Raw genomic sequence first — 113976 nt, 5'->3', positions numbered from 1 at the left:
CGCCCTGCTCACCCCGCGCGAATCCGCCCAGGAGGGCGCGATCGGCGAGGTCATCGCCTCCCGTGCCCGGCTCGTCGACGCCTTCGAGGCCGAGCGGCGCCGGATCGAGCGCGATCTGCACGACGGCGCCCAGCAGCGCCTGGTAGCCCTCACGATGACCCTCGGGCTCGCCCGCCTCGACGCCCCGCCGGGCCCGCTCGCCGACCAGTTGGCGAAGGCGCACGCGGAGGCCGGGCAGGTCCTGACCGAGCTGCGCGAGCTGATCCACGGCATCCACCCGCAGGTCCTCGCCGACTACGGCCTCGGCCCGGCCCTCGCCGACGCCGCCGACCGGTCCGCCGTGCCCGTCGCCACGGACGTCGACCTGCCCCGGCTGCCGGAGTCCGTCGAGAGCGCCGGCTACTTCGCCGGCTGCGAGGCCCTCGCCAACATCGGCAAGCACAGCGGGGCGAGCCGGGCCTCGCTCACCGCCCGGCACAGCGGCGGGGTCCTCCGGATCGACGTCGAGGACGACGGGCGCGGCGCCGCCGACCCGGCGGGCGGCTCCGGGCTCACCGGCCTGGCCGACCGGATCGCGGTCCTCGATGGCACACTGACGATCATGAGCCCGCCGGGCGGGCCGACCCTCCTCCGAGTGGAGATCCCATGCCCCGCACTGAGCGAACGCTCCGCGTCGTCCTCGCCGAGGACAGCGTCCTCCTCCGGGAGGGACTGATCGGGCTCCTGGCCCGCTTCGGCCACGAGGTCGTCGCCGCCGTCGGGGACGCCGAGGCGCTGCGCGCGGCGGTCACCGCCCACGACCCGGACATCGTGGTGACCGACGTCCGGATGCCGCCCGGCTTCCAGGACGAGGGGCTGCGCGCCGCCGTCGCGCTGCGCGCCGAGCGCCCCGCCCTGCCGGTCCTCGTCCTCAGCCAGTACGTGCAGCGCAGCTACGCCGCCGATCTCCTGGACGCGGGCGACGGGACCGGCGTCGGTTATCTGCTCAAGGACCGGGTCGGTCAGGTGGAGGAGTTCCTGGACGCGCTCGCCCGGGTCGCGGACGGCGGGACGGTCGTCGACCCCGAGGTCGTACGGCAGCTGCTCCGCCGGCACCGCGATCCGCTGGAGGCGCTGACCCCGCGCGAGCGCGAGGTCCTGGGCCTGGTCGCGGAGGGCCGTTCGAACGGCGCGATCGCCCGCCGTCTGGTCGTGACCGAGGCGGCCGTCGGCAAGCACATCGGCAACATCCTGGCGAAGCTGGATCTGCCGCCGGCCGAGGACACCCACCGCCGGGTCCTCGCCGTCCTGACCTACCTCCGGGCCTAGGGGTGTCTTGCCGATCATGGCGGACCCGCGGCCTGATCGACGAGACACCCCCGAGCCGACGCCGGGACACGAAGAAGCCCCCCGCTTCCGCGAGGGGCTTCTTCCGTCTGTGCGCCGCCAGGGACTCGAACCCCGGACCCGCTGATTAAGAGTCAGCTGCTCTAACCAACTGAGCTAGCGGCGCCTGCTGACAGAGAAAATACTACCCGGTCCCGCGGGGTGCTCATGACCACCCCGCGCGACCGCGCCGCAGGGACCCCCGAATGCCCCGGGGCGCCGCGGATTCCTCGGCTTCCCGGGGAACAGGATGTCTCAGATCGCCAGCGCCATGACCACCGGCGCCGCCCGCCGGTTCAGCGTGTCCGCCGCCGAGCGCAGCCGGTGGGCGTGCTCGATCGGGAGGGAGAGGGCCAGGCAGCCCACGGCGGAGCCGGCCGTCAGCGGAACGGCCGCGCAGACCGTGCCCACCGCGTACTCCTGGAGGTCGAGCACCGGGACGGTCGGCGGTTGGCTGTCCAGCTTGGAGAAGAGGATCCGCTCGCTGGTGATCGTCCGGGAGGTCAGCCGGGCGATCTTGTGCCGGGACAGGTGGTCCCGGCGGCCGTTCTGGTCGAGCTGGGTGAGCAGGCACTTGCCGACCGCGCTGGCGTGCGCGGCCGAGCGGAAGTCGACCCACTCGTTGACCTTGGGTGTGCGCGGACCGTCGGCGAACTGGGTGATCTTCACCTCGCCGTCGATGTACCGGCTGATGTAGACCGCCGCGCCGACGGAGTCGCGCAGCTCGGTCAGGGTCTCCTGGAGCTTCGCCTCCAGGGCTTCGCGGCGGGTCATGCCGGAGCCGAGGAGGACGAGGGAGTCCCCGATCACGTATGCGCCGTCGGCGACCTGCTCGACGTACCCCTCACGGCGGAGCATGAGGAGCAGCGAGGAGAGGTGGGCCACGGGCAGGCCGGTTTCGCGCGCGATCTGGACGTCCGTCACTCCGCCACCGTGCCGTGAGATCGTCTCGAGGACGCGCAAGGCGTATTGCACCGAGTGGAACGGCGCGGTGGGCTCGGGCTTCAGCGCCACGGTTTCCCCCTACCAGGTTGTGACCGCAAGCTTTCGTACCACGATAGCCGCCAAGCGCCGTTTACGGGGCGGCTGTTGGCGAGAATGATGCGGAGCATCCGGGCCCTGGCCTTGGACGCACCACCCTGGCATATGCCGTGGTCATGAGTTCCCCCGAGAGTCTCAGGTCAGGGCCGTGCGCGAGGGGGTTCGCGCGTGCGTTCGGCCCTGGGAGAACGCGAGATTTTTTATGGGGAAACGGACGCGGTGGCGGTCGTTCCGGTCGCCTTCCGGCCCCGCGAGGTGGCTGATAACCATCGGAAGGCTCCCGCGGGGCCCCCGGAATAAACGGAGACACCCTCCTGTTGTCATCGAGTCCACGCCGATCCGCGGGTCGTTCAGCCGATCCATGGGTCGGTCCATGAGTCCGTACGTGTGCCGAGGAGGGTCCCGAAGGTGACCGACGCTATTCGAGGAGAGGCGCGGGGCTCCGCGCCCGTGCCGCTGTCCGTGCTGGACCTGGTGACCGTCGGCAGCGGCAGGACCGCGACCCAGGCGCTCGCCACCAGCGTCGAGCTGAGCAGGCTCGCCGAGCGGCGCGGCTTCCACCGGCACTGGGTGGCCGAACACCACTCCATGCCCGGCGTCGCCTCCTCGTCCCCGGCGGTGATCCTCGCCCACCTCGCCGCCCACACCCGACGCATCCGCCTCGGCTCGGGCGGCGTCATGCTGCCCAACCACGCCCCGCTGGTCATCGCCGAGCAGTTCGGCACCCTGGAGGCCCTCGCCCCGGGCCGGATCGACCTCGGTCTCGGGCGCGCGCCCGGCACCGACGGGGCCACCGCGGCCGCGCTGCGCCGCACCGCCACCCTCAACGAGGGCGCCGACGACTTCCCGGAGCAGCTCGCCGAGCTGACCCGGTTCCTGGACGACGACTTCCCGGACGGCCACCGGTACGCCCGGATCCACGCCGTGCCCGGCCCGGTGCAGGGCCCGAAGGGCCGGCCGCCGATCTGGCTGCTCGGCTCGTCCGGTTTCAGCGCGCGCCTGGCCGGCCTGCTGGGGCTGCCCTTCGCGTTCGCCCACCACTTCTCGGCCAGGAACACGATCCCGGCGCTCGACCTCTACCGGGAGTCCTTCCGGCCCTCCGAGGTGCTCGACGCGCCCTACGCGATGATCGGCGTCTCGGCGCTCGCGGCCGACGAGGCGGCGCAGGCCCGCCGCCAGGTCCTCTCCGGTGCCCTCGCGATGCTGCGACTGCGCACCGGCCGGCCCGGCCTGGTGCCGACGCCGGAGGAGGCGGAGGCGTACGACTTCAGCCCCGCCGAGCGGGAGTTCGTGAACGATTGGCTGGCGAACATCGTGTACGGCACCCCCGACGAGGTCCGTACCGGCCTGGACGACCTCAGGAAGCGGACGGGCGCGGACGAGCTGATGATCACGGCCAACGCGCACGGCGGGGAGGCACGACTGCGGAGCTACGAGCTCATCGCGGATGCCTATGAACTCCCCGAGCTGCCGGCGGAGTAGGGCGCGACACCTGTTCCGGGCCGGGGACGCCCGGGTAAAAACCCTGGTTCCCCGGGCCGGTTGGTTCCTGCACGGATCCGGCCCCGCGCCACCCCTAAGTGAACCTTAAACCGCTCGTCACCGATGGTGGCGGGCGGTTCCGTTTTGTGCTGCGCGGCTCTGACGAGGCCTTTCTCCTTCTAATTGGTCTAGTCCTCAATCTGGTTCAGACCATTGACGCACTGTTCACGTGCCGGTTATCACTGCTCCAGCTCCTGTACGGCACCACCCCCGCACTCCCCCCGATGGAGGCCGCACGTGCACCCCCGTAAGCCCTTGATCGCCGCGCTCCTCAGCACGGCCCTCGCCGCCGGCGCCCTCGCGGCGACCGTCGGCCTCGGCTCCGCCCAGGCGGCCGACACGACGACCACTGCCGCTGCGGGCGGTGTGCGCATCGCGTACTACGACCAGTGGAGCGTCTACGGCAACGCGTTCTACCCCAAGCACCTCGACACCCGGGGCATCGCGGGCCAGCTGGACGTCATCAACTACTCGTTCGGCAACATCCACCCCACCAACCTCACCTGTTTCATGGCCAACAAGGCCGCGGGTGACGACAACAACCCCAACGCGGGTGACGGTGCGGGCGACTCGTACGCCGACTACCAGAAGTCCTTCGGTGCGGCGGACAGCGTCGACGGCGTCGCCGACACGTGGAACCAGCCGATCGTGGGCATCTTCAACCAGTTCAAGGAACTGAAGGCGAAATACCCCCACCTGAAGATCAACATCTCGCTCGGCGGCTGGACGTACTCCAAGTACTTCAGCGACGCGGCGAAGACGGACGCGAGCCGCAAGAAGCTCGTCTCCTCCTGCATCGACCAGTACATCAAGGGCAACCTGCCCGTCGAGGGCGGCTTCGGCGGCGCGGGCACGGCGGCCGGCATCTTCGACGGCATCGACATCGACTGGGAGTACCCCGGCTCCTCCGGCGGCCACCTGGGCAACCACTACGCCCCCGAGGACAAGCAGAACTTCACGCTGCTCCTCGCCGAGTTCCGCAAGCAGCTCGACGAGTACGGCGCCGCCAACGGCGGCAAGAAGTACCTGCTGACCTCGGCCCTCCCGGCCGGCCAGGACAAGATCAAGTACATCGAGACCGACAAGATCGGCCAGTACTTGGACTACGCCAACATCATGACGTACGACATGCACGGAGCCTGGGACGGCGACGGGCCGACGTACCACCAGTCCCCGCTGTACTCCGGCTCGAACGACCCGACCGACGTGATCGCGCCGGGCACCGAGAAGTACTCGATCGACAACGCCATCGACTCCTGGATCGACGGCAAGCCCGCCTACGGCATCGCCGGCGGCTTCCCCGCCAACAAGCTGACCCTGGGCTACGAGTTCTACTACCGCGGCTGGAAGGGCGTCCCGGCCGGCTCCGCCAACGGCCTCGCGGGCACCGCGACCGGCGGCTCCAACGCCCGCCCGCTCAGCCAGCAGGCCGGCATCGCGCACTACAAGGAGCTCGGCGGCATCGTCGACAACGCGTCGACGACCTTCTGGGACGACCAGGCGAAGTCCTCGTACTTCTACAAGGACGGCGAGTTCTTCACCGGCCTCAACCAGCGCTCCATCCAGGCCCGGGTGGACTACGCGAAGCAGCGCGGCCTGGCCGGCGCGATGATGTACTCGCTCCTCGGCCTGGACGAGAACGCCACCCTGCTGAAGCAGATCAACACGGCGCTCGGCTCCACCACCACCCCGCCGACCACCCCGCCGACGACGCCCCCGACCACCCCGCCCACCACGCCTCCGACCACGCCTCCGACCACCCCGCCCACGGGCTGCGGCTCGGTCCCGGCGTACGTGGCCGGCACGGTCTACAACGGCGGCACGGTCGTCTCCCACAACGGCCGCAAGTGGCTCGCCCAGTGGTGGACCCAGAACGAGACCCCCGGCACCACCGGTGAGTGGGGTGTCTGGAAGGACCAGGGCGCCTGCTGAGGCCCTGACCCGGGATCCGGGAATCGCTCACGTGACCCGCTGAACCCCGCATGAACCGCTGCCCCCGCCCGGAATGTCCCTCCGGCCGGGGGCAGTTCCATGCCTCCGGCGCACGGACCTCAGACCGGCAGCGGCTCCGCGCCGATCAGCTCCGCGATACGGTCCGGCGCCACCGCCCGCGAGTACAGCCAGCCCTGCCCCGTGTCGCAGCCGATCCGGCGCAGCCGGCTCGCCTGCCCCGAGGTCTCCACGCACTCGGCGGTGACCGTGAGACCCAGCCGGTGCGCCAGCTGTACCAGCGCCTCGACGATCAGCTCGTCGGCCGGGTTGGCGTGCTCCTCGTCCTGGAAGCCCCGGACGAAGGAACCGTCCAGCTTGAGCACCGAGACCGGCAGTCGGCTCAGATAGGCCAGGTTCGAGTAGCCGGTGCCGAAGTCGTCGATCGCGATCCGCACGCCCATGTCGCTCAGCGCCTGGAGCGCCTGGAGCGGCCGGCCGGCGGAGCCCATCACGGCCGACTCTGTGAGCTCCAGCTGGAGCAGGTACGGGGCGAGCCCCGTCTCCGCGAGGATGCCGGCCACGTCGGCGACCAGGTCGGAGTCCCAGACCTGACGCACCGCCACGTTGACGCTGACGAAGATCGGACGCTCGCGCGGATGGTCCTTCTGCCACTGCCGTGCCTGCCGGCAGGCCGTGCGCAGCACCCAGCGGCCGAGCTCCACGATGGAGCCGTCCTCCTCGGCGATCCCGACGAACCGATTCGGCGGAAGGACGCCGAACTGCGGGTGGTTCCAGCGCACCAGCGCCTCCACCCCGCGCACCGCGCCGTCCGCCAGATCCACCAGCGGCTGGTACTCCAGGGCGAACTCCCCGCGCTCCACGGCCGGGCGCAGGGTGGAGGAGAGCGCCTGCCGGGTCATCCGGTGCGCGTTGCGCTCCGGGTCGAAGAGGGTCCAGCGGGCCTTGCCGTCCGCCTTCGCCCAGTACAGCGTGGTGTCGGCGTCCTGCATCAGGGCTGTCGCCGTCGTGCCGGACCCGGAGCGCTCGACCACACCGATCGAGGCGGAGACAGAGAGCCGCTGGCCCCCCAGGTCGAAGGGCCGCTGGAGCGCGCACAGCACCGAGCGTGCCAGATCCGCGAGTTGCTCCGTGCCGGTGGAGTCCTCGACCAGGACCGCGAACTCGTCCCCGCCGAGCCGCGCCACGAGATGGCCGCCGCTGCGGGTGTAGCCGTCGCTGTCCGCGCACTCCGTGAGACGGGCGGCGACGGCGGCGAGGAGCCGGTCGCCGACGCGGTGGCCGAGGGTGTCGTTGACGGCCTTGAAGCCGTCGAGATCGAGGTAGCAGAGGCCGATCCGCCCTGTTCTGCCATACCCGTACGACTCGTACGAAGAGCTGATCGTCCCGCCCGGGCCCCCCGTGCCCGCCGCTCCCGTGGGGCCCACCGGGCCGGCGGTGGCCGAGGCGCTCGCGGTGCCCGCGATGGCCGCGGCGCTCGCGAGGTCCGCCGCGTCCTGCGCCGAGGCCTCCAGGGCCGCCGACAGGCGCTCGAAGAACAGGGCGCGGTTGGGCAGCCGGGTCACCGGGTCGTGCATCTGGAGGTGCCGCAGCCGCGCCTGGAGCTCGCGCCGGTCGCTGATGTCAGCGATCGACAGCAGGACGCGCCGGCTGTCGGGCACGGGGGCGACGGTGACCTCGGCCCACAGCGAGCGCCCGTCGGAGTGCTTGAGGCGGCGGGTGCAGCGGAAGCGGGAGCGCCGGCCGCGCAGCACCTCGCGGTACGCGTGCCAGGTGCGGCCGTCGGACGCGAGGTCGACGAGGTCGGCGGCGGCCTGATCCCGGAGCGCCTCGGGCGCGGCGCCGAGGAGGGTGCCGAAGGAGTCGTTGGCCGCGACGACGACGCCGTCCTGGTCGATGACGGCCATCGCGAGCTGGGCGACGCGGAACGCGGCGCGGTAGTCCCGGAGTTCGGAGGGGGAGCAGCCGACACGTGGCTCGGCTCCGTACGGGGGGTGACGCTCCGTGAGTGCGGATTCCGCCGCGCGCGTCTCCGGCGGCTCTGGGTGCACCGGTCCTTCGGGGGTTCCGCTCACCGCTCGCTCCCGTAGTGCAGTCGGGCCGGTCACATGTGGTCGGGATGGTCGGCCAAGGAAGAGTGTGCCGATCATAGAGCCCGTACGGGGGAGCCTTCCAGCTCCGAAGCGCCTCCGGAGAGCGCCCGCCGCTGTGAGACCGGCCACCGCCGCACCCCGCCCGATCGTTTCTGCGCGGGTCTGACACGGGTCGATGACGACGTGACCGAATGTGACTTTCCGTGAGCTGAACCGCGCCCGTGTCGCGTCGACCGCGTGGCGCGCCCTCACCCGACCGGGGCAGCGGAAACGTGCGAAACGTCGCAAATCATCACAAGGTGGGTGGAGTGTCCCGCATTCCCGATCCGGAGGTCCACGTGAGGGGTCAGCAGCCACCCGGGGGAGTGGACCGCTCGCGGCTCCGCGCCGGCGCGGCGGCCCTCACCTCGTTCGCCGCCCTGGCCGCCACCGGGCTCGTCGCCGGCCCCGCCGTCGGCGCCCCCTCGGCGAGTCCCTGCGCCCTGCCCCGTACCGCGGCCCATCACTCGCTCGGCCTCGACACCTGGAACAGGTCGTATCCGCGCCCCGACCACACCCTCGACGCGGTCATGATCTTCCTGTCGTTCCCGGACGCCGAGCCGCTCACCGATCCGGCCGAACTCGCCGCCGACCACTTCCCCGCCACCAGCGAGTACTTCAGCCGCGCCTCCTACGGGCGCTTCAGCCTGCGCCCGCACCCCCGGCGCGGCTGGACCCCGATGCCGAAGGAGTCGAGCGCGTACGACATACGGCGTGACTGGGACGCCGGGCAGCGCGCCGCCTATCTCCGGGACGCGATCGACGCCGCCGACGCGAGCGTCGACTTCTCCCGGTACGACATCGTCTACCTGGTCGCCGACCCGGACGCCCCCGGGGTGGACTCCGACGCGACCAAGGTCGTCAACCTCGAGAAGCCGATGGAGGTCGACGGCACCGAGATCAAGCGGGTCGTCACCGTCTTCGAGCGGCACCCGCCCGACCGGAACGTCCTGGCCCACGAGACCGGGCACGTCTTCGACCTGCCCGACCTCTACCACCGTCCCACGGACGGCAAGGGCGACTGGGACACCCATGTGGGTGACTGGGACGTCATGGGCAGCCAGTTCGGGCTCTCCCCGGACCTCTTCGGCTGGCACAAGTGGAAGCTCGGCTGGCTCTCCACCGCCCAGATCGCCTGCGTCCAGGGGACGGGTCCCCGGATGGTGAGCCTGGAACCGACCGACGCCCAGCCCGCGCCCGGCGCCAGCCTCGGGACCCGGCTCGCCGTGGTCCGCACGGGCCCCGACAGCGTCCTCGCGGTCGAGGCCCGGGGGAGCGCCGGGAGCAACGCAGAGACCTGCACCGAGGGCGTCCTCGTCTACCGGGTCCGGGGCAACGCGGCCTCCGGCGACGGCCCCGTCGAGGTCGTCGACGCGCACCCGCACACCGAGGCCTGCTGGGACCGCTCCGTCTACCCGCCGCTCGCGGACGCCCCGCTGGAGGAGGGCGAGACGCTCACCGTGCCCGGAACGGGGGTACGGGTGGAGGTCGCCGAACGCACCGGGACGGGCGCCTGGACGGTCAGGATCACCCCGCCCGCCGTCGACTGAGCGGCCGGGACGGCGGCCGAGGCCGGGAACGCATCCGGAACACGAAGAAGCCCCTCGCTTCCGCGAGGGGCTTCCTCTGTCTGTGCGCCGCCAGGGACTCGAACCCCGGACCCGCTGATTAAGAGTCAGCTGCTCTAACCAACTGAGCTAGCGGCGCCTGCTGACGTCGTAGACATTAGCACCCGGATCGGCGGGAGGAAAAATCGATACCCGCACGTCGGCGGCGGAAGCCGCCCGGACGGCCCGCACACAGGCCCAGAGCATGACCTCGGGGCCTGGCAGCCAAGGGTTCCGGGTGTCGGGGGCCACCAGCCAGCGGGGCCCGGAGGGGCCGGACGGCACGAGCGGCGGCACGGTCACCGCGTCCCCGATGCCATGACAGAGCGGCCGGGGGACGGCGTCCCCCCACTCCTCCCAGTCGAGCAGGGCCGGCAGCCGCTGGGCCGTGCCCGGCGCGGCGAACAGCATCATCCGGCCCCGGTGCACCGCGACGGGCCCCGAACCCGGGCCCTCCTCCCACAGCCGGTCCAGCATGCGGCGCCCGAAGACCGGGTCCACGTTGACGACGTCGAAGACGCCCCCGCAGGGCAGCGCCGCGGGAGAGGCCGGCCGGGACTCCCAGCGGGTCAGCGCGGCCTCACGGCTCCCGGTGGCGGAGGCGAGCCAGGAGGCACCGTCGGCGGTCACCCGGGCGGTCTGGTGACGCCCCTCGTCGCCCTCCCGGAGGAAGCGGAAGATGTCGTGTTCGGTCTCGTCGCGCGTCCACGTCGTCATGCCTTCAGGTCTACCGGCTGTCACAGTCCGGTCGCCGAGAGTTCACGGAATTCCGGACAGAGCGGGAGGGTGAGGAGTATCGTGCACCCCCGGCATATGCCAGGGGTGCTTTTTCGGCCACCGTCGAGGGGTCAGTCCTCCGCGGGGCGGCCGTTCGTCCTGATCAGATCGCGGCCGAACTCGATCATCCGCCGGGCGTAGTCCTCGGTCCACTGCGCCCGCTCTGCGACGTCCGCCGCCGTCAGGCAGTCGAACCGGCGCGGATCCGCCAGCTGCGCCGCCGCGATCGCCTGGAACTCGGTCGCCCTGTCCGTCGCCGCGCGGAAGGCCAGCGTCAGCTCCGTCGCACGGGCCAGCAGCTCCCGCGGATCGTCCATCGACTCCAGGTCGAAGAAGTGCTCCGGGTCGGCGGTCGCCTCGGCAGGCTCGAAGACCAGCGGTGCCGGCCTGAGCCGCCGCTGTCCGCTCCGCTCCGCGGGTTCCGCCATCGTCGTTCTCCTCTTCACCGTTCACGGTTCACGTTCACGTACGCACCGGTGCCACGCACCGGCTCTTCGCACACGGGCGGCCCGGAACCCCGGGCCGTCTTCCATTGTCCCGCGCCCCGCAAGAGGGCGTCAGGAGGGCGTCCAGCGGACCCTGTGCTCCTCCAGGTGGGAGAAGACCGCGTGGTTCGCCTCCCAGCCGTCCGGGAACGACACGGCGACGCCCAGCTGGACCGGCTCGGTCGACGGGTGCGCGTCGAGCAGGTCCGTGACACCGGCCCGGCAGACCACGACGCACGCGTGGCGGTGCCGGGACGCGAGGACGCACAGCCGGCCCGTCTCCAGGTGGAAGGCGGTCGCGTCGGGGCGCCCGGACAGCGGGTGGAGGACGACGGTCACGTCGTACTCACGCCCCTGGAGCCGGTTCGCGGTGTCCACCGTCACGCCCGTGACACCCAGTTCGGCGAGGGCCGCCCGGATCGCCGCCGCCTGGTCGCGGTGGGCGGTCCCGACCGCGACCCGGTCGGGCGTCAGGGGTACGGGGGTCTCCGAGCGCTCCGAGACCGCGGCGCCGCCCCGGTCGAGGAGCCGGCGCACCACCACGGCGACCGCGCCGACCGCCTCCGGGTCGGTGCGGGGGGTGTGCCGGGCGGGCAGTTCGAGCAGGCCCCAGCCCGACTCCGCCGCCTCGTCGAGGACCCGGTCGGGGCCCGAACCGTCCGACGCGACCGAGAAGGAGAGCTTCCGGTCCCCGTGCCCGGTGCCGCTGCGGAACGGCGTGAACGGGTAGAACGCGTCCGAGACCAGCGGCGCCGCCGAGGCGGGCAGCCGCCAGGACACCGGCAGCCGGTGCTGCGGCAGCTCCGGGTTGTGCGCGAGCAGGGTGGAGACCGCGCTCGCCGACGGGTCGTACGACAGTCCCGCCCACTGCTCGGCGCCCACCACCGAGAACGGGTCCAGCTGCCCGGGGTCGCCCACGAACAGCGCCCGCTCGAAGAGCCCCGCCACGGCGAGCAGCGCGTCCGAGCGCATCTGGTACGCCTCGTCGACGATCGCGTGCGCCCACGGCTCGACGTTCTTCACGTGCGCCCACTTGGCCGCCGTCGAGAGGACGACGGGCAGCCCGGTCAGCTCACCGGCCTTCGCCGACTTCCGTACGTTCTCCAGATCGTCGAGCGCCTTGTCGTACGGGTCGCTGTCGTTCGAGTGCAGCCGGCCGACCTCCAGGTCCGGCTCCTTCTCGGCGAGCCGCAGGACCAGGTCGTCCACCTGCGCGTTCGTCTGGGCCACCACCATCAGGGGCCGGCCGGCCGCGGCCAGTTCGAGCGCGGCCCGCACCACGAGCGTCGACTTCCCCGCGCCCGGCGGGGAGTCCACGACGACACCGCGCGCGGTGCCGTGCAGGGTGGCCGCGAGGATGTCGGCCGTCGCCTTGCCCGCGGCGGCCGAGGGGTCGAAGGGCGCCGCGTCGCCGACGGGCGGCACCGAGAGGTCGAACACGGTCACAGCACGTCCTCCGCGGTCACGGCGTCGGGCAGTTCCACGGCGTCGGCCCGGGGAGGCCCGCCGTGCGTCCAGGGCGTCTCCTCCGCCTCCGGCAGCTGCGGCCCGACCCGCTGGTCGTGCTCGAACAGCGTCCAGGCGATCCGCTCGCCCTTCTCCGGCACCGAGCCCTCCGCAGGCTCCTTCGAACGGCCCATCCGGTCGAGGAGGCGCAGCAGCAGGGCCCCGTCCTCCTCGTACCGCACGAACTCCGCCGATTGCGGCTTCCCGTCCAGCGAGCGGTACACCTTGACCTTCTCGCCCAGGTGCGGGCGGTCCTCGGTGCGGACCGTGAGCAGCGGGCGCGGCGCGGGCCGCTTGGACTCCGTCCACGCCATGGTCACCTCGGCCACCTCGGCCGTGAACGCCTCGCCCGACAGCCGCCGTCCGGCGAGCACCAGCGGATCGTCGAGGGCCTCCTGCGCCTCCAGCTGGCCCTGCGCCTGCTCGCGCGCGGCGAGCTTGCGGGCCGCCGTCACCGCGTCGTCCCGGCGGGGCTGCGGCGGCTCACCGGCGGTGACCCGGTCCCGGTGGGCCGTGAAGGACCAGCGGTCGCGGGTCCAGCGGTCCTCGACCCTGGCCCCCTCCGGCAGCTCCCGCAGCAGGCCGACCGCCCGCCACACCGCGTCCCACGTGGGCTTCATCTGCGAGGCGACCAGCCGGCGCAGCTCCCGCTCGGCCCGGTGCAGTTCGCCGAGTCCCCGCTCGGCCGCCTCGCCGTCCTCGGCGGCGCCGACGGCCTGCCGGGCCCGGTCGTACCGCTCGATCGCCGGCGCGAGGAGCCGGTTGTCGAAGGCGGGATCGGTGGCGGGACCGGCGGGCGGGCACAGCAACTGCCCCTCGGCGTCCCGCCCGGCCTCGGCCCGCAGCGCCGCCTCGGCGCCCGGCTCACCGTCGGACGGATCGATCCAGGCGAGCAGCGCGCCCAGGTGCTGGTCCTCCAGAGAGGACTGGCCGGTCGCCCAGTGCCGGTTGAGGAGATCGGTCGCCGACAGCAGCAGCGAGGATCCGGGCACCCGGGCCCGGTCGCCGAAGTGGGTCAGCCAGCGCCCGAGCAGTGGGACGCGCGGCGGCGCGGGGAACGGCGTCTCCGGGTCCTGCTCGGCCGTCCGCCGGAACCGCGTCGACCGCCCGAGCAGCCGTACGTACTCGATGCCCGCCCGGCTCGGCACGATCAGCTGCGGCGCGTCCGCGCACAGCTCGACCTCGACCTTCACCTTCTTGCCGGTCTCGGGGTCGACCTCGCTCTTCTCCGCCGCCTCGACGGCCTCCGTGAACGAGTCGATGTACGGCAGGACCTCCTCCGCCAGGTCGGCGAGGAACGCGAACCGCAGGTCGCGGTCCCGGGGCTGGGCCACCACCAGGAGCCGCGGCTCCGCCGGGTCGGTGCCGACGAGCGCGCCCAGCGGGGCGCCCGCCTCACCGGCCGTGGTCAGCGGCACGAGGACCAGCGGCCGCTCGGACAGCCGCCGGTGCCGGACGGTCGCGAGGGGCTGCGCCCGGCCGGACTCGACGGCCTCCATGCGGGCGAGGGTGGAGATCAGCGACATGCGCGCGCCTCCGCTCCCGACAGTGCTTCCTCGCGCAGCGCCCGCGCCCGGCGCAGGGCCGCCACCGCCGGGTCGTCCGGGTCGCCCGCCTCGCCCCGCGCCGCCGCGAGGACCGCGCCGACCGTCGTCAGGCCGCCCAGCTCACCCCGTACCGAACGGCCCAGGGTCTCCACCGCGTCCGCCTGCCGGGCCCGCGACCGGCAGTGGAAGGCCAGCTCGCAGGCGGCCAGGCACTCCGGCGCGTACTGATGGGGCACGCACTCCACGGCCGCCGTCAGCTCCTCGGCCGAGCGCTCCGCCACATCGAAGCTGACGCCCTCCGGCAGGGCCGCCGCGATCTCGTCGATCCGGGTCAGCCGGTCGAGCTGGCGGCGGGTGACGGACCGCTGCTTGCGCACGTCGACGACCGAGGCCGTCGGCAGGTTGGAGAAGTCCTTCGGGCAGACCAGGAGCACCGACTGGGCGACCTTCGCCCCCTCGGTCACCGCCGCCACCCGTTCCAGCGCGAGCACGTACACGGCGGCCTGCCGGGCCGCCGCGCCGACCTTCGACGCGTCCGCCGCGCCGTCGACCATCGGGAAGGACTTGATCTCCACGACCGTCCACCCCCCGTCGGGACGGACCACCACCGCGTCCGGCTCCAGGTACACCGGCGAACCGGCCACCTCAAGGGCGAGCAGCGGATGGTCGAGCAGCGTCCACGCCCCCGCCGCGGTCGCCTCCCGCAGGGCGAGGGCCGTGCGCGCCACCCGTCCCTCGGGTCCGGCGGCCGCGAGCTCGGGCACGGACACCGTGCCCGGCTCCTCGACGCCGATCAGCCGCAGCAGCTCGCGGCCGCCGTCCGCCTTGACCTTCGCCTCGAAGGAGTTGCCCCGGACGATCGCGAACTGGGACTGACCGAACGGGGCCGGCGAGCCGAGCTTCGCGGCCAGCGCGGACTTGTCGACCCCCGCGCCGTCGAGCAGGGCCCGGCGGCGGCAGCCGGGGTTGGCGGCCAGCGCCGCGAGGGCCCGCGCGTCCAGCGGACGCGGTGGGGTGGCCGGTCCGCGCAGCTCAGCGAGAAGCTGCCGACGTGTCGTCTGCGGAGGTCGGGACAGACCGCTGTCCAGGGATGCGCTCACCCGTGGAAGTCTCGCATCCGGCACTGACAACCGGGGGCGCTTCCGCCGTCCCGCGCAGTCGCCGGGCGAGCCGCAGCGCGGGCGGGGTGAGGAGCAGACCGGCGCCCATCACGGCCGCGCCGGCGGCCGCGTCGAGCAGATAGTGGTTGGCGGTACCCATCACGACCACCGTCGTGACCAGCGGATACGCGACTCCGAGCGCCTTCGTGACGGGTGTCCGCCCGTACCGCCAGAGCATCACCCCGCACCACAGCGCCCAGCCGACGTGCAGGCTGGGCATCGCCGCGTACTGGTTCGTGAGACCGCCGAGCCCGCGCGGCGCGCTGGCCTCCCCGCCCCACCAGCCGTACGCGCTGAAGTACGCCATCGTGTCGGTGAAGCCGTGCGCCGGGTCGAGCAGCCGCGGCGGGCAGGTGGGCAGCAGGGTGAAGCCGACCAGACCGAGCAGGGTGGAGAGCATCAGCCAGGTGCGGGCGGCCCGGTAGTGGGCGGGGCGGCGGCGGAAGAGCCAGACCAGGATCGCCGGGGTGACGAGATAGTGCAGCGAGGCGTACGCGAAGTCCGCCGGAATCCCGAGCGCGGGCACGTCCGTGAACAGCCGGTTCAGCGGGTGCTCGGCGTCGATCCCGAGGAGCCGTTCCAGGCGCAGGATCGCGAGGCCGTGCTCGACGGCCGAGGCCTCGTCGCCCCGGACGAGCAGCCGCCCGCTCGAATAGGCCGCGTACACGACCCCGATCAGCGCCGATTCGGCCCACCAGCGTGGCTTGCGCATACGAAAAGGTCCCCCCACCAGTGATCGCCCCGGGGGAGGGGACGCGGGACGCCGCCCGTGGGTTGCCCGCATGTCACCGCGAATCCACGTGGGCGATGATGGACAGCGGCACGTCCGCACCGTGAACCCCTGGAGATCCTTCCCATGGCACCGCGCATCCTGCTCGCCCGGCACGGCCAGACCGAGTGGTCACTTCTCGGCCGGCACACCGGCAGGACCGACATCCCGCTGCTCGACGAGGGGCGGCGCGGCGCGAAGCTCCTGGGCGAGCGTCTCCACCGCGGCCCCTGGCAGGGACTGCCGGACATGGAGGTGCGCACGAGCCCCCTGGTCCGCGCGAGCGAGACCTGCGGGATCGCCGGTTTCGGCGAGCGGGCGGAGCCCTGGGACGCGCTGATGGAGTGGGACTACGGGGCGTACGAGGGGCTGACCCCGCCGCAGATCCAGGACATCCGGCCGGGCTGGTTCATCTGGCGCGACGGAGTGCCGGAGGGCGAGACCCTGGCGCAACTGTCGGACCGCGCCGACGAGATCGTGAACTGGGCCCGCTCGGCCGACCGTGACGTCCTGGTCTTCGCGCACGGCCACATCCTGCGGTCGATCGGCGCCCGCTGGCTCGGCGAGGACGTCTCCTTCGCCTCCCGCATCCGCCTCGACCCGACGAGCCTGTCCGTCCTGGGCTGGGCGTACGGCGCCCCCGCGATCGAGCGCTGGAACGACACCGGGCACCTGGAGCAGTAGCTCCCGGCGGAGGTCAGTACGCGGCCAGCGCCCGGCGGGTGTCGACGAGCATCCTGCGGATCCGGGCCGAGGCGATGCCCTCCAGGGAGTCCACCACCCGCTTCGCCTCCGCCGCGGCCTCGTCCGGGCGGCCCGCGTGCGCCAGGTTCTTGGCGAGATGGGCGCGGTAGAGAGCCAGGTTCCGCGCGAAGTGCGGGTTCTGCAGGACCGTGGCCCGGTGGGAGTGCCGGGCCGCCCGGCCCCAGTCGCCCAGCGCCGACCAGCACTGGGCCTCCAGGGCCTCCCGCTCCGGCTCCCCGAAGAACGACATCCACTCGGGGTCGTCGTCCGCCGCGCCCCGGTCGAAGAAGCCGTGGGCGCGGCCGAGGGCCTGCTCGCAGGCCGACCGGTCGCCCAGCCCGGCCCACGCGGCGGCCTCCCGCAGCGAGAGCAGCGACAGCAGCCGTGCCGAGTCCAGCGGCTGCGCGGCCCGCAGCCCCGCCTGCGCCGCCCGGACCGCCTCGCGGAACCGGCCGGTGTCCCGGGCGAGGAAGGACGTGTTGCAGAAGGCGTGCGCCTCCAGGGCCGCGTTCCCCGACACGCGCGCGGTGGCGAGGGCCTCGGCGTAGTGCGAGCGGGCGTCGTCGTGCCGGCCCGAGTCGTGGGCCAGCCAGCCCACCGAGAGGGAGAGCTCGCCCGCGCCCGCGTGCAGCCGGTCCTCGGTGGAGCGGCGGGTCATGGTGCCCGTGTCGAGCAGCGCGTACGCGGCCCGGAGCGGGTGGGCGGCGACCTTGTAGAGCCCGTCGGCGCCGTGCCGGTCGTCGAGCAGACGGATCTGCCGCACGGCGTCCTCGACGGCCCGCACCTCGGCTTCGCCGATCCGGTGGGTGCCACGGGGGGCGGGGATCGCGACGGCGGGGCCGCCGAGTGCCAGCGAGGCGGCCGCCAGGGTGGCGGAGCCGCTCGTCATGAATGCGCGACGCAGCACGTCGCTCTCCTCATCGTTCCGGGTCGGGAGTGCCGCGGGAGCCGGAGCCCCGGCCGCGACCGGCTGACGCCGGCCGCGCACCGTCTCCCGCGCGGAGAAGCCCAGGTCGGAGAGACCCAGACCGGGGAACATGTGCAGGAAGACCCGCTCGTACGCGTAGTTGGGGCAACGGATCTCGCCCGCCTCCACGCGCCCGATGTAGCGGGCGTCACACGCGACCTGTTCGCCGATCTCCCGCGCCGCCCGGCGGACCGCCGCGGCGAACTCCGCCGGCGAATGCTGTCCGCGGAGCCGGCGGAAGGCGAGATTGGGAACTGCCCGTGACATCGCCATGGCCGAGCCCTCTCCTGTGCTGCCGGGTGGTCCGGCGGCAAGAACGTACCTGCTGTGACCGGATGCGTACGCAGAGTTTGGCTACAAATCGGATATCTCGCCTGCGATCTGCCATGAACTGCCATCCTTTGCGGCGGCATGGCGCCGTAGCCGTTGACGCGCACGGGCGTTGAACCGTAAGGGAGAGACGGAACGTGTCTCCTCAGGAGCGAGGAGGGGTCCCATGTCGGAGATCGGTTCCCAGTCGGCCACGCGCCAGGCGCCCGCCCCGGACGCCCACGCGTCCCGGACCACCCCCCAGGACAGGAGTCCGGTTCCGGCCGCGGCCCAGCAGCCGGCCGAACCCTGGGACCTGGTGACCGTGCCCGTCCGGCAGGGTCTCGAAGCCGTCGACATCCTGCGCCGCGGCGCCGCCCCCGCCGTCGGCCCCGTCGTCCACGACGGCACCTGCGACACCCTCGGCTTCCTCGTCCCGCCCGGCACGGCCGCCGCCTGGGACATGCCCGGCAGCGCCTGTACCCGGACCTCGGGCCGCGGCCTGCGCCTCCCCGAGCTGCCGGAGCTGCCCGAACCCACCGGGGACGCGCCCCGCCCCGCCGGCTGGCTGCTGCCTCCCGGCGACACCGACCCCGTCACCGATCCCGTCGTCCTGCGCGAGGCGCTCGGCGAGGCGGCCCGGCTCATCGAGGCCGCGGACGGCTGCCACTGAGGGCGGCCGCGCGAGTCCCGCCGCGCGGTCCCTGGGCCGTCGGGCGGGGCCGGGGCGAATGCCCCGATAATGGGCCCGTGGCCAGGAACAAACAGCGCGACCGGGCGGCGTCCGCCGCCTCCGTCGTCGAGACCGTCGACGGCGGGCTCGCCGAACTCATACCCGACCGGGAGCGCCCCCGCGCCTGGACGCTGCTCATCGACGGCGCCCCGCAGTCCCATGTGGACCTCGACGACCCGGCCCACCTCACCTTCGAGTACCAGCGGCGCCTCGGCCACATCGCCGACCTCGTCGCCCCGCCGAACCGGCCGCTGCAGGTCGTCCACCTCGGCGGCGGCGCCTTCACCCTCGCCCGGTACGTCGCCGCGACCCGGCCCCGCTCCACCCAGCAGATCGTGGAACTCGACGCGCTCCTCGTGCAGCTCGTCCGCCGGGAGCTGCCGCTCGACGCCGGAGCCCGGATAAGGGTCCGCTCCACCGACGCCCGCGCCGGGCTCGCCAAGGTCCAGGACGGCTGGGCCGACCTCGTCATCGCCGATGTGTTCAGCGGCGCCCGTACCCCGGCGCATCTGACCAGCACCGAGTTCCTCGGCGAGGTGCGGCGGGTGCTGCGGCCCGGCGGCTGCTACGCCGCGAACCTGGCCGACGGCCCGCCGCTGACGCATCTCCGCGGCCAGATCGCCACCGCCGCGGCCGTCTTCCCCGAGCTGGCGCTCGCCGCCGACCCGACGGTGCTGCGCGGCCGCCGCTTCGGCAACGCGGTGCTGCTCGCCTCCGACCGGGAACTGCCGGTGGCGGAGCTGACCCGCCGGGTCGCCACCGACCCGCACCCGGGCCGGGTCGAACACGGGCGGGCCCTCGCCGACTTCGCCGGGGGAGCGGCGCCGGTCACCGACGCGAGCGCCAAGCCCTCACCCGTACCGCCCGCCTCCGTCTTCCGCTGACCGGCCGGCCGGCGTGCCGGGTCAGACCGCGCGGTCGTCGATCTCCACGCGGGGCGCGGTGTCGTGCCAGACGCAGAAGACGGACAGTTCACGGCCGTTGGCCGTGAACGTGACCCGGATCCAGCTCGGCTGCTTCCACACCTGCATCTGCCAGCCGGAGGCGGGGATCGCGGAGACCAGCTCGGCCGCGTTCTCACCCAGGTCGAAGGTGACCCGGCCGCCGTCCACCGTGTAGGTCTTCACGTTCGAGTCGGCGGCCGGCGGGGTGGCGGGGGGCGCCTGCGTCGTCGGACTCGCCGTCCGCGAGGGCGTCGTGGACGGGGTGGCCGGGGCCGAACGGTCACCGCTCGGTGCCGGCTTCCTCGTGACGGCCGCGGTGGGCTCGACGGTCTCGGGCCGGTGGGTCGAGGAGGACAGCGGATCACTGCCGGCCGTGTCCGGTTCACCGGCGCTGCCGGCCGGGAGGGGCAGCGCGCGCGGGGGGTCGTACACCGTCCCGGACATGACCGTGTGCACTCCCCACCAGGAGAGCGTGACCGCCGCACCGGTGGCGAGCGACCAGGCCAGGGCGTGAACGAGTCCTCTTCGCATCCGGGCCATACTGCACCACACCGGCCCCGCCCTCACCGCAGGGTGCTCCTTGCCTCACATTCCCCCGAATGGCGTACGGTGCGGCCCATGGCAAGTGTGCTCGTGGTCGAGGACGACCAGTTCGTGCGCTCCGCCCTCATCCGCCGGCTCTCCGAGGCCTCCCACACGGTACGGAGCGTCGGTACGGCCCTGGAGGCGCTGCGCGAGGTCGCCCATTTCCGGTTCGACGTGGTCATCCTGGACCTCGGACTGCCCGATCTGGACGGGTCGGAGGCGCTCAAGATGCTGCGCGGGATCACCGACGTACCGGTGATCATCGCGACCGCCCGGGACGACGAGGCGGAGATCGTACGGCTCCTCCACGCCGGCGCCGACGACTACCTCGTGAAGCCGTTCTCGGTCGACCACCTCTCGGCCCGGATGGCCGCCGTCCTGCGCCGGGCCCGGTCCGCCGCGGGCGAGGCACCGCCGCCGCGGGTGATCCGGGTCGGCGGGCTGACCGTCGACCCGCTGCGCCGGCAGGCGGAACTCGACGGGGCGCCCCTGGACCTGACCCGGCGCGAGTTCGACCTGCTGGCCTTCCTCGCCGGGCGGCCCGGCGTCGTCGTCCCGCGCAAGGAACTGCTCGCCGAGGTGTGGCAGCAGTCGTACGGGGACGACCAGACCATCGACGTCCATCTGTCGTGGCTGCGGCGGAAGTTGGGCGAAACGGCCGCCCGGCCCCGCTATCTGCACACCCTGCGGGGGGTCGGCGTGAAGCTGGAGCCGCCCCGGGAGCCCCAGCCGTGAGATGGGCGCTCGTCAAGGTGTCGCTCGCCGTCACGGTCATGGTCGTCGTCGCCTTCGCCGTACCCCTGGGGCTCGTCGTCAAGGAGATGGCCCGCGACCGGGCGTTCTCCAACGCCGAACGGCGGGCCGCCGGCCTGGCCCCCGTGCTCGCCATCACCACCGACCGCGAGGAGCTCGACAAGGCCGTCGCCACCACCGAGGACGGGGCCGCCGGGCGGCTCGCCGTCCATGTGCCGGCCGCCGAACCCGGCGACCCGGGCCTGGAGATCGGCACCCGGCGGGCCGGCGAGGAAGAGCTGGCCGCCACCCGCCGGCTCGGCCGGGCTTCCATCGCCGAGGTGCCGGGCGGCTTCGCGCTGCTCCAGCCCACCGCGCTCAGCAGCGGCGAGGTCGCCGTCGTCGAACTCTTCGTCCCCGAGGGCGAGGTGTCCAACGGTGTCGCCACCGCCTGGCTGGTCCTCGCCGGCGTCGGCATCGCCCTGATCGTCGGCTCCGTCGCCGTCGCCGACCGGCTCGGCGTCCGGATGGTCCAGCCCGCGCAGCGGCTCGCCGGCGCCGCCCACGACCTCGGCGAGGGCAGGCTCGGCGCACGCGTCCCCGAGGAGGGGCCGCCCGAACTCAAGTCGGCCGCCGTCGCGTTCAACTCGATGGCCGACCAGGTCGTCCAGCTCCTCGCCAACGAGCGGGAACTGGCCGCCGACCTCTCCCACCGGCTCCGCACCCCGCTCACCGTGCTGCGGCTCAACGCGGCCTCGCTGGGCTCGGGTCCGGCCGCCGAGCAGACCCGCGCGGCCGTCGAGCAGCTGGAACGCGAGGTCGACATCATCATCCGGACCGCCCGGGACGCGAAGCCGCAGACCCAGGCGACCGGTCCCGGTGCGGGCTGCGACGCCGCCGAAGTCGTGCGCGAGCGCATGGAGTTCTGGTCGGCGCTCGCCGAGGACGAGGGTCGCCGGGTCCGCGTCGCGGGCGTCGAGCGCCCGGTCCGCATCCCGGTCGCCCGGCCCGAACTCGTCGCCGCCCTCGACGCGTTGCTCGGCAACGTCTTCCGGCACACCCCCGAGGGCACGGCCTTCTCGATCGACGTCCACAACGGCGAGGACGCCGTCATCGTCCTCGTCTCCGACGCGGGCCCCGGCATCGCCGACCCGGCCGCCGCGCTCGCCCGCGGCAACAGCGGCGCCAGGGACGGCTCCACGGGCCTCGGCCTGGACATCGTGCGGCGGATGGCGGAGACCACCGGCGGCGACGTCCGCATCGGGCACTCGGTGCTCGGGGGCACGGAGGTCCGGATCTGGATCGGCCTCGACGGGCGCCGCACGGGCGGTGCGACCGGCCGCCGAGGCCACCGCCCGGCCCGCCGGAGGCGCGGGGGGACCGGCAGCCGCAGGGCCGCCGAGGGCTGACCGGCACCGGCCGCCGGCGGCTCCGACGGACCGGCCGCCGTTCGTGCCCCGGGCCGGCCGCCGTTCGTGCCCCGGGCCGGCCGCCGTTCGCTCCCCGGATCGACGTCGGCCGCACCCCGGACCGGTGTCGGCCGCTCGGTCGCACCCCCAACCTTTCGTGGTTCCGATGCCTTCCTTAAGCGGAGCCTAAGGATCCCCACCCGCGTCCCCGGACGCCGGTTTGTCCGTTTCCCGGTCGCTAGCGTGCTGCCGCACCCCCTCCCCACCCCCCAGTACGCAGAGGCAGGCACGCGATGGGCACCAGTTCGCACCGGCGCAGGGCGAGCACCAGGACCAAGGTCGTCGGAGCGGTCGTCGCCGCCGCGGTCGTCGGCGGCGCCGCTTTCGCGCTCACCGGTACGGCCCAGGCCGCGGCGGTCGGCGCCGCGTACACCAGGACCAGCTCCTGGACCGGCGGCTACACCGGGCAGTACGTCGTCACCAACGAGACCCCCGCCGCCCAGTCCGACTGGACCCTGGAGTTCGACCTCCCGGCCGGCACGACCATCGGCTCCCTCTGGAACGGCGAGCACACCGTCTCCGGCGGCCACGTCACCGTGAAGCCCGCCACCTGGAACAAGCAGCTCGCGCCCGGCCAGTCCGTCACCGTCGGCTTCGTCACCTCCGCCGCCGGACAGGCCGGCGACCCCTCCAACTGCCTGATCAACAAGGCGGCCTGCTCCGCCGGAGGCACCGCCCCCACCCCCAGCGGCCGCCCCACCACGACCGCCCCCACGCCCACGGCGACGCCGAAGCCGACCGCCACGGCCACCACCAGCCCCAAGCCGACCGCCACCACCACGGCTCCCCCCAAGCCCACGGCCACCCCCACCCCCACGGCCACCCCCACCCCCACGGCGACCGCGACCGGCGGCCCCGTCACCGCCGCCAGGTACGCCCCCTACGTCGACACCTCGCTCTACCCGGCGTACGACCTCCTCGCGACCGCAGACGCCACCGGTGTGAAGGAGTTCAACCTCGCCTTCATCACCTCCGGCGGCTCCTGCGCCCCGCTCTGGGGCGGGGTCACCGACCTGGCGAACGACAAGGTCGCCGCCCAGATAGGCGCCCTGCGCGCCAAGGGCGGCGACGTCCGGGTCTCCTTCGGCGGCGCCGCCGGGCACGAGCTGGCCCTGAACTGCTCCTCGTCCTCGGCGCTCGCCGCCGCGTACGGCAAGGTCATCGACCAGTACAAGCTGACCAAGGTCGACTTCGACGTCGAGGGCGCGGCCCTGCCGGACACCGCCGCCAACACCCGCCGCTCGCAGGCGATCGCCCAGCTCCAGAAGTCCCACCCCGGCCTGAACGTCTCCTTCACCCTGCCGGTCATGCCCGAGGGCCTCACCCAGCCGGGCGTCGACCTGCTCGCCGACGCCAAGCGCAACGGGGTCCGTATCGACGCCGTCAACATCATGGCGATGGACTACGGGCCGGCCTACAGCGCCGACATGGGCACGTACGCCATCCAGGCCGCGACCGCGACCCAGGCACAGATCAAGGGTGTCCTCGGGCTCTCCGACGCGGCCGCCTGGAAGGCCGTCGCCGTCACCCCGATGATCGGCGTCAACGACGTCGTGAGCGAGATCTTCAAGGTCGAGGACGCCACCCAGCTCGTCGACTTCGCGAAGTCCAAGGGCATCGGCTGGCTCTCGATGTGGTCCTCGACCCGGGACAAGCAGTGCGCGGCCGGCGCGGTGAACTACGCCGACGCCACCTGCTCCTCGATCCTCCAGCAGCCGCTGGCCTTCACGAAGGCCTTCGCCGCCTACAAGTAGCCCCCCGGACCCGTCGGTCCCCCAGGAGCCATCGCGCCCCCCACACCGCGCGCCCCGGCCGGAGCCACCCCACCTCCCGGCCGGGGCGCGCACCCCTGTGTCCGAACGAGTGAGGGGCGAGGGGCCAGGACAGCTCGCGAGGCGTGTGCTCCGGATCTCACCACGCAGCCCCGGGCCGCACGCGACGACGGCGACCAGCGCGAGCAGCACCATCACCCATGGCTCCTGAAGGGTCATGAGGGGCGCGGCAACGACTCAGGCCCCGGTTCGTCTCGAACCGGGGCCTGAACCAACAGGGTGAGTAACGGGACTCGAACCCGCGACATCCTGGACCACAACCAGGTGCTCTACCATCTGAGCTATACCCACCATGACCGGCGGTTTCCCGAAGGTTTCCCCGACCGGCCGAGAAGAAGTCTACAGGGTCCTGGAGGGTGCTCGCGCCCGCATTGATGTGCGGGCACGAGCGGCCCTGCGCGGAGGGGATTATTCGGCCGGGACGACGTGCCGGGCCGCGATCTTCTTCGCGGTGTCCGAGTCGGGGCCGGGCTGCGGGACGAAGACCGCCTCGCGGTAGTAGCGCAGCTCCGCGATGGACTCGCGGATGTCGGCGAGCGCCCGGTGGTTGCCGTTCTTCTCCGGACTGTTGAAGTACGCCCTCGGGTACCAGCGGCGGGCCAGCTCCTTGACCGAGGAGACATCGACGATCCGGTAGTGCAGGTGGCTCTCCAGGGCGGGCATGTCCCGGGCGAGGAAGCCGCGGTCCGTGGAGACCGAGTTCCCGCACAGGGGCGCCTTGCCGGGTTCCTTGACGTGCTCGCGGATGTACGCGAGGACCTGGGCCTCCGCGTCGGCGAGCGTGGTGCCGTCGGCGAGCGCGTCGAGCAGCCCCGAGGCCGTGTGCATCTGGCGCACGATCTCGGGCATGGTCTCCAGGGCCCTGTCCGGCGGGCGGATCACGATGTCCACCCCGTCGCCGAGCACGTTCAGTTCCGAGTCGGTGACCAGTGCGGCCACCTCGATGAGTGCGTCGTCCGTCAGCGAGAGCCCGGTCATCTCGCAGTCGATCCACACCATGCGATCGTTCATGCGTCCACCTTAGGGGCTCTTCCCCGTGTCGGAGCGGGCCGAGCCGCCCCGGACCCGCGTCGCGCCGCCCCCGGGCCCGCGGCCGCGGCGCACGGGAGGCGGCCCGCCGACGCGGATCCCGGGGCCCCGGCCGCCGGCACGGGCCCCGGAGACGCGCCGACGGGCCCCCGGGGGAGATGTCCCCGAGGGCCCGTCGTTCCTGCGGCGCGCCGCTTGTGGCGGCGGCGGTCTTCTCGCTACGGCGCGCTGCGCTGGCCCGGGAGCGCGGGGCGCCCCGGAGCGTAGGCGTCGGACTGCGGCTTCCCCTGGTCCAGCGGGGACACCGGGCGCCGGATTCCGGCCACGACCTGGGCGGGCACGACCGGGTCGAGCACCGCCGTGGCGGTGTCGCCCTGCGGCCGCCGCGCACGGTACGCCGCCCGGTAGGCGGCCGGCGAGGAGCCGAGCTGCCGCCGGAAGTGCCCGCGCAGCGCCACCGGCGAGCGGAAGCCGCACCGGCCCGCGACCTCGTCGACCGAGTAGTCGGAGGTCTCGAGCAGCCGCTGCGCCTGCAGCACCCGCTGGGTGATCAGCCACTGGAGGGGGGCCGAACCGGTCAGCGAGCGGAACCGGCGGTCGAAGGTCCGCCGTGACATGTACGCGCGGGCAGCCAGGGTCTCCACGTCGAACTGCTCGTGGAGGTGTTCCAGCGCCCAGGCGACGACCTCGGCCAGCGGGTCGGCGCCGATCTCCTCAGGTAAAGACCTGTCGAGGTAGCGCTCCTGACCGCCGCTGCGCCGCGGCGGGACGACCAGCCGGCGCGCCAGGGCGCCCGCGGCCTCCGTGCCGTGGTCGGTCCGCACGATGTGCAGACACAGATCGATTCCGGCCGCCGTCCCCGCGGAGGTGAGCACGTCCCCGTCGTCGACGAAGAGCTCCCGGGGGTCCACGTGGACCGACGGGTAGCGCTTGGCGAGCGTCGGCGCGTACATCCAGTGCGTCGTCGCCGGACGGCCGTCGAGCAGGCCGGCCGCGGCGAGGACGAACGCCCCGGTGCACAGGCCGACGATCCGCGCGCCCTCCTCGTGGGCGCGGCGCAGCGCTTCGAGCGCCTCCGGCGGTGGCGGCGAGGTGATCGACCGCCAGGCCGGGACGACGACGGTGCCCGCCCGGCTGATCGCCTCCAGGCCGTACGGCGCGGTCAGTTCGAGTCCACCGGTGGTCCGCAGCGGTCCGTCCTCGCCCGCACAGACGAGCAGTCGGTAGCGGGGCACTCCGGCGTCCTGCCGGTCGATGCCGAACACGGAGAGCGGGATGGAGCTCTCGAAGATGGGGCCGCCGCTGAACAGCAGCACCGCGACGACTTCGCGACGGCGGCGCCCGGTCAGCTTCCGTGCGGCCTCCGGTGCGGTGGAGTCCTGGCTCATGACGCTAAGCCCCCCTCGGTGTTCGCGTCTCCCTGGTCGTGTCGCTCCTGCACGTTTCCCCTCGGTTTTGCACGAGACCCCAGTCTTCGGTACCCATGATCGAATCTACTGCGTCCCATGGCGCCGGCGTGACAAGTTCTCCATCCGGTGGATTGTCGACAAGGCCACTTGGCGTGAAGCGATCGATCGCGAAGCCTTCCGTCGAGCGGCCCCCGGGGGACGGGGTGGGGTGGCGAACACCCCCGTACGCGGGGGGTGCGAGCCCTTGGGGCGGGGCATTTTCGGGTGCAGGCGCCGGGGTTGGGCAACCGTTCCGCCAAGGACTCGCCGACGGATGGAAGTTGGCTGAAAACATATGGGTTCGCGTGTACGAACCTGTCAACTCCACGAGGGGCGGGCTCGCTGGGTGCCCCGTTTCGGGCCGATTTACACCCCCGGAAAACCTAGTACCTGTCCTGGCCGCGCCGCCTGCCGCGCACGCCCTCGCTCCGCATCCCCCGCTCCGAGCGGCGCAGCAGCACCCGGCAGGCCGTCGTCACCGAGACGAGGCCGAGCGCGGTCCCGGCGGCGCCGCCGAGCGAGCTGCCGTAGGCGAGCAGGACCACCGGGACCAGGACGCAGCAGAAGGCCGCCCAGCGCACGACGTCACCGGCCTGGTCCGCGGCGGCCCCGCCGGCCCCGCCACCCGTCCCCCCACCCGCCGCCGCGCGCGGGGCCGTCCCCGCCGCTCCCCGACCGCTGCCCGGATCCGGGCCGGCGGCGGCGGCCGGGCCGAGGACGGGCGCCCGTCGGCGGCCGCGGGGCCCTCCGAGCGCGGTGGCGCGGGCGGCGGCGGGGGCGGTGGGGGTCTGGCCGGCGGCGGTCGATGGTGCGGGCACGGGCGGTCTCCCTGCGACGGTGGGCTGGACCTGTGGCAACGAGAAGCGGAACGTTCCGGTCACTCTCGGCGACGTCCGTTTGGCCCCCGTACGGACACCTGTAGGGCACAACCGGCATTGCCAGATCCCGAGCCGCTCGTGCATGCTCCCTGGAACGCCGCGCGCGAGCGGGGCGCACGCCGGGGAGTGGCACGGCGGGCTCTGGGCAGGAGAGGAGTGTCGCCGTACCCTTGGGGGTATGGGCTTGGGAAGATGATTCCCGGACACAGCTCCGCCGCCACCCGTTGTTCCGCCCCCTCCGTTCCCCGTCCCTTCCCACGAGGACTCTCTTCGCCGAGACACCGATGGCCGGTCACGAATTCCCCGAACCCGCGGACCGCAAGCGCGTCGCCGATTCCACGGTCGACCCCCTCGCGGTAGAACAGCCACGTCACGCCTGCGACCCGGCGTTCCGGCACGGTGTCGTCGTCGGCTTCGACGGCTCCACGTCCAGTGAGCGCGCCCTCGCGTACGCCATCGGCATGGCCAGGCGCTCCGGCTCGGGCCTGATCATCGTGCACGTGGCCAACAGGCTGCCCACCACGGTGTGGGCCGGCTGCGAGCCCCCCGTCTTCGTCGACGTGCCCGATCACCGGACCGAGGTCCTCGGCCTGGAGCTGGCCTGCGCCGAGCACCTCTCCGAGGTGCCCTGGATCCTCGTCGAGCGCGGTGGCGACATCTGCCACGAGCTGGAGGAGGTCGGCCGGGAGTACTCGGCCGACGCGATCGTGGTCGGCTCCACGCACGGGATCGTCGGCCGGATCTTCGGCTCGGTGGCCGGCCGCCTCGCGCGCCGCGCCCAGCGGCCCGTGATCGTCATCCCGTAGGCGTACGAGAACCCCTTCCGTCGCGCACGAGGACCCCTTCCGGCGCGTACGAGAACCACTCCCGTCGCGCACAAGGGCCACTCCCGTCCCGTACGGCCCGTCAGGTCTCCTTCTCAACTGACGTCATCACGCCATAAATTCGGCCTTACTCAGGTGAATTGTGCGCTTGTGAAGGGTACATAAGCGTCACCGGAACACAGCAGCTCACGCAGTACACCTGCGCACTTGAAGGGAGCCCGCCGTGAACAATGAAGTCGCCGCGGGAAACACCACTTCCACTCTCGGCCACCTCGCACTCGGACTGACCCTGCTGGCCTTCGGCCTGGGCGGCACCGGTGTCATCGACAACGTCGCGGCAGCGGATGCCGCGGGCCTCGCCACCTGGGTCGGCGGGGTGACGCTCTTCCTCGTCGGTCTGCTCGCCCTCCGCGCGGGCGACAAGAGTGAGGGCACGGCGTTCGCGGCGCTCGGCGCCTTCTGGTTCACCTGGGGCACCGCGGCCGGCGGCGGCGCGTCCGCCGACGCCGTGGGCGTCTTCCTGCTCCTGTGGGCGCTCCTGGCGCTCACGCTGACGCTGGCCGCCTCGGGCAGCGGACTGTTCGGACAGGGCGTGTACGGGCTGTTGTTCGTGGCGCTGCTGCTGCTCGGCATAGGAGCGCTCGCCGACAACGGCGGGCTCGCGAAGGCGGGCGGCTGGGTGGCGGCCGTCGCCGGTCTGGTCGCCTGGTACGGCGCGACGGCGGCGGTGGCCGGCTGGCCGACCGCACTCGGCCGGGCGAACCGCGGCGCGGCCGCGACGAGCTGACCGTACGAGCGCGCAAGAAAGCGGTCCCCCCGTGCACCTGGGATGCACGGGGGGACCGCTTCGTGTCCGGTCGAACCTCCGGGGGACAGGCCCGGCGGCGCGGCTCGGGGGGACAGGCCCCGAGGTCGCTGCTACTCGACCGTGACGGACTTGGCCAGGTTGCGCGGCTTGTCGATGTCGCGGCCCATGGCGAGCGCCGTGTGGTAGGCGAGGAGCTGGAGCGGGATGCCCATCAGGATCGGGTCCAGCTCGTCCTCGTTCTTCGGCACGATGATGGTGTGGTCTGCCTTCGCCTGCTCCTGGTGCGCGACCGCGAGGATGCGGCCGCTGCGGGCCTTGATCTCCTCCAGGGCGGCGCGGTTCTTCTCGAGCAGGTCGTCGTCGGGGACGATCGCGACCGTCGGCAGGGCCGGCTCGATGAGGGCGAGCGGGCCGTGCTTCAGCTCGGAGGCCGGGTAGGCCTCGGCGTGGATGTAGGAGATCTCCTTGAGCTTCAGGGAGGCTTCCAGGGCGACGGGGTAGCCCCGGACGCGGCCGATGAACATCATCGACTGGGCGCCGGCGTACTCCGCGGCGATCTTCTTGATCTCGTCCTCGGTCTCGAGGATCTCCTGGATCTGCGCGGGCAGCTTGCGCAGGCCCTCGATGATCCGCTTGCCGTCGGTGACGGACAGGTCGCGGATGCGGCCCAGGTGCAGGGCGAGCAGCGCGAAGGCGGTGACCGTGTTGGTGAAGCACTTGGTGGAGACGACGCAGACCTCGGGGCCGGCGTGGACGTACACGCCGCCGTCGGCCTCACGGGCGATGGCGGAGCCGACCACGTTGACCACGCCGAGGACGCGGGCGCCCTTGCGCTTCAGCTCCTGGACGGCGGCGAGCACGTCGTAGGTCTCACCGGACTGGGAGACGGCGATGTAGAGGGTGTCGGGGTCCACGACCGGGTTGCGGTAGCGGAACTCCGAGGCCGGCTCGGCGTCGGCGGGGATGCGGGCCATGGACTCGATGAGTCCGGCACCGATGAGACCGGCGTGGTACGAGGTGCCGCAGCCGAGGATCTTGATCCGGCGGATGGTGCGGGCCTCGCGCGGGTCCAGGTTCAGACCGCCCAGGTGCACGGTGGAGAAGCGGTCGTCGATCCGGCCGCGCAGCACGCGGTCGACCGCGTCGGGCTGCTCGGAGATCTCCTTGTGCATGAACGTGTCGTGACCGCCCATGTCGTACGAGGCGGCCTCCCACTCCACGGTCTCCGGGGTGGCGGTGGTGGTCGCGCCCGAGGTCGTGTACGTACGGAAGTCGTCGGCCTTCAGGGTGGCCATCTCGCCGTCGTCGAGGGTGACGACCTGGCGGGTGTGGGCGATCAGGGCGGCGACGTCGGAGGCGACGAGCATCTCCTTCTCGCCGATGCCGAGGATGACCGGCGAGCCGTTGCGGGCCACGACGATGCGGTCGTTGAAGTCGGCGTGCATCACGGCGATGCCGTAGGTGCCCTCGATGACCTTGAGCGCCTCGCGGACCTTCTCCTCCAGGGTGGTGGCCTGGGAGCGGGCGATGAGGTGGGTGATGACCTCGGTGTCCGTCTCGGAGGCGAAGACGACGCCGTCGGCCTCCAGCTTGGCGCGGAGCTCCTGGGCGTTGTCGACGATGCCGTTGTGGACGACCGCGACCTTGTTCTCGGGGTCCATGTGCGGGTGCGAGTTGATGTCGCTCGGCGCGCCGTGGGTGGCCCAGCGGGTGTGGGCGATGCCGGTGGTGCCGGTGAAGCGCTTGGGGACGCGGGCCTCCAGGTCACGGACGCGACCCTTGGCCTTCACCATCTTCAGGCCGGAGGCCTTCGGGCTGGTGACGACCATGCCGGCCGAGTCGTATCCCCGGTACTCCAGACGTGCCAGGCCCTCAAGGAGCAGGGGGGCGACGTCGCGCTTTCCGATGTAACCGACAATTCCGCACATAAAGGTGAAACCCCTCCAGGTTGGTGAGTGTGCTCGCCGTGTCGTTCGTGACTCAGCCGTAGACGATGCGGCGCAGTTGGCGGAGCGAGAGCTCCGGTGGCGCCACGGCCCGGTGGGGCAGTTCCGCCGAGATCCGTTCGAAGATCTCGGCGTTCACGGCCCCGCCCGACTGCAGTTCGCGGTGTCTGCGGCGAACGAACTCCTCGGTCGTCTCGTCGAAGTACGCCAGCACATCGAGTACCACCCGGGCGGCCTCACCGCGCTGGAGCGCGGTGCTGCGGACCAGGTGGTCGATGAGGTCGTCGTGCGACGGGCGGCGTTCGAGCACCCATGAATATTGGGGGGTACCCGTCTCCATTCGCAAGAATCCTGCCCGATATCGGGCAGGGGTGCCATGATCCATCCGTCATACGGGGTGATTGGTCCAGACCTTGACCGGGGGGTACCTCGGCGGTACGCATGGTGACGGTTCGGATATAGAACTCGACAGACGCGTCCAACGCCTGATCCAACGCCCGAAGGGGACAGCCTGTGACACAGCGCCGAAGGATTCCGCGCCTGATCGGATCCCTGCTCCTGGTCGCCGCCGCCGGTGTCGGCTGCGGCGAGGCCGCCGCCGACAGCACGGCGGACGGCAAGAACGCCGCGGCCGCCGCCGAGCCCGAGGTCCGCCCGCTCGGCCGCATCGTGCCCGTACCCGCCTCCGTCACCCCCGAGGGCGAGCCCTACACGCTCACCCTGACCACCCGCATCGGCGTGGACGACACGAACCGCGAGATCCGGGACCTCGGCCGCTACCTCGCCGGACTGCTCCGCCCCGCCACCGGCTTCCCGCTGCCCGTCGTCGCCGACCAGGCGGCCGGCGGCGGCATCCGGCTCCGCCTCAGCCCCGAGGACACCGAGCTCGGCGCCGAGGGATACCGGCTCCGCTCGGCCCCCGACGGCGTCGTCCTCACCGCGCGCGAACCCGCCGGGCTCTTCCGCGGCGTCCAGACCCTGCGCCAGCAGCTGCCCTCCGCCGTCGAGCGCAAGAGCGTCCAGAACGGGCCCTGGAAGATCGCCGGCGGCACCATCACCGACACCCCGCGGTACGCCTACCGGGGCGCCATGCTCGACGTCTCCCGCCACTTCTTCACCGTCGACGAGGTGAAGCGGTACATCGACCAGCTCGCGCTCTACAAGGTCAACACCCTCCATCTGCACCTCTCCGACGACCAGGGCTGGCGCATCGCCGTCGACTCCTGGCCCCGGCTCACCACGTACGGCGGCTCCACCGAGGTCGGCGGCGGCCCCGGCGGCTTCTACACCAAGGCGCAGTACCAGGAGATCGTCCGGTACGCCGCCTCCCGCTACCAGGAGGTGATCCCCGAGATCGACCTCCCCGGCCACACCAACGCCGCCCTGGCCTCCTACGCCGAGCTCAACTGCGACGGCGTCGCCCCGCCGCTCTACACCGGCACCAAGGTCGGCTTCAGCTCCCTGTGCGTGCCGAAGCCCGTCACGTACGACTTCGTCGACGACGTGATCCGCGAGATCGCCGCGCTCACCCCCGGCCGGTACATCCACATCGGCGGCGACGAGGCGCACTCCACCAGCCACGCGGACTACGTGACCTTCATGGACAAGGTGCAGCCCGTCGTCGCGAAGTACGGAAAGAAGGTCGTCGGCTGGCACCAGCTGACCGGCACGACCCCGGCGGACGGCGCCCTCGTCCAGTACTGGGGCCTCGACCGCACCCCCACGGAGGAGAAGGACCGGGTCGCGGCCGCTGCCCGGAACGGCACCGGCCTGATCCTCTCCCCGGCCGACCGCACGTACCTCGACATGAAGTACACGAAGGACACCAAGCTCGGCCTCGCCTGGGCGGGCTACGTGGAGGTCCGCAGGTCCTACGACTGGAACCCGGCCGCCTACCTCGCCGGCGCCCCGGCGGACAGCGTCCGCGGCGTCGAGGCCCCGCTCTGGACGGAGACCCTGGCCACCACGGACGACCTGGACGTCATGGCCTTTCCGCGGCTGCCGGGCCTGGCGGAACTGGGCTGGTCACCGGCGGCGGCCCACGACTGGGACACGTACAAGGTCCGCCTCGCGGAACAGGCCCCGAGGTTCGACGCCCTGGGCATCGACTACTACCGGTCGCCCGAGGTGCCCTGGCCCGCGGAGTAGCGGATCACCGCCGGTGGGTCAGAAGACGCCGTTGAGGCCCCACCATTCGCCGTCGTTCCGGGTGCCGGCCGCGAAGCCGCCGGTGCCGAGGCCGCGGTAGCCGACCAGCCATCCCGGGTGCCCCCGGACGCCGTCGATGACGTAAGCGCTGTTGGTGACGGTCGAGAGATCGGGACGGCCGTCACCGGTGGTGTCACCCACCGCGAGGAAGGTGTCCATCGCGTTCCAGCCGCCGGAGCCGATCAGCCTGCGGGAGCCGATGCCGCCGGAGGCGGTGCCGGGGTACAGCCAGAGCTTGCCCGTGGCGCTCTCCCGGGCGATCAGGTCGACGCGGCCGTCGCCGGTCGTGTCGCCGGGGCCGACGAGCGCGTTCATGGCGTTCCAGCCGCCGGAGCCGATCAGCCTGCGGGCACCGAGGCCGCCGGAGGCGGTGCCGGGGTAGAGCCAGAGCCTGCCCGTGGACTTCTCGACGGCCACCAGGTCGGCGCGGCCGTCGCGGGACAGGTCGCCGACGCCGGCGATCCGGCCCACGCCGTTCCAGCCGCCCGCGCCGATGAGCTTGCGCGTGCCGATCCCGCCGGTCCCCGAGCCGGGGTACAGCCACAGCTTGCCGGTCGAGCGCTCGCGGGCGACAAGGTCCTCGCGGGCGTCGCCGGTGAGGTCCCCGTGGCGCACGAACGCGTCCATGGCGTTCCAGCCGCCGGAGCCGACCAGTCGGCCCGAGCCGTCGCCGGGCAGGAACCACAGTCGGCCCACGAGGTCCCGTACGAGGGCGTCGGCCTTGCGGTCGCGGTTCAGATCACCGAAACCGGCCGTCGTGGGGGACGTCTCCGCGTACCACGAGGGGTAGGCCGGCCGGGAGCACTCACGGTCCGTCCGGACGAACTTCAGCGAGGCGATGCTGGTCATCGGCCCGGTGGTCCAGGAGCCGTTGGCCGACGGCTTCTCCGACCAGTAGCCCTCGTACGCCTTGTAGTCCGTGGACTCGTACATGCAGGCGTACACGGACGTGCGGTTGATGTACGAGCCGAACCGGGTGCCCCACGAACCCATCGTGGCCATGTTCGTCTTCGTCTTGAGCATCGACCCCTTCGCGTTCTCCTGCGTCCAGGCACAGAAGTAGCCCGCCGGGCAGTCGCTCACGGCGGCCTGGGCCGGCGCGGCCGTGGCGACGGCCACGGTGCCCAGCGTCGCGAGACCCAGCAGCGACGCCAGACCCCGCTTCATCGTCTTGCGCATGTGTTCCCCTTTCAGCAGGTGAGACCGACGACCGGCCGAATGGTTGTACGGGTGGGTCAGCGCCCGGGGCAGCACAGATGTGAGCCCCGGCGGAGGACCGTACTCCACCGGGGCTCACACCGGTCTCGGGGGCCGCGCGGGACGCGGCCGGGGGCGCCCGACGGGCGCGCTCCGGTCAGGCGAAGCGAGCGATCGGGTTGACCAGGTCGCCGACGAGCTGGAGGGCCGCCGACGGGTCCGAGAGGTCGACCATCTGCTTGTTGTTGCGGAGCTGGAGCCGGTTCAGGGCCGACAGGGCGAAGGTCTCCGCGAACATGTCGTACTGGGCGAACCGGTCCGCCAGCTCCGGCTTCGACCCCTCGTAGCCGCGCACGCACTCCGCGACCGTCCGCCAGAAGCCGTCCTCGTCGAGGACGCCCTCCGTGGCGAGCGTCGCCGCCAGGAAGCGGAAGAAGCAGTCGAAGACGTCCGTGAAGACCGAGAGGAGCTTCATGTCCTCGGGGATCTCCGCACGGACCCGCTCCACCGCCGGCGGCAGGACCGCCGCCGGGTCCATGACGACGATCTCCTCGGCGATGTCCTTGAAGATCGCCCGCGACACCGCGCCGCGCTCGTCGAGGACCAGGATCACGTTCTCGCCGTGCGGCATGAACGCCAGGTCGTACGCGTAGAAGCTGTGCAGGACCGGGAGCAGGTAGGCGTCCAGGTACCGGCGGAGCCAGACCGAGGCCTCCAGGCCCGACTCCTTGATCAGCGCACCCGCGAACGACGCGCCCGTGTGGTCCACGTGGAGGAGGGACGCCATCGTCGCGAGCCGCTCGCCCTCGGCGAGGGTCGGCACGGGGGACTCGCGCCAGAGCGCCGCCAGCATCTTGCGGTACGGCGAGTAGCGGTCGGTCGCGGCCTCGTACTCCAGGTGCCGGTAGCCGACGGCCGCCCGCTCGCGGATGATCGAGAAGCGGGCCGAGCGGAACGTCGCGTCCGACTCGATCAGGGTGTGCAGCCAGTCGTTGATGGCCGGCGTGGCCTCCATGTACGCGGCCGAAAGGCCCCGCATGAAGCCCATGTTGAGGACCGAGAGGGCCGTCTTCACATAGTGCTTGGTCGGGTCCGAGGCGTTGAAGAAGGTACGGATCGACTGCTGCGCCAGATACGTGTCGTCGCCCGCGCCCAGGTACACCAGGCGCTGCTGCGCGACCTCGGCCGCGAAGGTGACGGACAGCTTGTTCCACCACTGCCAGGGGTGCGCCGGCACGAGGAGGTAGTCGGCCGGGTCGAGACCGCGGGCCGCCAGGGTGGCCGCGAAGCCGTCCACCGTCGCGTCGCCCAGCTCCGCGCGGACGAAGGTCTCGTAGTCGATGCCCGCGCCGGCCGTGAAGGTGGTGCGGTCGCGCCGCGCCGCCAGCCAGATCAGATGGATCTCGCTCGCCGCCTCGGGGGCGTACGCGCGGAACTCGTCGACGCCGAAGCCGAGCCGGCCGTTGTTGGCGACGAAGCAGGGGTGGCCCTCGGTCATCCCCGTCTCGATCGCCTGGAAACCGGCGTGGGTGAGCTCGGCGGAGGTGACCGGCTCCTTGGTCGCCTTGAACGCCGTACCGGCGAGCGTGGAGGAGATCTCCTCCAGGTAGACCGGCAGGACCTCGTCGCTCAGGCCGAGGGCGCCGCGCAGCTCGGTGATGAACTGGAGCGCGTCCAGCGGAAGCTGCTCGTCGCCGCGGTGGCGGCTGATCGACTCGGCGTAGACCTGCCAGTGGTCGAGGGCGTACCGGTCCGCGGTGAAGCGGTACTCGGTGGTGCCGTCGTCCGACAGGACCGCGTAGCGGCTCTCGCCGAGTTCCCGCGGGTCGAGGAGCCGCTCGTGGGCGAACTCGGCGAGGCCCTTGCGGATCAGCGCGCGGTTGGCGTCCGCCCAGAGCTCGGGGGTGAGGTGCGCGACGGGGTTCGACACATCGGTGGTGCTCATACGGTGACTCCCGCGGCGGCCTCGAACTGTTCCCGGGTGCAGAAGCTCAGCAGGGCCTTCTTCTCCGGCTTCTGGATCTCCCGCTCCGGCACGAAGCCGACGGCCTCGTTGAGCGCGTGGACGGCCTTGTTGGACACGTCCGGCTCGACGACCACCCGGGCGGTCGCCGGGTCGGCGAACAGCTCCGCCATCACGGCGGTGATCACGGTCCGGGTGAAGCCGTGCACGGGGGTGTCGGTGGGGGCGACGAGGAAGTGCATGCCGACGTCACCGGGCCGCGGCTCGTACAGCCCGACCAGCTCCAGCTTCGAGGGGTCGTAGCGCTCCATGAGGAAGGCCGGCTCGCCGTCGACCTCGCCGATGAAGGCGTCGTGGTGGGGGTGGGCCGTGATCGCCATGTACTCGCGCTCGACGTCCTGGAGCGCGGCGTCCTGCATCATCCAGAAGGCGGCCTTGGGGTGGGTGACCCAGGGGTGGATCAGCTCCGCGTCCTTCAGGGGGTCGAAGGGACGTATCGATACGGTCATGCCGCGAACTCCTGGAAAGCGATGGTCTTCTCGACGGGGTAGTACTCGTAGCCCAGCATCGCCCCGATGATGTACGCGTTGCGGTACGCCCCCATGCCGAGGTCGGGCGAGGTGATCGAGTGGGTGTGCACGGAGGCGTTCTGCAGGAACACCCCGCGGCCCGTCGTGTCGATGGCGTAGTTGCGGGCCACGTCGAAGCGGCCCTGGCCGTCCCAGTTGAGGCGGTCGCGGACCGGCTCCAGGAAGGCGGGGACGGTGTACTTGTACCCGGTGGCGAGGATCAGGCCCTCGGTCTCCAGGGTGAAGTCCTTCTCCTGCTCCCCCTGGCGGAAGCCCAGGGTGTACGTGCCGGTCGACTCCTCGTACGCGGCGGTGTGCAGCGCGGAGTTGGTGAGGAGCCGGGTGGGGACGGGGCCGCCCAGGTTCTTCTGGTAGAGCAGGTCGAAGATGGCGTCGATCAGCTCGCCGTCGATGCCCTTGAAGAGGCCCTTCTGCTGGGTCTCCAGGCGGTAGCGGGTCTGCTCGGGGAGCGCGTGGAAGTAGTCCACGTACTCCGGGGAGGTCATCTCCAGGGTGAGCTTGGTGTACTCCAGCGGGAAGAAGCGCGGGGAGCGGGTGACCCAGTTGAGCTTGTAGCCGTGGACGTCGATCTCGCCGAGAAGGTCGTAGTAGATCTCGGCGGCGCTCTGGCCGCTGCCGACCAGGGTGATCGACTTCTTCTTCTGGAGCTCCTCCTTGTTCGGGAGGTAGCGCGAGTTGTGGATCAGGTCGCCGCCGAGGCCCTGGCAGGTCTCGGGGACGTACGCCGGGGTGCCGGTGCCGAGGACCAGACGACGCGAGCGGAACGTTTCTCCGGCTTCGGTGGTCACCACGTACACCTCGGCGGCCTCGTCGAACGTCACGGTGGCGACGGTCGTCGAGAAGCGGACGGAGGAGAGGCGCCCGGCGGCCCAGCGGCAGTAGTCGTTGTACTCGGTCCGCAGCGGGTAGAAGTTCTCGCGGATGTAGAACGAATACAGCCGGCCCTTGTCCTTCAGGTAGTTCAGGAAGGAGTACGGCGAGGTCGGGTCGGCCATCGTGACCAGGTCCGACATGAACGGGGTCTGGAGGTGGGCGCCTTCGAGGAACATCCCCGAGTGCCACTCGAAGTCGGGCTTCGACTCCAGGAAGAGGCCGTTCAGCTCGTCGATCGGCTCGGTCAGGCAGGCGAGTCCGAGGTTGAACGGACCGAGTCCGATGCCGATGAAGTCGTGGATCTCGGTCGTCTCAGGCGTGGACAAGGGTCTCTCCCAGGTACTGCTCGGCGTAGCCGGCGATCAGATCGAGGACGGCGGCGATGTCGGCCGCGGTGGTCTCGGGGTTGAGCAGGGTGAACTTGAGGTACTGGCGGCCGTCGACCTTGGTGCCGGCGACGACGGCCTCGCCGGAGGCGAACAGGGCCTTGCGGGCGTACAGGTTGGCCCGGTCGATGTCCTCGGGGGACGTGACGTTCTCCGGGATGTAGCGGTAGACGAGGGTGGAGATCTGCGGCTCGACCACGACGTCGTAGCGCGGGTCGGCGGCGAGCAGCGCGAAGCCCTCGGCGGCCAGGTCGCAGACCTCGTCGAAGAGCTGCCCGACACCGTCGGCGCCCATCACGCGCAGCGTCATCCACAGCTTGAGCGCGTCGAAGCGGCGGGTGGTCTGGAGGGACTTGTCGACCTGGTTGGGGATGCGCTCGGCGACCGTGCGGGCCGGGTTGAGGTAGTCCGCGTGGTAGGTCGCGTGCCGCAGGGTGGCCCCGTCGCGGACCAGGACGGCGGAGGAACTCACCGGCTGGAAGAAGGACTTGTGGAAGTCGACGGTGACCGAGTCGGCCCGCTCGATGCCGTTCAGGAGGTGGCGGCGGGTCGGCGAGGCGAGCAGTCCGCAGCCGTAGGCGGCGTCCACGTGCATCCAGGCGCCGTACTCGTCGGCCAGCGCGGCGATCTCGGGCAGCGGGTCGATGGAGCCGAAGTCGGTGGTGCCGGCGGTGGCGACGATCGCCATCGGGACGAGGCCCTCGGCGCGGCAGGCCGCCAGCTCGGCGGCGAGCACGACGGACTGCATCCGCTTGTTCCGGTCGACCGGTATGGAGACGACGGCGTCCTGGCCGAGGCCGAGGAGGGTGGCCGACTTCTGGACGCTGAAGTGGCTGCACTCGGAGGAGAAGATCCGGAGCTTCGACAGGTCGGTGGTCTTCGCCTCCTCGCGGGCGAGGAGCAGTGCCTGGAGGTTGGACTGCGTACCGCCGCTGGTGAACACGCCGTCCGCGGCGGGGCCGAGGCCGATGCGGCCGCAGGTCCAGTCGACGATCTTGCGCTCGATCAGGGTGCCGCCGGCGCTCTGGTCCCAGGTGTCCAGAGAGGAGTTGACCGCCGAGAGGACGGCCTCGCCGAGGACGGCGGGGATGACCACCGGGCAGTTGAGGTGGCCCAGGTAGCGGGGGTGGTGGAAGTAGACGGCGTCGCGGAGGTAGACGCTCTCCAGCTCGTCGAGCGCGGCGGAGGAGTCGCCGAGCGGACGGTCGAGGTCGACGGCGTCGATGACGGGGGCGAGCTCGGCGGGGGTCACTCCGGTGAACGGACGTCGCGTCGCGGCGAGTTTGTCCGCCACCCGCTCGACTCCTTCGGTGACGGAGCGTCGGTAGCTCTCCGCCGTGGCGTCGTTGAGCAGGTGAGAGCGCATGTGGGGGGCCTCCAGGTACGGGGCTCGGTCGCGCCCTCCGGACAGGGGAAAGGGGCGAGGGGCGACGCGGTAAAACAAGGTTAGCCTAACCTAACTTTTCACCGCAATGGCCCCTCGCCCCTCACGTGTCACGGCAGTTGACGGCCGCCCTCGACCGGACTGTCCGCCTTTGACGGGGTGTGCCCTGGGCTACGCGTCTTCCTGGGTCTCGTCCGGGACCTCGCGCAGCGCGTCCTCGGACAGCCCCTTGCGCCAGTAACCGACGAACGTCACACGGCGCCGGTCGAGTTCACGGTCCCGCACGAAGTGCCGGCGCAGCGCCTTCACCGCGCCAGATTCGCCCGCGATCCAGACGTACGGGGCCTCCCCGGGCAGTTCGGCGCCGCGCACCGCGTCCACGGCGGACGGCGCCCCCTCCTCGCGTACGAGCCAGGTGACGGTCGCGTCCGCCTGCGTCGCGAGCTCCGTGCGGTCGCCGGAGTACGGCACCTCGAGGAACACCTGGGCGCGGGTCTCGGCCGGCAGCCACTCCAGGATCGCCGAGGCGGCCGGAAGGGCCGTCTCGTCCGCCCAGATCAGGACGGAGTCGGCGTCCTCGGGCAACTGGAAGCGGACACCGGTGTTCTCGGCGATCGCCGGGCCGAGCACGACCACGCGGTCGCCGGGGGTGGCCCGCGAGGCCCAGCGGCAGGCCGGGCCGCCGTCCTCGTGGATCGCGAAGTCGATGTCGACGGCGTTCTCGCTGTGCTCCGGCTCGGTGCGCTGCTCGCGGACGGTGTACGAACGCATCACGGCCCGCACGTCGTCGGGCATCGCGCGCCAGGCGCCGAGGGTCGCGTACATGTCCGGGTTGTCGAGCGGCGGCATGACCGGCGCGTCCTGGCCGGGGTGCGGCAGGAAGAGGGAGAGCGACTGGTCGCGGCCGCCGGCGGCGAAGTTCTTCAGGTCGTCGCCGGTGAAGGTGACGCGGACCAGGGACGGGCCGAGCCGCCGGGTCCGGTCCACCCGCAGGTGGAAGAACTGGAAGGGGGCGGTCTCGGGGTTCGTCATGGAAACGTAGGTTAGCCTAACCTCATAAATGCCGGTACGGGGGGAGGGCCCGCCACCCCCTCGGGGCGACGGACCCTCCGCGCGAGCCGGGCCGGGTCAGGCCTCGCAGAGCCGGGCCGGGTCGGGCCGGGTCAGGCCTGGAGGCCCAACTCCCGGGCGATCAGCATCCGCTGGACCTCGCTCGTGCCCTCGCCGATCTCCAGGATCTTCGAGTCGCGCCACATCCGGGCCACCGGGTACTCGTTCATGAAGCCGTAGCCGCCGTGGATCTGGGTCGCCTCACGGGCGTTGTCCACGGCCACCGTCGAGGAGTACAGCTTCGCGATCGCCGCCTCCTTCTTGAACGTCTCGCCGAGGACCAGCCGCGAGGCCGCGTCCCGCCAGCCGATCCGGGCCATGTGCGCCCGCATCTCCATGTCGGCGATCTTGAACTGGATGGCCTGGTTGTCGCCGATCGGACGGCCGAAGGCGTGACGTTCCTTCGCGTACTTCACCGACTCGTCGACACAGCCCTGCGCCAGACCCGTCGCCAGCGCCGCGATCGCGACCCGGCCCTCGTCCAGGATCCGCAGGAACTGCGCGTACCCGCGGCCCTCCTCTCCGAGCAGGTTCTCCACCGGCACGCGGACGTCGTCGAAGGACAGCTCACGGGTGTCCGAGGCGTTCCAGCCGACCTTCGAGTACGGGGCGGCGACGGTGAAACCGGGGGTGCCCGAGGGGACGATGATCGAGGAGATCAGGGGCCGTCCGTCCGCCTTGCGGCCGGTGACCGCCGTGACCGTCACCAGACCCGTGATGTCCGTACCGGAGTTGGTGATGAAGCACTTCGAACCGTTGATGACCCAGTGGTCGCCGTCGCGCACGGCCGTCGTACGGGTGCCGCCCGCGTCCGAACCGGCGCCCGGCTCGGTGAGACCGAAGGCGCCCAGCAGCTCGCCGGCACAGAGCCGCGGCAGCCACTCGCGCTTCTGCTCGTCCGTGCCGAAGAGGTACACGGGCATCGCGCCGAGGGAGACACCGGCCTCCAGGGTGATCGCGACGGAGGAGTCGACCCGGGCCAGCTCCTCCAGGGCGATGCCGAGCGCCAGGTAGTCACCGCCCATGCCGCCGTACTCCTCGGGGAACGGCAGCCCGAACAGGCCCATGCGGCCCATCTCACGGACGATCTCGTACGGGAACTCGTGCCGCTCGTAGTAGTCGCCGATCTTCGGCGCCACGACGTCGTGCGCGAACGCCTCGACGGTACGGCGGAGTTCCTCGTGCTCTGCGGAGAGCCGGTGGTCGAGAGACATGGGGGACGTCACTCCTTGTGGGAGAGGGCGCGGACGGTACGGGAGGGGCTGGGTCGGCCCAGCTGGTCGGCCATCCACACGCTCGTGGCGGTGAGGGCGGCCAGATCGACCCCGGTCTCGATGCCGAGACCGTCGAGCATCCACACGAGATCCTCGGTGGCGAGATTGCCGGTCGCGCTCTTCGCGTACGGGCAGCCGCCGAGGCCGCCGGCGGAGGCGTCGACCGTGGTCACTCCGTGGCGGAGGGCGGCGAGCGTGTTGGAGAGGGCCTGGCCGTAGGTGTCGTGGAAGTGCACGGCCAGGCGGGAGGTGGGGACGCCGGCGCCGTTCAGCGCCTGGAGCAGGTCCGTCACATGCCCGGGGGTGGCGACCCCGATGGTGTCGCCGAGGCTCAGCTCGTCGCAGCCCATCTCGGCGAGGGCCTTGGTGACGCGGACGACCTGCTCGACCGGGACGGCACCCTCCCAGGGGTCGCCGAAGCACATCGACAGATAGCCGCGGACCGTGAGCCCCGCCTCTATGGCCCGGGTGACCGTGGGGGCGAAGAGCGCGAGGGCCTCGTCGACGGTCCGGTTGAGGTTGGCCTTCGCGAAGGACTCCGTGGCGGAGGCGAAGACGGCGATCTCCCGGACGCCGAGGGCGAGGGCGCGGTCCAGACCGCGCTCGTTCGGCACGAGCACCGGGAGCCGGACCGGCAGATCGCGGACCAGCGGGAACAGGTCCTCCGCGTCCGCCAGCTGGGGCACCCACTTGGGGTGCACGAAGCTGGTCGCCTCGACGGTGGAGAGCCCGGCGGCGGCGAGCCGCCGGATGAACTCCGCCTTCACGTCCGTCGGGACGGCGCCCTTCTCGTTCTGCAGCCCGTCGCGCGCGCCGACCTCGTGGATCCGCACCCGTGCCGGCAGCGCGGGATCGGGCACGACCATGGGCAGTCCTGCGGCGGTCATGCGACCTCCTCCTCGCGGGGCGTCACCACGGCCAGGATCTGGTCCATGGCGACGGTCGAACCGGGCGTGACGTCCAGCTCGGTGACGGTGCCGGCGTGCGGGGCGGAGATGACGTGCTCCATCTTCATCGCCTCGACGACCAGCAGACTCTGCCCGGCCTCGACCTCGTCCCCGACGGCCACCTTGACGACGGTGACGGTGCCGGGCATGGGAGCGGCGAGCGTGTCGGCGCCGCCGTGCCGGGCGCCGGAGAGGGCGGCGGCGACGGGGTCGTGATCCATGACGTGCCAGGAATCACCGTCGCGGCCCAGCCAGTCGCCGGCCCGGTGGAAGCGGTGGACGACGCCGTCCACCGTGACCGTCACGGAGGTGTCCGTGACCCGGGCGCCGGCCGGCGCCTCGGCCAGGACGGGTTCGAGTCCCGCCGCCCGCACGGGGAACGGAAGCGGGGCCGGGCTGCCGCCCAGGCGCCAGCCGCTCGGCACCGAGAACGGGTCGGTCCAGCCGCCCGCCGCCGGAGCCAGCTCCGCGAGCCGTACGGCCGCCGCCGCCGCGTACACCTCGTCCGGAACGCCCTCCGGGACCAGGCTCTCCGCGTCCCTCTCCACCAGGCCCGTGTCCAGGGCGCCGGCGACGACGTCCCGGTGGGCGAGGAGCCGGCGCAGGAAGCCCGCGTTCGTCGGGACGCCCAGGGTCACCGTGTCCGCCAGCGCCGCGCGCAGCCGGCGCAGGGCCGTCGGGCGGTCCTCGGCATGGACGATGACCTTCGACAGCATCGGGTCGTAGAGGGACGAGACCTCCGTACCCTCCGACAGGCCCGAGTCCGTGCGGACCCCTTCGCCCGCCGGCTCGTTCAGGGCAAGGACCGTGCCGCCCGAGGGCAGGAAGCCCCGGGACGGGTCCTCCGCGCAGATCCGCGCCTCGATCGCCCAGCCCGTGAGGGTGATGTCCTCCTGCGCGAAGGGCAGCGGCTCGCCCGACGCCACCCGCAGCTGCCACTCCACCAGGTCCACGCCGGTGATCAGCTCGGTCACCGGGTGCTCGACCTGGAGACGGGTGTTCATCTCCATGAAGTAGTACGAGGACGGGTCGCCGCCCGGCACGATGAACTCGACCGTGCCCGCGCCCACATACCCGCAGGAGCGGGCCGCCTCGACCGCCGCCGCGCCCATCGACGCCCGGATCTCCGGGGTCAGCAGGACGCTCGGCGCCTCCTCGATGATCTTCTGGTGGCGGCGCTGGAGCGAGCACTCGCGCTCGCCCAGGTGGATCACGTTCCCGTGGGCGTCCGCCAGGACCTGGATCTCGATGTGCCGGGGCCGGTCGATCCACCGCTCCACCAGCAGCGTGTCGTCACCGAAGGAGGCACGGGCCTCGCGGCGCGCGGACGCGATCTCCTCCGTCAGCGTCGACAGGTCACGCACCAGCCGCATGCCCTTGCCGCCGCCGCCCGCGGACGGCTTCAGCAGCACCGGCGCGCCCAACTCGCGCGCCGCGGCCTCCAGCTCGGGGTCGGCCGCGCCGGGGACGACCGGCACGCCCGCCGCCTTCACCGTCTCCTTCGCCCTGATCTTGTCGCCCATCAGGGAGATCGCCGAGGCCGGCGGGCCGATGAAGACGAGCCCCGCGTCCGCGCACGCCTGCGCGAACCCCGCGTTCTCCGCGAGGAAGCCGTACCCGGGGTGCACCGCCTGCGCGCCCGTCCGGCGGGCCGCGTCGAGGAGCACCTCCACCGACAGATACGACTCCGAGGCCGGCGGCGGTCCGATCCGTACCGCCGTGTCCGCCTCCCGTACGTGCCGGGCGTCGGCGTCCGCGTCGCTGTACACCGCGACCGAACGCACACCGAGCGCCCGCAGCGTCCGGATGACCCGGACCGCGATCTCGCCGCGATTCGCGACGAGCACTGTGTCGAACATGGACGTCCTCACACCCTCACATCCGGAAGACGCCGAACTGGGGGTCTCCCAGCGGCGCGTTGGCACAGGCGGTCAGGGCGAGTCCGAGGACCTGCCGGGTCTCCATCGGGTCGATGACCCCGTCGTCCCAGAGCCGGGCGCTCGCGTAGTACGCGCTGCCCTGGGTCTCGTACTGCTCGCGGATCGGGGCCTTGAAGGCCTCCTCGTCCTCCGCGCTCCACTCGTCGCCGAGCTGGTCGCGCTTGACGGTCGCGAGGACGGACGCGGCCTGCTCGCCGCCCATGACCGAGATCTTGGCGTTCGGCCACATCCACAGGAAGCGCGGAGAGTACGCCCGGCCGCACATCGAGTAGTTGCCCGCGCCGTACGAACCGCCGACGACGACCGTCAGCTTCGGCACCCGGGTGGTGGCCACGGCCGTCACCATCTTGGCGCCGTGCTTGGCGATGCCGCCGTGCTCGTACGCCTTGCCGACCATGAAACCGGTGATGTTCTGCAGGAAGACCAGCGGGATGCCGCGCTGGTCGCACAGCTCGATGAAGTGCGCGCCCTTCTGGGCGGACTCGGCGAACAGGATGCCGTTGTTGGCGACGATGCCGACCGGGTGCCCGTGGATCCGGGCGAAGCCGGTGATCAGCGTCTGCCCGTACTCGGACTTGAACTCCTGGAAACGGGAGCCGTCCACGACCCGGGCGATGACCTCGCGCACGTCGTAAGGGGTACGGGAGTCCACCGGCACCGCGCCGTACAGGCCGGCCGGATCCACCTTCGGCTCCTCGACCGGCTCGACCGACCACGGCAGCGGGCCGCGCTCGGGGAGGGTCGCGACGATGTTCCGCACGATCCGCAGCGCGTGGGCGTCGTCCTCGGCGAGGTGGTCGGTGACGCCGGAGATCCGCGAGTGGACCTCGCCGCCGCCCAGCTCCTCCGCCGTCACGACCTCACCGGTCGCCGCCTTCACCAGCGGCGGACCGCCGAGGAAGATCGTGCCCTGGTTCCGTACGATCACCGCCTCGTCGCTCATCGCCGGTACGTACGCGCCACCGGCCGTGCACGAACCGAGGACCGCCGCGATCTGCGGGATGCCCGCGCCCGACATCCGGGCCTGGTTGTAGAAGATCCGGCCGAAGTGCTCCCGGTCGGGGAAGACCTCGTCCTGCATCGGCAGGAACGCGCCGCCCGAGTCGACCAGGTAGAGGCAGGGGAGACGGTTCTCCAGCGCCACCTCCTGGGCCCGGAGGTGCTTCTTCACCGTCATCGGGTAGTACGTGCCGCCCTTGACCGTCGCGTCGTTGGCGACGATCACGCACTCGCGGCCCGAGACCCGGCCGATGCCCGCGATGACCCCGGCAGCCGGGGCCGCGTCGCCGTACATCCCGTTCGCCGCGAGCGGCGCCAGCTCCAGGAAGGGGGAGCCGGGGTCGAGCAGGGTGTCCACCCGGTCCCTCGGCAGCAGCTTCCCGCGCGCGGTGTGCCGGGCCCGGGACTTCTCACCGCCGCCCAGCGCCGCCGCCGCGAGCTTGGCGCGCAGGACGGCCGCCAGCTCGTGGTGCGCCGCCTCGTTCGCCTGCCAGGCCGGCGAGGCGGGATCCGCCGTACTCGCCAGCACAGGTGCCTGCTGCATCCGTCGAGCTCCCTTGCTCGGTTAATGAGCGTTAACGTATGCCGTTCAGGTTAACGACCGCTAACCGGGTTGTCTAGAATCGAATCCATGACCACGACCCCCGCCACGACCCGGACCGCCACCGGCAGGACCGACGCCCCGACGCGGCGCCAGCAGATCCTCAAGGAGGCCGCCCGCCTCTTCGCCGAGCGCGGCTTCCACGGCGTGGGCGTGGACGAGATAGGAGCCGCCGTCGGCATCAGCGGGCCCGGCCTCTACCGCCACTTCCCCGGCAAGGACGCGATGCTCGCCGAGCTCCTCGTCGGCATCAGCGAGCGGCTCCTCGACGGCGGCCGGCTGCGGGTCGGCGAGACCACCGGCGACCCCGAGGCCCTGCTCGGCGCCCTCATCGACGGCCACATCGACTTCGCCCTCGACGACCGGCCGCTGATCACCCTCCACGACCGCGAGCTCGACCGCCTCAAGGACGAGGACCGCAAGCGGGTACGGCAACTGCAGCGGCAGTACGTGGAGCTGTGGGTGGCGGTGGTGCGCGAGCTGTACCCGGACGCGGGGGAGTCGGAGTCGCGGACGGCGGTCCACGCGGTGTTCGGCCTGCTCAACTCGACGCCGCACCTCGACGCGGTGGGTCGCCGGCCGATGGAGGAGCTGCTCCGGCGCCTGGCCCACGGGGCCTTCGCAGCGCTCAAGGGCTAGGGCCCGTCCGGCGGGTCCACGGGACGGAACGATTGCCCACAACGGCGGGCCGTCGTCCAGAATGATCCCCATGCCGATACTCAGCCGCCCCGCCCTTGTCGAGCACCTCGTCCGCACCCGGATCGCGGGAGACGTCGCCACCCCGCGCGACAACAACCTCTCCCACTACCGCAAGCTCGCCAACGGCGACCGGCACTACTGGCTCGGCCTGGAGCTCGGCGACCGCTGGACCGACGAGCAGGACGTGCTCGCCGTGATGGCCGAGCGCTGCGGTGTCATCGACGACCCGGCCCACCGGGCCGGCCAGGACACCATCGACCCCGAGCTCACCGTGGACGGCCTGGACCGGATGGCCGCCCGGCTGCGCAAGGCCGCCGCCGGAAAGGAGCGGGTCCTCTTCGCGACCGGCCACCCCGGCGCGCTGATCGACGTGCACAGCCGGGTCGCGGCCGGGCTCCGCGCCCAGGGCTGCGACATCGTGAGGATCCCCGGTGGGCTCGTCGCCGACGAGGGGTACGTCGTGCAGTTCGCCGACGTCGCGGTCTTCGAGCGGGGCGCGAGCCTCTGGCACACCCACTCCCCGGAGCCGATGAACGCGATCCTCGACGCGCTCGGCGAGGACGGGCGGCCCGATCTGGTGATCGCGGACCACGGGTGGGCCGGGCGGGCGGGTCAGCGGGGGATCGACTCCGTCGGCTACGCCGACTGCAACGACCCCGCGCTCTTCATCGGCGAGGCCGAGGGCACGATGCAGGTCACGATCCCGCTGGACGACCACGTCCTGGACCCGCGCTTCTACGAACCGATGACGTCCTACACCCTGAACGCGGCGGGCCTCCTCTGACCCCCGTGCCCACACGGAGGGCTCAGGGACGGGGGCGGTGTTGGGTGACGGCGGGGGTGGGGTCCAGGTAGACGCGGCGGATCTGCGGGAAGCGCTCCCGCAGCTGCGACTCCGCGTCCTCGCACGCCCACTCCACCTGCTCCGCCGACGCCACGTCCCTGAAGTCGATCTTCGCGGCGATCAGGACCTCGCCCGGCCCCTGGATCAGCGTCGTCAGCTCAAGGACGTCCACGATGTGCGGCACGGAGAGCAGCTCCTCGCGCACCTCGGCCCGCACCTGCCTCGGGAGCGGCCTGCCGATGAGGAGTTCGGCGTTGGAGCGGCCCAGGACCCAGGCCACGTACACGAGCAGCGCGCCGATGAGGATCGACGCGATGCCGTCCCACACGCTGGAGCCGGTGATCTGGCCGCCGAGGAGGCCGCCCGCCGCCAGCATCAGGCCGGCCAGGGCGGCGGAGTCCTCCATCACCACCGCCTTCACCGTGGTGTCGGGCGTGAGGCGGAGGTAGCGGGCGAAGGGCGCCCCGGCCCGTTCCGCCTCGGCCCGCATCTGCCGGACGCCGGTCCGGAGCGAGTAGCCCTCAAGCACGAAGGCGACGCCCAGCACGATGTACGAGACCAGCGGGTCGCCCAGCTCCTCGCCGTGGGTGAGGGTGTGGACGCCGTCGTAGACCGAGAAGACCGCGCCGCCCACGAAGGTCGCCACGGCCGCGAGCAACGCCCAGACGTACCGCTCGCCCGCGTAGCCCACGGGGTGGTCCTCGTCGGCCGGCTTCTCGCTCCGCTTCAGCGCGGTGAGCAGCATGACCTCGGTGACGGTGTCGGCGACCGAGTGGGCGGCCTCCGACAGCATCGCGCTGGATCCGCTGATGACACCGGCCACGGCCTTGGCGGCGGCGATCCCCAGATTCGCCACCGCCGCCACGATCACCGTGGACGTGCTCTCACCGCTGCCCGACTGCTCTGCCATGACATCGGACGGTATGTCCGGTCATCGGCGCGGAACGCGAACGACACCCTCCTGGATGACCGAGATCGCGAGCCTGCCGTCCTGCGTGTAGATCCGGGCCTGGCCGAGACCGCGCCCGCCGGACGCGGTCGGCGACTCCTGGTCGTACAGGAGCCACTCGTCGGCCCGGAAGGGGCGGTGGAACCACATCGCGTGGTCCAGGGACGCCCCGACGACGTCCCCGACGGCCCAGCCGCCCCGGCCGTGCGCGAGCAGGACGGAGTCGAGCAGCGTCATGTCGGAGACGTACGTGGCGAGGACGACGTGGAGGAGAGGGTCGTCGGCCAGCTTGCCGTTGGTGCGGAACCAGACCTGCGAGCGCGGCTCGCGCGGCTCCCCGACCGAGCCCCACGGCGGGACCTCGGCATAGCGGAGGTCGACGGCCGCCCTGGCCTCGATCAGCCGGTCCGCGACCTCGCGGGGGAGGTGACGGGGCAGCATCTCGGCCGGTGTGGGCAGCGACTCCGGGTCCGGCGCGGCCGGCATGTCCGCCTGGTGGTCGAGCCCCTCCTCGTACGTCTGGAACGACGCCGAGAGGTGGAAGATCGGCTGCCCGTGCTGGACGGCGACGACCCGGCGGGTGGTGAAGGAGCGTCCGTCGCGGATCCGGTCGACGGTGTACACGATCGGCGCGCCCGGGTCACCGGGGCGCAGGAAGTACGCGTGCAGGGAGTGGGCGAGCCGGTCCTCGGGGACCGTCCGCCCGGCCGCCACCAGGGCCTGGGCGGCCACCTGGCCGCCGAAGACGCGGGGGACGAGCGCGGAGCGGGACTCACCCCGGAAGATGTCCCGCTCGATCCGCTCCAGGTCGAGCAGATCGAGCAGGGCATCCAGGGCGCTGTGCGCGTCGGGCACCTGGACCTACAGGCCCATCGACTTGGCGATGATCGACTTCATGATCTCGCTGGTGCCGCCGTAGATGCGGTTGACGCGGTTGTCGGCGTACAGGCGCGCGATCGGGTACTCGTTCATGTAGCCGTAGCCGCCGTGCAGCTGGAGGCAGCGGTCGATGACGCGGTGCGCGACCTCGGTGCAGAAGAGCTTGGCGCTCGCGGCCTCGGCCGGGGACAGCTCGCCCGCGTCCAGGGCCTCCAGGGCGCGGTCGGCCACGGCCTCGGCGGCGTCGACCTCGGCCTGGCAGGCGGCCAGCTCGAACTTGGTGTTCTGGAAGTGCGCGACCGGCTTGCCGAAGACGGTGCGGTCCTGCACGTACTCCTTGGCGAAGCGCACGGCGGCCTTGGCCTGCGCGTACGCGCCGAAGGCGATGCCCCAGCGCTCGGAGGCCAGGTTGTGGCCGAGGTAGGAGAAGCCCTTGCCCTCCTCGCCGAGGAGGTCCTCGACGGGCACCTTGACGTCGACGAAGGCCAGCTCGGCCGTGTCGGAGGTGCGCAGGCCCAGCTTGTCCAGCTTGCGGCCGATGGAGTAGCCCTCGGACTTGGTGTCCACGGCGAAGAGGGAGATGCCGAAGCGGCGGTCCTCGGCCGTCGGGGCGGACGTACGGGCGCAGACGATCACGCGGTCGGCGTGGACGCCACCGGTGATGAAGGTCTTGGCGCCGTTGAGGACGTAGTGCGTGCCGTCCTCGGAGAGCTTGGCGGTGGTCTTCATGCCCGCGACGTCGGAGCCGGTGCCCGGCTCGGTCATCGCGAGGGCCCACATCTCCTCGCCGGTGACGAACTTCGGCAGGTAGCGCTTCTTCTGGTCGCCGGTGGCGAGCATCTTGATGTACGGCAGGGCGAGCAGCACGTGGACACCGGAGCCGCCGAACTGCACACCCGCGCGCGAGGTCTCCTCGTAGAGGACGGCCTCGAACTTGTGGGTGTCCAGGCCCGCGCCGCCGAACTCCTCGGGCACGTTGATGCCGAAGATGCCCAGCTCGCCGAGCTTGTCGTAGAACTCGCGCGGCGCCTGGCCGGCCGCGAACCACTCGTCGTAGACCGGGACGACCTCGGCCTCGATGAAGGCGCGGATGGTCTCCCGGAACGCCTCGTGGTCCTCGTTGAATACGGTACGGCGCACGGTGCGGCTCCTCCGGTGTGCAGGCCCAGTTGTCTAAGCGCTTGCTCAGTCTTTCGTCAACGAAGTTACCCAGCGGTCACCCACCCTGTCCAGACTTCTCGCCTGTGATCCAGGCCCGCCCCACGGAGTCGTACTCGTACACGGGCCGCCCCTTCGCCCCGCTCGTCCGGAACGGTGCGCCGTCCTCGTCCCCGATCCGGACCGTGCCCCGGCGCCCCTCCGAGCTCCACTCCAGCTCCAGGTACCAGCGGCAGTCGCACCCCGCCGCCTCCGCCGAGACCAGCAGCTCCTCCGGCTCGGCGGCGCTGACCACGTACGGGAAGGAGACCGCCGGGAGCGTCCGGCCCTCCTGCCCGGAGGCGTCGTACCCGTCCAGCGCCCGCGCCACCGGCCGCGGCCGGTCCAGGTCCACCTCGAAACGGCGCGGCGTCACCGCCCCGCCGCACCCGTCGTCCATCCGGTACGCCGCCCGCGGCAGCGGCGCGCCCCGCTCCACCACCCGCACGTGCAGCGCCTGGAGCACCACCGCCGCCGCGCTCTTCCCCTGCACCGACACCCGCACCAGCGTCTCCCCGCCGTCCACGGCCCCCTGCGCCGCCGCCCAGCTCCGCGCGTCGGCCGCCTCCGGCGGGGGAGGGGGCGTCCGCTCCACGAGGTAGGTGTGCCCGCACCCGTTCTTCCAGAGGTCCGAGGCGACCGTCCACGTCAGCGGCGCCGCTGGTTCGGCGGCCCGCTCCCGGGTCTTCCCGGGCAGGAGTACGGCTCCGAGCGTCACCGTCCCCGCGACCGCCAGCGCCCCGCAGACCACGCCCACCCACCCCCACCGGCGCCTCCGCCGCTCGGACGGGAGGCCCGGCACGCGCGCGTGCACGAGTTCCGGCTCGGGCGTCGGCTTCGGGCCGGGCTCGGGCGCGGGCTCAGGGCCGGGCTCGGGCGCCGGCTCCGCGACGGGTGCCGGCTCCCCGACGGCCTCCGGTGTCGGAGTGCGGCGGGCGCCGTCCGCGCGGGTCCAGGCCGCCTCCAGAGCCCGCCGCTCCTCCTCGTCCGCGCCGCACAGCCGGGCGAGGCGGTCGACCACGGCGAACTCCTCCGGGACGGTCGCGCCCGAGCAGTAGCGGTGGAGGGTGGACGCGCTGACGCTCAGGCGCCGGCCCAGCGCCTCGTAACTCCTCCTGTCGCGCGCCTTCAGCGCGCGCACGAGCCCCGCGAACTCCTCGACGGCGGCGTCCTTCGGCATTCCATCCCCCTCGACCCTGCGTCCCACCCTTCACGTCCTTGCACGTCAGCGGGGGTGGAATGGTTCCGGGACGGAGGGTGGGCGCGTCACCGTTGCGGGCGGCGGGCGGCCGGCCCGACGCTGGTCGAGCACTGACCGAACGACCCGACGGGGGATCCACCACCATGAACAAGCTCCGCACCGCACTGGCCACCGCCGCCGCTGCCGCCCTGGGCCTCGCGGCCCTCGCCACGGGCCCGGCGCAGGCCGCCGCCCAGCCGGCCTTCCTCGCCGCCTCCCAGATGCCGCCGTCGGCGACCCCGTGGACCGCCACCCAGGTCTTCACCGGCGTCCCGGAGAACGGCGGCGCACTCTGCGCCCCGTACAAGATCCCGGCGCAGAACACCCGCTACCGCGAGTTCAGCACCGAGCTCGACACCAACGGCGTCCAGATCACCACCGTCGCCCGCACCGAGGCCGACGCCGTGAAGCTGGTCGACACCCTCCGCAAGGCCCTCGCCGGCTGCGGGCCCCTGCTGGAGCGGCAGAACCCGGGCCTGCACGCCGTCAGCGCCTCCCACGGCAAGCTCGCCGTCGAGGAGGGCGCCTGGGTCTACAGCCTGGACACCGCCGACCCGCAGGTCGGCAGCACCGACATCCACCTCTTCTCGGTGGGCCGCGACGGCAAGACCGTCACGTACGTCCGGTGGGGCCAGATGGGCGATCTGAAGGACGCCCCGCTGACGGCCTTCAAGACGACGACGAAGACGGCCGTGAACAAGCTCTGGTCCTGACGCTGCGTCATCCTGACGGCTGGCGCACTACTCAGAGTGACAGTCAAGTCGCAGAAGACCTCCATTCGGGCGATACTGGGAGGTGAGATTCCGACGTCGGCACGCTCGCGCGGGGAGCCGGGCTGCCCATCCGTCGTCAGACCGTCGCCGGTCGGGGGGAACCGTTTCGAATGTGATGCGAAGGGGTGCGTCATGGAACTCGAATCCCTCCCTCTCGAATCCCTGCCCGACGAGGTCGTCGCCCAGATCGAGGTACGGGACCGCTGGCGGCGCACAACGGCCGCCGGTGGCCTGGAGTTCCTCATCACCGACATCGGGAGATGGCCTCTGGGCAAGACGGTGCGGGTCGCCTTCCTCGACGGGGACACCGATCTGCACGCGGACATCGCGGGAGCGACGAAGCAGATCACCGACGCCTGCAACCTGACACTCGACTTCGGGCAGAACGGCGGGGGCGGCGCGTTCCGGCGATGGGCCGAGGACGACACCGACCTCGCCGCCGAGATCCGGGTCAGCTTCGACCTGCCGGGCTTCTTCTCCCTGGTGGGCACCGACAGCACGGACAGTGTCATCGGTGCGGGAGGAGGCCCGGTCGGCGGCAACCCCGGCCAGCGCAGCCTGAACCTCGGGGGGTTCGCGTCGCACAGGCCCACCCAGTGGGAGGGCACCGTGCGGCACGAGTTCCTGCACGCGCTGGGGTTCCACCACTCCCACCAGAACATGCGCGGCACCTGCGAGGGCGAGTTCCGCTGGGAGGACGAGGTCGGGTACGTCCCCACCCAGGACCCCTCCGGTGTCTTCGTGGCGGACGCCCAGGGTCGGCGCCCCGGCATCTACACGTTCCTCGCGGGTGAGCCGAACAAGTGGCCGCGCGCGAAGGTGGATCACAACCTGCGCACCGTGGACTCCCCGGACCTCGTCGCCGGGCCCTTCGACACGAAGTCCGTGATGCTCTACCGGTTCCCGGCCTTCTTCTACAAGTCCACCCCCAGCAGCTGCGCGCCGACCGGCAACGGACAGAACCTGTCGGACGGCGACAGGCGCGGACTCGACCTCCTCTACCCGCACGTGATGGACGGGCTGGCGGACCGTCAGGCCCGTGCCGACGCGGTCCTGGAGTCCCTCGGGGTCGGTCCCGAGGGCGTTCCCGGTGCGAACGGCGGCGACCTGGCCGCGGCCTACCGCAGCCGGGTCGAGGAACTGGCGGCCGCCCAGGCCGCGGGCGCCCGGTGATCCGCGCCCCGGCCCCGCACCTCACCGGGACTTGAGCGCGAACCACAGCTCCATGCGCACGTCCGGGTCGTCCAGGTCCCGGTCCAGGAGTGCGGCGCAGCGGGCGATCCGCTGGCGGACGGTGTTGCGGTGGATGTCCATCGCGACGGCCGTCCGGTCCCAGCCGCCGTGCAGCGAGAGCCAGACGCGCAGGGTCTCGGCGAGCGGTTCGGCCAGCGGGGCGAGGAGGGCGCGCGCGTGGGCGCCGGCCTCGTCCGGGTCCACCAGGGCGGCGATCCCGCCCGGGCGGTGCCGCACCAGATCCGCCCCGGTCGCCTCCGCCCGCCGCAGGGCTCGCGCCGCCTGAGCGTCGGCCGCCGCGAGTTCGCCCGCCTCGACGGGGGCGCTCACCCCCAGCGTCCAGCCGGACTGAGCGGTGACGGGGGAGGGGGCGGGCAGGAGCAGGCGTACGGCTCCGAGCGCGGCCCCGGGAGCGGTACCGCCTGAGCCCGTCGCCCCCGGAGTTGTACCCCCTGAGCCGGCCGCCCCCGGAGTCGTACCCCCTGGGCCCGTCGCCCCCGGACTCGTACCCCCCGAGCCCGTCGCCCCCGCAGCCGTGCCGCCCACGTCCATCAGTGGTGTCCCCAGTGCCGCCGCCAGGCCGGCCGCCGCGAACGGGGTGCCGTCGCCGCCCGAGGCGTGGACCACCGTCCACGGGCCCGGGCCCAGGGTGTCCGCGATCTCCGCGGGGGCCGTGCCGAGCAGGAGCCGGACCAGGGCCCCGTCCCGTACGGTCGCGTCCGCGCCCCGGTGCGGGGCCGTCAGCAGGGACAGCAGGACGACCGCGACCCCCGCGATCGTGTGGTCCCCGGGGCCGCCGCGCCGTTCCGTCGCCACCCCGAGCGTCAGCCCGTCCCCGCCGCCGAGCGCGTACGCGGCGAGCCGGAGCCCGCCGCCGTCCCCGCTCGCCGAGGCCGGGCCGCCCGGGCGCGGGCCGAGGACGCCCGCGAGGTCCCGCAGCGCCCGGGCCGCCTCCGCGGGCACCTCCCGGCCGGCCGCCACCGACTCCGTACCGTCCGGCCCGAAGAGCACCGCCCGCCCCCCGAGCCGTGAGGCGAGCGCGCCGAGCACCGCCGGGACCGGGGCCGGCCGGGCCGCGGCCGCCGCCAGGGACTGCTGCGCCTCGGTCACCCGGCGGAGCTCGTACAGCCGGGCCTCCGCCATCAGCCGCCACAGCGCCCGCGCCACCGCCGTGAAGGGGGTCCTCGGCGGCACCTCGACCAGCGGCAGACCGTGCCGGGCGCAGGCCTCGACGAGCTCCGCGGGGACCGTGTCGTACACCGGCGTCACGCCGAAGGCGAGCGCCGCCGCCCCGGCCTCCACCACCCGCTCCACGTAGTGCGCCGGATCGGCGAGCAGCACGCCCGCCGTCATGAGCAGCTCACCGCCGAGGAGGTACGGATACGGATCGGCCATCTCCGAGGTGTGCACCCAGTGGATCGAGACGTCCTCGGGACCGGCGAGCAGCCGCAGCCCGAGGTCCCGCCGGGCGAGCAGCGCGGCCAGGGAGACCGGCGGCGCGGGAGGGGTGGCGGCGGGCTCGGCGGAGGTCATGGCGATGTGCCCTTCGTACATCCCCCGCCCGGTCAGTGGAGGAAACGTACACTTCATCGTCGCTTTCCGGCCACCTACTGTCATGGCATCCAGAGGCCGCGGGTACGGGCGGATGTCCCCGCGATCAGCTTCTGGTCACTCCCCTGCACGACACGCCACCGAGGTGAACGAAGGAGGCCCCATGGCCGTCGACTACACAGTGATCGCCCTGTACCTGGCCGGCATGCTCGCGATGGGCTGGTGGGGCATGCGCCGCGCCAAGTCCAAGAGCGAGTTCCTGGTCGCCGGGCGCCGCCTCGGTCCCTGGATGTACTCCGGCACGATGGCCGCCATCGTCCTCGGCGGCGCCTCCACCATCGGTGGCGTGGGCCTCGGCTACAAGTACGGCCTCTCGGGTGCCTGGATGGTCTTCGCCATCGGCCTCGGCCTGCTCGCGCTGAGCGTGTTCTTCTCCGCCCGGATCGCCCGGCTGAAGGTCTACACCGTCTCCGAGATGCTCGACCTGCGCTACGGCGGCAGGGCCGGCGTCATCTCGGGCGTCGTCATGTGGGCGTACACGCTGATGCTCGCGGTCACCTCGACCATCGCGTACGCCACGATCTTCGACGTCCTCTTCGACCTGCCCCGGACCCTCGCGATCGTCCTCGGCGGCACCATCGTCGTCGCCTACTCGACGCTCGGCGGCATGTGGTCCATCACCATCACCGACATGGTGCAGTTCGTGGTGAAGACCATCGGCGTGCTGCTCCTGCTGCTGCCGATCGCCGTCGTCAAGGCGGGCGGCTTCGCCGAGATGAAGGCCGCGCTGCCCACCTCGTACTTCGAGCCCCTCGGCATCGGCGGCGAGACGATCTTCACCTACGTGCTGATCTACACCTTCGGCATGCTCATCGGGCAGGACATCTGGCAGCGGGTCTTCACCGCCCGCACCGACAAGGTCGCCAAGTGGGGCGGCACCGTCGCCGGCACCTACTGTCTCGCGTACGCCCTCGCCGGAGCCGTCATCGGCACCGCCGCGAAGGTGCTGTACCCGAACCTGCCCAGCGCCGACGACGCCTTCGCCACCATCGTCAAGGACGAGCTGCCGATGGGCGTCCGGGGCCTCGTCCTCGCCGCCGCCCTCGCCGCCGTCATGTCGACCTCCTCCGGCGCGCTGATCGCCTGCGCCACCGTCGCCAACAACGACATCTGGTCGCGGCTGCGCGGAACCGTGTCGGCCGACGGGGACGACCACGACGAGGTGAAGGGCAACCGTGCCTTCATCCTCATCATGGGCGTCGCCGTCATCCTCATCGCCATCGCCCTCAACGACGTCGTCCAGGCCCTCACCGTCGCCTACAACCTGCTGGTCGGCGGGCTCCTCGTGCCCATCCTCGGCGGACTGCTCTGGCGCCGCGGCACGGTCCAGGGCGCGCTCGCCGCGGTCACCGTCGGCGGCCTGGCCGTCATTGGCCTGATGTGGACTTACGGAATCCTTGCAAATGAGCCTGTTTACTATGGTTTGTTGGCCTCGCTCGCCGCATATGTGATCGTTTCCCTGGCAACCCGCCCGACGGACGCCGCCGTGCTCGCGCACTGGCGCGCCCGCCTCGCGGGCCGGGAGAACCCCGAGGCCGACTCGGTGCCGGAGACCGCTCCGGCCCCCGCGACCGGCTGACCGCACCGAGACCCCCGGACGGGGCCCCGAGACCCGAGGCCCCGACCGGACCCCCACCGATACACCCCAGGAGGACCCGACCATGAGCAGCAGCGACCAGAACACCCCGCGCGGCCCGATCGACTCGTCCCGCATCCCGCGGTACGCCGGTCCCGCGACGTTCGCCCGGCTGCCGCGGCTCGACGAGGTCGGCACCGCCGACATCGCCGTGGTCGGCGTCCCCTTCGACAGCGGAGTCTCCTACCGCCCCGGCGCCCGCTTCGGCGGCAACGCCATCCGCGAGGCGTCCCGCCTGCTCCGCCCGTACAACCCGGCCCAGGACGCCTCCCCGTTCGCCCTCGCCCAGGTCGCGGACGCCGGTGACATCGCCGCCAACCCGTTCAACATCAACGAGGCCGTCGAGACCATCGAGGCCGCGGCGGACGACCTGCTGAACTCCGGCGCCCGCATGATGACCCTCGGCGGCGACCACACCATCGCGCTGCCGCTGCTCCGCTCCGTCGCCAAGAAGCACGGCCCCGTCGCCCTGCTCCACTTCGACGCGCACCTCGACACCTGGGACACGTACTTCGGTGCCGAGTACACCCACGGCACCCCGTTCCGCCGCGCCGTCGAGGAGGGCATCCTCGACACCGAGGCGCTCTCCCACGTCGGCACCCGCGGCCCGCTGTACGGCAAGCAGGACCTCACCGACGACGAGAAGATGGGCTTCGGCATCGTCACCTCGGCGGACATCTACCGCCGCGGCGCCGACGAGGTCGCCGACCAGCTGCGCCAGCGCATCGGCGACCGCCCGCTGTACATCTCCATCGACATCGACTGCCTCGACCCGGCGCACGCGCCGGGCACCGGCACCCCGGAGGCGGGCGGCATGACCTCCCGCGAGCTCCTGGAGATCCTCCGCGGCCTCTCCTCCTGCAACCTGGTGTCGGCGGACGTCGTCGAGGTCGCCCCGGCCTACGACCACGCCGAGATCACCGCGGTCGCCGCCTCCCACACCGCGTACGAACTCACGACGATCATGTCCCGCCAGATCGCCGATAGCCGCACGGCGAAGTAGGACCCGTCGGGGGTGTGGGCATACGTTCCGCAGGGCGGGACGGGTGGGCACACCCCCGACCACCGGGCCGCACCCGACTGACCGAGCCACGCCCAGAGGGACCCGATGACCCACGACCACGACCTGGTACTCCGGCCCACCGCCGCGCAGACGACCGCCGCGCTCAACCCGCCCGCAGGGCGGAACGGCGGTGACCTCGTCGTCGAGACCCTCACCGGCCTCGGCGCCACCACCGTCTTCGGCCTCCCCGGCCAGCACGCCCTGGGCATGTTCGACGCCCTGCGCCGCTCCTCCCTCCGGTACGTCGGCCTCCGCGTCGAGAACAACGCGGGCTTCGCCGCCGACGCGTACGGCCGGATCACCGGCGAGGCCGCCCCGCTGCTGCTCTCCACCGGCCCGGGCGCGCTCATGTCGCTCGCCGCGCTCCAGGAGGCGGCCGCCGCCTCCGCGCCCGTCCTCGCGATCGGCAGCCAGATCCCGGTGGCCGGCCTCGGCGGCGGCCGGCACGGCTATCTGCACGAGCTGCGCGACCAGCAGGCGTCCTTCCGGGACATCGTGAAGTCGGTCCACACGGTCCGTACCCAGTCCCAGATCCCGTCGGCCATCGCCGCGGCCTGGGAGTCGGCGCTCACCGCCCCGCACGGGCCGGTCTGGGTGGAGATCCCGCAGGACGTCCTCCTCGCGGAGACCACCCTGCCGGTCGTGACGGCGATGGACGCGACGCCCGAGGACATCGCCCCGCGCCCCGAGCTGACGGCGGTCGCCGCGCACCTCCTGGCGAACGCCGAACGCCCGGCGGTCATCGCGGGCGGCGGGGTCGTCCGCTCCGACGCCTCGGGCAAGCTGCTCGCGCTCGCGGAGCGGCTCGACATCCCCGTGGTGACCACCTTCGGCGGCAAGGGCGCGTTCCCCTGGGAGCACCCGCTGTCGCTGCAGTCCTGGCTGGAGGACCGGCACACCACCGACTTCCTGGAGGACGCGGACGTCCTGCTCGTCGTCGGCTCGGGGCTCGGGGAGCTGTCGTCGAACTACCACACGTTCGCGCCCCGCGGCCGGGTGATCCAGATCGAGGCGGACGCCGGGAAGCTGGAGTCCAACCACCCGGCGCTCGGCATCCACGCGGACGCCCGGCTCGCGCTCCAGGCACTCCTGGAGACGGTGCCGGAGCGCCGGGACGCCACCGCCGCCGAGCGGGTCGCGGCCGTCCTGACGAAGGTCCGGGACCGGATCGCGGCGCAGGACCTGGGCCTGGAGCAGCAGATCGTCGCGGCGGTACGGGAGGCGCTCCCGGAGCGGTCCCCGAGCTTCTGGGACATGACGATCCTGGCGTACTGGGCGTGGTCGGCCTTCGACGCGAAGCACCCGAACACGATGCACTCCGCGCAGGGCGCGGGCGGCCTCGGCTACGGCTTCCCGGCGGCGCTCGGCGCGGCGGCGGCGGACCCGAGCCGGCCGGTGCTCGCGGTGTCCGGCGACGGCGGCGCGATGTACTCGATCGCGGAGCTGGCGACGGCGAAGCAGTACGGCCTGGACGTGACGTGGCTGATCGTGGACGACGGCGGCTACGGCATCCTGCGCGAGTACATGACGGGCGCGTTCGGCGAGGCCACGGGCACGGAGCTGTCCCGCCCGGACTTCGTGGCCCTGTCGGAGTCCTTCGGCGTCCCGGCGACCCTGACGACCCCGGAGTCCCTGACGGCGGACCTCGCGAAGTCCCTCGCGACGCCGGGCCCGTCGGTCGTCGTCCTCCCGGCCCTCCTGAGGATGTTCGAACCGACGCACCTCTGACGGTGTGGAGCCCGTGCCCCTCCTTCTCCGGGAAGGGGCACGGGCTCGTGTCAGACCACGAAGGCCTCCCACGCCTTCCGGTACCCGGCGATCTGATCCGCGTACCCCCGCCGGAACTCGGCGATCTGCCGCTCGTCCAGGCTCTTGTCGTACATCCGCTGCGGCCCTGTCAGCCGGACGATGTCCCCGAAGACCTCCTCGACCGCCCTGGCGTGGTCACCGCCCTTCTCCCGGGCGGTGAGCAGCTGCGGCCCGGCCTCCCGCAGCAGCCTCACGAAGTGGTTGCGCGGAGTGTTCGTCGTCCGCCGCAGCCCGGCCGGGGTCCCCAGCTCCGTCCGTCCGACGGCCAGCACCTCCAGGACCTGGAACGCCGCGTGCAGCCGCCCCCACCCGTACGGCGTCGCACTCTCGATCAGCGTCACGTACGCCTCCCCTTCCCCTCGGTGTCCACGGGCCCGCCCGACGACGGCCCCTGGATCCCTACCCAAGGGCACAACCCTTCCCGCCCCGCGCGGGTCCTCCTCCGCGGAGGCCCGAGGTCCTTGCGACCTCGTGGGCCGTGTCCTGGGGGAGGAGCGGGTGCCGTGGGACGTGATGCGCCGGGCGTTGAAGAAGGCCGGGGAACTCCTGGCCGAGCTGGTGGGGGAGGCCGTCGCCGAGATGATCCTCACCCTGCTCGCCTGCGCGCTGCTCGGAGGCCTCGCGTTCGTCGCGTATCTGAGCTGGTCCTTCAGTCCCCGTCCGACCCTCGCCGGTACCGGACTGCTGAGCCTGTTCCTCGCCCACGGGGCGTGGGCGAGGTTCCGTGACCCGGCGCGGGCCGGGCGCGGGCGGCGGCTCGCCGCCGTGACGAGCGCCGTCTTCAGCGGTACGGCCGTGACGGCCGTGTTCCTCCTGTTCTACGGCACAGGCTGAGGCGATCCGCGCGGGCACCGGCCGAGCCGATCCGTGTGGTCCTAGGACCAGAGACCGGACCTCGGCCCCGGTTTGTTGCGGCGGGATGAAATCGCAGCCCACCCGTGTTGGGGCTTCCGGTAGAGCAGGACGAACGGGAGGCCACTCGTGGCGGCGGTCGGGGAACAACAGCAGGGCTGGGCGCGCAGGCTCGCCGGGTACGCGTGGCGGTACAAGGCGAACACCTTGCTCGCGCTCGGGTCCTCGCTGGCCGGCATGGCCGTGCTCGCTCTCGTGCCGCTGGTCACCAAGGTGATCATCGACGACGTCATCGGGACGAAGACCCGCGACCTCTCCGTCTGGACCGGCCTCCTCATCGGCGCCGCCGTCCTCGTCTACGCCCTCACCTACGTCCGCCGCTACTACGGCGGCCGCCTCGCGCTCGACGTCCAGCACGACCTGCGGACCGACATGTACGCCACCATCACCCGGCTCGACGGGCGGCGGCAGGACGAGCTGTCGACCGGGCAGGTCATCGGGCGGGCCACCAGCGACCTGCAGCTGATCCAGGGTCTGCTGTTCATGCTCCCGATGACGGTCGGGAACGTCCTCCTCTTCCTCATCTCGCTGGGCGTCATGGCCTGGCTGTCCCTTCCGCTCACCCTCGTCGCCCTCGCCGTCGCCCCCGCCCTCTGGTTCATCGCCAAGCGCAGCCGTACCCGGCTCCACCCCGCCACCTGGCACGCGCAGCAGCAGGCCGCGGTCGTCGCCGGGGTCGTCGACGGGGCCGTGACCGGCGTCCGGGTCGTGAAGGGCTTCGGCCAGGAGGACCAGGAGACCGGCAAGATCCGCGAGGCCGGGCGGAAGCTGTTCGCCGGCCGGCTGCGGACGATCCGGCTGAACTCGCGGTACACCCCGGCCCTCCAGGCCGTCCCCGCCCTCGGCCAGGTCGCCGTCCTCGCCCTCGGCGGCTGGCTCGCCTACCGCGGCCAGATCACCCTGGGCACCTTCGTCGCCTTCTCCGCCTACCTGGCCTCCCTCGTCGGCCCGGTCCGCATGCTCGCCATGGTCCTCACCGTCGGCCAGCAGGCCCGCGCCGGCGTCGAGCGGGTCCTCGACCTCGTCGACACCGAGCCGGTCATCAAGGACGGCACCAAGGAGCTGCCGGCCGACGCGCCCGCCACGGTCGAGTTCGACGACGTGTCGTTCGCGTACGAGGACGGGCGCCCCGTCCTCGACGGGTTCTCGCTGGAGATCCGCGCCGGCGAGACCGTCGCCGTCGTCGGCGCCTCCGGTTCCGGCAAGTCCACCGTCTCCCTGCTCCTCCCGCGCTTCTACGACGTCACCCACGGCGCCGTCCTCGTCGGCGGCCACGACGTCCGCGAGCTCACCCTCGACTCGCTGCGCGCCGCGATCGGCCTGGTCCCCGAGGACTCCTTCCTCTTCTCCGACACCGTCCGCGCCAACATCGCGTACGGCCTCCCGGAGGCCACCCAGGAGCAGATCGAGGCGGCCGCCCGCGCCGCCCAGGCGGACCGTTTCATCGCCGAGCTGCCCGCGGGATACGACACCAAGGTCGGCGAGCACGGCCTCACCCTCTCCGGCGGCCAGCGCCAGCGCGTCGCCCTCGCCCGCGCGATCCTCACCGACCCCCGGCTGCTCCTCCTCGACGACGCCACCTCCGCCGTCGACGCCAAGGTCGAGCACGAGATCCACGAGGCCCTGAAGACGGTGATGGCGGGCCGTACGACCCTGCTCATCGCGCACCGCCGCTCCACCCTCGGCCTCGCCGACCGCATCGCCGTCCTGGAGGACGGCCGGCTCGCCGACATCGGCACCCACGCCGAGCTGGAGGAGCGCTCCCCGCTCTTCCGCCGCCTGCTCACCGACCCCGACGAGCTGGGTGCCGTCTCGCCCGGCCACCTCACCCCGGCCGAGCTCCCCGAGGACCGCACGCTGCGGGCCGAACTGGACGCCGAGTTCGACGCCGAGCGCGGCATCACCCCCACCCTGTGGGTACGGGACGAGACCACCGACCGGGAGAGCGACGCGCCCGGGGCCACCCCCGAGCTGCTCGCCGCCGTCGAGGCCCTGCCGCCCGCCACCGACACCCCCGGCATCGACGAGGGCCGCGCCGTCTCGCCCGAGGACAGCTACGGTCTGCGCCGGCTGCTCCGCGGCTTCGGCGTCCCGCTGCTCATCAGCCTCGGCCTGGTCGCCCTCGACGCGGGCGCCGGCCTGCTGCTCCCGGTCCTGATCCGGCACGGCATCGACGAGGGCGTGAACCGGCTCGCGATCGGCGCCGTCTGGGCGGCCTCCGCGTTCGCCCTGGTCACCGTGCTCGTGCAGTGGGTCGCGCAGACCGCGGAGACCCGGATGACCGGCCGTACCGGTGAGCGGGTCCTCTACGCGCTGCGCCTGAAGATCTTCGCCCAGCTCCAGCGGCTCGGTCTCGACTACTACGAGCGCGAGCTCACCGGCCGGATCATGACCCGGATGACCACGGACGTGGACGCCCTGTCGACGTTCCTGCAGACGGGCCTGGTCACCGCCTTCGTCTCCGTGGTGACCTTCTTCGGGATCATGGTCGCGCTGCTCGTGCTCGACCTCCAGCTCGCCCTGGTGGTCTTCGCGACCCTGCCGGTCCTCGCGGTCGCCACGTACTACTTCCGCCGCTCCAGCGTGAAGGCGTACGAGCTGGCGCGCGAGCGGATCAGCGTCGTCAACGCCGACCTCCAGGAGTCCGTCTCCGGCCTCCGGATCGTGCAGGCCTTCCGCCGCGAGCGGTCCGGCGCGGCCCGGTTCGCCGAGCGCAGCGACCACTACCGCGAGGCCCGCGTCCGCGGCCAGTGGCTGATCTCCGTCTACTTCCCGTTCGTCACCCTGCTGTCCTCGGTGGCCGCCGCGGCCGTCATGATCGTCGGCGCCAACCGCATCGACGGCGGCACGCTCACCACCGGCGCGCTCGTCGCCTACCTCCTCTACATCGACCTGTTCTTCGCCCCCGTGCAGCAGCTCTCGCAGGTCTTCGACGGCTACCAGCAGGCCGCCGTCTCGCTGAAGCGGATGCAGGAACTCCTCCAGGAGCCGACGTCGACGGCCGCCGCGCCCGCACCCCTGGACGTGCTGTCGCTGCGTGGCGAGATCGCCTTCGAGGACGTCTCCTTCGCGTACGGCGGCGAGGACGGCGCCCCGAAGGACGAGACCGCCCTCACCGGCATCGACCTGCGCATCCCGGCCGGTCAGACCGTCGCGTTCGTCGGCGAGACCGGCGCGGGCAAGTCCACCCTGGTCAAGCTGGTCGCCCGGTTCTACGACCCGACGGGCGGCCGGGTCACCGCCGACGGCACCGACCTGCGCGACCTCGACCTCACCGCGTACCGGCACCGGCTCGGTGTCGTCCCGCAGGAGGCGTACCTCTTCGCCGGGACGGTCCGCGACGCCATCGCGTACGGCCGCCCCGAGGCGACCGACGCCGAGGTGGAGGCGGCGGCCCGCGCGGTCGGCGCCCACGACATGATCGCGACCCTCGACGGCGGCTACCTCCACGAGGTCGCCGAGCGGGGCCGTAACCTCTCGGCCGGTCAGCGCCAGCTCATCGCCCTCGCCCGCGCCGAGCTCGTCGACCCGGACATCCTGCTCCTCGACGAGGCCACGGCGGCCCTGGACCTGGCCACCGAGGCCCAGGTCAACCAGGCCACCGACCGTCTCGCCGGCCGCCGGACGACGCTCGTCGTCGCCCACCGGCTGACCACCGCCGCCCGTGCCGACCGGGTGGTCGTCATGGACCACGGCCGGGTCGCGGAGGACGGCACCCACGAGGAGCTGCTCGCCCTGGACGGCCGGTACGCGACGCTGTGGCGGACGTTCATCGGCGAACCCGTCGACGAGGTCGACGAGGAGGAGCCGGAGCGGGTGTGAGTACCCGCCCGTCCGGCAGGTGAGTACCCGGGCGGATGCGGGAGCACGGTCGGGCGGGGTGGGATGGGGGCATGAGCCACGAGTCCCACCCCCGCGCCGCCTCGCCCGTCCCGGTCACCCCGCCGCACGTCGAGGGCGCGCGCCTGCGGAAGCGGTCGATGGTCTGGGCGGGGCTCTTCGTGCCCGCGAGCCTGCTCGTCGGCATCCTCGTGCTCACCCGCGAGAACACCGCCCGCTGCCTCACCTACGGGGAGGCCTGCGCCGGCACCCCCGGTTCCTTCTACGTCGCCGCCCTGGCGATCGCCTTCGCGGCGCTGGTGACCGTGCAGAGCACCTCCCGCCCCGAGGTCCGCCGGGCGGCGTTCTGGACCCAGCTCGGCGCCGAGGGCATCTTCCTGGTCTTCCTCCTCACCACGTACGCGTAGCGGGCGCCCGGAGCGGAGGCAACCATTCCGGGGCGGGGCGCGTCGTACGCCCGTACGTCGATTCACTCGGGAGGGGAACGCATGTCCACGGACCCGCAGTACGCACGACGTGGCCCACGGCTGCTCGCCCGCGTTCTCGCGCCGCTCCTCGCCGCCCTCGCCCTCGTCCTGACCCCGGCCACCCTCGCCCCCGGCGCCGCCGCCGGCACCGCCGAGGCCGTCTCCGTCTGCCAGGGCCGGCCCACCAGGACCATCACCTTCGCCACCGGCGAGCTCCGCCTCTACCGGACCCGCCACTACGCCTGCGCCGTCACCGTCGCCAAGGGCCCCGGCGCCCGCCGGCCGATGGCCGTCTCCCTCCAGCCGCGCGGCGCCCGGCCTGCCGTCCGGGCCGGCCGGTTCGACCGGCAGGCCGGTCCCGTCACCGTCCACGCGCTCAACCGCTGCGTCCGGGCGAGCGGTTCGGTGGCCGGGCGGGGCACCTCCACCGGCTGGATCCTGTGCTGATGTACAGGAAAGTCCAAGGGTAAGGATCAACTGGGTCTGGCGGTCCACACGTTGCCCCCGCTAGGTTCGCGACACCGTTGTGAACCAAGGGGAGGGTGAATGCGCAAGTCGCTGAGATGGGCGCTGTCGCTTTCGGTGCTCATAGGCACCGTGGCACCGACCGGCGTGGCTACCGCCGCGGACACGGACACGGGCAGCACGGCCGTCGTCGACTCGCAGAGCACGGACATCAAGGACCGCATCCTGGCGATCCCCGGGATGAGCCTGATCGAGGAGAAGCCGTACGCGGGCTACCGCTTCTTCGTCCTGAACTACAAGCAGCCGATCGACCACCGGCGCCCGTGGGCCGGCACGTTCGACCAGCGGATCTCCGTCCTCCACAAGGACACGAGCCGCCCGACCGTCTTCCGCACCAGCGGCTACTCGCTGAGCACGACCCCCAGTCGCGCGGAGCCGACGCGGATCATCGACGGCAACCAGGTCTCCATGGAGTACCGCTTCTTCACGCCGTCCCGCCCGCAGCCCGCCGACTGGTCGAAGCTCGACATCTGGCAGGCGGCCAGCGACCAGCACCGGATCTTCACCGCGCTGAAGAAGATCTACGGCGAGAAGTGGCTCTCCACCGGCGCCTCCAAGGGAGGCATGACCGCCACCTACTTCGAGCGCTTCTACCCGCGTGACATGGACGGTGTCGTCGCCTACGTCGCCCCGAACGACGTGGTCAACAAGGAGGACTCGGCCTACGACCGGTTCTTCGAGACCGTCGGCACCAAGGAGTGCCGCGACCGCCTGAACAACCTGCAGCGCGAGGCCCTCGTCCGCCGCGCGCCCCTGGAGGCCAAGTACAAGGCGTGGGCCGAGTCGGAGGGCGCCACCTTCAACACGGTCGGCACCCTCGACAAGGCCTTCGAGGCCGTCGTCCTCGACTTCGTGTGGGGCTTCTGGCAGTACTACGGCGAGGACGTCTGCGACCAGATCCCGGTCGCGAAGACCGCCACCGACGACGAGGTGTACGACACGATCGACGCCTACTCCGGCTGGGCCGCCTACACCGACCAGGGCCTGGAGCCGTACACGCCGTACTACTACCAGGCGGCGACCGAGCTCGGCTCGCCCACGATCAAGCAGCCGCACCTCAAGGGCCTGAGCCGCTACGGCTACCAGCCCGCGAGCAACTTCGTGCCGCGCGAGATCCCCATGAAGTTCAAGCAGCACGCCATGCGTGACGTGGACGACTGGGTCCGCAAGAACGCGAACAAGATGCTGTTCGTGTACGGCGGCAACGACCCGTGGGGCTCCGAGAAGTTCCACCTGGGCAAGGGCGCGCGCGACAGCTACGTGTACGTGGCGCCGGGCGCCAACCACGGTGCGAACGTCGCCGGGCTCGTCGAGGCCGAGCGGAACAACGCCACCGCCCGCATCCTCGCCTGGGCCGGCGTCCCCGCCCCGGCCGTGCAGGCGGCGCAGCCGCTGGCCCGCTTCGACGCGCGCCTCGACCGGAAGGTCGACGAGGACGCGACGAAGGAGCACGGCCTGCGGCCGTAACCCCTTCGAGGGGGGTGGGGCGCGTCCGGCGGCGCACCCCACCCCCCCCTTCGTCGTCAGCCGTAGCGGCCGTACCAGCGGGCGGTGTCGGTCGTACCGGCCGTGTCGGTCGTGTCGGTCGTGTCAGCGGTACGACAGGCCGTGTCCGACCGGGTAGAGCACCTTCGCCGGGTCGTCGGCGCTCTGCACCGGCACCGGCAGGCGGCCCCTGGGCCTGGCCCTGCCCGCCAGGACCCGTGCGGCGGCCCGGAGTTCGACGTCGGTCCAGGAGTAGGCGGCGAGCGTCGCCCGCTGACCCTCGATCCGGGCGATGTCGTACGGGTTGCGGATCGCGATCGTCACGACGGGCACCCCGGTCGCGACGAGCCGCGCCACGAGCGTGCGCTGCGGGCTGGTCGCGGTGACGTTGTACGTGCCCACCACGACGACGTCCTTGCCCACGGCCGCCGCCACCGCCTCCTCGATCTTCGCGGCCGTCGGGGTGATCCCGGTGGAGAGCGCGGTCGCGGTGAACCCCAGCTCCGTCAGCGCGGTCGCGAGCGTCGTCGTCGGCGGGCCCGTCGTACCGGACGGGGAAGCCGGGTCGGCGCCGACGACGAGGACCGAGCCGTGGCGGGCCGGGCTCAGCGGCAGGAACCCGCCCTCGTTGGTGAGCAGGGTCGTGCCGGCCTCGGCGATCCGGTCGGCCTGGGCGAGATGGGCGGCGGTGCCGACCACCCGCTCGACGCCGGCCCGGGTGACGTACGCGTTCCGGAACAGCCCGAGCTTCGCCTTGAGGCGCAGGATCCGCAGGATCGATTCGTCGAGCCTGGCCTCCGTCAGTTCGCCGTCCCTGACGGCCTTCAGGACCGCGTTCCAGGCCACGTCCAGCTTCGGCGGGTTGAGCAGCTGGTCCACACCCGCCTTCAGGGCGAGGACCGGGACGCGCTCGTCGCCGTACTTGGTGCGCACCCCCTCCATGCCGAGCGAGTCGGTGACCACCACACCGTCGTAGCCGAGCTCCTCGCGGAGGATGCCGGTGAGGATCGGCCGGGACAGCGTCGCCGGGTCCTCGCTCGGGTCGAGCGCCGGGACCACGATGTGCGCGGTCATGATCGAGTCGATCCCGGCGGCGATCGCGGACCGGAACGGCGGGGCGTCGAGCGTGCTCCACTGCGCCCGCGTGTGGGTGATCGTCGGCAGGCCGTAGTGGCTGTCGACGGCGGTGTCGCCGTGCCCGGGGAAGTGCTTGGAGGTGGCCGCGACCCCGGCCCGCTGGTAGCCCTTGACCTGCGCGGCGACCAGGCCGGCGACCGCCGCCGGGTCGGAGCCGAAGGAGCGGACGCCGATGACCGGGTTGGCCGGGTTGACGTTGACGTCCGCGACCGGGGCGTAGTTCTGCCGGATGCCGACGGCCGCGAGCTCCGTGCCCGCGATCTGCGCCGCCCTGCGGGCGTCCGCGTGCGAACCGCCGGCGCCGAGGGCCATCGCGCCGGGCACCAGGGTGGCGGGCTCGCCCACCCGGCAGACGATGCCGTGCTCCTGGTCGGTGGAGATGAGCGCGGGGACCGGCGTGGGCTGTGCGAGCGCCGCCTGCTGGATGCCGTTGGAGAGCGCGGCGATCTGCTGCGGGTCGCGGGTGTTGTGGGCCCAGGAGAAGTAGATGACGCCGCCCACGTGGTAGCGCTCGACCAGTTCGGCGGCCGTACGGACGCCGATCTCCGCGAGGTTGGCGTCGACGTCGGCCTGGTCGGGTGCGGTGGCGGAGTGGCCGTACACCCGCATCACGAAGAGCTGGCCGACCTTCTCCTCCAGGGACATGCGGTCGATGATCCGCCGGAGCTTCCGGTCGTCGTGCCGGTCCTGCCCGGCGAGGGCGGGGGTGCTCACCCCGGTGACGGCGGCCGCTGCCGCGGCGGCGGTCACCGTGAGGAGGGTGCGTCGGGAGGGGGCGGGGGCGCGGTGGTGCACTGATGCTCCTTCCGGCCGTGCGAGGTTGAAGGGATCCATGCGCGAAATCCTCGGAAGCCACCTCTGAAGGAAACTTCCAAGGAGTCACGGATAGCCCGAAAGTAACTGCCAGGTCAAGGACCCGCGCACGAATCACCCACGGCGGCGATCCCGGGCCAGAGCTCCTGGAGCGTACGGACCGTCTCCCGGATCGCCGGGCGCCGCGCCGCCCCGGTCCGCCACATGGCGTGCAGGCGACGCGTCGGCATCGGGTCCAGCCGCACCGGCGCCACCTCCGGCGGCAGGGTCCCGCGCCCCAGGCGCGGCACCAGGGCGATGCCCAGACCGGCCGCGACCAGGGCGACCTGCGTGTGGTTCTCCTCCGCCTGATGGACGATCAGCGGCTCGAAACCCGTCTCCCGCAGCGTCCGCGTCAGCCAGTCGTGGCAGACCGTCCCCGGCGGCTGCGAGATCCACCGCTCCGCCGCCAGCTCCTCCCGGCGCACCGACTCCCGCGCGGCCAGCGGATGGTCCCGGTGGACGAGGATGTCGCACAGGTCGTCGCCGATCACCGCCTGCTCGACCCCCGGCGGTACGGGAAGCGGGGCGATGTCCCAGTCGTGCGCCACCGCCAGGTCGATGACCCCGCGCGCCACCAGGTCGATCGACACGTGCGGGTCCACCTCCGAGAGCCGGGCGTCGACATCGGGATGGGCCCGGCCCAGCTCCGCGAGCACCCGGGGCATCAGCCCGCGCGCCGCGCTCGCGAAGCAGCCGATGTCGAGCCGCCCGGCGGGCCGGCCGCGCCGCTCCTCCATCCGCACCTCCGCCTCCTCCACGAGGGCGAGCAGCTGCCGGGCGGTGGCGGCGAGGTGCTGGGCGTCGTCGGTGAGGCGGATGCCGCGGCCGCTGCGTTCGAGCAGGGTCGTACGGGTCTCCCGCTCCAGCTTCGCGATCTGCTGGGAGACCGCTGACGGCGTGTAGCCGAGGGCGGTGGCGGCGGCGCCGACACTGCCGTGGACGGCGACGGCGTGCAGGGCGCGCAGACGGCCGAGATCCAGCACGGGCGCTCCTCCTCTTCGCTGCGCGGACGGACGGACGAAGCGTCGCCGCATCCCCGTCGTACGCCATGGATGAAGTGTTGCTACATCTCACCATGAAGAACTCCGTGCTGGTGCTACACGGTCGGCGCGGCCATGCTCGACAGCATGCGCCCCGCCCACCTCGCCCTCGCCGCCCTGGTCGCCGCCGTCTGGGGAGTCAACTTCGTCGTCATCGAGATCGGCCTCGACCACTTCCCGCCGCTGCTCTTCTCCGCCCTCCGCTTCCTCGCCGCCGCCCTGCCCGCCGTCTTCCTGGTGGGCCGGCCCACCGTGGCCTGGAAGTGGATCCTGGCCGTGGGACTCGTCCTCGGCGTCGCCAAGTTCGGGCTCCTCTTCACCGGCATGGACCTCGGCGCCCCCGCCGGGCTCTCCTCCCTCGTCCTCCAGGTCCAGGCCGTCTTCACCGCCCTCTTCGCCTTCGCCGCCCTCGGCGAACGCCCCGGCCGGGTCAAGCTCGCGGGCATGGGGGTCGCCCTGGTGGGCATCGGCGTGGCGGCGGCCGACGAGGGCGGGGCCGGGTCCCTCGCCGGCTTCGCCCTGGTGATCGCCGCGGCGGCCTGCTGGGGCGTCTCCAACGTCCTGACCCGAAAGGCCTCCCCGCCCGACGCGCTCAACTTCATGGTCTGGGTCAGCGTCGTGCCCGTCCTGCCACTGCTCGGCCTCTCCCTCCTCCTGGAGGGCCCGGACCGCGACCTCGCCGCCCTGCGCGGACTCGACTGGACCGGCGTCGGCGTCATCGTCTACGTCGCCTGGATCACGACCGTCTTCGGCTTCGGCGCCTGGGGGTGGCTGCTCCGCCGCTACCCGGCCTCCTCCGTCGCCCCCTTCTCCCTCCTCGTGCCCGTCTTCGGGATGTCCTCCGCGGCGCTCGTCCTGGGCGAGGGGGTGAGCCCGGCCCGCTGGTGCGCGGCCGCGCTGCTCGTCGGGGGAGTGGCCCTGACGTCGTTCGCCCCGGGTCGGCGGGCCGCCGGGGACCGGAATTCCGTGGCGGCTCCGGAGCCCGTGGCCGTATCGTCGACCGGCCGCCCGCTCGGCGAGGAACGGCGTACGACCCGCGAGGAAAGGCCCGCATGACCTTCGAGAACATCACCGTGGACGCCCCAGGACCCGTCCCCGGGGCCGTGCTGCTCGCCGGCATCCCCGGCAGCGGGAAGTCCACCGTCGCGGCCGCCCTCGCGGCCCGCTTCGCCCGGGCGGCGCACATCGAGGTCGACGCCCTCCAGTCCCTCATCGTGAGCGGCGGCCACTGGCCGAGCCCGGACGGCGACCCGGAGGCGGACCGCCAGATCCTGCTGCGCGCCCGCAACGCCTGCCTCCTCGCCGGCAGCCTCGCCGCGGCCGGCTTCCTCCCGGTCCTCGACGACGTCGTCGTACGCCGCTCCCACCTGGACTACTACCGCGCCCACACGACGGCCGCCGGGCTCCAGGTGGTGATCCTGGCCCCCGGCCCCGACAAGGCCTGGGAACGCAACAACGCCCGCGACAAGCGCCTGACGACCAACTGGGCCTTCCTGGACGAGGCGATGCGCGCGGAGCTGTCGGGCGAGGGCGTCTGGATCGACAACGCGGACCTGACGGTGGCGGAGACGGTGGACGCGGTCCTCGCGGCGACGGGTCCGACCCCGCCGAAGTAGCCCGCCGGATCCCCACGGGGGTGGGATCCGACGGGCTCGTCGCCCCGTCCGCGGCGTCGCGGTCAGGCGAACATGTCGGCCAGCAGCTCGGGGCCGATCACGATGGGCGCCGGGCGGTAGGCGGGCGGCTGCGTGCCCATCAGCTCGCGGACCAGGAAGTCCCAGCAGCGGGTGCGGACATGAGCCAGGCAGTCGATGAAGGTGTGCTCGGCGCCGGGCACGACGTGCACCTCGACGTCCTTCCCGGCGGCGAGGAGCCGGTCGGCGAACCGCAGGGTCTGGTGCGGGTGGACCTGGTCGTCCATGTCGCCGTGGACGAGCAGCAGCTTGCCGGTCAGCCGGTCGGCGAGGTCCAGGCTGGACGTCCTGGCCCAGGTCTCGGGGGCGTCCGCGCCGTCGTAGGACTCGACGAAGCCGGCGTTGAAGGTGCGGGCGTCGTGCGAGCCGGAGAGGGCGGCCCCGGCCTTGTACGTCCCGGGGAAGTCCAGCATCGCGCGGGCCGCGGCGAACCCGCCGCCGGAGTGGCCGAAGACGCCGACCCGCTCCAGGTCCATCCACGGCCGGGTCTCGGCCAGCTGCCCCAGGGCCGCGACATGGTCGGCCAGCGAGCCGGCGTCGGCCAGGCGGCCGAAGGAGGCGTCGTGGAAGGCCTTGCTCCGGCCCGGGGTGCCCCGGCCGTCGAGCGCGATGACCACGAAGCCGAGCGCCGCCAGGGGTTCGGCGTCCATGCCCATGCCGCCGGGGTCGAAGCACGGGGCGACCCGGTTGACCTGCGGGCCGGGGTAGAGGTTGTCCACCACCGGGTAGGACCGGGCGGGGTCGAAGTCCCGCGGCCGGTACAGCACCCCGTAGATGTCGGTCTCGCCGTCGGCCGCCTTGACGCGGAAGCGCTCCGGCGCGGTCCACCCGGTGGCGGCGAGCCTGGTGATGTCGGCGCGCTCCAGCTCGACCAGCACCCGCCCGCTCCAGTCGCGGACCGTGGTGACGGGGGCGGTGTCGACGGCGGACGCGGAGTCGATGAAGTACTCCTGGTCGTGAGGGCCTTCCGGCAGGACGGCGATGTGGTCGAGCGTGTCGTCGGTGAGCCGGGCGAAACCGGAGCCGTCCAGGCCGACCCGGCACACCGTGCGCCGGTACGGGTCCTCGTCGACGAGTCCGGAGGCCGTGAAGTACACGACGCGCTCGGCCTCGTCGACGCGCAGGATCTGCCGCACCAGCCACGGCCCGGAGGTGACCCGGCCGAGCAGCTCGCCGGTGTGCAGGTCGTAGCGGTAGAGGTGGCCCCAGCCGTCGCGCTGCGAGAACCACAGCACCTCGTCGGCGAGCACCCGCACGATCGGCGGCTCGGTCATCCACTGGTTGGGCTCCACCCGGGTCTCCCCGGACTCGTGGATCACGGTGGTGACCTCGCCGGTGACCGGGTCGAGGCGGTTCAGGGTGAGGGAGTGCTGGTCCCGCGGCCGGGCGAGGAAGTGGACGGCGGATCCGTCCGCGGCCCACCACGCCCACTTCACGGTGATCGGTGACACATGGGTCATGATCAGCGGATCCGCCTCGGCGCGGACCACCGTGCCCTCGGCGACGTCGAGGACGACCAGCTCGGCCAGCGGCAGGTGCTCGTCCCCGGCGTACGCGAACGGCTGGGTGTGCAGGCGGGGCGCGCCCCCGTCGGCGGGCAGCGCCTCCAGGAGGTGGGTCCTGCGGACCCGGCGCTCGTCGGTCCGGTGGGCGAGGACCTTCGTCGAGTCCGGCGACCAGGCGACCGCGGGCGGCAGGTAGGGGATGCCGAGCTTACGGAGCAGGGTGGCGTTGCCGGTCGCGGCGGGACCCGGACCGTAGGCGTGATCGGGTGCGCCGTCGGTGGTCAGCGGCCACTCGCGGCCGTCGGACAGCGAGCGGGCCCACAGGTCGTGCCCCCGCTGGGACACCGCGGTCTTCCCGTCGGGCGACGTCACGTCCAGCGGATTGCCCGGGGCGGTGAACTCGGCCGGCTCACAGACGTAACTGTCCAGGTCGCAGCGCCAGTACGCGCCGAACGCCACGAACCTGACCTCGTGCTCGGCCGGTTCGATGCCGACGAACGGCAGGGCATCGGCATCGACCCGCTCACCGGAGGCGGCGGCCAGCGAGGCGGCGAGACGGGCGTGGTCGAAGACCGGCTCACGCGTGCCCGCCGCCGGGTCGACCAGCGTGAACCGCCTGCCGGCCCCGTCGCTCACCGCGTACCAGAACCGGGCGCCCCCGTCGATCCACTGCGGCCTGACCTTGTCACCGACGACGAGCTCGCCCGGGCGGGCGGGACGACGGAGAAGCTGCTCGGCGGCCTGGTAGTTCTGAGTGGTGCTCATTCTGCTTGTCCGTCCTCGGAGTTCGTCGTGGCAGATCTGGGGGGAGGGGGGCGGGGTCACGCCCGCCGGGGTGGTTCAGAGGCTGCGGGCGGTGATGTCGCCGTACGAGGTGGTGGCGTGGATGTTCAGGCCGGCGGCGGCGCCGTCGGTGTTGGTGAGGGCGTTGTGGACGCGGCCGTAGGCGGTGCCGGCGTTCAGGGTGGCGGAGACGCCGTGGGCGGCGCCGATCGCGATCGCGCCGGACTCGGTGCGGAGCACGACCGTGCCCCGCGTGGCCTCGTCGACGCGGAGGTCGCCCTGCTGGGTGCTGATCTCGGCGGGGCCGCCGAGGCGGCCGACCGTGATGTCGCCGGCGAGCAGGCCGATGCGGGCGCCCGCGGTCTCGTCGAGCTTGACCGTGCCCTGCGCGCCCTCGACGGTGACGTCGCCGAGCCGTCCGACGCCGCGGAGTTCGGCGGCGGCGGTCTTCGCCTCGACACGGGAGCCGGCCGGGAGCTGGACGGTCACCTCGACGGAGCCGGAGTCGCCGAGGATCTTGTTCTTCGCGGGGGCGGCGGCGATCCGCAGGACGCCGTCGGTGAACTCGACGGTGACCTCTTCGGCGGCCTTCACGTCGTTGCCCTTGGCGGCGTTCGCGGGGCGGATGTCGACGGTGGCGTCGTCCCGGTCGGCGGCGATGAGCTGGATACGGCCGGCGGGGATGTCGAGGACGGTGGTGATGGCGGTGGTGGTGGCGAACTTCTGCACGGTGCTGCTCCTTCATCCTGGCGGGCCGTCTTGTCGGCCCGTCGTTTCCGATGAGGGAAAAGCTACGTTGCGTTCACGGAGATGGCAACGCGTTCGTTGCGCGAAATCGGCATCATCGCAGGTGAATTGAGGGATTTCGTTGCAACGGTTTCGAGGCTAATGCAACGCTCGGGGCGTTGCTCGTTGCAATGAAATGGAGGTGAATGCACTGCGGGGGCGCAATGGGCGGCCGGGTGAAGGCGGGGGCCGGTGCGGGCGCCGGCGTGTGGGTGCCGTGCGGGCGCCGGGCGCGGCGGCATGCGCCGGAGTGAGTCGGCCCTCCGTGCGCGGATATCGGCGCACGCCGGAGTCGGCCCTCGTCGGTGTCCGGTGGGCCTGATGGTCATCGCTTGTGGCTGTGGCTGTGCCTGTGCCTGTAGCTGGTGCCCGGTGGGCCGGGGACGGCCCTCGCCGACGCCCGGCGGCCGCCTACCCCCGAGGCCGCCCCGTGGACCCCCGTACCACCAGCTCCGCCGGGACGCGTGCCAGGCCGCCCGCCGGGGGGTCCTCCGTGCCCATCGCCAGACGGCCCGCTCGTACCCCCGCCGCGTGCAGCGGCAGATGGACCGTCGTCAGGGAGGGGACCGCGTCCACCGAGAACGGGAGGTCGTCGAAGCCCGCCACGGACACGTCGCCCGGGATCGACAGGCCGCGTTCCCGCAGGGCCGCGCAGACGCCGAGGGCGACCGTGTCGTTGGCGGCGACGACCGCCGTGAGCTCCGGGTCGCGGGCCAGGAGTTCGGCCGTGGCCTCGTAGCCGGCCCGCCGGTCGTACGCGCCGTGGACCGTCGGCCCCTCCGCGACCCCGGCCGCCGTGAGCGCCGCCCGGTGACCCTCCAGACGGTGCCGGGTCGTCGTCCGGTCGGCCGGGCCGGCCGCGTAACCGATGCGCCGGTGGCCGAGTTCGAGCAGGTGCTCGGTGAGGCGGCGCGCGCCGCCCCGGTTGTCGAAGACGAGCGCGGCCGCGTTCGCGTCGCCGGTGACCGGCGGCCGTCCGCAGAGCACGACCCGGGTCCCCGCCTCCGCGAGCTTGGCCAGCTTGCCGGTCACCGCCGCCAGGTGCTCGGGGTCCTCCAGGGAGCCGCCCATGAGGATCACGGCCGCCGCCCGCTGCCGCTGGAGCAGGGTGAGGTAGGTCAGTTCGCGCTCGGGGGAGCCACCGGTGTTGCAGACGACGGCGAGCTTCTCGCCGCCGCCGCGCCCCGATCCGCCCTCCCCGATGGAGCTCTGCGCCGCGCTCGCCATGACCCCGAAGAACGGGTCGGCGATGTCGTGGACGAGGACGCCGACGAGGTCGGAGGTGGCGGCGGCGAGTGAGCTGGCGGGCCCGTTGAGGACGTAGTCCAGCTCGTCCACGGCCCGCAGGACCCGCTCGCGGGTCGACTCGGCGACCGGGTAGTTGCCGTTGAGGACGCGGGAGACGGTGGCGGGCGAGACCCGTGCGCGAGCGGCCACGTCCGCCAGGGTGACGGTCATCGTGTGCGTACCTCCAGGGACTTGTCGACGGCGATGTCGGCAGGCTAGCGTCATCGCCGATGGAAAGCGCTTTCTATCGGGGCGCGGAACACCGGGGAGAGGAACCTTTCGTGACACGCAGGACAGTCCGCATCGCCATGAACGGCGTCACCGGGCGCATGGGACACCGCCAGCACCTGGTCCGTTCGATCCTCGCCCTGCGCGAACAGGGCGGCCTCGACCTCGGCGACGGCGAGACCCTCTGGCCCGAGCCGGTCCTCGTCGGCCGCCGCGAGTCCGCCCTGCGTGCCCTCGCCGAACGCCACGGCCTCACCGAGTGGTCCACCGACCTCGACGCCGTCCTCGCCGACGACACCATCGACATCTACTTCGACGCCCAGGTCACCTCCGCCCGTGCCGAGGCGATCACCAAGGCCGTCCACGCCGGCAAGCACGTCTACACCGAGAAGCCCACGGCCGCCGACCTCGCCGGCGCCCTGGAGCTCGCCCGGCTCGCCACCGAGAAGGGCGTCAAGCACGGCGTCGTCCAGGACAAGCTGTTCCTGCCGGGCCTGCTCAAGCTCAAGCGCCTCATCGACGGCGGTTTCTTCGGCGAGATCCTGTCCGTACGCGGCGAGTTCGGCTACTGGGTCTTCGAGGGCGACTGGCAGGACGCCCAGCGCCCCAGCTGGAACTACCGCTCCCAGGACGGGGGCGGCATCGTCGTCGACATGTTCCCGCACTGGGAGTACGTGCTCCACGAGCTGTTCGGCCGCGTCACCTCCGTCACCGCCCAGGTCGCCACCCACGTCCCGCGCCGCTGGGACGAGCAGGGCAAGCCGTACGAGGCCACCGCCGACGACGCCGCCTACGGCATCTTCCAGCTGGAGGGCGGTGCCATCGCCCAGATCAACTCCTCCTGGACCGTCCGCGTCAACCGCGACGAACTCGTCGAGTTCCAGGTCGACGGCACCCACGGCTCCGCCGTCGCCGGACTGCGCAACTGCCGCGTCCAGCACCGCTCGGCGACCCCCAAGCCCGTCTGGAACCCGGACATCCCGGCGACCGAGCCCTTCCGCGACCAGTGGCAGGAGGTCCCCGACAACGCCGAGTTCGACAACGGCTTCAAGGCCCAGTGGGAGCTGTTCCTGCGGCACGTCGTCCTCGACGAGCCGTACCACTGGGACCTCCTCGCGGGCGCCCGCGGCGTCCAGCTCGCCGAACTCGGCCTCAGGTCCGCCGCCGAGGGCCGCCGCCTCGACGTCCCGGAGGTGAGCCTGTGATCCGCCTGCCCCAGGCCGGCGGCGGCGTACGGGAGTACACGCCGCGCACCGAGCCGCTGACCCTCGGCGGGGGCGGCCCCCTGACCTCCCGTACGGTCTTCTCCGCCGCCCACGTCGTCGCCGACCCGTACGCCGACACCACCCCCGACTCGCCCGCGGCCGTCGACTGGGACGCCACCCTCGCCTTCCGCCGTCACCTCTGGTCCCACGGCCTCGGGGTCGCCGAGGCCATGGACACCGCGCAGCGGGGGATGGGCCTCGACTGGACGGGGGCGGCCGAGCTGATCCGCCGCAGCGCGGCCGAGGCGAAGGCGGTGGGCGGCCGGATCGCCTGCGGCGTCGGCACCGACCAGCTCACCGGACCGGAACCGCTCACCGGCCCCGCCGACCTGGCGGCGGTCCGCAAGGCGTACGAGGAGCAGCTCGCGCTCGTCGAGGAGACCGGCTCCCAGGCCATCCTGATGGCCTCCCGTGCCCTCGCCGCGGCGGCGTCGGGCCCCGAGGACTACCTCGACCTGTACGGGCACCTCCTCCGCCAGGCGAGCGAGCCGGTGATCCTGCACTGGCTCGGCCCGATGTTCGACCCGGCGCTCGACGGGTACTGGGGCTCGGCCGACCTGGACACCGCGACCGAGACGTTCCTGGAGGTCATCGCCGCGCACCCGGACAAGGTCGACGGCATCAAGGTGTCCCTCCTGGACGCCCGGCGCGAGGTCGAACTGCGCCGCCGCCTCCCGGAGGGCGTGCGCTGCTACACGGGCGACGACTTCCACTACCCGGAGCTGATCGCGGGCGACGAACAGGGCTTCAGCCACGCCCTGCTGGGCATCTTCGATCCGCTGGCACCGCTCGCGGCGGAGGCGGTACGGACGCTCGACACGGGCGACGCACACGGCTTCCGTGCCACCCTCGACCCGACGGTCGCCCTGTCCCGGCACCTCTTCCGGACGCCGACCCGCTTCTACAAGACGGGAGTCGTCCTGCTCGCCTGGCTCGCCGGCCACCAGGACCACTTCACGATGGTCGGCGGCCTGCACTCCGCCCGCTCGCTGCCGCACCTCGCGACGGCGTACGAACTGGCAGACGGCCTGGGCCTGTTCCCCGATCCGGCGCTCGCGGAAGCACGCATGCGCTCCCTCCTGACGGTCCAGGGAGGGCTGTGATGGAGCTCGACCGCTTCAGCGTCAACCAGATGACGGTCAAGCAGCTGTCCCTCCCCGACCTGGTCGCCCACTGCGTCCGGCTCGGCATCCCGGGCGTGGGACTGTGGCGCGAGCCGGTCCAGGAGTACGGCGTCGAGGCGGCGGCCGCGCTCGTGCGGGACGCGGGCCTGAAGGTCACCACCCTCTGCCGCGGCGGCTTCTTCACCTCGGACGGCTGGGAGGTGGAGAACCGCGCGGCGATCGACGAGGCGGTCACGCTCGGCACGGACACCGTCGTGCTGGTCTCCGGCGGTCTCACCCCCGCCTTCCCCGACCTGCCGTCGGCCCGCGCCCGCATCACCGAGGCGATCGGCGCGCTGGCCCCCTACGCGGGCGAACGCGGCATCCGGCTGGCGGTCGAGCCCCTCCACCCCATGTACGCCGCCGACCGCTGCGCGGTCTCCACCCTGGACCAGGCGCTGGCCATCGCCGAGCACTTCCCGCCCGAACAGGTGGGCGTGGTGGTCGACACGTACCACCTCTGGTGGGACGACCGCGCCCCGGCGGCGGTGGAACGCGCGGGCGCGTCGGGCCGCGTCCACTCCTTCCAGCTCGCCGACTGGACCACACCCCTCCCGGCCGGCGTCCTGACCGGCCGGGGCCAACTGGGCACCGGCGCGATCGACCTCCGGGCCTGGGCGGACCTGACGGAGAAGGCGGGCTGGACGGGCCCGGTGGAGGTGGAGATCTTCAACGACGACCTGTGGTCGAGGGACGGCGTGGAGGTCCTGGAGGAGACGCTGGAGGCGTTCCTGGCGGTGTGAGGACCTGGGCTCCGCGCCCTCGCCGTGCCGGGCGGCCTTGCGGGCCACCCGTGCCCGGCGTGGGGGCTCCAGTTCGCCCTGTACGTCCTCCCGAGGGCGCCGCACGGAGCGGTGGCCGCGGCGTACGTGCCGCGCGGGGGCTACTTCCTGGGGCCGCCCAGGAGGTCGCCCAGGCCGTCCGCCGTCGAGCCGGCGCCCTTCCTCGTCGCCGCGCGCTTCGTCATGACCGCGAGGACCACCGGCACCAGGATGTCGACCGCTCGGGTCACCGTGGCCACCGGGATGCCGGTCTTCCTCGCGATCGCGTTCGCCGCAGGGCGGGCCAGCCTGCCCAGGACTCCGGCCATGAGACCGCCGGTCGCGAGGCCGCCGAAGCCGGCGACGGCCTGGAGCGCGGGTTCGGCCGAGGTCACCTCGTCGACGGCGGCGCGGACCTCGTCCGCGCTGGCCGGCTCGGCCGCGGCCTGGCGCAGCTCGCCGGAGAGTTCGGCCACCGAACTGCCCACGACCGCCTGCGCCCCCGCGGGATCCGTGCCGAGCAGGCCGGCGATCTCCTGGAGCCGGTCGTCGCCCAGCTCGTTCAGGACCTCGTCCTCGAAGGTTTCACTCATGCCGGAAACGCTACGACCTGCCCCCTTCGACGGCACCCCGAGCGGAACCCTCCCGCCCGCCCCGGCGTCCTGGGACGCGGGGGGTGGGGTCCAGGACGAGTGGGATCCGGGCGGCTGAGCCGAGGCGGGCGCCCCGGAGGGGTAGTTGTCCCCAGGGCCGCCCGCGCTGTCCGACCCGTTCGCTACCGTCGGGTCATGTCCAACAAAGGTCGCGGGCCGGGGTCGGCCGTGCTCGAAGGGGTCCTGGAGCGGATCCCACCTCACCAAACGAAAGTGACCTGCATCACAAAGGGCTAGTGACCTGGTCGGCGACGGAGAAGTCGGTTTCGCAGTCCGGGCAGGTCGCGCTCCCGAAGACGAAGGTCAGCAGGCGGGCGACGCCCTGTTGACCGTCGGTGAGCGCGATGTCGTGGAGACGTCGACCGAGGCCTTCCAGACCTGTGGGGCTCGTCGGTCGCAGCGGCCGGGACTCGATGCTGTCGTCCGACAGCGCGTAGTCCTCGCTGGTGCAGAAGAACCCGCGTTCACCGAGGACGATGAACAGGTCGGTTTCGCAGCCGGGACAGGGGACTTCGAACTCCTCGTTCCCGAGCCCCCAGGCCAGGTTCTCGCTCCACCCCGCGACGCCCTCGAAGCCGAGCATGGATTCCAGGAGATCGATGTACTCGGAGCGATCGGTCGTGGTCCGGAGACGGCGGTTCACCGATGCCAGCAGGGTGGCGATCTCCGCCGCGTGCCGTGTGCGGACGTCGCCGGCTCCGTGCGACTGCTCGGCGCCGGCCATGATGGCACCCGCGAGATTCCGGGCGTTCACAGCCTGATCTCGGTCTTCATTGTCGGCCATGTCGGCCAGCCATGGCAGCGCCGCGAAGCTGGCCGGGTAGACGCTGCCCTGATGGCAGAGCGCGGACCACAGATCGTTCCAGAGCTCTGGCGCGGACTCGGACGCGATGCGTGCCAGCAGGGCGGGTATGTCCTCGGCGGATCCGTAGGCGTGGCTGAGGTGCGGCCAATCTGTCATACCGGTAATCCCATCACACCCGTGGTTGCGAGAAACGAGGAGTCGACCGCCCTGTCGGCGGTGGGCGATAGCCTCCCTGGTATCGGAGACGCAGGAAGCCAGGTGGGGCATGCCCGGTAGGGGAGTTGAGTCGCAGCAAGGCAGCCGCCAGGGTGTTTGTGAAGTGACTGGGGTCCTGGAGCGGATCACCTACGCCAACGAGGAGAGCGGGTACACGGTCGCCCGCGTCGACACCGGGCGTGGGGCCGGGGACCTGCTCACCGTGGTCGGGGCGCTGCTCGGGGCTCAGCCGGGGGAGTCGCTGCGGATGGAGGGCCGTTGGGGCTCACATCCGCAGTACGGCAAGCAGTTCACCGTCGAGAACTACACGACCCTGCTGCCCGCCACGATCCAGGGCATCCGCCGCTATCTCGGCTCGGGGCTCGTCAAGGGCATCGGTCCCGTCTTCGCCGATCGCATCACCCAGCACTTCGGCCTGGACACCCTCCAGATCCTGGAGGAGGCCCCGGGCCGGCTGATCGAGGTCCCGGGCCTGGGGCCCAAGCGCACGAAGAAGATCAGCGCGGCCTGGGAGGAGCAGAAGGCGATCAAGGAGGTGATGGTCTTCCTCCAGGGCGTCGGCGTCTCCACCTCCATCGCGGTCCGGATCTACAAGAAGTACGGGGACGCCTCGATCTCCGTCGTGCGGAACCAGCCCTACCGGCTCGCCGCCGACGTCTGGGGCATCGGTTTCCTCACCGCCGACAAGATCGCCCAGGCCGTGGGCATACCCCACGACAGTCCCGACCGGGTGAAGGCCGGCCTGCAGTACGCCCTCTCGCAGTCCAGCGACCAGGGGCACTGTTTCCTCCCCGAGGAGCGGCTGATCGCCGACGCGGTGAAGCTCCTGCAGGTCGACACCGGACTGGTCATCGAGTGCCTCGCCGAGCTGGCCGAGGACCCCGAGGGGGTCGTACGGGAGTCGGTGCCGGGTCCGGAGGGGACGCCCGTCACCGCCGTGTACCTGATCCCCTTCCACCGGGCCGAGCTGTCGCTCGCCGGGCAGCTCCGGCGGCTGCTGCGGGCCGAGGAGGACCGGATGCCGGGCTTCCGGGACGTGGCCTGGGACAAGGCCCTCGCCTGGCTCGCGGACCGGACGGGGGCCTCGCTCGCGCCCGAGCAGGAGCAGGCCGTGCGGCTCGCGCTCACCCGGAAGGTCGCCGTGCTCACCGGCGGCCCCGGCTGCGGCAAGTCGTTCACGGTCCGCTCGATCGTGGAGCTGGCCCGCGCCAAGAAGGCCAAGGTCGTCCTCGCCGCTCCCACCGGCCGGGCGGCCAAGCGGCTCGCCGAGCTGACCGGGGCGGAGGCCTCCACCGTCCACCGGCTCCTGGAACTCAAGCCGGGCGGCGACGCGGCCTACGACCGGGACCGGCCGCTCGACGCGGACCTGGTCGTGGTCGACGAGGCCTCCATGCTCGACCTGCTCCTGGCGAACAAACTGGTGAAGGCGGTGGCGCCGGGTGCTCATCTGCTGCTCGTGGGCGATGTGGACCAGCTCCCGTCGGTCGGCGCGGGCGAGGTCCTCGGCGATCTGCTCGCCCCGGGAAGCCCCGTACCCGCGGTCCGGCTGACCCGGATCTTCCGTCAGGCGCAGGAGTCCGGCGTCGTCACCAACGCGCACCGGATCAACGCCGGGACCCCGCCGAAGACCGAGGGCCTGCCGGACTTCTTCCTCTTCGTCGAGGAGGAGACCGAGGACGCCGCCCGGGTCGCCGTGGACGTCGCGGCCCGGCGGATTCCGGCCAAGTTCGGTCTGGACCCCAGGCGTGACGTGCAGGTCCTCGCCCCCATGCACCGGGGCCCGGCCGGCGCGGGCTCGCTCAACGGACTGCTGCAGCAGGTCATCACCCCGGGCCGCCCCGATCTGCCGGAGAAGCGGTTCGGCGGCCGTGTCTTCCGGGTGGGTGACAAGGTCACCCAGATCAGGAACAACTACGACAAGGGGGCCAACGGCGTCTTCAACGGCACGGTCGGCGTCGTGACCCAGCTGGACCTCGTCGAGCAGAAGCTGACCGTACGGACGGACGAGGACGAGGAGGTGCCGTACGACTTCGACGAACTGGACGAGCTCGCGCACGCGTACGCGGTCACCATCCACCGTTCGCAGGGCAGCGAGTACCCGGCCGTGGTGATCCCGGTCACCATGAGTGCCTGGATGATGCTGCAGCGGAACCTGCTCTACACGGCCGTGACCCGGGCGAGGAAGCTCGTGGTCCTCGTCGGCTCCCGGCGGGCGATCGCGCAGGCGGTCCGTACGGTCTCCGCGGGCAGACGCTTTACCGCACTCGCGTTTCGGCTCACAGGGAGTGCCCCCGTGTGAAAGATCACGGAGGACTACCGGAACCGGGGCGAAGGGGGCAGGATATGAAGGTTGGCGGCACTGAGTGCCGCCGATTGGCCCAATGGTCGACCCCGAGTGCACTCTCCTGAGCCAAATGGGGGATGGTAGAGACAGTCAGGGCACCTCGAAGAAGAGGCACTACGTCGGTGAGGGATGACGTGAGCGACAACTCTGTAGTACTGCGGTACGCGGACGGTGAATACACCTACCCGGTGGTCGAGAGCACCGTCGGCGACAAGGGCTTCGACATCGGGAAACTCCGAGCCCAGACCGGTCTGGTCACCCTGGACAGCGGATACGGCAACACCGCCGCCTATAAATCCGCGATCACCTACCTCGACGGTGAGCAGGGGATTCTGCGGTACCGCGGTTACCCCATCGAGCAGCTGGCCGAGCGCTCCACCTTCCTTGAGGTGGCGTACCTGCTGATCAACGGTGAGCTGCCCAAGGTCGACGAGCTGGCGACCTTCAAGAACGAGATCACGCAGCACACGCTCGTCCACGAGGACGTCAAGAACTTCTTCCGCGGTTTCCCGCGGGACGCCCACCCGATGGCGATGCTGTCCTCGGTGGTCTCCGCGCTGTCCACCTTCTACCAGGACAGCCACAACCCGTTCGACGAGGAGCAGCGTCACCTCTCCACGATCCGGCTGCTCGCGAAGCTGCCGACGATCGCGGCGTACGCGTACAAGAAGTCGATCGGCCACCCGTTCGTCTACCCGCGCAACGACCTCGGGTACGTCGAGAACTTCCTGCGCATGACCTTCTCGGTCCCGGCGCAGGAGTACGACCTGGACCCGGTCGTCGTCAACGCGCTCGACAAGCTGCTGATCCTGCACGCGGACCACGAGCAGAACTGCTCGACCTCCACCGTGCGTCTGGTCGGCTCCTCGCAGGCGAACATGTTCGCCTCGATCTCCGCCGGCATCTCGGCCCTGTGGGGCCCGCTGCACGGTGGCGCCAACCAGTCGGTCCTGGAGATGCTCGAGGGCATCAAGGCCAACGGCGGCGATGTCGACTCCTTCATCCGCAAGGTGAAGAACAAGGAGGACGGCGTCCGCCTGATGGGCTTCGGCCACCGGGTGTACAAGTCCTTCGACCCGCGCGCCAAGATCATCAAGGCGGCGGCGCACGACGTCCTCTCGGCCCTCGGCAAGTCCGACGAGCTGCTGGACATCGCGCTCAAGCTGGAGGAGCACGCGCTCTCCGACGAGTACTTCGTCTCGCGCAACCTCTACCCCAACGTGGACTTCTACACGGGCCTCATCTACCGCGCGATGGGCTTCCCGACCGAGATGTTCACCGTGCTCTTCGCGCTCGGCCGGCTGCCCGGCTGGATCGCCCAGTGGCACGAGATGATCAAGGAGCCCGGCTCCCGCATCGGCCGCCCGCGCCAGATCTACACCGGCGAGGTCCTCCGCGACTTCGTCCCGGTCGAGGCGCGCTAGTCCTGCACAGGACGCGAGCCCGGAACGCCTGAAAAGACGCGAGCCCGGAACGCCTGAAAAAGAGGAAGCGCCCCGCCGTCGATCCCCCCACGGGTCGACGAGCGGGGCGCTTCCCATGTCCCGGTGCGGATTCCCCCCACGGGATCCGGGCCGGGCGTCTGCGGGTGTCGCAGAGGCTGTGCGGGCCGGCGCGACGCGGTCTGCCGGGGTACGTACGGGAGGGCCGCTCAAAGCTCCCCGGTGCACGTGCCCCGGCCAACGCTTGCCTGGAACGTCCCCCAAGACATTCCATGAACGTCCCCCAAGACGTTCTCGGCATCGCCCACTTAGACTCGCGAACAGCCCAGATGGTTACCCCCCAATATCTGTGATCTAGGTCTCCTTGTGAAGGTCCTGTGCGTCACACGTGGGTGAATTCACGTGAAGCGGCGCAGACGAAGGCTGTTGGATACGACGAAGACGGACGAAAAGGCCATCGCCAGACCCGCGATCATCGGGTTGAGCAGTCCGGCCGCGGCGAGCGGCAGCGCCGCCACGTTGTAGCCGAAGGCCCAGCCGAGATTGCCCCGGATCGTCGCCAGGGTGCGGCGGGCGAGCCGGATCGCGTCGGCCGCGACCCGCAGGTCGCCCCGTACCAGGGTCAGATCGCTCGCCTCGATCGCCGCGTCCGTGCCCGTCCCCATCGCCAGGCCCAGGTCCGCCGTGGCGAGGGCCGCCGCGTCGTTCACCCCGTCGCCGACCATCGCGACCGTCCGGCCCTCCGCCTGGAGCCGCCGGACCACCTCGGCCTTCTCCTCCGGCAGCACCTCGGCGATCACCTCGTCGATGCCCACCTCCGCCGCCACTGCCTCCGCCACCGCCCGGTGGTCCCCGGTGAGGAGGACCGGCCGCAGCCCGAGGCCGCGCAGCCGGGCCACCGCCTCCGCGCTGGTGTCCTTGACGGTGTCCGCGACGGTCAGGGCGCCCCGGGCGACCCCGTCCCAGGCGACGTGGACGGCGCCGGGTTCCGCCCCCGCCGGCACGTCGACGCCCTCCGCCGTCAGCAGCGCGGCACGGCCGACGAGGACGAGGCGGCCGTCGACCGAGCCGCGGACGCCGAGCCCGGGGACGTTCTCGAAGGTCTTCGCTACCGGGAGCTTCCCGCAGCGCTCGGCGGCGCCGACCGCGACCGCGCGGGCCACCGGGTGCTCGGAGGAGTGCTCCAGGGCCCCGGCCAGCCGGAGCAGTTCGGTCTCGTCGGTGGCGTCGGTGCCGTACTTCCCGCCGTACACGCGCACACCGGCCAGCCGCATCCGGCCGGTGGTGACCGTCCCGGTCTTGTCGAGGACGATCGTGTCGACGCGGCGGGTGGACTCCAGGACCTCGGGTCCCTTGATGAGGATGCCGAGCTGGGCGCCGCGGCCGGTGCCGACCATCAGCGCGGTCGGGGTCGCGAGGCCCAGGGCGCAGGGGCAGGCGATGATCAGGACGGCGACGGCGGCCGTGAAGGAGGCCGTCGGGTCGTCGGTCAGCAGCAGCCAGGTGACGAGGGTGCCGAGCGCGAGGAGCAGCACGACCGGCACGAAGACGGCGGAGATCCGGTCGGCGAGCCGCTGCACCTCGGCCTTGCCGTTCTGGGCGTCCTCGACGAGCCTCGCCATCCGGGCGAGCTGGGTGTCGGCGCCGACGCGGGTGGCCCGGACGACGAGCCGCCCCGAGACGTTGACGCAGCCGCCGGTGACGTCGCCGCCCGCGGTGACGTCCAGGGGCAGCGACTCGCCGGTGAGCAGGGAGGCGTCGACGGCCGACGCGCCCTCGGTGACGGTGCCGTCGGTGGCGATCTTCTCTCCGGGCCGTACGACGAAGAGGTCGCCGGTCCGCAGCGCGGCGACCGGCACCCGTACCTCCGTTCCCCCGCGCAGCAGGGTCACGTCCTTGGCGCCGAGTTCCATCAGGGCCCGGAGCGCCGCGCCCGCCTTCCGCTTGGCGCGGGCCTCCAGGTAGCGGCCGAGGAGGATGAAGGTGACGACCCCCGCCGCGACCTCCAGGTAGATCGCGGACGAGGCCGCGGAGCGGTCGACGGTCAGGTCGAAGCCGTGCCGCATGCCGGGCATGCCCGCGTCGCCGAGGAAGAGGGCCCAGAGCGACCAGCCGAAGGCGGCGAGGGTGCCGACCGAGACGAGGGTGTCCATGGTGGCGGCGCCGTGCCGGAGGTTGGTCCAGGCGGCCCGGTGGAAGGGCAGCCCGCCCCAGACGACGACGGGGGCGGCGAGGGTGAGGGAGAGCCACTGCCAGTTGTCGAACTGGAGGCCCGGGACCATGGCGAGCAGGACGACGGGCGCGGAGAGCAGCGCGGAGACGGTGAGCCGCTGCCGGAGCGAGGCGAGCTCGGGGTCCCGGGCGGGCTCCCGCCCCTCCGGTACGGCGGCCGGTTCGGGCTCCGGCGGCGGCGGTTCCTCCGCCGTGTAGCCGGTCTTGACGACGGTGGCGATCAGCGCGTCCACCCCGACCTCCGGGGGGTGCTCGATCCGCGCCTTCTCCGTGGCGTAGTTGACGGTCGCGGTCACCCCGTCGATGCGGTTGAGCTTCTTCTCGACGCGGGCCGCGCACGAGGCGCAGGTCATCCCGCCGATCGTCAGCTCGGTGACCGCGGCATCGACGGGGGGTGCGGTGGTGCTGGAGGTCATGTGCGGTTCCAAAGGGGAGCAGGGCCGTACCCGGTAACGGTACGGCCCTGCGGGGTGTTGACGGGGGGAGAGGTCAGACCAGCTCGTAGCCGGCCTCGTCGACGGCGGCGCGGACGGCCTCCTCGTCGAGCGGGGCGGCGGAGACGACGGTGACCTGGCCGGTGGAGGCGACGGCCGTCACCGACGAGACGCCGGGGAGCTCGGAGATCTCGCTCGACACCGCGCCCTCGCAGTGGCCGCAGGTCATGCCCTTGACCTGGTAGACGGTGGTGAGGTCGGTCTGCGTCTCTGCGGTCATGGCGTTCTCCTCGTGGGTTCAGGACCGTATGCCGGGCAGTTTATACCCCTAGGGGGTATAAAATCCAGCGGGCCCGGTCGCGCCGCGCCGGAGGTCCTCGTCGATCCCCATGGTAAATACCCCGATATGTCGCAGGCAGGGACCACGCTCATCGTGATCCTGGCGATCGCCGTCCTGGCGCCGCTGCTCAGCGGACGCGGCGCGGCCGAGTCGACCGCGCTGCTCGCGGTGTTCGCCGCGCTCACCGCCGGGGCGGGCTCGTGCTGTACGGCTCCACCGCGCTGCCGCTCGTCGTCGCCATCACGACCATCGGCGTGGACGACGGGGCGATGACGGCCGGCGAGGCGGCGGCGCTCGTCGGGGTCGGCATGCTCTCCGTGCTTGTCCTCCCGCTGGTCGCGCCGAGGTCGAGGTCGGGGGCGAAGGGCCTTCCGGCCGAGCGGGTCAGCGGCTCGGAGTCGTGGTGACCGGCTCCTGGGCCGGCCGCTCGGCCGGCTCCTCGGTGTGCCGCTCGGCCGGCTCCTCGGTGTGTCGCTCGGCCGGCTCCTCGGCCGGCTTCTCGACCAAGGGTGAGAGGTAGCGCAGGAGGAGCGTCTTCAGCTCCGCGATCGTGGCGTCCCGCTCGGCCCCCTCCGGCGCGGCGAGGATGAGGTCCAGGCCCCCCTTGAAGGCGGCGAAGGTCATGCCCGCCGTCCGGGCGCGGTCCTCGGCGGACAGCGTGGGCGCGTAGTGGCCGATCACCTCCTGCACGCGGGTGAGCAGGGTCGCGTGCAGTTCGTCGTGCTCCTCCGCGATCCGGCCGGGGACGTCGGAGCCGTACATCAGGGCGAGGAAGGCCGGGTTGGCACAGTTGAACTCGATCATCGGGTCGACCACGGCGTCGAGCAGTTCGGGCAGCGGCAGGGCGAGGTTCTCGGGGACGAACGCCTGGCCGTGGGCCTCGCGCATCTCGTGCAGCAGGCGCTCGCCCAACTCCATCGCGATGGCTTCCTTGTTGGGGAAGTACTGGTAGAGCGTGCCGGGCGAGACATGGGCCTCGCGGGCGATCGCGTTGGTGCTGGACGCCGTGTAGCCGTTGGCGCAGAAGACGTTCGCGGCGGCCTGGAGCAGCTGCGCGATACGGCGCTCTCCGCGCGCCTGGCGGCGGCGCGGCTTCTGTTCTTCGGACATGGCTGTCCCCAGCTCTCCTCAACACGTTTGACAAACACGAGAGGTCGCTCGCATTCTTGAGAAACGCGAGTGATCACTCGTGTTTGCCAGTCTATGGCAATGGGCGACCCCTGTGACCTGCCGGGAAGCGAGCTCAGGGGTCAGGTGAAGGGGACACCTCGTCATGGCCGAAGTCAAGAAGTCAGCGCCCGGCGGGGCCGGATCCAGCGGGTCCCCCGCAGGTGGCGGATCCCCGGGGGAGGGGACGGGCGGCTGGACCCGGTTCGTGACCGTCCGGCCGCGCCTGACCCTGCTCGTCGCCCTCGTCCTCACCGCCCTCGCCGTCCTGGCCGGCGGCGGGGTCGCCGACCGGATGGGCAGCGGCGGCTGGGAGGACCCGGCCGCCGAGTCCACGTACGCGACCGAGGTCCTCGGGCGCCAGTTCCCCGGCTCCCAGCCCAATCTGCTCCTGCTCGTCGACGCCGGAGCGGCCGGCGCCGACGCGCCCGCGGTCGCCGCCGAGGCGCGCCGGCTCGCCGAGCGGCTCGACGCGGAGCCGGGCGTCGACGGGGTCGGCTCCTACTGGTCCACCGGCTCGCCCGCCCTCCGCTCCGAGGACGGCCGCAAGGCGGTGATAGCCGCCCGGATCGCCGGCGAGGAGAAGGACGCGGCCGCCGTCCTCGACCGGATCGCCCCCGAGTACCGGGGCACCCACGGCCCCGTCGAGGTCTCCCTCGGCGGCGGACTCGCCGTGCGCCACGAGATGCAGACGGTCATCCAGGAGGATCTGCTGCGGGCCGAGCTCATAGCCCTGCCTCTCACCCTCGTCCTGCTCGTCATGGTCTTCGGCAGCGCCGTCGCCGCCCTGCTGCCGCTCGGCGTCGGCATCGTCGCCATCCTCGGCACCAACGCCGTCCTGCGCGGCCTCACCGAGTTCACCGACGTCTCCGTCTTCGCGCAGAACCTGACGACGGCCCTCGGCCTCGGACTCGCCATCGACTACGCCCTGTTCGTCGTCCGCCGCTACCGCGAGGAGCTCGCCGCCGGGGCCGACACGTACACCGCCGTCCGCACCACCCTGCGCACCGCCGGCCGGACCGTGCTCTTCTCCGCCCTGACCGTCGCCGTCTCGCTCGCCGCGATGCTGGTCTTCCCGCAGTACTTCCTGCGCTCCTTCGCGTACGCCGGGATCGCCGTGGTCCTGCTGGCCGCGACCGCCGCCCTCACCCTGCTCCCGGCGGCCCTCGTCCTGCTCGGCGACCGGGTCAACGCGCTCGACCTGCGGCGCCTCCTCCGGCGCGGCCGGACGCCCGCCGCGCACCCCGCCGGGGACGGCGAGGGCGCGGGCTGGGGGCGGGCCGCCGCGCTCGTGATGCGCAGGGCGCCGGTCTTCGCCGTCCTCACCACCGCCGGACTCGTCCTCCTCGGACTGCCCTTCATCGGCGTGAGGTTCGGCACCGCGGACGACCGCCAGCTCCCCGTCACCGCCTCCTCCCGGGTCGTCCAGGACGAGCTGCGGCACGGCTTCCCCGGCGACCCCGGCGGTACCCTCACCGTCCTCGCCGAGGGCGAGACCACCCCCGCGCAGTACGCGGCCTTCCGCGAGCGGATCGGCGCACTCGACGGCGTGGTCCGGGTCGACGGGCCGGTCACCGCCGCCGGCGGCCACGCCTACTTCACCGTCGTCCCCGAGGGCGAGACCGTCGGCGCCCAGGCCCAGCGGACCGTGGCCGAACTGCGCGCCGCACCCGCCCCGTTCGAGACCTCCGTCACCGGCCAGGCCGCCGTCCTCGTCGACTCCAAGGACGCCCTCGCCGAGCGGCTGCCCTGGGCCGCGGCGATCATCGTGATCGTCACGCTGCTCCTGGTCTTCCTGCTCACCGGCAGCGTCCTCATCCCCGTCCAGGCCGTCGTCCTCAACGCCCTCAGCCTCACGGCGATGTTCGGCGCGGTGGTCTGGGTCTTCCAGGACGGCCACCTCGCGGGACTCCTCGGCTTCACCCCCACCGGGGACATCGAGACCACCCTGCCGGTGCTCATGTTCTGCGTGGCCTTCGGACTCTCCATGGACTACGGGGTGTTCCTGCTCTCCCGCGTCAAGGAGGAGTACGACCGCACCGGCGACCACGAGCACTCCGTCCGCTTCGGCCTGCGCCACACCGGCGGTCTCATCACCGCGGCCGCCGTGATCCTCGCCGTCGTCATGATCGCCATCGGCACCTCCCGCGTCACCAACACCAAGATGCTCGGCCTCGGCGTCGCCCTCGCGGTCCTCATGGACGCCATGGTGGTCCGCAGCCTCCTCGTCCCCTCCGTGATGAAGCTGACCGGCCGCCTCACCTGGTGGGCCCCCGGCCCGCTGCGGCGCTTCCACGACCGTTTCGGCATCAGCGAGTCGGACGCGCCCGCGCCGGCGCCGGACGGGAGCGCGCCGACCGAGGAGCGCAAGGAGATGGCACCGCTCCACCGGTGACACTCCCTCGTGACACCCCCTGGTGACACCTCCTGCGACACGCCGAGGGCCGGGCCCGGGATCACCGGGTCCGGCCCCGCGGGGGAGAGGGGGCGGTCCGTCTGGTCAGTCGCGGCGGCCCCGGTTGCCGGGGCGGCTGGCGACCCAGGCGCGGATCGTGTCCGCGTACCAGTAGGGCTTGCCCGACTCCACATGGTCGGGGGTCGGCAGGAGTCCGTGCTTCCGGTAGGAGCGGACCGTGTCCGGCTGCACCCGGATGTGTGCGGCGATGTCCTTGTACGACCAGAGGCTGTTGTCCGTCATGCCTGGTACCTCCCTGCGCGCCGCGCAGCGGCGGCGGGGGTGCCGTTCGGGGGCGCTGCGGGCATGCGATGGCGATCACTGAGCCATTGCCCCCTGCAACGGCCCGGTCAGTCAGGAGGAGAACGCCTGTCGAGCGCCTGTGACGGAAAGCCCGCGTAACGGAGATATGCGTGACGCCCGAGGGACGTGTGTGACGAAAACGCGGCATGGGGAGATCGGCGTGTCCCCGTGCGTCGCCCGTGGTCAGAGAGATATACGCCGATCACACGCCGCAGGAGCGGAGAAAGCGCCGGGTGCGGAGCGCGATCGGGTAGGGAACGTCCGGCTCGCAGGGGTACATGTCCTGCTCGACGATCGCGAACAGGTCCACGTCCAGGGCCGCCGCGGCAGCGAGCACCGGCTCCAGGGCGGGCACCCCGGACGGCGGCTCGCACATCACCCCGCGCGCCACCGCCGGCCCGAACGGCACCCCCTCGGCCACCACCCCCGCCAGGACCTCCGGGTCGACCTGCTTGAGATGCAGATAGCCGATCCGCTCGCCGTACGTCTCGATCAGCTTGACGCTGTCCCCGCCGGCGTACGCGTAGTGCCCGGTGTCCAGACAGAGCGAGACCGCCTCCGGGTCGGTCGCGTCCAGGAACCGCGTCACGCTCTCCTCGTCGTCCAGATGCGTGTCGGCGTGCGGATGGACGACGATCCGCAGCCCGTACCGCTCGCGCACCTCCCGGCCGAGCCGCTCGGTGAGCCCCGTCAGGTCCCGCCACTGCGCGGCGGTGAGCGTCCGGTCCTCCAGGACCTCGCCCGTCCGGTCGTCCCGCCAGAACGACGGGATGACGACCAGATGGCCCGCGCCCACCGCCTGCGCCAGGGCCGCGTTCTCGGCGACGTGCGCCCAGGTCCGCTCCCAGACGTCCGGGCCGTGGTGCAGGCCGGTGAAGACCGTCCCCGCCGAGACCCGCAGCCCGCGCCGCGCGGTCTCCTCCGTCAGGACGGACGGATCGGTGGGCAGATAGCCGTACGGGCCGAGCTCGATCCACGTGTAGCCCGCGCCGGACACCTCGTCCAGGAAGCGCTGCCACGGCACCTGCCGGGGATCGTCGGGGAACCACACTCCCCAGGAGTCCGGGGCGGAGCCGATCCGGATACGGGACGGGGACGGGGACGGGGAAGGAGAAGGGGACGCGGGCGGGGGCGGCTGCGGTGACGGCGTCGTCATGCCTGCCACCTTGACCGGGGCCCGCGAGCAGCGTCAAGGAGGCCGCTCCGGCCCGCACGGGCCGCTCCTCGTCGGCGGCGCGGTCGTCAGAATGTCCGGACATATCGTTGACACGCCTCCGGGCGGACGGCTAGACCTGGGTGCGGAAGCCGGACGCGAGAGGTGGCGCGGGTGGAGTCGGAGCCGTACGACCTGATCACCATGGGGCGCCTCGGCGTGGACCTGTACCCGCTCCAGACCGGGGTCGGACTCGACCGGGCCGACACCTTCGCCAAGTTCCTCGGCGGCTCCCCGGCGAACGTCGCCGTCGCCGCCGCCCGGCTCGGCCTGCGCACCGCCCTCGTCTCCCGCACCGGCGCCGACCCCTTCGGCACCTATCTGCGCCGCGAGCTGAAGGGCTTCGGGGTGGACGACCGCTGGGTGACCGAGGTCGACGCGTACCCCACCCCTGTCACCTTCTGCGCCCTCTTCCCGCCCGACGACTTCCCGCTCACCTTCTACCGCCGCCCCAAGGCCCCCGACCTGGAGATCCACCCGCACGAGCTGGACCTCGACGCGATCCGCGCCGCCCGCGTCCTCTGGGCGACCGGCACGGGCCTCTGCGCCGAGCCGAGCCGCACCGCGACCCTGGACGCCCTGCGGGCCAGGTCCGGGCGGGAGGTGACCGTCCTCGACCTGGACTGGCGGCCGATGTTCTGGACGGACCCGGCGGCCGCCCGCCCCTCCTACGCCGAGGCGCTGCGGCACGCGACCGTCGCCGTCGGCAACATCGACGAGTGCGAGGTGGCGACGGGGGAGCGCGAGCCGTACGCGGCCGCCCGCGCGCTGCTCGCCGCCGGCGGGGACACCGGGCTCCGGCTCGCCGTCGTCAAGCGGGGCCCCGAGGGCGTCCTCGCGCTCGCCGCCGACGGGACGAGCGCCGAGGTGCCGCCGCTGCCGGTCGATGTGGTCAACGGCCTCGGCGCGGGCGACGCGTTCGGCGGGGCGCTCGTCCACGGACTGCTCGCCGGCCGGGACCTGGAGACCACCTTGCGCCACGCCAACGCCGCCGGTGCGATCGTCGCGGGCCGCCTCGCCTGCTCGTCCGCCATGCCGTACGCCGCCGAGATCGCCGAGGCGCTCGCGACCGGCTCCGGAACCCTGGCGGAAAACGGGTAGGGGTGAGTCATGAGCACCCGTCACCCCCCGTCCCTCCACCTCCCCGCCGGAACCGCCGCCCGCGGCCCGTACGGGCTCGACATCGACCCCGGGAGGGCCGGCTGGACGTACTCCGCCCTCCGGGTCCTCACCCTCGGACCGGGCGGGATCCACTCCTTCGAGGGCGGGGATTCCGAATGGGTCGTGCTTCCCCTCTCCGGTGCCTGTAGCGTGCGCGTCGACGGCGAGATCCTCGAACTCCTGGGCCGCGCGAGCGTGTTCGACGGAGTGACCGACTTCGCCTATGTACCGCGCGACGCCCACGCCCAGATCGCCTCCGGTGCGGGAGGCCGCTTCGCTTTGGCAGGAGCGAAGTGCGAGCGACGACTCCCCGCCCGCTACGGCCCCGCGCCGGAGGTTCCCGTCGAGACCCGCGGCAGCGGCAACCGCGCCCGCGAGGTACGGAACTTCGCCTCGGCCGACGCCTTCGCCTGCGACCGGCTCATCGCCGTCGAGGTCGTCACGCCCGGCGGCAACTGGTCCTCGTACCCGCCGCACAAGCACGACGAGCACCGCCCCGGCGCCGAGTCCGTCCTCGAAGAGATCTACTACTACGAGATCGAGGGCCCGGGCGCCCTCGCCTACCAGCGGATCTCCCCCTCCCGGCCCGGCGGCGCCGAGCTCCTCGCCGAGGTCCGGGACGGTGACGCCGTCCTCGTACCCGACGGCTGGCACGGCCCGTCGATCGCCCAGCCGGGACACCCGCTGTACTACCTGAACGTGATGGCGGGACCCGGCCCCGAACGGGAGTGGCGGATCTGCTTCCACCCCGACCACACGGAGGGATACGCATGAGCGTCCGGCTCACCGTCGCCCAGGCCCTGGTGCGTTTCCTCGCCGCGCAGCACACCGAACGCGACGGCGTACGGCAGCGGCTGATCACCGCGACCTGGGGCATCTTCGGCCACGGCAACGTCGCCGGCATCGGGCAGGCGCTCGTCGAGCACCCCGGCCTCATGCCGTACCACCAGGGACGCAACGAACAGGCCATGGTGCACGCCGCCGTCGGCTACGCCCGCCAGTCCGACCGGCTGCGCGCCCACGCCGTCACCACCTCCATCGGCCCCGGCGCCACCAACCTCGTCACCGGCGCCGCCCTCGCCACCGTCAACCGGCTGCCCGTCCTCCTGCTGCCCGGCGACACCTTCGCCACCCGCCCCGCCGACCCCGTCCTGCAGCAGCTCGAAGTCCCGTACGCGGGCGAGATGTCCGTCAACGACTGCCTGCGCCCCGTGTCGCGCTACTTCGACCGCGTCACCCGCCCCGAGGCACTGGTCCCGGCCGCCCTCGCCGCCGTACGCGTCCTCACCGACCCCGCCGACACCGGGGCGGTCACGCTCGCCCTGCCGCAGGACGTGCAGGCCGAGGCGTACGACTGGCCCGAGGAGTTCCTCGCCGAGCGGACCTGGACCGTCCGCCGGCCACGGCCCGACGCGGCCGAACTCGACGCGGCCGTCCAGGCGGTCAGGACGGCCCGACGGCCGCTGATCATCGCCGGCGGCGGGGTCAGGTACAGCGCGGCCCAGGAAGCCCTGAGCACCCTCGCCCGGTCGGCCGACCTCCCCGTCGCCACCACCCAGGCCGGCAAGGGCGTCCTGCCCTGGGACCACCCCTGCGACGTCGGCGGCATCGGCCACACCGGCACACGGACCGCGAACGCCCTCGCCCGCGCCAGCGACCTGATCATCGGCGTCGGCACCCGCCTCACCGACTTCACCACCGCCTCCGGCACCCTCTTCCGCCCCGACACGCGGCTCGTCAACCTCAACATCACCGCGTACGACGCCCACAAGCAGGCCGCGCTGCCGCTCGTCGCCGACGCCCGGGCCGGGCTGGAGGCCCTCACCGACGCGCTCGGCGGCCACCGGCAGGGCACAGTGCGGTGGGCGTCCTCCAAGCGGGAATGGCAGGAGCGGACCGACGCCGCCTACGCCGCACCCGACCCGGGCGCCCGCCCCACCCAGGTCCAGGTCCTCGGCGTACTCGACACCCTGGTCGACGGCAGCGACATCCTGATCAACGCCGCCGGCTCGCTCCCCGGCGACCTGCACAAGCTGTGGCGGGCCCGGTCCAGCGACCAGTACCACGTCGAATACGGCTACTCGTGCATGGGCTACGAGATCCCCGCCGCCATCGGCGTCGCCCTCGCCGCCCCCGGCCGGCCGGTCTGGGCCCTCGTCGGCGACGGCACGTACCTGATGAATCCCACCGAGATCGTCACCGCCGTCCAGGAGGGACTGCCCATCAAGCTGGTCATCCTCCAGAACCACGGCTACGCCTCCATCGGCGGCCTCTCGGAGGCCGTCGGCGCCGAACGCTTCGGCACCGACTACCGCCACCGGGACGCCTTCGGCGGCTTCACCGGCCCGCCGCTCCCCGTCGACCTCGGCGCCAACGCCGCCTCCCTCGGCATGCGGGTGCTGCGCCCCCGCACCGTGCGTGACCTGCGGGAAGCCCTCGCGGACGCGCGGACCGCGACGGTTCCCACATGTGTCTACGTCGAGACCGAAACGCCAGACACTGTGTCGGGCCCGCCCCCGGCCCAGGCATGGTGGGATGTGCCCGTGGCCGAGACCTCGACCCGCCCGTCGGCGGTCAAGGCCCGGGAGGAGTACGACCGGCACGTCACCGCCCGACGCCGCCATCTCTGAAGGAGCATTTCGTCATGACGAACACCGTCAAGACCGTCAACCACTGGATCGGTGGCAAGACCGTCGAGGGCACGTCGGGCAACTGGGGCCCGGTCACCGACCCGGCCACCGGCGCCGTGACCACGAAGGTCGCGCTCGCCTCCGTCGAGGAGGTCGACGCCGCCGTCGCCGCCGCCAAGGACGCCTGGGCGACCTGGGGCACCTCCTCGCTCGCCCAGCGCACCACCATCCTCTTCAAGTTCCGCGCGCTCCTCGACGCCAACCGCGACGCCATCGCCGAGCTGATCGTCGCCGAGCACGGCAAGGTCCACTCCGACGCGCTCGGCGAGGTCGCCCGCGGCCTGGAGATCGTCGACCTGGCCTGCGGCATCACCACCCAGCTCAAGGGCGAGCTCTCCACCCAGGTGTCGAACCGGGTGGACGTGGCGTCCATCCGCCAGCCCGTCGGCGTCGTCGCCGGCATCACGCCCTTCAACTTCCCGGCCATGGTGCCGATGTGGATGTTCCCGATCGCCATCGCGACCGGCAACACCTTCATCCTCAAGCCGAGCGAGAAGGACCCCTCGCCGTCCCTCAAGATCGCCGAGCTGCTCGCCGAGGCGGGCCTCCCGGACGGCGTCTTCAACGTCCTGCACGGCGACAAGGTGGCCGTGGACCGCCTCCTGGAGCACCCGGACGTCTCCGCGATCTCCTTCGTCGGCTCCACCCCGATCGCCCGGTACATCCACACCACCGCCTCCGCCAACGGCAAGCGCGTCCAGGCGCTCGGCGGCGCGAAGAACCACATGCTGGTCCTCCCGGACGCCGACCTCGACGCGGCGGCCGACGCGGCCGTCTCCGCCGCGTACGGCTCCGCCGGTGAGCGCTGCATGGCCATCTCGGCCGTCGTGGCCGTCGGCTCCATCGGCGACGAGCTGGTCCAGAAGATCCGCGAGCGCGCCGAGAAGATCAAGATCGGCCCCGGCACCGACCCGACCTCCGAGATGGGCCCGCTCATCACGGCCGTCCACCGCGACAAGGTCGCCTCCTACGTCCACGGCGCGGCGGACGAGGGCTGCGAGGTCGTCCTCGACGGCACCGGCTACACCGTCGAGGGCCACGAGGACGGCCACTGGATCGGCCTCTCCCTCCTGGACCACGTGCCGACCACCGCCAAGGCCTACCAGGACGAGATCTTCGGCCCGGTGCTCTGCGTGCTGCGCACCGAGACGTACGAGGAGGGCCTCGCCCTCATCAACGCCTCGCCGTTCGGCAACGGCACCGCGATCTTCACCCGCGACGGCGGCGCCGCCCGCCGCTTCCAGCTGGAGGTCGAGGCCGGCATGGTCGGCGTGAACGTGCCGATCCCGGTGCCGGTCGGCTACCACTCCTTCGGTGGCTGGAAGGACTCGCTCTTCGGCGACCACCACATCTACGGCAACGACGGCGTGCACTTCTACACCCGCGGCAAGGTCGTCACCACCCGCTGGCCGGACCCGTCGGACGCCCCGGCGGGCGTGGACCTGGGCTTCCCGCGCAACCACTGACGCGGGCGGTCCGCGGCGACGGCCCCCGGGGTGCTGACAGCACACCCCGGGGGCCGTACCCCGTTCGCGGTCCGACGCTCGCGGCCGCCTGGTCCGATCGGCGGCGGCTCGGCCGAACCGCTCAGCCCGACACGCCGTCCGGCGCCCCGGCCTCCGCGTCGCCCAGCGGCCAACCCAGCATCGCGAACACGCCCTCGTCCACCGAGCCCGCCGACCGGTACGTCGCGAGCGCCGGATCGTTGTCCGTGTCCACACCCACCCACGCGCCCCGGCAGCCCCGCTCCCGGGCCTCCGCGAGCAGCGCCTCCGTCAGGGCCCGCCCCACCCCGCGCCGCCGGTGGCCCTCGTCCACCGACAGCTCGTAGAGGCACATCTCCGCCCCCTTGTCCGGGTGCAGCATCTCGATCCCGGAGACGAAACCGGCCGGGAAGCCGTCCTCCGTGTAGGCGATCAGCATCAGATGACCCGGTGCCGCCAGGAAGCGCGCGGCCCAGTCGTCGCGCGCCGGACCGTCGTAGAGGTGCTCCGCCGCGAGCAGTTCGGCCACCGTCGTCGCCCGCCGGATCCTGATCATGTCCGCTCCTCCGCCCGCGGCGCCCGTACCGCGCCTGCTGTACGCGGACCGTACTGCGTACGACCGGAGGAGGTGCGGGACTTCCGTCTCCGGGCAGCCGTGGCACACAGGCGGTCCGCTTAGGCTCGAACCATGCGACTCCGACTTCCCCGGTGGGCCGCGGTCACCGCCGTCCTCGCCGTCATCGCGGGTGCCGGCACCTGGACCGTCGTCGCCTCGGACGATCCGCCGCCCGTGCACCGGGCGGACCGGATGCTCGACCTCGACGGCACCCGTATCGACACCTCGTACTTCACCGGCGACGCCGCCGGCCGCCGGCCGGCCGTTCTCCTCGGGCACGGCTTCGGCGGCTCCAAGGACGACGTCCGCGCCCAGGCCGAGCAACTCGCCCGGGACGGCTACGCCGTCCTCACCTGGTCCGCGCGCGGCTTCGGCGCCTCCACCGGCGAGATCGGGCTCAACGACCCCGACCACGAGGTCAAGGACGCCCGGAAGCTGATCGACTGGCTCGCCGCCCGGCCCGAGGTCCTCCTCGACAAGCCGGGCGACCCGCGCGTCGGCGTCACCGGCGCCTCCTACGGCGGCGCGATCTCCCTGCTCGCCGCCGGACACGACAGCCGCGTCGACGCCATCGCCCCGCAGATCACGTACTGGAACCTCGCCGACGCCCTCTTCCCCGACGGTGTCTTCAAGAAGCTCTGGGCCGGGATCTTCTTCTCCGCGGGGAACCAGCCCGGAGCCCCGTCCGCGCCCGCAACGGAGGAGGTCCCTCCGGGGCAGGTCCCCACCGGGAAGGCACCCGCGGGGAAGGCGGCCGCCTGCGGCCGGTTCACCCCCGAGCTCTGCTCCCTCTACGAGCGCGTCGCCGTCTCCGGGAAGCCCGACGCCGCCGCCCGCGCCCTCCTCGAAGCCCGCAGCCCCTCCGCCGTCGGCTCCCGGGTCAAGGTGCCCGCGCTGCTCGTCCAGGGCCAGTCCGACTCGCTCTTCACCCTGGCCCAGTCCGACGCCATGGCCCGCACCCTCACCGCCAACGGCGCCCCCGTCGCCGTCGACTGGATCTCCGGCGGTCACGACGGCGGCGACCGCGAGACCGAGCGCGTCGAGCGACGGATCAGCACCTGGTTCGACCGCTGGCTGAAGAAGGACACCTCCGTCGACACCGGCCCCGCGTTCCGCGTCAGCCGCACCGGCGGCGTCGACTCCACCGACGGGCAGGCCACCCTGCGCGCCGCCACCGCCGACCGCTACCCCGGTCTCACCGCCGGTGCCACGAGCGTCCCGCTCGCCGGACCGGCACAGACCTTCGCGAACCCGGCCGGCGCCGCACCGCCCGCCGTCTCGGCCGTCCCCGGCCTCGGCGGCGGAGTCGCCGGACTCTCCTCCCTCGGCGTCGGCCTCTCCCTCGACTTCCCCGGCCAGCACGCCCGGTTCGACGCGAAGCCGCAGGACGAGCCGCTGCGGATCACCGGCACCCCGACCGTCCGCGTCAAGGTCACCTCCACCGCCGGCGACGGTTCCGCCGTCCTCTTCGCCAAGGCGTACGACGTCGGGCCCGACGGCCGGCAGCAGGTGCTGCCCGCCCAGCTCGTCGCCCCCGTCCGCGTCGACGGCGCCGGGGCAGGGAAGAGCGTCACCCTCACCCTGCCCGCGATCGACCACGAGGTGGAGGCCGGACACCGGCTCCGGCTCGTCGTCGCCGCCACCGACCTCGGCTACGCCTCCCCGGCCGTCCCCGCCGACTACACCGTCGCCGTCGAGGGCCCGCTCACCGTTCCCACCGACCCCGGCCTCGACACCCAGGCCGCCGCCCTGCCCTGGTGGGTCTGGGGCCTGCCGCTCCTCGGCCTCGCCGGCGCCGCCGCGCTGCTGCTCACCGCCCGCCGCCGCACCGCCGCCCCCGCGCCCGACCCCGAACTGGCCGCCGTACCGCTCCAGATCACCGGGCTCTCCAAGAAGTACAAGGGCGGCGACCGGTACAGCGTCAAGGACCTCACCTTCCGCGTCGAGCAGGGTCAGGTCCTCGGCCTCCTCGGGCCCAACGGCGCGGGAAAGACCACCACCCTGCGCATGCTGATGGGCCTGATCACCCCCGACGAGGGCGAGATCCGGGTCTTCGGCCAGGCCATCCGGCCCGGCGCCCCGGTCCTCTCCCGCGTCGGCTCCTTCGTCGAGGGCGCCGGCTTCCTGCCGCACCTCGACGGCCGGGAGAACCTGGACCTGTACTGGAAGGCCACCGGCCGTCCCGCCGAGGACGCCCATGTCGACGAGGCCCTGCGCATCGCCAACCTGGGCAACGCCCTCGACCGGGCCGTCCGCACCTACTCGCAGGGCATGCGGCAGCGCCTCGCCCTCGCCCAGGCCATGCTCGGCCTGCCGGACCTGCTGATCCTGGACGAGCCCACCAACGGACTCGACCCGCCGCAGATCCGCGAGATGCGCGAGGTGATGATCCGGTACGCGGCCGGCGGCCGTACCGTCATCGTCTCCAGCCACCTCCTCGCCGAGGTCGAGCAGTCCTGCACCCACCTCGTCGTCATGGACCGGGGACAGCTCGTGCAGGCCGGACCGGTCGCCGAGATCACCGGCTCCGGCGACACCCTGCTCGTCACCCTCGCCGAGGCCGTCCCCGACGCGCTCGTCGAGAAGGTCGGCGCCCTCCCTGGCGTGGCCACGGCCACCCGGACCGACGGCGGGATCCTCGTCCGCCTCGACACCCTCGACCCGACCGCCCTCATCGGCGAACTCGTCGGCCTGGACGTGCCGCTGACCGGCGTCGGACCGCACCGGCGCCTCGAAGACGCGTTCCTGACCCTGATCGGAGGAGGAGCCGCATGAGCCCGCTGCTCGACACCCCCACGGCTCCCGAGGCCGCCGCGGCACCCGCGGAGTCCGCCGCCCCCGGCTACCGCGCCGGACGCACGCTGCCGCTGCGCGTCGAGGCACTGCGCCAGTGGAAGCGCCGCCGCACCCTGATCATGGGCGGCATCCTGGTCGCCCTGCCGTTCGTCCTGCTGATCGCCTTCGCGATCGGCGGCGACCAGGACGGCGGCGGCAACGGCCGCATCACCCTGATGGACACGGCGACCGCCTCCGGCGCCAACTTCGCCGCGACCAGCCTCTTCGTCTCGGCCGGGTTCCTCCTCGTCGTCCCGGTCGCGCTGTTCTGCGGGGACACCGTCGCCTCCGAGGCGAGCTGGTCCTCCCTGCGCTACCTCCTGGCCGCGCCCGTGCCCCGGTCCCGGCTCCTCGCCTCCAAGCTGACGGTCGCCCTCGCCTACAGCGCGGCCGCGATGGTCCTGCTGCCGCTCGTCGCCCTGGCCGTGGGCACGGTCGCCTATGGCTGGGGGCCGCTCCAGCTGCCCACCGGCGGCGCGGTGCCCGCCGGGGACGCCGTGCTCCGCATCGGCATCGCCGTCGCGTTCGTCTTCGCCTCCCAACTGGTCACCGCGGGACTCGCCTTCTGGCTCTCCACCCGCACCGACGCCCCGCTCGGCGCGGTCGGCGGAGCCGTCGGCCTGACGATCGTCGGCAACGTCCTGGACGCCGTCACGGCGCTCGGCGACTGGCGCGACTACCTGCCCGCGCACTGGCAGTTCGCCTGGATCGACGCGCTCCAGCCGCAGCTGGAGTGGGGCGGCATGGTGAAGGGCACGGCGATCTCACTGACGTACGCCCTCGTCCTCTTCGCGCTCGCCTTCCGCGGCTTCGCCCGCAAGGACATCGTGTCGTAGGCCCCGACCGGCGACTCCCGACCGGCCCAGCTCACCGGCGACTTCCGACCGGAAGTTCCGTACGGCGGTCCCCGCCGGGGCCCTAGGGTCTTCTGCTCACAGCCACCCCCTTCGAGCCGCTTCCGCGCCCGCGCGGAAGCGGCTCGTCGTGCCGAGGGCCGCCATCAGCTCGCCCACCCGCCGGCTGTACGTCCGCGCGGACATGCCGAGCCGGGCCGCCGCCGTCTCGTCCGTGACCCCCGACAACAGGGCGTCGAGCACCGGACGCAGCTGCGGTGGCAGATCGCACGGCTGCCGCGGGGGCGGCGGCGCGTACGTCAGCTCCTCGGCCGTCGCCCAGCAGGCGTGATGCGCCCGGGCGAGGGCCTGCACCACCACCGGATCGCGGATCAGCAACAGCCCGTTGTAGAGCAGCTCCAGATCGAGCGGGACCGCGGCCACCGTCCGGTCGACGACGATCATCTTGAACGGGATGGCCTCCGCGAGCCGGGCCCGGCCGGGAATCCGGAGCCCGCCCTCAAGGTGCGGCAGCGCGTGCCGCGGCACGATCCGCCGGACCTCGCCGGCCCGCTCCACCGCCGCCCGCATGCACGCCTCCGCCAGCTCCAGGAACGGCTCGGGGATCGCGCAGCCCGCCGACGCGACCGGGTCGTCGAAGGTCAGCAACTCGTACCGGGTGGAAGCGGCCAGCCCGGCGAGCGCCGCGCTGATGCGCCGCGCACCCCGGACCGGACGCCCCGCGGGCCGCTGTCCCTCGGTCGCGGCCCGGTTCATCGCCGAACGGGCGAGCATCACGGAGCCCGCGCTCTCTGCCACCGCTGACCACCCCCGCCCGATCGATGTCCACTCCATGTACGCATGTGACTGCACACGGTGACAACCCCTGTTGAAAAGGATGGCGAATCCATGCCACACGTCGTCCCCCCGGTCGCCGTTGCCGCATCGAGATCCATCCGCAACTCCTTCGACTGCTCCCAGCGGGCCTCTCGTTCGTCACATTCACAAGTGGCTCACCAAGAGGGGGAGATGACATGGCACGACAGGACAAGGGGACGGCCGGACACCGCCGGGCCCGGTTCTCGGCCACCGTCGCGGCTCTGCTGGCGGCCGGACTGGCCGTCGGAGGCTGCGGCGCGGGCGGCGAACGAACCAGCGCCGACCGGGCGAAGGGGGAGGGCGGCCACGCCACCCCGGCTGCCCCCGACGGGGGAGCGGGCACCGTGAACCCCGAGGGAGCCGAGGGCGCCGCGGAGGACCGGCGGCCCTCCTCGGCGCCCGCCCCCGACTACCTCTCCACGTTCGCCCTGGACGTGGACACCGCCTCGTACGGCTACGCGCGCCGCACCCTCGCCGAGGGGAGGCTGCCCGACCCGGCGACGGTGCGCCCCGAGGAGTTCGTCAACAGCTTCCGCCCCGACTACCCGCGTCCGGAGGACAACGGCTTCAGCGTGACCCTCGACGGGGCCCGCGCCGGGCAGGACGGCTGGTCCCTGGTCCGGGTCGGCCTCGCCACGCGCGCGGCGGACCGGAGCGGCGAACGCCCGCCCGCCGCCCTCACCTTCGTCGTCGACGTCTCCGGCTCGATGGCCGAGCCCGGCCGGCTCGACCTGGTCAAGGAGTCGCTCGGACTGCTCGCCGACGAGCTCCGCGACGACGACTCGATCGGCCTCGTCACCTTCAGCGACCAGGCCGAGACCCGGCTGCCGCTGACCCGGGTGGGCGACGCCCGCGGCCGGATCCGCGAGGTGGTGGACTCCCTCGCGACGAGCTCCTCCACCAATGTCGAGGCGGGCGTCCGCACCGGCTACGACGTGGCCGTCGAAGGCCACCGCGAGGGCGCCACCAACCGGGTCGTGCTGCTCTCCGACGCGCTCGCCAACACCGGCGCCACCGAGGCCGGGGCGATCCTGGAACGGATCGGCGCGGAGCGGAAGCGGTACGGGATCACCCTCTTCGGCGTCGGTGTGGGCAGCGACTACGGCGACGCGTTCATGGAGCAGCTCGCCGACCGGGGCGACGGCCAGACCACGTACGTCTCCGACTCCGCGCAGGCCCGCAAGGTCTTCGTCGACCAGCTGCCCGCCCATGTCGAGCTGCGCGCGCGGGACGCCAAGGCGCAGGTCTCCTTCGACCGGCGGACCGTCGAGAGGTTCCGGCTGATCGGCTACGAGAACCGTGAGGTCGCCGACGAGGACTTCCGGAACGACCGGGTCGACGGCGGCGAGGTCGGTGCCGGTCACACGGTCACCGCGCTGTACGCGGTGCGGACCAGGGCCGGAGCGACCGGCCCGGTGGCCACCGCCACCGTCCGCTGGCTCGACCCGGCCACGCGCGCGCCCCACGAGCGTTCCGGCTCGGTCGGCACGGCCGCCCTCGCCGGTGACCTCTGGGCCGGCGGCCACGACAGTCTGCAGCTGACGGCGATCACCGCCTACTTCGCGGACGCCCTGCGGGGCGGCGACCTGCCGGGCGCTCCGGGTCTCCGGGCGCTGGCGGAGCGCGCCGAGGCGATCGCCGGCCGGTCGGGTTCGGCGGTGGTGCGGGAGCTGGCCGCGGCCGTGCGGCAGGCCGACGGGCTCCGCGGGCCGACCGAAGGGGCCACTCGCGAGGGCGAGTTGAAATCCGGGGACCCGTACAGCTGACGTGTGGGGCGGGCAGCGGGTGAGAATGGCCGCATGGCCTCCCTGCTGCTCGCCCTCGCCATCGGATGCACCGGCCTGTACGCCGGTTTCATGCTGATCTTCCAGACCGGGATCATGCCCGCGCTCGCCCGTCTGACGGACGCCGAGTTCGTCACCGCGATGCGCCGGATCAACGAAGCCGTCCCGAGGGGCGTGTTCCTGATCGTCTTCCTCGGGGTGGTCGCCTTCCCCGTCGCCGCGTTCTTCGTCCCCGTCGACGGACGGACGGACACCCAGAAGTGGCTGGTGCTCGCGGGGCTCGTGTGTGCGGCCCTCAATCACGCGGTCACCATCGGCGGCAACATCCCGCTCAACAACGCGTTGGCCGCGTCGGAGGCCACGGGGGACGAGCCGTCGGCCGTCCGTGCCGCCTTCGAGAAGCGCTGGAACGGTTTCCACCGTGTCCGTACGCCCCTGATCGTCGTCGCGTTCGGCCTGCTGACCGCCGCCGCCGTCGTCTAGGGCGGCGGGTCCGGGCCCTTCCGGCTCCTTCGCGAGCCCTCCGGCCCTTCCGCCTCTTCCTGCCGCTTCGCCCTTTCCGCCCCCGGAGCTCGCCGGCCGCGGAACCGTACCAGGCGGACGGTTTCTGGCGTGAAGTTGTGCGTGTCGGCCTCTTCGAGGTCCGCGAGACTCCCGCGAAAGCGTACCTACGAGTCCGGAAACAGTCTTCGGGCATGTGCTGGTCTGCGCCAGTGACGAAAATCTTACGCTCTTATAACCCCCCAAAGGGGGTGAATCACCCCGATATCCCGGGTTGGGTTTCCGTACCCTCCGGTTTCTTATTGACATGCCTACGGGGGTCTTTTCTAATCATCGAGAGTCATCCCGCGCGCTGACACCGCACAGGCATGGAGGGGGCAAGGTGGACGTCCGGATTCTGGGGGGACTGTCGGTACGTGAGCACGGGGTGTCGATCACACCGACAGCCGCCGCGCCCCGACAGCTCCTCGCCCTGCTCACGGCCAGCGCCGACCAGGTCGTCCCCGTCACGGTGCTCACCGAGGAACTGTGGCCGTCCGGCGCGCCGCGCGGCGCGCGCGTCGAACTCCAGTCCCACATCACCGAGTTGCGCACCCTCATCGCCGCTGCGCTGCGCGGCGCCCCCTCGGCGGAGCCCGGGCCCGGCTGGTCCGACCGGCGCACCGCCGACGCGATCCTCGTCTCCCAGCCCGGCGGCTACCGGCTCGACACCGGCGGCGGCACCAACGACGTCCGGCAGTTCGAGCGCGCGGCCGGCGCCGGATACCGCGCCATGGAGGCCGGCGACCTCGCCCGCGCCGCGCTCCGCCTCGGCGAGGCACTCGCCCTGTGGCGCGGCGAACCCTACGCGGGCGTCGCCGCCGGACCCCGCCTCCGCCGGGAGGTCGAGCGCCTCGAAACCTCGCGGCTGAGCGTCCTCGACCAGTGGACGGAAGCCCAGCTGGGCCTCGGCCGGCACGCCGAACTCGTCTCCGAACTCTCCGGACTCGTCGCCCGCTACCGCACCAACGAGCCCCTCCACGCCCACTACATGGTGGCCCTGCTGCGCTGCGGCCAGCACGACGAGGCCCTCACCGTGTACGAGCGGCTGCGCGTGGCCCTCAAGGGGGAGAGCGGCATGGAGCCCTCGGCGCGGCTGAGCCGCCTCCAGCGCTCGGTCCTCACCCTGCGGAACACCGCGGTCCGCCCGCTCTACGCGCCTCGCATCCCGGCCCAGTTCAGCCCCGCGCGAGCCCGGCTCGTACCGGCGGGATCCGTGGGCTGACGGACCGACGCGGCCCGGAGCGCGGCCGCCCGACCGACATCACAGCCCCCGGAGGACGGCCGGCCTGACCAGCCGGACGCCTCCCCGGGGCCTTCACCGGGAACGAAGTGCGGGAACTCACCGTTGACCGACTCCCGAAGCCGAATTAGTTTCGGCGAGCAGTACGGGTTTCCTCCCAGGTGCCCGATTTCGCTCGACTACGGGGGACGGGGCCATGACCTTGCACGGCGCGGACGGAGCCGGTGGTGCCGACGCGCTGCTCACGGTCCTCGAACTGCTGGCCCGGCAGGCACCGGCCGCCCACTTCGACACCCTCCTCGACGAGGCCCGGCTCACCGGACTCGCGGGAGCGGAACTCGACCGCCTCGAACGGGCCGTCGCACTCGCCGGCGAGGTGAACGCCGGACGCGAGCAGGACGCGCGCCGTGAGGCCGGACTCGCCACGCTCACCGACACCGCCCGCGACCTCACCCTGTCGTACGACCTCGACAGCCTGCTGCGCGTGATCACCCGCCGAGCCCGCCGGCTCCTCGGCCTCGACCTGGCGTACGTGACCCTCCGCGGCCCGCACGGAACCTGCTACGTCCACACCGCCGAGGGCTCCCGCACCGGACAGGCCGGCGGCCCGCGGATCGCCCCCGGCCTGAGGATCGCCGAGGGATACGGACTCGGCGGCGCCGTCCAGGCGCACGGCGAGGCCGTGTGGACCGCCGACCGCCTCGCCGACGAACGCTTCGCCTCCTTCGACTCCCTCGACGCCGGCGTCCACGTACCCGCCCTCGACGAGGTGGCCGAAGCGGCCCTGCGCGCCGAGGACCTGCACGCGATCATGGCCGCGCCGCTGCGGAGCGGCGACACCGTGATCGGCGTCCTGCACGGAGCCGACCGACGGGTCCGCCACCACACCGGCGAGGAGATCGGGCTCCTCACCGCGCTCGCCGACCTCGCCGCGCTCGCCGTCGAGAAGGCCGGACTCCTCGACCGGACCCGGGCCGAGGTCTCCGAACTCGAACGGGACAGCTCCCGGGTCCGCACCAGCCTCACCCGGATGCGGCACGTCAGCGAGGCCCACGGCCGGATCATGAACCTCGTGCTCGCCGGCGGGGACCTGGGCAGTGTCGCCAAGGCCGCCGCCGACGCCCTCGACGCGACGGTGATGATCCGTGACCAGGGCGGCCGTTGCCTCGCCACCGCCGGAGACCTACCCGGCCTCGTCGAGGAGGCCGTCGCCAAGGCCTCGCTCGACGCGCACGCCCGCCGCCGCCCGGTCCTCGCCGACGACGACACCTGGGTCGCCCCCGTCATCGCCGGCTCCGAAGACCTCGGCGGCCTCGTCATCCGCGCCGCCGGCGGCCTCACCGGCGAGGACGAGCGGCTCCTCGAACTCGCCGCCCAGTCCGTCGCGTTCCTCCTCCTCATGCGGCGCTCCACCGCCGTCGCCGAGGGGCCCGTCCGTGACGAACTCCTCGACGACCTCATCGCCGACCCGCCGCACGCACCCCAGCAGATCGCCCAGCGCGCCCGCCGCCTCGGCGTCGACCTGCGCAAACCGCACGTCCTCGTGCTCGCCCGGCCGGAGGGCGGCGAACAGGGCAGGGCCGTCGTGTGGGCGTCCTCGTACGCGTACCGCCTCAGCGGACTGAAGACCGTGCAGGGCGGCTGCATCGTGCTGCTGCTCCCCGGCATCGACGCCTCGGCCGCCGCCAGGGCCGTCGCCGACGAACTGTCCCCGCTGCTCGGCCACCCCGTCTCCGTCGCCGCCGCCGGACCGGGCCAGAGCCCGGACGGCGTCGCCCGGATGCACCAGGAGGCCGGCCGCTGCCTGGACGCGATGAGCGCCCTCGGCGGCACCGGCTCGGCGGCGTCCGTGCAGGACCTGGGCTTCCTCGGACTGCTGCTCTCCGACGACAACGACGTCGACGGCTTCGTCGAGGCGGCGATCGGACCCGTACTCGACTACGACGCCGAGCGGTTCACCGACCTCACCCACACCCTGGAGGCGTACTTCGCCTCCGGCGGCAGCCCGACCAACGCGGCCGAGGCGCTCCACGTCCACCCCAACACGGTCTCCCGCCGGCTGGAACGGATCGGTGAACTCCTCGGCCCCGAGTGGCAGAAGCCCGGCCAGGTCCTGGAGGTCCAGCTGGCGCTGCGCCTCCAGCGCACCCGGGAGGTCCTGGCCAGGGGCCGCGCCACCGCGGACCCGGGCCGACCGTCGCCGGGTCCGCCGGAGCGGAACGTCTGATCCCGTCCGGGGGCGGCGCGCCGCCCGCGCGGCTCAGCTCGCCGTGCGGGTCGTACGGCCTGATCCGTAGCCGGAGCCGTAGGACGCCTCCCAGTCGGTGGCGGCCATCACCGTCGCCGCGTGGGCCGCCGAGGCCAGCGTGATGTGCCGGTGCCAGCCGCGGAACGAACGGCCCACGAAGTCCCGCAGCCCCGCCCCCTCGCCGACCTCCACGAAGTCCCGCTCCACCCGGCGGGCCAGCTTCGTCAGCCGCAGCAGGGAGCCGACCGGCGAACCGGTCAGATCGCTGATCCACACCCGGGCCGGGGGCCGCCGCGGGTCGTCCCACTCACCGAGCAGCACCAGCGGACGCATCCGCTCGCCGCCCGGCGTGGGCAGCGCCACCCGCACCGCCGTGGCCAGCGAGGTGCGCGAGGTCCGCGCGCCGGCCACCGTGTCCACCCAGCTCACCGGCCTGCGCAGGCCCTTGAGCGACTCCAGGATCTGGAGCGCCGACAGGGGACCGGCCCCGAAACCGGGCAGCGAACGGTCGGCGATCGCCAGCCGGGAACCCGGACCGATCCGGGCCACGACCGGCACCCCCGCACCGGCGAGCCGGGTCAGGGCCGCCCGCCCCGCGCCGCCCCGGATGTCGAGCAGCACCGGCTTGCGGGTCACGTCCGGCCAGCGGGCCGTGTCGAGCGCGGCCGCGACGGCGCACTCCTCCAGGGTCTCCTCGCCGGCCTCCTGGGGAACCTCCGCGCGGTCACGCCGCGTGCGGTCGTTCACCCACGGGTCCGGCAGGAACAGCCGCCAGTTGACGGGCACGCTCAGCTCGTCGCTCGCGAACCACACCCCGAACGCCTGCTGGCCGTGGAAGACCTGCCCGCGCTCCGGGTCGAACCGCCGGTCCACACCCACCGAGTGCTCCCCGGCCTTCGGTATCGGCATCGGCCGCACCACCCAGGCCTGCGGGCAGCTGTTGCGCTCCAGGTACCGGGCGAGCGCCGCCCGCATCGGCTGCCAGTCCCAGGTGGAGCTGGACACGAAGTGGTGCAGGCTCTGCTCGGCGGCGGGACCGCCTATCTGAGCGGCGATGTTACGGATGGACTTGCGGCCCTGCGCCGTGAGCAGGCCGTGCAGATACTGCTCGGCCTTCAGACGCTGATCCCGGCGCGGGAAGCCGGAGAACAGCGCGGCACACAGCTCGGCGTAGACGTCCTCGCGCGAGCCGGGCGCGCCGACGGACCTGACGACGTCCAGGGGAACGGCCGGCGGAACGGCCCCGGTCACGGCCCTACGCTTGGTTGCGACGGATGTACTCACGACACTCCTGCCCGAAGGTTGCGCAGCTCCCTCCCGCTGCCCCACCACCGTCGCCCGACACGGCCTCCGGCGGCGAGGTGTACCCGGCACCCGAATCGGCCGCCGGATGGTGACCGGACCACCCCCCGACGTGTCGTCGCAGGTCGGAGGCGTGTCCAAGAGCCCCTCACGGCCCACTGCCGGAGGCCGGTCCGCCCCACGCCACGCCCCTCCGGAATACCCCGTGGGGGATCTGACAGACTCGCCGGCCCGGCTTTGACCCGTCGCACGGCGTGGCCGGACCATCGCAGAGCGAGGCTGCACGGGCCGGACCCCGGTTAATGCCCCAGGCCGGGGGCCGTGCCTGTGCGCCTCGCCTTGACCCGTCCTCGTAGGCGTCGTGACCCGTCCCTCGTAGGCTTGCGGCCATGGGACTGCGCGCGGAACTGCCGGTCGTCGGGGTGGTGGCCGCCGGTGGCGCCCTCGGCGCATCCGCACGCTACGGCGCGGGGCTGCTCTGGCCGGCCCCGGAAGGCGCCTTCCCGTGGACCACGTTCACGGTGAACGTGGCCGGATGCGCGCTCCTCGGCGTGCTGATGGTCCTGGTGACGGAGCGGCCGACCGAGTGGTCGACGGCGCCCCCGCACCCCCTCCTCCGGCCCTTCCTCGGCACCGGATTCTGCGGCGGGTTCACCACCTTCTCGACGTACAGCCTCGAAACCGAGCGGCTGCTGAGCGCCGGGGACCCGACGCGCGGTCTGCTCTACCTGGGCGGCACTCTGGTCGCCGCGCTCGCCGCCGTCGGGGCCGGCGTCGCCGGTGCCAGGGCCGTACACGCCAGGGTGGGGCGGGGCCGGGTGGGGCGCGCGTGAACTGGCTGCTGGTCGTCGCGGGCGCCGCCGTCGGCGCGCCCCTGCGCTACCTCACGGACCGCGCGGCGCGCGCCCGCTTCGGCCCCGGCTTCCCCTGGGGCACGTTCACGGTGAACGTCGCCGGATCGTTCCTCCTCGGACTGCTCACCGGGGTGACGTCGGCCCAGGTCCATCTGCTGCTCGGCACGGGCCTGTGCGGGGCGCTCACCACGTACTCGACCTTCTCGTACGAGACGCTGAAGCTGTACGAGGGCGGGGCGAAGGGGTACGCGGTACTCAACATCGCCGCGAGCCTGGCCGCCGGCCTCGGAGCCGTATGGCTGGGAGTGGAGACGGCCAGGCCGTGGTGATCCGGTGGCTCAGGCGGTGATCCAGTCGCTGGTCGCGATCACCGGCTGCACGCCGTCACGGTGGATGGTGCCCTCGATGAGGCCGTACATCCGGTCCGCCGCGAAGTAGACCTCGTTGTCGTTCTTGAGGCCGAAGGGCTCCAGGTCCACCAGGAAGTGATGCTTGTTCGGCAGGTTGAGCCGGACCTCGTTGACCGTGGAGACGTTGTCGAGGACCCGGTCGGCCATCGCGTGCAGCGTCTGCTGGAGCGAGTAGCTGTACGTCTCCGCGAACGCCTCCAGCAGGTGACGGCGCACCTTCTGGTAGGAGCGGTCCCAGTCGTGCTCCTCGTCGGCGGCCGTCGGGGCCGAGTTCGCCCAGCGGGCGGTGACCTTGGTGGCGAGGATCCGGTCGTACGCCTCCTGGAGCGTCGTGTACGTGTCCTTGATGAAGCCGTGGAACTCGGAGTTCGTCGAGTTCATGACGGTGAGGTCCTTGAGGCCCGAGAGGACCTGGAGCCCGGTGTTCGCCGAGTAGGTGATCTGCGCGGTGCGGACCTCCTGGCCCTTGCGGGCGAAGGAGTGCTGCTCCTTGCGGGTGGGCACGGAGATCCGCTCCCAGGCGTACTCCTCCACCCGGATCTGGGCCTCGTGGATCACCGCCTGCGAGGTCACGAAGTGCTTGGCCAGGAGGATGCCGAAGGCCTCGGGGGAGGCCACGCCGTGCTCCTTGGCGAAGGCGTACACCGTGTTCTTGGTGGTGTCGGTCGGCAGGCAGTTGCCGTTGTCGCCGGTCAGATGGACCTCGCGGTATTCACCGCGCAGCGCCACCGACACGTTCAGGTCGCGGATCTCGTGCCATGCGCCCTCGTCGCCCTTGCGGGTCACGGCGACGACGCGGTTCTCGGCCTTGCCGTACTGGTTCTGCGCCAGGACGTGCTTGCTCATGCTGCTCAGCTCCTGCGGGTACGTGGATACGGATATCCCGTACGCCCGGCGTCCAGCGTCCCCCGTCGTCCCCGAGGGTTCCGCTCCCCGCCGTCCGACCCGTGAACGGCGGGCCGCCCCGGGACTGACGAGCATCCCGGTCCGTAGGTTTCGCTCGAAGATATGTCCCCTTCCGGCCACTGGCAATGGGTGGGCGGAGAACCCGGGGAAGCCCGAAACCCGTGGCCCAGGTCACCCGGACGTACGGGACCCGTCAAGACGGGCATGAGCGGCGTTAGGGGCACGTCAACGGAGGCGGCGGGCGGCCTGAGGAGAGGTTTCCTCGTCTCGTCCGAGAATCCGTTCTTCCTTCTTCCTGCATCCGGGAGCTCACGATGGCC

At 72.5% G+C, this 113976-nt stretch carries 94 protein-coding genes and 3 tRNA genes (1 of these 97 running past the window's edge); 47 read left to right on the top strand and 50 right to left on the bottom strand.

Translation table 11 applies throughout. The annotated features are described in order from the left end of the window. Together ACIP8Z_RS15825 and ACIP8Z_RS15820 are read left to right on the top strand one after the other, a co-directional pair. Positions 1-715: the 3' portion of a sensor histidine kinase gene (locus tag ACIP8Z_RS15825; RefSeq protein ID WP_402083513.1), read on the top strand. It extends 587 nt beyond the left edge of the window; only the last 715 of its 1302 coding nucleotides appear in the window; its start codon lies beyond the left edge, outside the window; the stop codon is at positions 713-715. Next, on the top strand, positions 646-1308 hold the full coding sequence (locus tag ACIP8Z_RS15820) for a response regulator (RefSeq protein ID WP_402083510.1): 663 nt from the start codon (positions 646-648) through the stop codon (positions 1306-1308). Before ACIP8Z_RS15825 ends, ACIP8Z_RS15820 begins: the two co-directional genes overlap by 70 nt. A 110-nt stretch (positions 1309-1418) precedes the next feature. Here ACIP8Z_RS15820 and ACIP8Z_RS15815 read toward each other — a convergent pair. Together ACIP8Z_RS15815 and ACIP8Z_RS15810 are read right to left on the bottom strand one after the other, a co-directional pair. Beyond that, positions 1419-1492, bottom strand: a tRNA-Lys gene (locus ACIP8Z_RS15815). Positions 1493-1620: 128 nt separating this feature from the next. Next, the gene (locus ACIP8Z_RS15810; protein WP_189829773.1) at positions 1621-2379 is read right to left on the bottom strand and encodes an IclR family transcriptional regulator; all 759 of its coding nucleotides are present in this window, start codon (positions 2377-2379) and stop codon (positions 1621-1623) included. Positions 2380-2814: 435 nt separating this feature from the next. Here ACIP8Z_RS15810 and ACIP8Z_RS15805 point away from each other — a divergent pair, with 435 nt between their 5' ends. Both ACIP8Z_RS15805 and ACIP8Z_RS15800 read left to right on the top strand, forming a co-directional pair. Beyond that, positions 2815-3888, top strand: a complete 1074-nt coding sequence (locus ACIP8Z_RS15805; protein ID WP_402083507.1) for an LLM class flavin-dependent oxidoreductase — start codon at positions 2815-2817, stop codon at positions 3886-3888. A 297-nt stretch (positions 3889-4185) separates the two neighbouring features. Continuing rightward, entirely contained in the window at positions 4186-5880 is a 1695-nt protein-coding gene (locus ACIP8Z_RS15800) for a glycosyl hydrolase family 18 protein (protein WP_402083505.1), read from the top strand. Between the two features lie 119 nt (positions 5881-5999). Here ACIP8Z_RS15800 and ACIP8Z_RS15795 read toward each other — a convergent pair whose 3' ends face one another. Further along, a complete protein-coding gene (locus ACIP8Z_RS15795; RefSeq protein WP_402083503.1) occupies positions 6000-7973 on the bottom strand; it encodes a putative bifunctional diguanylate cyclase/phosphodiesterase in 1974 nt (657 codons plus the stop codon). Positions 7974-8299: 326 nt separating this feature from the next. Between ACIP8Z_RS15795 and ACIP8Z_RS15790 the strand changes: the two genes are divergently transcribed. Continuing rightward, a complete protein-coding gene (locus ACIP8Z_RS15790; RefSeq protein WP_402083500.1) occupies positions 8300-9580 on the top strand; it encodes a M6 family metalloprotease domain-containing protein in 1281 nt (426 codons plus the stop codon). An 83-nt stretch (positions 9581-9663) separates the two neighbouring features. On the opposite strand, the gene ACIP8Z_RS15785 is transcribed toward ACIP8Z_RS15790, so the two are convergent. The 7 genes from ACIP8Z_RS15785 to ACIP8Z_RS15755 all read right to left on the bottom strand — a co-directional run bounded on the left by ACIP8Z_RS15785 (position 9664) and on the right by ACIP8Z_RS15755 (position 15824). Continuing rightward, positions 9664-9737: transfer RNA gene (locus tag ACIP8Z_RS15785), tRNA-Lys, on the bottom strand. Further along, positions 9728-10354, bottom strand: coding sequence for a bifunctional DNA primase/polymerase (locus tag ACIP8Z_RS15780; protein WP_402083498.1), 627 nt, complete (start codon positions 10352-10354; stop codon positions 9728-9730). Before ACIP8Z_RS15780 ends, ACIP8Z_RS15785 begins: the two co-directional genes overlap by 10 nt. A 131-nt stretch (positions 10355-10485) precedes the next feature. Beyond that, on the bottom strand, positions 10486-10842 hold the full coding sequence (locus ACIP8Z_RS15775; RefSeq protein WP_402083496.1) for a hypothetical protein: 357 nt from the start codon (positions 10840-10842) through the stop codon (positions 10486-10488). Between the two features lie 129 nt (positions 10843-10971). Next, positions 10972-12345: an AAA domain-containing protein gene (locus tag ACIP8Z_RS15770; protein WP_402083493.1), complete on the bottom strand. Its 1374-nt coding sequence runs from the start codon at positions 12343-12345 to the stop codon at positions 10972-10974. Further along, a complete protein-coding gene (locus tag ACIP8Z_RS15765) occupies positions 12342-13931 on the bottom strand; it encodes a hypothetical protein (RefSeq protein ID WP_402083490.1) in 1590 nt (529 codons plus the stop codon). The genes ACIP8Z_RS15770 and ACIP8Z_RS15765 overlap by 4 nt, the downstream gene beginning before the upstream one ends. After that, a complete protein-coding gene (locus ACIP8Z_RS15760; protein WP_319309525.1) occupies positions 13922-15052 on the bottom strand; it encodes a hypothetical protein in 1131 nt (376 codons plus the stop codon). The genes ACIP8Z_RS15765 and ACIP8Z_RS15760 overlap by 10 nt, the downstream gene beginning before the upstream one ends. Further along, complete coding sequence (locus ACIP8Z_RS15755; RefSeq protein ID WP_402083488.1) at positions 14985-15824, bottom strand: phosphatase PAP2 family protein; 840 nt, start codon at positions 15822-15824, stop codon at positions 14985-14987. Before ACIP8Z_RS15755 ends, ACIP8Z_RS15760 begins: the two co-directional genes overlap by 68 nt. A 144-nt stretch (positions 15825-15968) precedes the next feature. Here ACIP8Z_RS15755 and ACIP8Z_RS15750 point away from each other — a divergent pair, with 144 nt between their 5' ends. Beyond that, positions 15969-16565 carry a histidine phosphatase family protein gene (locus ACIP8Z_RS15750; RefSeq protein WP_319309523.1) on the top strand — a complete coding sequence of 199 codons (597 nt, stop codon included), beginning with the start codon at positions 15969-15971 and terminating at the stop codon, positions 16563-16565. Positions 16566-16578: 13 nt separating this feature from the next. Here the strand turns inward: ACIP8Z_RS15750 and ACIP8Z_RS15745 are convergent, their stop codons facing one another. Then, positions 16579-17865 carry a tetratricopeptide repeat protein gene (locus ACIP8Z_RS15745; protein ID WP_402083485.1) on the bottom strand — a complete coding sequence of 429 codons (1287 nt, stop codon included), beginning with the start codon at positions 17863-17865 and terminating at the stop codon, positions 16579-16581. Between the two features lie 223 nt (positions 17866-18088). On the opposite strand from ACIP8Z_RS15745, the gene ACIP8Z_RS15740 reads away from it, so the two are divergent. Both ACIP8Z_RS15740 and ACIP8Z_RS15735 read left to right on the top strand, forming a co-directional pair. Continuing rightward, positions 18089-18574 (top strand): hypothetical protein, encoded by a 486-nt coding sequence (locus ACIP8Z_RS15740; protein WP_402083482.1) that lies wholly within the window; start codon positions 18089-18091, stop codon positions 18572-18574. 77 nt (positions 18575-18651) lie between these two features. Further along, on the top strand, positions 18652-19518 hold the full coding sequence (locus ACIP8Z_RS15735; RefSeq protein WP_402083479.1) for a spermidine synthase: 867 nt from the start codon (positions 18652-18654) through the stop codon (positions 19516-19518). A gap of 21 nt (positions 19519-19539) precedes the next feature. Here the strand turns inward: ACIP8Z_RS15735 and ACIP8Z_RS15730 are convergent, their stop codons facing one another. Then, entirely contained in the window at positions 19540-20118 is a 579-nt protein-coding gene (locus ACIP8Z_RS15730; protein ID WP_402083477.1) for a hypothetical protein, read from the bottom strand. 78 nt (positions 20119-20196) lie between these two features. Here ACIP8Z_RS15730 and ACIP8Z_RS15725 point away from each other — a divergent pair, with 78 nt between their 5' ends. The 3 genes from ACIP8Z_RS15725 (at position 20197) to ACIP8Z_RS15715 (ending at position 24118) form a co-directional block, all read left to right on the top strand. Further along, positions 20197-20898 carry a response regulator transcription factor gene (locus ACIP8Z_RS15725; RefSeq protein ID WP_209494990.1) on the top strand — a complete coding sequence of 234 codons (702 nt, stop codon included), beginning with the start codon at positions 20197-20199 and terminating at the stop codon, positions 20896-20898. Further along, positions 20895-22304: a HAMP domain-containing sensor histidine kinase gene (locus ACIP8Z_RS15720; protein ID WP_319309518.1), complete on the top strand. Its 1410-nt coding sequence runs from the start codon at positions 20895-20897 to the stop codon at positions 22302-22304. The genes ACIP8Z_RS15725 and ACIP8Z_RS15720 overlap by 4 nt, the downstream gene beginning before the upstream one ends. Positions 22305-22597: 293 nt before the next feature. Then, positions 22598-24118: a cellulose binding domain-containing protein gene (locus ACIP8Z_RS15715; RefSeq protein WP_402083475.1), complete on the top strand. Its 1521-nt coding sequence runs from the start codon at positions 22598-22600 to the stop codon at positions 24116-24118. Positions 24119-24414: 296 nt separating this feature from the next. Here ACIP8Z_RS15715 and ACIP8Z_RS15710 read toward each other — a convergent pair. The 4 genes from ACIP8Z_RS15710 to ACIP8Z_RS15695 form a co-directional block, all read right to left on the bottom strand. Next, positions 24415-24487: transfer RNA gene (locus ACIP8Z_RS15710), tRNA-His, on the bottom strand. Between the two features lie 117 nt (positions 24488-24604). Continuing rightward, positions 24605-25207 (bottom strand): oligoribonuclease, encoded by a 603-nt coding sequence (gene orn / locus ACIP8Z_RS15705; protein ID WP_402083472.1) that lies wholly within the window; start codon positions 25205-25207, stop codon positions 24605-24607. A 236-nt stretch (positions 25208-25443) separates the two neighbouring features. After that, positions 25444-26613 (bottom strand): helix-turn-helix domain-containing protein, encoded by a 1170-nt coding sequence (locus tag ACIP8Z_RS15700; protein ID WP_402083470.1) that lies wholly within the window; start codon positions 26611-26613, stop codon positions 25444-25446. Between the two features lie 443 nt (positions 26614-27056). Then, positions 27057-27491, bottom strand: a complete 435-nt coding sequence (locus tag ACIP8Z_RS15695; protein ID WP_402083467.1) for a hypothetical protein — start codon at positions 27489-27491, stop codon at positions 27057-27059. A 344-nt stretch (positions 27492-27835) separates the two neighbouring features. Between ACIP8Z_RS15695 and ACIP8Z_RS15690 the strand changes: the two genes are divergently transcribed. Next, positions 27836-28357 carry a universal stress protein gene (locus ACIP8Z_RS15690; RefSeq protein WP_015033782.1) on the top strand — a complete coding sequence of 174 codons (522 nt, stop codon included), beginning with the start codon at positions 27836-27838 and terminating at the stop codon, positions 28355-28357. 241 nt (positions 28358-28598) lie between these two features. Beyond that, the gene (locus tag ACIP8Z_RS15685; protein WP_402083464.1) at positions 28599-29162 is read left to right on the top strand and encodes a GPR1/FUN34/YaaH family transporter; all 564 of its coding nucleotides are present in this window, start codon (positions 28599-28601) and stop codon (positions 29160-29162) included. Between the two features lie 131 nt (positions 29163-29293). Here the strand turns inward: ACIP8Z_RS15685 and glmS are convergent, their stop codons facing one another. Both glmS and ACIP8Z_RS15675 read right to left on the bottom strand, forming a co-directional pair. Further along, complete coding sequence (gene glmS, locus ACIP8Z_RS15680; protein WP_030324758.1) at positions 29294-31111, bottom strand: glutamine--fructose-6-phosphate transaminase (isomerizing); 1818 nt, start codon at positions 31109-31111, stop codon at positions 29294-29296. 52 nt (positions 31112-31163) lie between these two features. Then, positions 31164-31439 (bottom strand): hypothetical protein, encoded by a 276-nt coding sequence (locus ACIP8Z_RS15675; RefSeq protein ID WP_030324756.1) that lies wholly within the window; start codon positions 31437-31439, stop codon positions 31164-31166. A 203-nt stretch (positions 31440-31642) separates the two neighbouring features. On the opposite strand from ACIP8Z_RS15675, the gene ACIP8Z_RS15670 reads away from it, so the two are divergent. After that, on the top strand, positions 31643-33277 hold the full coding sequence (locus ACIP8Z_RS15670) for a beta-N-acetylhexosaminidase (protein WP_402083462.1): 1635 nt from the start codon (positions 31643-31645) through the stop codon (positions 33275-33277). A gap of 18 nt (positions 33278-33295) precedes the next feature. On the opposite strand, the gene ACIP8Z_RS15665 is transcribed toward ACIP8Z_RS15670, so the two are convergent. The 10 genes from ACIP8Z_RS15665 to ACIP8Z_RS15620 all read right to left on the bottom strand — a co-directional run bounded on the left by ACIP8Z_RS15665 (position 33296) and on the right by ACIP8Z_RS15620 (position 46544). Continuing rightward, entirely contained in the window at positions 33296-34516 is a 1221-nt protein-coding gene (locus ACIP8Z_RS15665) for an FG-GAP-like repeat-containing protein (RefSeq protein WP_402083460.1), read from the bottom strand. 175 nt (positions 34517-34691) lie between these two features. After that, a complete protein-coding gene (locus ACIP8Z_RS15660; protein ID WP_402083457.1) occupies positions 34692-36479 on the bottom strand; it encodes an IucA/IucC family protein in 1788 nt (595 codons plus the stop codon). Continuing rightward, positions 36476-37006 carry a GNAT family N-acetyltransferase gene (locus tag ACIP8Z_RS15655; protein WP_402083455.1) on the bottom strand — a complete coding sequence of 177 codons (531 nt, stop codon included), beginning with the start codon at positions 37004-37006 and terminating at the stop codon, positions 36476-36478. Before ACIP8Z_RS15655 ends, ACIP8Z_RS15660 begins: the two co-directional genes overlap by 4 nt. Then, positions 37003-38286 (bottom strand): lysine N(6)-hydroxylase/L-ornithine N(5)-oxygenase family protein, encoded by a 1284-nt coding sequence (locus tag ACIP8Z_RS15650; RefSeq protein ID WP_402083452.1) that lies wholly within the window; start codon positions 38284-38286, stop codon positions 37003-37005. Before ACIP8Z_RS15650 ends, ACIP8Z_RS15655 begins: the two co-directional genes overlap by 4 nt. Continuing rightward, the gene (locus tag ACIP8Z_RS15645) at positions 38273-39712 is read right to left on the bottom strand and encodes a pyridoxal phosphate-dependent decarboxylase family protein (RefSeq protein WP_402083449.1); all 1440 of its coding nucleotides are present in this window, start codon (positions 39710-39712) and stop codon (positions 38273-38275) included. The genes ACIP8Z_RS15650 and ACIP8Z_RS15645 overlap by 14 nt, the downstream gene beginning before the upstream one ends. 189 nt (positions 39713-39901) lie before the next feature. After that, entirely contained in the window at positions 39902-40762 is an 861-nt protein-coding gene (locus ACIP8Z_RS15640; RefSeq protein WP_402083447.1) for a siderophore-interacting protein, read from the bottom strand. Between the two features lie 131 nt (positions 40763-40893). Next, on the bottom strand, positions 40894-42054 hold the full coding sequence (locus ACIP8Z_RS15635) for an acyl-CoA dehydrogenase family protein (protein ID WP_402083444.1): 1161 nt from the start codon (positions 42052-42054) through the stop codon (positions 40894-40896). Between the two features lie 8 nt (positions 42055-42062). Beyond that, positions 42063-43001, bottom strand: a complete 939-nt coding sequence (locus ACIP8Z_RS15630) for a hydroxymethylglutaryl-CoA lyase (RefSeq protein WP_402083441.1) — start codon at positions 42999-43001, stop codon at positions 42063-42065. Further along, positions 42998-44920 carry an acetyl/propionyl/methylcrotonyl-CoA carboxylase subunit alpha gene (locus ACIP8Z_RS15625; RefSeq protein ID WP_402083438.1) on the bottom strand — a complete coding sequence of 641 codons (1923 nt, stop codon included), beginning with the start codon at positions 44918-44920 and terminating at the stop codon, positions 42998-43000. Before ACIP8Z_RS15625 ends, ACIP8Z_RS15630 begins: the two co-directional genes overlap by 4 nt. 16 nt (positions 44921-44936) lie before the next feature. Then, a complete protein-coding gene (locus ACIP8Z_RS15620; protein WP_319309502.1) occupies positions 44937-46544 on the bottom strand; it encodes a carboxyl transferase domain-containing protein in 1608 nt (535 codons plus the stop codon). A gap of 87 nt (positions 46545-46631) precedes the next feature. Here ACIP8Z_RS15620 and ACIP8Z_RS15615 point away from each other — a divergent pair, with 87 nt between their 5' ends. Next, positions 46632-47240 (top strand): TetR family transcriptional regulator, encoded by a 609-nt coding sequence (locus ACIP8Z_RS15615; protein ID WP_402083436.1) that lies wholly within the window; start codon positions 46632-46634, stop codon positions 47238-47240. 70 nt (positions 47241-47310) lie between these two features. Continuing rightward, positions 47311-48084, top strand: a complete 774-nt coding sequence (locus ACIP8Z_RS15610; RefSeq protein ID WP_402083433.1) for a phosphatase — start codon at positions 47311-47313, stop codon at positions 48082-48084. 22 nt (positions 48085-48106) lie between these two features. Here ACIP8Z_RS15610 and ACIP8Z_RS15605 read toward each other — a convergent pair whose 3' ends face one another. From ACIP8Z_RS15605 to ACIP8Z_RS15590, 4 genes are all read right to left on the bottom strand, one after another. Next, positions 48107-49054, bottom strand: coding sequence for a cation diffusion facilitator family transporter (locus ACIP8Z_RS15605; RefSeq protein WP_402083430.1), 948 nt, complete (start codon positions 49052-49054; stop codon positions 48107-48109). Positions 49055-49075: 21 nt separating this feature from the next. Beyond that, complete coding sequence (locus ACIP8Z_RS15600) at positions 49076-49948, bottom strand: acyl-CoA thioesterase (protein WP_402083427.1); 873 nt, start codon at positions 49946-49948, stop codon at positions 49076-49078. Between the two features lie 6 nt (positions 49949-49954). Then, on the bottom strand, positions 49955-51112 hold the full coding sequence (locus tag ACIP8Z_RS15595) for an acyl-CoA dehydrogenase family protein (RefSeq protein WP_355957990.1): 1158 nt from the start codon (positions 51110-51112) through the stop codon (positions 49955-49957). A gap of 76 nt (positions 51113-51188) precedes the next feature. Further along, on the bottom strand, positions 51189-52349 hold the full coding sequence (locus tag ACIP8Z_RS15590; protein ID WP_402083424.1) for a helix-turn-helix domain-containing protein: 1161 nt from the start codon (positions 52347-52349) through the stop codon (positions 51189-51191). 164 nt (positions 52350-52513) lie between these two features. Here ACIP8Z_RS15590 and ACIP8Z_RS15585 point away from each other — a divergent pair, with 164 nt between their 5' ends. Together ACIP8Z_RS15585 and ACIP8Z_RS15580 are read left to right on the top strand one after the other, a co-directional pair. Next, positions 52514-53122, top strand: a complete 609-nt coding sequence (locus ACIP8Z_RS15585; protein WP_402083422.1) for a hypothetical protein — start codon at positions 52514-52516, stop codon at positions 53120-53122. Positions 53123-53314: 192 nt separating this feature from the next. Further along, the gene (locus ACIP8Z_RS15580; protein ID WP_402083419.1) at positions 53315-54355 is read left to right on the top strand and encodes a hypothetical protein; all 1041 of its coding nucleotides are present in this window, start codon (positions 53315-53317) and stop codon (positions 54353-54355) included. Between the two features lie 21 nt (positions 54356-54376). Here the strand turns inward: ACIP8Z_RS15580 and ACIP8Z_RS15575 are convergent, their stop codons facing one another. After that, a complete protein-coding gene (locus ACIP8Z_RS15575) occupies positions 54377-55948 on the bottom strand; it encodes a PucR family transcriptional regulator ligand-binding domain-containing protein (protein WP_402083416.1) in 1572 nt (523 codons plus the stop codon). A gap of 181 nt (positions 55949-56129) precedes the next feature. Here ACIP8Z_RS15575 and ACIP8Z_RS15570 point away from each other — a divergent pair, with 181 nt between their 5' ends. The 3 genes from ACIP8Z_RS15570 to ACIP8Z_RS15560 all read left to right on the top strand — a co-directional run bounded on the left by ACIP8Z_RS15570 (position 56130) and on the right by ACIP8Z_RS15560 (position 60453). After that, complete coding sequence (locus ACIP8Z_RS15570; protein ID WP_402083414.1) at positions 56130-57605, top strand: sodium:solute symporter; 1476 nt, start codon at positions 56130-56132, stop codon at positions 57603-57605. An 82-nt stretch (positions 57606-57687) separates the two neighbouring features. Continuing rightward, the gene (gene speB / locus ACIP8Z_RS15565) at positions 57688-58665 is read left to right on the top strand and encodes an agmatinase (protein WP_402083411.1); all 978 of its coding nucleotides are present in this window, start codon (positions 57688-57690) and stop codon (positions 58663-58665) included. A 105-nt stretch (positions 58666-58770) separates the two neighbouring features. After that, positions 58771-60453 (top strand): thiamine pyrophosphate-binding protein, encoded by a 1683-nt coding sequence (locus ACIP8Z_RS15560; protein ID WP_402083410.1) that lies wholly within the window; start codon positions 58771-58773, stop codon positions 60451-60453. Between the two features lie 50 nt (positions 60454-60503). Here the strand turns inward: ACIP8Z_RS15560 and ACIP8Z_RS15555 are convergent, their stop codons facing one another. Further along, the gene (locus ACIP8Z_RS15555) at positions 60504-60875 is read right to left on the bottom strand and encodes a hypothetical protein (protein WP_402083407.1); all 372 of its coding nucleotides are present in this window, start codon (positions 60873-60875) and stop codon (positions 60504-60506) included. Positions 60876-61005: 130 nt separating this feature from the next. Here ACIP8Z_RS15555 and ACIP8Z_RS15550 point away from each other — a divergent pair, with 130 nt between their 5' ends. The 5 genes from ACIP8Z_RS15550 (at position 61006) to ACIP8Z_RS15530 (ending at position 67745) form a co-directional block, all read left to right on the top strand. After that, complete coding sequence (locus tag ACIP8Z_RS15550; RefSeq protein ID WP_402083405.1) at positions 61006-61368, top strand: lysine transporter LysE; 363 nt, start codon at positions 61006-61008, stop codon at positions 61366-61368. Positions 61369-61515: 147 nt separating this feature from the next. Further along, positions 61516-65268, top strand: coding sequence for an ABC transporter ATP-binding protein (locus ACIP8Z_RS15545; protein ID WP_402083402.1), 3753 nt, complete (start codon positions 61516-61518; stop codon positions 65266-65268). 71 nt (positions 65269-65339) lie between these two features. Then, the gene (locus ACIP8Z_RS15540; RefSeq protein WP_402083399.1) at positions 65340-65693 is read left to right on the top strand and encodes a hypothetical protein; all 354 of its coding nucleotides are present in this window, start codon (positions 65340-65342) and stop codon (positions 65691-65693) included. 81 nt (positions 65694-65774) lie between these two features. Further along, positions 65775-66200: a hypothetical protein gene (locus tag ACIP8Z_RS15535; protein ID WP_402083397.1), complete on the top strand. Its 426-nt coding sequence runs from the start codon at positions 65775-65777 to the stop codon at positions 66198-66200. A gap of 99 nt (positions 66201-66299) precedes the next feature. Beyond that, complete coding sequence (locus ACIP8Z_RS15530; protein WP_402083394.1) at positions 66300-67745, top strand: aminopeptidase; 1446 nt, start codon at positions 66300-66302, stop codon at positions 67743-67745. A 123-nt stretch (positions 67746-67868) separates the two neighbouring features. Here ACIP8Z_RS15530 and ACIP8Z_RS15525 read toward each other — a convergent pair whose 3' ends face one another. Beyond that, positions 67869-69695, bottom strand: a complete 1827-nt coding sequence (locus ACIP8Z_RS15525; protein WP_402083860.1) for a glycoside hydrolase family 3 protein — start codon at positions 69693-69695, stop codon at positions 67869-67871. 113 nt (positions 69696-69808) lie between these two features. Beyond that, on the bottom strand, positions 69809-70738 hold the full coding sequence (locus tag ACIP8Z_RS15520) for a LysR family transcriptional regulator (RefSeq protein ID WP_402083391.1): 930 nt from the start codon (positions 70736-70738) through the stop codon (positions 69809-69811). 144 nt (positions 70739-70882) lie between these two features. On the opposite strand from ACIP8Z_RS15520, the gene ACIP8Z_RS15515 reads away from it, so the two are divergent. After that, positions 70883-71851, top strand: a complete 969-nt coding sequence (locus ACIP8Z_RS15515; protein WP_402083858.1) for an EamA family transporter — start codon at positions 70883-70885, stop codon at positions 71849-71851. Further along, positions 71848-72411, top strand: coding sequence for an AAA family ATPase (locus ACIP8Z_RS15510; RefSeq protein ID WP_402083389.1), 564 nt, complete (start codon positions 71848-71850; stop codon positions 72409-72411). The genes ACIP8Z_RS15515 and ACIP8Z_RS15510 overlap by 4 nt, the downstream gene beginning before the upstream one ends. Before the next feature lie 62 nt (positions 72412-72473). Here ACIP8Z_RS15510 and ACIP8Z_RS15505 read toward each other — a convergent pair whose 3' ends face one another. The 3 genes from ACIP8Z_RS15505 to ACIP8Z_RS15495 all read right to left on the bottom strand — a co-directional run bounded on the left by ACIP8Z_RS15505 (position 72474) and on the right by ACIP8Z_RS15495 (position 77021). Continuing rightward, the gene (locus tag ACIP8Z_RS15505) at positions 72474-74759 is read right to left on the bottom strand and encodes a DPP IV N-terminal domain-containing protein (protein ID WP_402083386.1); all 2286 of its coding nucleotides are present in this window, start codon (positions 74757-74759) and stop codon (positions 72474-72476) included. A 75-nt stretch (positions 74760-74834) separates the two neighbouring features. Continuing rightward, the gene (locus ACIP8Z_RS15500; RefSeq protein ID WP_402083383.1) at positions 74835-75506 is read right to left on the bottom strand and encodes a DUF4097 family beta strand repeat-containing protein; all 672 of its coding nucleotides are present in this window, start codon (positions 75504-75506) and stop codon (positions 74835-74837) included. 468 nt (positions 75507-75974) lie between these two features. Then, complete coding sequence (locus tag ACIP8Z_RS15495) at positions 75975-77021, bottom strand: LacI family DNA-binding transcriptional regulator (protein ID WP_319309479.1); 1047 nt, start codon at positions 77019-77021, stop codon at positions 75975-75977. A gap of 110 nt (positions 77022-77131) precedes the next feature. On the opposite strand from ACIP8Z_RS15495, the gene ACIP8Z_RS15490 reads away from it, so the two are divergent. The 3 genes from ACIP8Z_RS15490 to ACIP8Z_RS15480 are packed head-to-tail and all read left to right on the top strand — an operon-like array spanning position 77132 to position 80249. After that, positions 77132-78283, top strand: coding sequence for a Gfo/Idh/MocA family protein (locus ACIP8Z_RS15490; protein ID WP_402083381.1), 1152 nt, complete (start codon positions 77132-77134; stop codon positions 78281-78283). Further along, positions 78280-79446, top strand: coding sequence for a dihydrodipicolinate synthase family protein (locus ACIP8Z_RS15485; RefSeq protein ID WP_402083379.1), 1167 nt, complete (start codon positions 78280-78282; stop codon positions 79444-79446). The genes ACIP8Z_RS15490 and ACIP8Z_RS15485 overlap by 4 nt, the downstream gene beginning before the upstream one ends. Further along, positions 79446-80249: a sugar phosphate isomerase/epimerase family protein gene (locus ACIP8Z_RS15480; protein WP_402083376.1), complete on the top strand. Its 804-nt coding sequence runs from the start codon at positions 79446-79448 to the stop codon at positions 80247-80249. Before ACIP8Z_RS15485 ends, ACIP8Z_RS15480 begins: the two co-directional genes overlap by 1 nt. A gap of 140 nt (positions 80250-80389) precedes the next feature. Here the strand turns inward: ACIP8Z_RS15480 and ACIP8Z_RS15475 are convergent, their stop codons facing one another. Together ACIP8Z_RS15475 and ACIP8Z_RS15470 are read right to left on the bottom strand one after the other, a co-directional pair. After that, positions 80390-80860, bottom strand: a complete 471-nt coding sequence (locus tag ACIP8Z_RS15475; protein ID WP_402083373.1) for a DUF937 domain-containing protein — start codon at positions 80858-80860, stop codon at positions 80390-80392. Between the two features lie 283 nt (positions 80861-81143). Then, positions 81144-81881 carry a hypothetical protein gene (locus tag ACIP8Z_RS15470; RefSeq protein ID WP_402083370.1) on the bottom strand — a complete coding sequence of 246 codons (738 nt, stop codon included), beginning with the start codon at positions 81879-81881 and terminating at the stop codon, positions 81144-81146. Between the two features lie 109 nt (positions 81882-81990). On the opposite strand from ACIP8Z_RS15470, the gene ACIP8Z_RS15465 reads away from it, so the two are divergent. Together ACIP8Z_RS15465 and ACIP8Z_RS15460 are read left to right on the top strand one after the other, a co-directional pair. Continuing rightward, complete coding sequence (locus ACIP8Z_RS15465) at positions 81991-84240, top strand: ATP-dependent RecD-like DNA helicase (protein ID WP_402083368.1); 2250 nt, start codon at positions 81991-81993, stop codon at positions 84238-84240. Positions 84241-84419: 179 nt separating this feature from the next. Then, positions 84420-85709 (top strand): citrate synthase, encoded by a 1290-nt coding sequence (locus ACIP8Z_RS15460; RefSeq protein WP_026057844.1) that lies wholly within the window; start codon positions 84420-84422, stop codon positions 85707-85709. Between the two features lie 416 nt (positions 85710-86125). Here the strand turns inward: ACIP8Z_RS15460 and ACIP8Z_RS15455 are convergent, their stop codons facing one another. Beyond that, a complete protein-coding gene (locus ACIP8Z_RS15455) occupies positions 86126-88375 on the bottom strand; it encodes a heavy metal translocating P-type ATPase (protein ID WP_402083366.1) in 2250 nt (749 codons plus the stop codon). A gap of 73 nt (positions 88376-88448) precedes the next feature. Then, positions 88449-88673, bottom strand: coding sequence for a heavy-metal-associated domain-containing protein (locus ACIP8Z_RS15450; protein WP_402083363.1), 225 nt, complete (start codon positions 88671-88673; stop codon positions 88449-88451). 260 nt (positions 88674-88933) lie between these two features. On the opposite strand from ACIP8Z_RS15450, the gene ACIP8Z_RS15445 reads away from it, so the two are divergent. Next, the gene (locus ACIP8Z_RS15445) at positions 88934-89140 is read left to right on the top strand and encodes a hypothetical protein (RefSeq protein ID WP_402083360.1); all 207 of its coding nucleotides are present in this window, start codon (positions 88934-88936) and stop codon (positions 89138-89140) included. Here ACIP8Z_RS15445 and ACIP8Z_RS15440 read toward each other — a convergent pair. Then, a complete protein-coding gene (locus ACIP8Z_RS15440; protein ID WP_402083358.1) occupies positions 89118-89843 on the bottom strand; it encodes a TetR/AcrR family transcriptional regulator in 726 nt (241 codons plus the stop codon). The genes ACIP8Z_RS15445 and ACIP8Z_RS15440 overlap by 23 nt on opposite strands. 163 nt (positions 89844-90006) lie before the next feature. Between ACIP8Z_RS15440 and ACIP8Z_RS15435 the strand changes: the two genes are divergently transcribed. Continuing rightward, the gene (locus ACIP8Z_RS15435; protein ID WP_402083355.1) at positions 90007-92295 is read left to right on the top strand and encodes an MMPL family transporter; all 2289 of its coding nucleotides are present in this window, start codon (positions 90007-90009) and stop codon (positions 92293-92295) included. Positions 92296-92400: 105 nt separating this feature from the next. Here ACIP8Z_RS15435 and ACIP8Z_RS15430 read toward each other — a convergent pair whose 3' ends face one another. Together ACIP8Z_RS15430 and ACIP8Z_RS15425 are read right to left on the bottom strand one after the other, a co-directional pair. Further along, a complete protein-coding gene (locus ACIP8Z_RS15430) occupies positions 92401-92598 on the bottom strand; it encodes a helix-turn-helix transcriptional regulator (protein WP_402083352.1) in 198 nt (65 codons plus the stop codon). 262 nt (positions 92599-92860) lie between these two features. Beyond that, positions 92861-93814 carry a sugar phosphate isomerase/epimerase family protein gene (locus tag ACIP8Z_RS15425; protein ID WP_402083349.1) on the bottom strand — a complete coding sequence of 318 codons (954 nt, stop codon included), beginning with the start codon at positions 93812-93814 and terminating at the stop codon, positions 92861-92863. Positions 93815-94015: 201 nt separating this feature from the next. Here ACIP8Z_RS15425 and iolC point away from each other — a divergent pair, with 201 nt between their 5' ends. The 4 genes from iolC to mmsA are packed head-to-tail and all read left to right on the top strand — an operon-like array spanning position 94016 to position 99188. Beyond that, positions 94016-94972, top strand: coding sequence for a 5-dehydro-2-deoxygluconokinase (iolC, locus tag ACIP8Z_RS15420; protein WP_402083855.1), 957 nt, complete (start codon positions 94016-94018; stop codon positions 94970-94972). A 9-nt stretch (positions 94973-94981) separates the two neighbouring features. Then, on the top strand, positions 94982-95806 hold the full coding sequence (iolB, locus tag ACIP8Z_RS15415) for a 5-deoxy-glucuronate isomerase (protein WP_402083346.1): 825 nt from the start codon (positions 94982-94984) through the stop codon (positions 95804-95806). Further along, complete coding sequence (gene iolD / locus ACIP8Z_RS15410) at positions 95803-97662, top strand: 3D-(3,5/4)-trihydroxycyclohexane-1,2-dione acylhydrolase (decyclizing) (protein WP_402083344.1); 1860 nt, start codon at positions 95803-95805, stop codon at positions 97660-97662. Before iolB ends, iolD begins: the two co-directional genes overlap by 4 nt. 14 nt (positions 97663-97676) lie before the next feature. Beyond that, on the top strand, positions 97677-99188 hold the full coding sequence (mmsA, locus tag ACIP8Z_RS15405) for a CoA-acylating methylmalonate-semialdehyde dehydrogenase (protein ID WP_209494936.1): 1512 nt from the start codon (positions 97677-97679) through the stop codon (positions 99186-99188). 121 nt (positions 99189-99309) lie between these two features. Here mmsA and ACIP8Z_RS15400 read toward each other — a convergent pair whose 3' ends face one another. After that, positions 99310-99759 (bottom strand): GNAT family N-acetyltransferase, encoded by a 450-nt coding sequence (locus ACIP8Z_RS15400; protein WP_402083852.1) that lies wholly within the window; start codon positions 99757-99759, stop codon positions 99310-99312. A gap of 135 nt (positions 99760-99894) precedes the next feature. Here ACIP8Z_RS15400 and ACIP8Z_RS15395 point away from each other — a divergent pair, with 135 nt between their 5' ends. Both ACIP8Z_RS15395 and ACIP8Z_RS15390 read left to right on the top strand, forming a co-directional pair. Continuing rightward, positions 99895-102597, top strand: coding sequence for a CocE/NonD family hydrolase (locus ACIP8Z_RS15395; protein ID WP_402083341.1), 2703 nt, complete (start codon positions 99895-99897; stop codon positions 102595-102597). After that, entirely contained in the window at positions 102594-103493 is a 900-nt protein-coding gene (locus tag ACIP8Z_RS15390; RefSeq protein WP_383586013.1) for an ABC transporter permease, read from the top strand. The genes ACIP8Z_RS15395 and ACIP8Z_RS15390 overlap by 4 nt, the downstream gene beginning before the upstream one ends. Before the next feature lie 96 nt (positions 103494-103589). Here the strand turns inward: ACIP8Z_RS15390 and ACIP8Z_RS15385 are convergent, their stop codons facing one another. Continuing rightward, positions 103590-104309, bottom strand: coding sequence for a DNA-binding response regulator (locus tag ACIP8Z_RS15385; RefSeq protein WP_402083338.1), 720 nt, complete (start codon positions 104307-104309; stop codon positions 103590-103592). A gap of 215 nt (positions 104310-104524) precedes the next feature. Here ACIP8Z_RS15385 and ACIP8Z_RS15380 point away from each other — a divergent pair, with 215 nt between their 5' ends. From ACIP8Z_RS15380 to ACIP8Z_RS15365, 4 genes are all read left to right on the top strand, one after another. Next, positions 104525-106135 (top strand): von Willebrand factor type A domain-containing protein, encoded by a 1611-nt coding sequence (locus ACIP8Z_RS15380; RefSeq protein WP_402083335.1) that lies wholly within the window; start codon positions 104525-104527, stop codon positions 106133-106135. A gap of 33 nt (positions 106136-106168) precedes the next feature. Then, positions 106169-106636, top strand: coding sequence for a DUF1772 domain-containing protein (locus ACIP8Z_RS15375; RefSeq protein WP_402083333.1), 468 nt, complete (start codon positions 106169-106171; stop codon positions 106634-106636). 400 nt (positions 106637-107036) lie between these two features. Then, positions 107037-107918, top strand: coding sequence for a BTAD domain-containing putative transcriptional regulator (locus ACIP8Z_RS15370; RefSeq protein ID WP_402083330.1), 882 nt, complete (start codon positions 107037-107039; stop codon positions 107916-107918). A gap of 214 nt (positions 107919-108132) precedes the next feature. After that, positions 108133-110163: a helix-turn-helix domain-containing protein gene (locus ACIP8Z_RS15365; protein ID WP_402083329.1), complete on the top strand. Its 2031-nt coding sequence runs from the start codon at positions 108133-108135 to the stop codon at positions 110161-110163. 33 nt (positions 110164-110196) lie between these two features. Here the strand turns inward: ACIP8Z_RS15365 and ACIP8Z_RS15360 are convergent, their stop codons facing one another. Continuing rightward, positions 110197-111468: an IS701 family transposase gene (locus ACIP8Z_RS15360; RefSeq protein WP_402083326.1), complete on the bottom strand. Its 1272-nt coding sequence runs from the start codon at positions 111466-111468 to the stop codon at positions 110197-110199. Between the two features lie 407 nt (positions 111469-111875). Between ACIP8Z_RS15360 and crcB (ACIP8Z_RS15355) the strand changes: the two genes are divergently transcribed. Continuing rightward, positions 111876-112319 (top strand): fluoride efflux transporter CrcB, encoded by a 444-nt coding sequence (gene crcB, locus ACIP8Z_RS15355; RefSeq protein WP_402083324.1) that lies wholly within the window; start codon positions 111876-111878, stop codon positions 112317-112319. Next, the gene (gene crcB, locus ACIP8Z_RS15350) at positions 112316-112669 is read left to right on the top strand and encodes a fluoride efflux transporter CrcB (RefSeq protein WP_402083322.1); all 354 of its coding nucleotides are present in this window, start codon (positions 112316-112318) and stop codon (positions 112667-112669) included. Before crcB (ACIP8Z_RS15355) ends, crcB (ACIP8Z_RS15350) begins: the two co-directional genes overlap by 4 nt. Before the next feature lie 9 nt (positions 112670-112678). Here the strand turns inward: crcB (ACIP8Z_RS15350) and pucL are convergent, their stop codons facing one another. Next, the gene (gene pucL, locus ACIP8Z_RS15345; protein WP_402083319.1) at positions 112679-113596 is read right to left on the bottom strand and encodes a factor-independent urate hydroxylase; all 918 of its coding nucleotides are present in this window, start codon (positions 113594-113596) and stop codon (positions 112679-112681) included. Between the last annotated feature and the right edge of the window lie 380 nt (positions 113597-113976).

The organism is Streptomyces sp. NPDC088553, assembly GCF_044752965.1.
In the GTDB taxonomy this organism is placed as follows: Bacteria; Actinomycetota; Actinomycetes; order Streptomycetales; family Streptomycetaceae; genus Streptomyces.
This window is presented reverse-complemented; position numbering and strand designations above follow the sequence as displayed.

What these genes read in the sequence shown, in the direction of transcription:
- ACIP8Z_RS15630 (WP_402083441.1), bottom strand. Translation starts at nt 43,001, where the DNA reads ATGACCGCCGCAGGACTGCCCATGGTCGTGCCCGATCCCGCGCTGCCG.
- ACIP8Z_RS15655 (WP_402083455.1), bottom strand. Translation starts at nt 37,006, where the DNA reads ATGACCGTATCGATACGTCCCTTCGACCCCCTGAAGGACGCGGAGCTG.
- ACIP8Z_RS15730 (WP_402083477.1), bottom strand. Translation starts at nt 20,118, where the DNA reads ATGGCCCGGATGCGAAGAGGACTCGTTCACGCCCTGGCCTGGTCGCTC.
- ACIP8Z_RS15475 (WP_402083373.1), bottom strand. Translation starts at nt 80,860, where the DNA reads ATGAGTGAAACCTTCGAGGACGAGGTCCTGAACGAGCTGGGCGACGAC.
- ACIP8Z_RS15570 (WP_402083414.1), top strand. Translation starts at nt 56,130, where the DNA reads ATGGCCGTCGACTACACAGTGATCGCCCTGTACCTGGCCGGCATGCTC.
- ACIP8Z_RS15425 (WP_402083349.1), bottom strand. Translation starts at nt 93,814, where the DNA reads ATGACGACGCCGTCACCGCAGCCGCCCCCGCCCGCGTCCCCTTCTCCT.
- ACIP8Z_RS15435 (WP_402083355.1), top strand. Translation starts at nt 90,007, where the DNA reads ATGGCCGAAGTCAAGAAGTCAGCGCCCGGCGGGGCCGGATCCAGCGGG.
- ACIP8Z_RS15390 (WP_383586013.1), top strand. Translation starts at nt 102,594, where the DNA reads ATGAGCCCGCTGCTCGACACCCCCACGGCTCCCGAGGCCGCCGCGGCA.
- ACIP8Z_RS15465 (WP_402083368.1), top strand. Translation starts at nt 81,991, where the DNA reads ATGCCCGGTAGGGGAGTTGAGTCGCAGCAAGGCAGCCGCCAGGGTGTT.
- mmsA (WP_209494936.1), top strand. Translation starts at nt 97,677, where the DNA reads ATGACGAACACCGTCAAGACCGTCAACCACTGGATCGGTGGCAAGACC.
- ACIP8Z_RS15585 (WP_402083422.1), top strand. Translation starts at nt 52,514, where the DNA reads ATGAACAAGCTCCGCACCGCACTGGCCACCGCCGCCGCTGCCGCCCTG.
- orn (WP_402083472.1), bottom strand. Translation starts at nt 25,207, where the DNA reads ATGAACGATCGCATGGTGTGGATCGACTGCGAGATGACCGGGCTCTCG.
- ACIP8Z_RS15510 (WP_402083389.1), top strand. Translation starts at nt 71,848, where the DNA reads ATGACCTTCGAGAACATCACCGTGGACGCCCCAGGACCCGTCCCCGGG.
- ACIP8Z_RS15480 (WP_402083376.1), top strand. Translation starts at nt 79,446, where the DNA reads ATGGAGCTCGACCGCTTCAGCGTCAACCAGATGACGGTCAAGCAGCTG.
- ACIP8Z_RS15745 (WP_402083485.1), bottom strand. Translation starts at nt 17,865, where the DNA reads ATGGCGATGTCACGGGCAGTTCCCAATCTCGCCTTCCGCCGGCTCCGC.
- iolC (WP_402083855.1), top strand. Translation starts at nt 94,016, where the DNA reads ATGGGGCGCCTCGGCGTGGACCTGTACCCGCTCCAGACCGGGGTCGGA.
- ACIP8Z_RS15625 (WP_402083438.1), bottom strand. Translation starts at nt 44,920, where the DNA reads ATGTTCGACACAGTGCTCGTCGCGAATCGCGGCGAGATCGCGGTCCGG.
- ACIP8Z_RS15575 (WP_402083416.1), bottom strand. Translation starts at nt 55,948, where the DNA reads ATGACCTCCGCCGAGCCCGCCGCCACCCCTCCCGCGCCGCCGGTCTCC.
- iolB (WP_402083346.1), top strand. Translation starts at nt 94,982, where the DNA reads ATGAGCACCCGTCACCCCCCGTCCCTCCACCTCCCCGCCGGAACCGCC.
- ACIP8Z_RS15535 (WP_402083397.1), top strand. Translation starts at nt 65,775, where the DNA reads ATGTCCACGGACCCGCAGTACGCACGACGTGGCCCACGGCTGCTCGCC.
- ACIP8Z_RS15740 (WP_402083482.1), top strand. Translation starts at nt 18,089, where the DNA reads ATGTCGGAGATCGGTTCCCAGTCGGCCACGCGCCAGGCGCCCGCCCCG.
- ACIP8Z_RS15775 (WP_402083496.1), bottom strand. Translation starts at nt 10,842, where the DNA reads ATGGCGGAACCCGCGGAGCGGAGCGGACAGCGGCGGCTCAGGCCGGCA.
- ACIP8Z_RS15660 (WP_402083457.1), bottom strand. Translation starts at nt 36,479, where the DNA reads ATGAGCACCACCGATGTGTCGAACCCCGTCGCGCACCTCACCCCCGAG.
- ACIP8Z_RS15665 (WP_402083460.1), bottom strand. Translation starts at nt 34,516, where the DNA reads ATGCGCAAGACGATGAAGCGGGGTCTGGCGTCGCTGCTGGGTCTCGCG.
- ACIP8Z_RS15455 (WP_402083366.1), bottom strand. Translation starts at nt 88,375, where the DNA reads ATGACCTCCAGCACCACCGCACCCCCCGTCGATGCCGCGGTCACCGAG.
- ACIP8Z_RS15820 (WP_402083510.1), top strand. Translation starts at nt 646, where the DNA reads ATGCCCCGCACTGAGCGAACGCTCCGCGTCGTCCTCGCCGAGGACAGC.
- crcB (WP_402083324.1), top strand. Translation starts at nt 111,876, where the DNA reads ATGGGACTGCGCGCGGAACTGCCGGTCGTCGGGGTGGTGGCCGCCGGT.
- ACIP8Z_RS15560 (WP_402083410.1), top strand. Translation starts at nt 58,771, where the DNA reads ATGACCCACGACCACGACCTGGTACTCCGGCCCACCGCCGCGCAGACG.
- ACIP8Z_RS15700 (WP_402083470.1), bottom strand. Translation starts at nt 26,613, where the DNA reads ATGAGCCAGGACTCCACCGCACCGGAGGCCGCACGGAAGCTGACCGGG.
- iolD (WP_402083344.1), top strand. Translation starts at nt 95,803, where the DNA reads ATGAGCGTCCGGCTCACCGTCGCCCAGGCCCTGGTGCGTTTCCTCGCC.
- ACIP8Z_RS15620 (WP_319309502.1), bottom strand. Translation starts at nt 46,544, where the DNA reads ATGCAGCAGGCACCTGTGCTGGCGAGTACGGCGGATCCCGCCTCGCCG.
- ACIP8Z_RS15715 (WP_402083475.1), top strand. Translation starts at nt 22,598, where the DNA reads ATGGGCACCAGTTCGCACCGGCGCAGGGCGAGCACCAGGACCAAGGTC.
- ACIP8Z_RS15380 (WP_402083335.1), top strand. Translation starts at nt 104,525, where the DNA reads ATGGCACGACAGGACAAGGGGACGGCCGGACACCGCCGGGCCCGGTTC.
- glmS (WP_030324758.1), bottom strand. Translation starts at nt 31,111, where the DNA reads ATGTGCGGAATTGTCGGTTACATCGGAAAGCGCGACGTCGCCCCCCTG.
- ACIP8Z_RS15365 (WP_402083329.1), top strand. Translation starts at nt 108,133, where the DNA reads ATGACCTTGCACGGCGCGGACGGAGCCGGTGGTGCCGACGCGCTGCTC.
- pucL (WP_402083319.1), bottom strand. Translation starts at nt 113,596, where the DNA reads ATGAGCAAGCACGTCCTGGCGCAGAACCAGTACGGCAAGGCCGAGAAC.
- ACIP8Z_RS15615 (WP_402083436.1), top strand. Translation starts at nt 46,632, where the DNA reads ATGACCACGACCCCCGCCACGACCCGGACCGCCACCGGCAGGACCGAC.
- ACIP8Z_RS15780 (WP_402083498.1), bottom strand. Translation starts at nt 10,354, where the DNA reads ATGACGACGTGGACGCGCGACGAGACCGAACACGACATCTTCCGCTTC.
- ACIP8Z_RS15590 (WP_402083424.1), bottom strand. Translation starts at nt 52,349, where the DNA reads ATGCCGAAGGACGCCGCCGTCGAGGAGTTCGCGGGGCTCGTGCGCGCG.
- ACIP8Z_RS15640 (WP_402083447.1), bottom strand. Translation starts at nt 40,762, where the DNA reads ATGACGAACCCCGAGACCGCCCCCTTCCAGTTCTTCCACCTGCGGGTG.
- ACIP8Z_RS15470 (WP_402083370.1), bottom strand. Translation starts at nt 81,881, where the DNA reads ATGACAGATTGGCCGCACCTCAGCCACGCCTACGGATCCGCCGAGGAC.
- ACIP8Z_RS15765 (WP_402083490.1), bottom strand. Translation starts at nt 13,931, where the DNA reads ATGTCGCTGATCTCCACCCTCGCCCGCATGGAGGCCGTCGAGTCCGGC.
- ACIP8Z_RS15430 (WP_402083352.1), bottom strand. Translation starts at nt 92,598, where the DNA reads ATGACGGACAACAGCCTCTGGTCGTACAAGGACATCGCCGCACACATC.
- ACIP8Z_RS15395 (WP_402083341.1), top strand. Translation starts at nt 99,895, where the DNA reads ATGCGACTCCGACTTCCCCGGTGGGCCGCGGTCACCGCCGTCCTCGCC.
- ACIP8Z_RS15505 (WP_402083386.1), bottom strand. Translation starts at nt 74,759, where the DNA reads ATGAGCACCACTCAGAACTACCAGGCCGCCGAGCAGCTTCTCCGTCGT.
- ACIP8Z_RS15515 (WP_402083858.1), top strand. Translation starts at nt 70,883, where the DNA reads ATGCGCCCCGCCCACCTCGCCCTCGCCGCCCTGGTCGCCGCCGTCTGG.
- ACIP8Z_RS15495 (WP_319309479.1), bottom strand. Translation starts at nt 77,021, where the DNA reads ATGACCGTCACCCTGGCGGACGTGGCCGCTCGCGCACGGGTCTCGCCC.
- speB (WP_402083411.1), top strand. Translation starts at nt 57,688, where the DNA reads ATGAGCAGCAGCGACCAGAACACCCCGCGCGGCCCGATCGACTCGTCC.
- ACIP8Z_RS15690 (WP_015033782.1), top strand. Translation starts at nt 27,836, where the DNA reads ATGGCCGGTCACGAATTCCCCGAACCCGCGGACCGCAAGCGCGTCGCC.
- ACIP8Z_RS15635 (WP_402083444.1), bottom strand. Translation starts at nt 42,054, where the DNA reads ATGTCTCTCGACCACCGGCTCTCCGCAGAGCACGAGGAACTCCGCCGT.
- ACIP8Z_RS15375 (WP_402083333.1), top strand. Translation starts at nt 106,169, where the DNA reads ATGGCCTCCCTGCTGCTCGCCCTCGCCATCGGATGCACCGGCCTGTAC.
- ACIP8Z_RS15580 (WP_402083419.1), top strand. Translation starts at nt 53,315, where the DNA reads ATGGAACTCGAATCCCTCCCTCTCGAATCCCTGCCCGACGAGGTCGTC.
- ACIP8Z_RS15530 (WP_402083394.1), top strand. Translation starts at nt 66,300, where the DNA reads ATGCGCAAGTCGCTGAGATGGGCGCTGTCGCTTTCGGTGCTCATAGGC.
- ACIP8Z_RS15605 (WP_402083430.1), bottom strand. Translation starts at nt 49,054, where the DNA reads ATGGCAGAGCAGTCGGGCAGCGGTGAGAGCACGTCCACGGTGATCGTG.
- ACIP8Z_RS15610 (WP_402083433.1), top strand. Translation starts at nt 47,311, where the DNA reads ATGCCGATACTCAGCCGCCCCGCCCTTGTCGAGCACCTCGTCCGCACC.
- ACIP8Z_RS15450 (WP_402083363.1), bottom strand. Translation starts at nt 88,673, where the DNA reads ATGACCGCAGAGACGCAGACCGACCTCACCACCGTCTACCAGGTCAAG.
- ACIP8Z_RS15750 (WP_319309523.1), top strand. Translation starts at nt 15,969, where the DNA reads ATGGCACCGCGCATCCTGCTCGCCCGGCACGGCCAGACCGAGTGGTCA.
- ACIP8Z_RS15540 (WP_402083399.1), top strand. Translation starts at nt 65,340, where the DNA reads ATGAGCCACGAGTCCCACCCCCGCGCCGCCTCGCCCGTCCCGGTCACC.
- ACIP8Z_RS15755 (WP_402083488.1), bottom strand. Translation starts at nt 15,824, where the DNA reads ATGCGCAAGCCACGCTGGTGGGCCGAATCGGCGCTGATCGGGGTCGTG.
- ACIP8Z_RS15645 (WP_402083449.1), bottom strand. Translation starts at nt 39,712, where the DNA reads ATGCGCTCTCACCTGCTCAACGACGCCACGGCGGAGAGCTACCGACGC.
- ACIP8Z_RS15725 (WP_209494990.1), top strand. Translation starts at nt 20,197, where the DNA reads ATGGCAAGTGTGCTCGTGGTCGAGGACGACCAGTTCGTGCGCTCCGCC.
- ACIP8Z_RS15440 (WP_402083358.1), bottom strand. Translation starts at nt 89,843, where the DNA reads ATGTCCGAAGAACAGAAGCCGCGCCGCCGCCAGGCGCGCGGAGAGCGC.